The following is a 106,640-nucleotide window of genomic DNA, read 5'->3' as shown; positions in this document are numbered from 1 at the left end:
CGCGCGCATCCGACGGCGCGAGCCCATCAGCACGCACCCGGCCGCTGCCGCGGCGGCTACCAGCGTGATCGCGATCTTGTTGCCGGAGGCCGCACGCGCCATGTTCATCGCGATCTCGCCGCTGCGCGGCGCGACCAGTTCCATGCGGCGCTTGGTCATGCGCAGGCCGAGCTCGCCGAGCTGGTCCGGGATCAAGCGCTCGGCTTGCGGAAGAACCTGCGTCTCCTCGTCGGCGACGTGATGCAGCACATTGCGCATCAGGGACATCAGCGTGGCGTCATAGTCGATCGCTTCCGGCTCCATGCGGCGGAGCAGGTCGATCAGGCGCCGCATCTCGGCGTGCTCCGACACGCTATCGCCCAGGATGGCATCGCCGCCTTCGATGTCGGCCATCGCGGGATAGAAGATCTCCTCCTCGAGCTGGGCATGGATTTCCAGCGCGGTGAAGATGGTGCTGGCCAGGCCTTTTCTGACCCGCGCGGGCGCGGCGGCCTTGTATTGATGAAAGGTGGACAACACGTGCGTGTGGTCCAGCCGGATCATGTTGGTGACCGAGGGCAGAAGGCGGGAGCTGAGGGTCGACATGGGATACGTCCTGTTCGAATTGGAAGCCTCAGCGGTTGTCGCGCCGCATGCGCTCGGCTTCTTCCAGCTGGGCGGCATCGGTCCCGATATCGGGCGTTCCCGGAAAGCCGGTCTTGTCGTGCGCCTTGCGCCCCATGCGGCTGCCCTGCATCGGATCGTCCTGTCCGATCGCGCGGTTCTGGTCGATGTTGCGGCCGGAGGCATCGCCGCGGTCGCCGAGCCGGGCTTCGTTCTCGCCCAAGGGGCCGGGCGGGCCCGGGCGTGCTGTCTTGTCAGCCATTGCGTTTCCTTTCCTGAGAGGGGAATCCGGCAAGGCTGCGCTTCGCGCATCGCCGGGCGCGCAGGCCGGCTTACCGCCTCTGCGTAGGCGGTGCCTCACCGGCCTCGACGCGCCCGAACAAGGGCTGCACATGCCACCAGCCCGGCAGCAGCGCGCGGATCTCCTGCCGCGCGAAGCGGTCGTCCAGCAGGTACAGCACGCCCGCATCCTCCTCGCTTCGAATCACGCGTCCGGCGGCCTGCACCACCTTCTGCAGCCCCGGATAGACGTAGGTGTACTCGTAGCCGTCGCCGAACAGCGCCTGCATGCGCTCTCGCATGATCTCGTTGGCCTCGTTGTGCTGCGGCATGCCCAGGCTGGCGACGAAGGCGCCGACCAGCCGGTCGCCCGGCAGGTCGATGCCCTCGCCGAACGCGCCGCCGAGCACCGCGAAGCCGATGCCCTGGCCGCCGGGCGCGAAGCGCGCGAGGAAGGCCTCGCGCTCGGGCTCGCGCATGCCGCGCGACTGCGCCCACACGGGCACCTCGGGATGCCGCGCCGCGAAGGCGTGCAAGGCGCTGTCCAGGTAGTCGAAGCTGCTGAAGAAGGCCAGGTAGTTGCCCGGGCGCTCGGCGAACTGGCCGCCGATGATGCCGATGAGCGACGCGAGCGAGCGGCCGCGGTCGCGAAAGCGCGTCGAGACGTCCATCGCCACGCGCACCGTCAACTGCTCGCTGCGAAAGGGCGAGCCGACGTCCAGCGTGGCGGTGTCTTCCGGCAGGCCCAGCGTGTCGCAGTAAAAGGCAAAAGGCGCGAGCGTGCCGGAGAAGCAGGCGGCCGATGCGCAATCGGCGAAACGCTGTTCGAGAAAGGGCGCCGGCACCAGGTTGCGGATCGCCAGCGCCGCGGGGCCGCCTTCGCCGAGGGTGGATTCGAAGACCGAATGCGTGCCGAAGGCATCGGCCAGGCGCAGGAAGTGCAGCGCATCGAAGAAGAAGCGCTGCAGCGGGCCCTGCGCTTCGTCGGGACGGGCGGCGAAGTGTTCGGCCATGGCCGAGACCGCCTCCTGCAGGGCGCGTTCGAAGCGCTCCGCAATGGCCTCGTGCGCCTGGTAGGCGACGGCCTGGTCGCGCTGCTGCAGCGTCCACTCGCGCTGCAGCTTGCCCAGCACCGGCTTGAGGCCGGCCGGTGCAAGGCGCTGCGCTTCTGCCAGGGCCCCGGTTTCCAGCTCTGCGCTGTACATGCCGCGCGCGCGGCCAAGCAGGTTGTGCGCCTCGTCGACCAGGAGCGCCACCTGCCACTCTTCCTCCTTCGCCAGCGCGTACAGGAACGCGCTGCTGTCGAAGTAGTAGTTGTAGTCGCCCACGATCACCTCGCACCAGCGCGCCATCTCCTGCGCCAGGAAGTAGGGGCAGACCTGGTGCGCCAGCGCGATGCGGCGCGTGGCCTCGCGGTCCAGCCAGCCCGCCTGCGCGGCCTCGGCGCGGGCCGCGGGCAGGCGATCGTAGAAGCCGCGCGCGAGCGGGCAGGCTTCGCCGTGGCAGGCGCGGCCCGGGTACTCGCAGACCTTCTCGCGCGCCGCGAGTTCGAGCACGCGCAGCGGTGCCTGCCCGTGCGCGAGCAGGCGCAGGCTGTCGAGCGCCAGCGCCCGGCCCGAAGTCTTGGCCGTGAGGAAGAAGATCTTGTCGATGCGCTCCGAAGGGCGCGCCTTGAGCAGCGGGAACAGGGTGGCGACTGTCTTGCCGATGCCAGTGGGCGCCTGCGCCAGCAGGCAGCGCCGCGAGACGGCCGAGCGGTAGACGGCCTGCGCGAGTTCGCGCTGGCCGTGGCGGAACCCGGCGTGCGGAAAGGCCAGCCCGGCAAGCGCTTGGTCGAGTTCTTCGCGATGACTCGCCTCCTGTTCGGCCCACGCGAGATAGCGCGCGCACAGCGCCTCGAAGTCCTCCCTAAGCGCCTCGCGCGTCCAGCGCTCGGCGAGCGCGAACTCCTCGCCTGTCGCGAGTTCGAGGTACACCAGCGCGACCTCGATGGCGGACAGCGAACGTTCTTCGCACAGCATCCAGCCGTAGACCCTGGCCTGCGCCCAGTGCAGCGCGCGATGGTTCGGGCGAATGGCTGCGAACTCGCCGCGAAAGGTCTTGATCTCTTCCAGCCTGCAGCGACCGGCGTCGTAGCCGTCGGCGCGCCCGCGCACCTGCAGCCGGCCGAAGCGCGCGGCGAGCGCCACTTCGCGCTCGTAGTCCTCGTCGCGCCGGCCCTGCACCAGGCGGTGCCCGGCAATGCCTTCCTGCGCGCTCGGCGCGGGCAGGAAGCGCAGGTCGAGGTCGCCCGCCTTGGCGGCGAAGGCGCACAGCGACTTCACCGAGACCCCGAAGGTCGGCGCAGTGGCAGGTGAAGAAGCGGGTTCGGTGCGCATGCCGTGGTCTGTATGAATATACAGTGGCTTGAAAAGAAAAGATAAAACCATCCACTTGGATGGTGCTAGGATGGCGACATGCCCCGAAAAAGCGCCACCCTGGCCTCCGCTGCCAAGCCGGTCGACGAAAAGATCACGATCAACGTGGGCTGTGTCGACCTCGGGCAAATCGACCTGCTGGTGCAGGAAGGCTTCTATGCCAACCGCACCGACCTGATCCGTACCGCGATTCGAAACCAGCTCGCCACGCAGATCGACGTGGTGCGCCAGGTCGTCTCGCGCAAGGCCCTGGTGCTTGGCATCCAGCACTACTCCGCTGCCGACCTGCAGGCGGTTCAGGCGGCCGGCGAGACCTTGCAGATCCGCGTGCTCGGGCTCGCTTCGATCGCGCTCGACGTCACTCCAGCGCTGGCGCTGGCCACCATCGAGTCCATCACCGTGCTGGGGGCCCTGCATGCGAGCCCGGCCGTAAAGGCCGCGCTCGCCGGGCGCATCGGCTGAACCCCAACCCCTTTTGAAAGACCAAGATGAACCCTGACTTCAAGCACCTGATGGCCGAAGCGAGCCGGCTGACCCGGGCGGGCGACCTTCATGCGGCGACCGCCGCGATCCAGGCCGCGCTGGGCGGCGTCGAACTTGCGCAACCGACGCCGAGCGAAATGCCGGACGTGATCGACATCGAGGCCCGGCGAGTGCCTGAACCCCGGCCGGCGGGCGTCGATCCGGAGGCGCCGGCCGCGTACGTCGATGTACCCGCTTCGGGCAGTTTCATCGCCGGCAGCTTTGCCGACGCAGCCGGCCGCCGCGACTACAAGCTCTTCGTCCCGCCGCAGGCCGGCGAGCGCGCGCTGCCGTTGGTCGTGATGCTTCATGGCTGCACCCAGGATCCCGATGATTTCGCCGCCGGCACGGCGATGAACGAGGCTGCGCTGGCGCAGGGCTTCTTCGTGCTCTATCCGGCGCAGTCGCGCCAGGCGAATCCGCAGGGTTGCTGGAACTGGTTCAAGCACAGCCATCAGCAACGCGGCCGCGGCGAGCCGGCGCTCCTGGCGGGCATGACACGCGATGTGATGGCGCGCCACGCGATCGACCCCCAGCGCGTCTACGTTGCCGGACTGTCGGCCGGCGGCGCGATGGCCGCCATCCTGGGTGAAGCCTATCCCGACCTGTTCGCGGCGGTCGGGGTCCACTCCGGCCTGGCAGCGGGTGTCGCCTCCGACCTTCCGGCCGCGTTGATGGCGATGAAGGCCGGCGGCGCGATTCGAGGCGACGTGGCCAGCGGCGTGCCGACCATCGTCTTCCACGGCGATGCAGACGCCACCGTCCATGCGAACAACGGCGCCCAGGTCATGGCTGCCAGCGTGGGGAAGACGACCTCCGTCGAAGTCGAGCATGTACAGAGCGGCGGCGGGCGCGGTGCAACCCGGCATTCGCACCGCTCGGCCGACGGGCGGGTGGTGGCGGAACACTGGGTGGTCCACGGCGGAGCTCACGCGTGGTCGGGCGGCAGCGCCAAGGGTTCCTATACGGATGGCCGAGGCCCCGACGCCAGCGCCGAGATGCTGCGCTTCTTCTTCGAGCATCCGCGGCGGCCGGCGCACTGATCGCCGGTGACTCAGTCGATCAGCCGGTTCTTCAGCGCGTAGTACGTCAGGTCGCTGTTGGAGGTGAGATTCATCTTCTCCATCAGGCGCGTGCGGTAGGTGCTCACGGTCTTCACCGACAGCGACAGATGATCCGCGATGCGGCCCGCGGTTTCGCCCTTCGCCAGCTTGAGGAAGACCTGGAACTCGCGTTCCGACAGCTGCTCGTGCGGCGCGGAGTCGTCCTTGCGGTCGAGCTGGCGCGCCAGCAGTTCGGCCACGCCGGGCGTGATGTAGCGGCGGCCCAGCGAGACGATGCGGATCGCGTTCACGATCTCCATCGGCTCGCATTCCTTGTTGAGATAGCCGCTCGCGCCCTGGCGGATCAGGTTCATCGCGTAGTGCTCCTCGGGGTAGCCGCTCAGGATGAGGATGCCGAGCTCGGGCGCCTTGGCACGGATCATCGCGATGGCATCGATGCCGCTCTGTCCGGGCATCGACAGATCCATCACGAGCACATCCAGCTCCGTCGTGCGCACCAGCTCGATCGCTTCGCGTCCGCTGGCGGCTTCGCCGACCACGCGCAGGTCCACATGCTGGGAAAAGAATTCGCGCAGCCCCGTGCGCACGATGCCGTGGTCATCCACGATGCCGATCTTGATCACTCTTACCCTTTGCGGTTGTTGCAGCGGCGCAGAAGTCAGACCGCCGGCTCGCTTCGAAGGATGCTCCTGCGCGCTGCGCGCGCGCGTGGGTGCACGCGCAGCGCACGCGTAGGCCGCAGACGCGACGAGCTCGGCAATCAGTCCGGCGCTGCCTGCAGACAGTAGTCGAAGAAGGCCTCGAGCTCGATGGACTTGTCGAAGACTGCGTCGGCGCCGGCATCAAGGCAGGCTGCCCGCGTCGATGGGGCGGCATAGTTCGTCAGGACCACGACGCGCTGGCCGGGATCGCGACCCGCGCACCACGTCACGACGCCGAGGCCGGAGCCCTGCTTCAGGAAGAAGTCGACGACGGCCAGATCCCACTGGCCCTTGTGCCTTCCAAGCCACGCGATCGCTTCGTCCTCCGATTCGGCCGTGGCCATCACGCTGGCCGATCCGAGGTCGGCCAGCGCCGGAATCAGGCTTTCCCTGATTCTGGGGTTGTCTTCCACGAGGAACACCGCGAGCGCCATGAAATGAGTCCGTTTCTTGTCCGTCCAATTCAGGCTAGCCCGCGATGGGCGCCGGTCAGTGGGCGCTCAGGACCCTTGGCGGTAGGATGATGTCGATACCACAAGGATGCACATGGACAAGAAGACCGCGCAGGTCAGCGCGAAGTTGAAGTGGGAGGCCGCATGCGAGCGGCTGGCCTTCGCCTTGAATCCTCCGGCGGACATACCGGCCGAGGACGCGCCGGATCTGGAGACGGCGGTGCGCCTGGCACAGGCTGCACTCGAAGAAATCCGCGAAGCCTTCAAGGTCGAATGAACGCCGGTCAGCGCGGCAACTTCCAGCGCCGCGGCGGATCCTGAGTCGCGCTGCGGACGCCTGTGCGTCGACATCGCCGCGATGAAGTCTGCGGCCACCGGCGACGCATCGCGACCGATGTCAGCCACCGCCGCGTCCGAACCCGATGCCGTCCGACACGGGCCGCGCGCAGCGCTACGTAGCTTCCATGGCATCGCCACTTCATGCGAGGGAAGCACCATGGAACCGTCCGACCTCCGCCCTCTCGCGCTCGTGACGGGTGCGTCCTCCGGCATCGGCCTCCACCTGGCCAAGCTGGCTGCACAGAAGGGCTTCGACCTCGTGATCGGCGCCGACGAGCCGCTCGAGCAGGCCGAGGGCGAGCTGCGCATGCTGGGCGCCGAGGTCGCGAGCGTGCAGGCGGACTTCGCGATGCGCGAGGGAGTCGACAAGCTGCTGCTTGCCGCCGGCGAGCGCAACATCGATGCGCTCTTCGCCAATGCGGGGCACGGCCTCGGCGGCGCCTTTCTCGACCAGGACTTCACCGCGGTCCAGCACGTGATCCACACCAACATCACCGGCACCATCTACCTGCTGTACCGCGTGGCGCGCCACATGAAGGAGCGCGGCCAGGGCCGCATCCTCATCACCGGCTCGATCGCCGGCTTCCAGCCCGGCAGCTTCCAGGCCGTCTACAACGCCACCAAGGCCTTCATCGACTCCTTCTCCTTCGCGCTGCGCAACGAGCTCAAGGACACCGGCGTCACGGTCAGCTGCCTGATGCCGGGCGTGACCGACACGCACTTCTTCGCACGCGCCCACATGCTCGACACCAGGCTGGCCCAGCAGGACGACAAGGCCGACCCGGCCGAGGTGGCCAAGGCGGGCTTCGAGGCCATGATGAAGGGCGAGGCCGACGTGATCGCGGGCTGGAAGAACAAGATGCAGGCCGCGCTCGCCCATGTGACGCCGTCCGACACACTGGCCGAGCAGCACCGCAAGCTGGCCCAACCCGGAAGCGCACGCGAGCCGGAGCGCGCCGGCCATGCCGAACGGTGACGGCACGGCGCCGGCCAAGGCCGCCGCCGAATACCTCGGCAACCACGGCCTGGTGCTGGTGACGGCCGAGTCCTGCACCGCGGGCCTGATCGCCTCGCGCCTGGCCGAGGTGCCCGGTGCGGGCCAGGTACTGGAGTCGGCCTTCGTGGTGTACGACCCCAAGTCCAAGCAGCGCTGCCTGGGCGTGAGCGCCGAGACCCTCGATCGCCACAACCTCACGAGCGAGCCCGTCGCACTCGAGATGGCCCGCGGCGCGCTCAGGCACAGCGACGCGAACCTGGCCATCGCCAACACCGGCGTGGCCGACGATGCCGACCCGGCGGTCAAGCCCGGCACCCAGTGCTTCGCGTGGGGCTTTCGCGAAGGCAAGCGCACGCAGGTGTTCACCGAGACCAAGCTGTTCGACGGCAACCGCAACGAGATCCGCGAAGCCGCCGCCGACTACGCGCTGCGACGCATCGCGCACTACCACCGGCGCTTCAAGCCATGAGGCGGCCAGGCGCCGCTCAGCCCACGGACACCACCAGCAGCGCGAGCGAGGCCGCCGCCATCGCGGCCGTGGCCAGCCAGCCCAGCAGCTTCCACTTGAAGGGCAGCACGATGCTGCCCATCACCTTGGGGCTGGACGCCGCGATCATCACGGCCACCATCACCGGCACCGAGATCACCGCGTTGATCACCGCCGACCAGTACAGCGCCGAGATCGGATTCACGCCCGACAGGCTGATCCCCACGCCGACGGCCATGGCGGCGGCAAGGATGCCGTAGAAGGCGCGGCCCTTGGCCGGCGGCAGGTTCATGCCCTTGCGCAGATGGAAGTAGCTCGCCACCGCATCCGCAGCCGATCCGGCGAGCACCGGCAGGGCCAGCATGCCGGTGCCGATGATGCCCATCGCGAACAGCAGGAAGGCCGCGTCGCCCGCGATGGGGCGCAGCGCCGCGGCGGCCTGCGCCGTGGTCTCGATGTCGGTCTTGCCGTTGACATGCAGCGTGGCCGCGGTGGCGAAGATCATGAAGAGGGCGATCAGGTTCGAGAAGCCCATGCCGACCGCGGTGTCGATGCGCAGCCGCCGCAGCTGGCGGCGCGCCTGATCGGGCGCGCTGCGCAACGGCTGGTCCTCGGGCACGCGCTTGATCTCCTCGCATTCCTGCGCCGCCTGCCAGAAGAACAGATAGGGACTGATGGTGGTGCCGAGGATGGCGACGACGGTCGTGACGTGTTCCTTGCTCCACTGGAAGGAAGGCAAGGCGAGCTCCTTGAGCGCGGCGGCCCAGTCCACGCCGACCACGCAAACGACGCCCACATAGGCAAAGAGCGACAGCGTCAGCCACTTGAGCACGCGCACGTAGCGCTCGTAGGGCAGGAACACCTGCAGCAGCAGCGATACGACGCCGAAGCCCACCGCGTACCACGCGGGCCGCCCCGGCAGCACCATGGCGGCCGAGTCGCCCATGGCGTTGAGGTCGGCGCCGAGGTTGATGACGTTGGCGGTGAGCAGCAGCAGCACCAGCGCGGCTACCAGCCATTTGGGGCAGAAGCGCTCGAAGGCCCCCACCAGCCCGTGCCCGGTGACGCGCCCGATACGCGCGCTCGCGAGCTGGATGCCCACCATCAGCGGATAGGTGAACAGCATCAGGGAACCCGCGCCGTAGCCGAGCTGCGCGCCGGCCTGCGAGTAGGTCGCGATGCCGCTCGGGTCGTCGTCCGCGGCGCCGGTGATCAGGCCCGGCCCGAGCTTGGCCCACCAGCGCTCTTTGGCGCGGTCGCTCGCAGGGTCCGCGGTGGAAGCGGGAGTGCCCATGTGTGGCTCCAAGGAACAGCAGCGCCGCACCTTCGCCCGGCCGTGCGCGCCGGCTCATCGGCCGGTGCCGCGCCGCGCTGTGGGACTTCGTCGAGTCTGCGCGGTGGACGCGGTCTTGGACGACAAGGGGCGCAGCGGCTGCTGACTACGGTGAATCGCATCGACCCCTCAACCCGCAGGAGCAACGAGCCATGACTTCTTCTTCCGATTCCGACGACGTCGCCGTGAAGCAGCGCAAGGTACAGCGCGAACAGGACGCCAAGGACCGTGCCGCCCCCGACAAGCCCAAGAGCAAGAAGCCGATGCAGGCCGGCCACCGCCCCGAGCCCGAGAACCCGATGCCGGCGCAGCATCTCAAGAAGCCCGGGCTCGAAGCCGAGATGGACCTGCAGCCGCGGTTCAAGGCCTCGGGTTACCTCGGCAGCGGCAAGCTCGACGGCATGGTGGCGCTGGTGACCGGCGGCGACTCGGGCATCGGCCGCGCGGTGGCACTGCTGTACGCGCGCGAGGGCGCGGAGGTCGCGATCGTCTACCTCGACGAAGAGCAGGTCGATGCCGAGGAGACCAAGCGCTGCGTCGAGGCCGAGGGCAAGCATTGCGTGCTGATCCCCGGCGACGTGCGCGACCCGGCCTTCTGCAAGCGCGCCGTCGAAGAGACCGTGCAGGCCTTCGGCAAGCTCGACATCCTGGTCAACAACGCGGCCTTCCAGCTGCACGCGGCCAGCATCGAGGACATCACCGACGAGCGCCTCGACCTCACGTTCAAGACCAACATCTACGGCTACTTCCAGATGGCGCGCGCCGCGGTGCCGCATCTGCGCAAGGGCGGCTCGATCATCAACTCCGGCTCCGTCACCGGGCTGGAGGGCAGCCCGCAGCTGCTCGACTACGCCACCACCAAGGGCGCGATCCATGCCTTCACCAAGTCGCTCGCGAGCAACCTGCTGGACCGCGGCATCCGCGTCAACGCCGTCGCGCCGGGTCCGGTGTGGACGCCGCTGAATCCCTCCGATCGACCGGCCGAGGAGGTGCAGAACTTCGGCAAGCACACCGACATGAAGCGGCCCGCGCAACCCGAAGAGATGTCGCCGGCCTACGTGTTCCTCGCGGCGCCGTGCTGCGCGAGCTACATCACCGGCATCGTGCTGCCGATTACCGGGAGCGTGGGCGCGGTCTAGCGCGGCGCTGGCGCCGGTACCAGTGCGAAGCCAGCACGTTGCCGAGCGTCACGGCGCCGAGCAGCAGCAGCTGACGGATCAGCACGGCGCTGGCGCGCGCCACCCGCCGGTCGATCTCCGCCTGCGCGGCGGCCGTGCGGCCCAGGCCCGAATAGTCAGGCGGCGGCGGCGTTGCGACCGATGCCACCGCCGCGCTGCCGTCCACGCGATCGGTGCCGGCCGCATCCTCGGCAGCGCTCGCCTCGGTGGCCGCCACCGCCTTGGCGCCCGAGACGGAACCGTGCTCGTTGGCATAGACCTTGGTGAACTCGGCGCCCAGCAGGAAGATCTGCGCCGCGTAGTAGACCCACGCCACCAGCACCACCAGCGAGCCCGCCGCGGCGAAGGATTCGTTGACGCCGCTCTTGCCGAGGTAGAGCCCGATCGCGAGCTTGCCGAGCTCGAACAGCACGGCCGTGACGGCGGCGCCGATCCACACGTCGCGCCAAGCGATCCGCGCCGTCGGCATGAGTTTGAAGATCATGGCGAACAGCACGGTGACGATGCCCAGCGAAATCACCACGTTGAGCATGTGCAGCAGTGCCTCCGATCCCGGCATCAGGCCGCCGAACCAGCTGCCGAAGGCCGCCAGCGCGGCGCTCACCAGCAGCGACACCATCAGCAGGAAAGCCAGCCCGAGGATCAGGCCGAAGGACAGGAGGCGCGCGCGCAGCACGGCCCACACGCCCGAGGGCTTTTCCCTTTCGGGCACGTGCCAGATGCGGTCCAGCGCGCTTTGCAGCTCGGCGAAGACGGTGGTGGCGCCGATCAACAGAACCACCACGCTGATCAGGCCGGCTACCAGTCCCTTGCCGGGCTCGTCGACGCTGCGCAGCATCGACTCCACCGCGACCGCCCCCTCGCGCCCGACCAGCCCCGAGATCTGCTCCACGATCTGCCCCTGCGCCGCCTCCCGCCCGAAGATCGCGCCGGCGATCGCGATGACGATCACCAGCAGCGGGGCCAGCGAGAAGATGGTGTAGTAGGAGATGGCCGCGCCCATGCTCGGCGCGTAGTCGTCGACCCAGGCCATGACGGCCTTGCGGCACAGATCGAAGAGCTGCTTGGCTTTCATGGCGTGCGAATGTCGTGGTGGACGCAATGTCTTTCGCGGCGCGCCGATGCGCCATGCGCCAAGCTTGCGACTTGGAGTAGGTGGCGGCCCACGCCCCGCGCCGTCGCCGCTGCGGCTAGCGCTTCGGCGCGCCGCCCAGCACCCGCACCAGTTCGTCGTACACCAGCCGCACCCGCGCCGGCACCGGCGAACGCTGCACGCGGTAGACGTACACCGGCCAGGGTTCCGGCGCCTCGGCGTCGAGCACCGGCACGAGCGCGCCGGACTGCAGCCCCGGATCGGCCAGCGGTGCGACGAGCTGGCTGAAGCCCAGGCCGGCCAGCACGGCCGCGCATTCGGCATCGGTGTCGTCGGTGACGAATGCGGGCGCGGACAGCGTCATCAGCCGCCCCCTGCTGAAGGGCCAGGGCCACGGGCGGCCCGAGTTGCGATCGATCAGCGCCGTGAGCGGCAGGCGCGCGAGTTCGTCGATGCTTTGCGGCACCCCGGTGCGCGCGATGAGCGACGGCGCCGCGACCACGCGCAGCGCCATCGTGCCGACGGGCTTGGCGACGAAGCGGCTGTCGCGCAAGGGGCCGGCGCGCACGCCGACATCGATCTGCTCGGCGACCACGTCGGCCAGTTGCTCCGAGAGCCTGAGGTCCAGCGTGAGGCCCGGATGCGCGGCCAGCATCGGCGCCAGCGCCTGCGGAATCAGCCGCCGGCCGAGCACGCTGGGCGCCGCCACGCGCACGGTGCCCGCGTGCTGGGAGAGCGCGCGGCGGTCGATGCGGTGAAAGAGCTGGTCCACGCCGCCGACCGCCACGCGTGCCCGCTCGGCCAGCTGCCGGCCGAAGTCGGTGAGCTGCACGCCGCGCGTGCTGCGGTGGAACAGCGGCTCGCCCAGCGCTTCCTCGAGCTCGCGCACCGCGCGCGTCACGACCTGCGGCGAGACCGACAGCCGGATCGCCGCATCGCGGAAGTTGGCGGCATCGGCCGCGGTGCAGAACACGCGCAGGGCTTCGAGACGGTTGGACATGGAGTGTTCCGGGTTGGCGAATTCTGAACTCGCCAGAGTTTCATTTACGGGAACGCCCGGATTTTCCACACTGAGGGCGTCTCTTCAACAACCCAGCGAAAGGAATTCACCATGACATCCGTTCAAGACAACATCCAGGGCAAGGTCGCCATCGTCACCGGCGCGAGCAGCGGGCTCGGCGAATCGACGGCGCGCCACCTCGCCGCGCGCGGCGCCAAGGTCGTGCTCGCGGCGCGACGCACCGACCGGCTCGAGCAGGTCGTCGCCGAGATCCGCGAAGCCGGCGGCGAGGCCATCGCGGTCGCGACCGACGTGGCGAAGCAGGCCGACCTCGAGAAGCTGGCCGCCGCCACCATCGAGGCCTTCGGCCGCATCGACGTGCTGGTCAACAACGCCGGCGTGATGCCGCTGTCGCCGCTGGACAAGCTCAAGGTCGACGAATGGGACCGCACCATCGACGTCAACATCAAGGGCGTGCTCTACGGCATCGCCGCCGTGCTGCCGCGCATGAAGGCGCAGGGCAGCGGCCACATCGTCAACGTCGCATCGATCGCGGGACTGAAAGTGTTCACGCCGATCGGCACCGTGTACAGCGCGACCAAGCATGCGGTGCGGGCGATCTCCGAGGGCTTGCGCGTCGAGGTCGGCAACAGCGGCGTGCGCGTGACCATCGTGTCGCCGGGTGCCGTCGAGTCGGAACTCAAGCACGGCAGCAGCGACCCGGAGAGCGCGGCGGGCGTGAAGGCCTTCTACGACGCGAACCAGATTCCGGCGGACTCGGTGGCGCGCGCGGTCGTCTATGCGGTCGAGCAGCCGGCCAACGTGGACATCAATGAAGTGGTGCTGCGGCCGGTGTCGCAGGAGTTCTGAGCGGAAAAAACGCCGGAGGAATCGCGTCCATGCGCTGTGGCCACTGGGTGAAAAGCCGGCGTTACCCGCCTCGAAACCGCCGAACGCCCCCGCGCCAAAAGGTGGACGAAAATCCGCCCACCTTGCACTCAGCCCGCAGCACAAACCTCTCATGAAAATCCAGAAAGACTCCGTCGTCACCCTCCGCTACAAAGTCGCCGACGCCGCCACCCACAAGCTCATTGAAGAGAGCCGCGACCCCATGGTCTATCTGCATGGTGGCTACAACAACACCTTCCCCAAGGTCGAGGCGGCGCTGGAAGGCAAGGAGGCCGGCTTCCAGACCACGCTGGATCTGCAGCCCGAGGACGCCTTCGGCGAGCGCGACGAATCATTGGTGCGCACGATCTCGAAAGCCGACTTCCCGCCGGGCGTCAAGGTGGGCGGCCAGCTCGAGGGCCGCAACGACAACGGGGAGCCGCAGGTCTTCACCGTGATGAAGATCAAGGGCCCGCAGGTGATCCTCGACGGCAACCATCCGCTCGCGGGCAAGGCGCTCAAGTTCAGCGCGACGGTGACCGGCGTGCGCGCTGCGACCGAGGAGGAGATTGCCCATCGCCATGTGCATGGCGAGCATGGGCACCATCACTGAGTGGCGCTATCGCGCCCTCGGATTCCTATCGATCCAAAGCTTCGACAAGCCCGCCGCCATGCTCTCGCGGCTCGGCGACGTCCCGGCGCTCGCAGCTTCATCCGCTGCCGCAATGCCGTTCTCCATCGTTTCTGCCTCCGTCGGCTGCGTGCTCACGCGCGGCATGACTGTGGGGTCGATGTCGGGGGGTGGGATGGCGATGGGCATGGCGTGACTCCTTGCAGCTGCGACTGATTGCAAGGTAGCCCTCGGCCGCGCCCGGCCTGTAGGAAGCCGCCGTGGTCAGCACGGGCGGCCGTCCTGGCTTCGTGTCGGACCGACCAGCGCCCGGCTGCCAGCGCACCTTCTGCGTGTGCTGGACGACAGCCTCGCTCTAGAAGCTCACGCGCAGGCCGATGGTGCCCTGGACCGACGATTTGACCCGGGCGTCGCCGCCGGCGCTGGAGATACGCCCGAGCTCGCCGTACACGGTGGTGGCGGGTGTCAACGCGAGCGAAAGGCCGGCCGCCACTTCGGTCGCGGTGTAGCCGCTCGCACCCGAGATGACAGTGCTGCCGGCAGTGCCGACGAAGGTCGCCACGTCGGTGCCTGAACTGGCACGGTAGACGCTGACGCGCGCATAGGGCTGCAGCCGGCCCGCGCCGGTGGGGATATCGCCCTTGATGCGCACGCCCAGCCGGCCGATCCAGCCTGCGTCGGTGTCCTGGTGGATCAGCGCGCCGGCGATCGACACGTCGTCGAAACGCGTTCTCTGGCGGATGAGCTGTGCCTGCGGCTCGATGCTCCAGCGCTCGGTCAGGGCGAAGGACTTGCCGGCTTCTATCGATGCCGAGAAGCTGCGCGCCTTGCCCGACACCGCGAGACCGCCGTCGGGGCGCACGCTGTAGCGGTGGCGGCCCGCTTGCAGCACGGCCTCGACGTACCAGCCGCTCGCATCGCGCCAGTTGGCATAGCCGCCGAGGTAGCGCGACTGGAGATCGGTGTTGCCGGCTCTGCCGAAGGTGCCGTCCACGTCGACGCCCCCGTCCAGCGAGCCGACGTAGAGGCCGGCGCGCCAGTTGTTGCCGGTCAGAAGGTCGGCGCCTGCCTGCAGGCCGCTCACCTGGCCCCGGCTGTGCGGGGCGACGCTGCCGTGCTGGCGGATGTCGAGGTCGGTGTACACGGCATGCACCCAGAGATCGCGGTTGGGACCCGAATCGCCGGCGCGGCGGTTCAGGCCGCCCAGCATCGCGAGGTCCGCCTGGCGGAACTGCGCCGGGAGGGCGGAGAAGAGCGGCATTTCGTTCCGATAGGCGGATGCGGCGGGGGCGGGCGCGATGGCCTTCGTGTCGGGCTCTGCGGCCGCCGGCTCGCTCGCCGCCGCTGCCGTTTCGGGGCTCTTGGCCCCTTCTCCTTCGGCGGGCGCCGCTGGGGCTGCTGCCGAAGGTGCCGGTGCCGGTGCCGGTGCCGGTGCCGGTGCTGGTGCAGGTGCAGGTGCAGGCGCAGGCGCAGGTGCAGGCGCAGGTGCAGGTGCAGGTGCAGGTGCAGGCGCAGGCGCAGGCGCAGGTGCAGGCGCAGGTGCCGGCGCAGGTGCCGGCGCAGGTGCCGGCGCAGGTGCGGGTGCCGAGCACGTGGCTTTGCCGACATCCTTGTCGTTGCCGCAGTTCCCCGCCGACGCGGTACCTGCGAAGGCGAGGAGCGCCGCCGCCGCACAAGCCTGGAGTTCCTTGACCCCGCTGAACTCCGGCGCTTGGAGTCGCAAATCGGCAACCGGGGTGCCGGTCGCCGCCGCCTTGCCGACGCCTGTTGCCAGCTCCGAGGCCACGGCCCAAAGACCCTTGGCGGCATTCCAGATGATCCTGAAAACGCGGTTCATATCGTCTCCTCCATCCCCCGCCGAAGCGGTAATTGAATACTTTTGACTTTAGTACTGAGGTATTCAATTTCTAAGGAAGAAGTTCACACAATCGGTTACAGAACCGTGACCTGGCGGCGAATTGCTATGGTTTGGATAGCAGTCAAGGCCCATCCCACGAGCATTCGTGAGATTTTTCACATTACGGAGGATGGAACGCGCCCCTTCAACGAAGGCACGGAGGGTAGGATGAAACCAGGCACTCGGCGACGCGAGCGCCGCCCAAGGCGCCGGCCTGGGCGCCAGGAGATCAGGCGAAAGCCGGCGTCAGACGCGCTTCGCCGGCGCCGGCGCCGGCGCCGGCAAGGGTTTCAGGATGCCGTCGCGCGGCTGTTTCGAGCGGGGCGCGAAGCGGCCGTTGTCAGACCCACCAGCGACCGGCTGCCAGCGCGGCGGCCAGGGCGAAGGGGCCGGTGCTCTCGGCGGCACACCAGATGAACTGCGACACCTCGCCGCCTCCGGGCACGCTGGACGCAGCCATCAGCGCGAAGGTGCAGATGCCGAGGGCGTAGTGGCCCATCACGGCGAGGAAGGGAACAGCGAAGCCCATCACGGGGCCGCGCGCCTTGCGCTGGGCGGCAGCCGAGCTCGGCAGCGTCACTTCGGCACGCTGCACGGCAGCGGCCCCTCCTGCGGGCCGCTCGCGCTTCTCGAAATAGCTGTGCTGCAGTTGCTGTTCGGTGTTCATGCAGTTGTTGATGGGGATCGATGGCGGCGCGCGAATTGTGAACGGATCGGCGTGGCGCCCATCCAACAAACAGCCCGGCCTTTCCCCTTCTGTTGTTCCGCGGGCGGTGCGACTGCGTTCCACCGGCCGCACTTCAGGAACAGGATGGGGCCCCCATGTGCGAGGTTTCGCTCTTCTCGCACCCGAACAGAATGAGCGCCTCGCAAGAAAGCACGCACGCCATGACCTCCACCGTCGCCGCCAGCCCCATCGTCCAGATCAAGGCCCTGGGCTTCCCCTGGGAAACCATCGACCCGTTTCTCTTCTGCGTCTACCACGACGACGCCTACCCCAAGGCCAACGCGCAGATGGGGCCCGACGCCCCACTGGCCGGGCGCGACCTGGGCCAGGACTTCAGCCGCAAGGACGGCTGGAGCATGTACCACGGCAATCCGGTGCCGGGCTTTCCGGGACATCCGCACCGCGGCTTCGAGACGGTGACCATCGTGCGCAAGGGGCTGATCGATCACTCCGATTCGCTGGGCGCGACCGCGCGCTTCGGCGGCGGCGACGTGCAGTGGCTCACGGCCGGCAAGGGCATCGTGCATTCGGAGATGTTCCCGCTGCTCGATGCTTCTGCGCCCAATCCGCTCGAGCTGTTCCAGATCTGGCTCAACCTGCCGGCGCGCAGCAAGATGGCCGAGCCGCATTTCACGATGTTCTGGGCCGAGGACATTCCGCGCTTCACCGCGATGGATGCCGACGGCCATGCGACCGAGGTTTCGGTCGTCGCGGGTCGCATCGGGCCGGTGGACGGCGAGCCCGACGACGGCGGCCCGCTGGCGCCGCCGCCCGACTCGTGGGCCGCGCACCCCGATGCGGACCTTGCGATCTGGACCATTCGCATGGAACCCCATGCCTGCTGGATGCTGCCGGCCGCGGCCGGCGAGGGCACGCGGCGCAGCCTGTATTTCTTCAAGGGCGCGTCGGTTAGCGTGGCGGGCCAGAAGATCGGGAACCACGCCGCCATCGAGCTGCGCGCCGACGCCAAGGCGGAGCTGGTCAACGGCGACGAGCCGAGCGAGTTCCTGCTGCTGCAGGGCCGCCCGATCGGCGAGCCGGTGGCGCAGTACGGCCCCTTCGTGATGAACACGCAGACCGAGATCGCGCAGGCCATGGCCGATTACCGCCGCACGCAGTTCGGCGGCTGGCCCTGGCCCGACATGGCGCCGGTGCACGGGCGCGACGCGGCGCGCTTTGCGCGGCATCCGGACGGGCGCGAAGAGAAGCCGAGTTAGGGCCTGTTGACAGGCCTTAGCACCCGGCCGGCGGCTGCACGAACCAGCGCCCGCCTGCGCCCTGGTGCAGGTCGACGCGGGTGAAGAAGAAGTCCCAGGCGAAGCCGATGTCGCCCATGTCGCCGCTCGAGATCGCGCGCAGGCCGAAGAGCCCGCCCGCGACCGCGCGGCCCGCCGCGACGTGGGCGCCCGGCGCGGCGTTCACCGTGTTGCAGCCCGCGGGCGGCGGCGGCGGTGGCGGCGGCCCGCTGGTGTCGGCCGCATGGCGCGAGAAGAAGTCCCAGACGATGTCGGGATAGCTCGGCCCGCGCTGCAAGGCCCATCGGCCGTCGCGGCCGTCCTGGCCGCCGATCCAGTAGTGGCCGTGGTCGGTGTCGCCGGGGTCGGGCGTGGCCGTGGGGCCGTTGTAGAACACGGTCTCGACCAGCGAGCGGCTGCCCGGCTGGGCGTCGACGGTGTAGAAGACCTGCTGGCAGTTGTAGCCGGGGCCGTTGGCCGGGGTGCAGGCACGCTGCTGCGCCTGCGCTTCCGCGGGGCTGTTGTGCGACGCGTCGCCATTGAGCAGCAGCTGCGCATCGCGCAGGTTGCGGCCGGCCGGCTGGATCACGGTGCAGTCCTGGTTGTTCTGCAACACCATCAGCGGGATCGGGTAGCTCGCATTGCGCTCGCGCTGCATGTCGGCGACCACCTGGCTCACCGCATGAAAGGTGGCGCTGCCGGGGCAGCCCGAGAAGGACACCGAGGCCGCATCTTCGCCGTAGGGCAGGCCCGACGCGCTGGCCGCGGCCGCGAAGTACTCGTTGTGGGTGACCGAGAGCACCACCGCCATCGCGCCGCCGGCGGAGAGGCCGGTGACGTAGCGCCGCTTCGGGTCGATGCCGAAGCGCGATTCGACCTGCCGCGCGATCTGGTGCAGGTCTTCGGGCTCGCCGCGGCCCTGGTGGCGGTGCTGGTCGAGCCAGAAGCCCCAGCAGTTGGTGTTGCGCAGGCCGTCGTAACTGGTGATGAAGGGCGCGACGAGGATGAAGCGATGGCGGTCGGCCGCCGCCGTGAGGCCCCAGTCGCGCAGCACGTCGTCGTGCGTCTGCTGGCAGCCGTGCAGCGCCATCACCATCGGCGCCGGGGCCGTGAGGCCGTCGGGCACGTAGACCTTGTACTGCCGCTCGCGCGAGCCCGAATGGCCTTGCGGGCTCAGCGTGAAGGCGCTGGTGGTGCCGGCCTGCGCGGGCAGGCTGGCGAGTTCGAGCAGCGCCAACAGGAGGATGGCGAGCCAACGTGTCGGGGGCAGGTAGGCCATGTGCACCGTCCTTTGGCTGAGGGCGGGGCCGATCTTCTCACCAGCGCGCCAGCGATGGAGAGCTCCCATTGTTTCTGCGACATGAACGCCGAGGTGCGAAAAGGCACATCCACAACGGCATCTGCAGACGCAAACTTCATCCCACAAACCCACCGATCAACCCCTCTGAAGGAATCCGACAAATGAACACCGCCTCCAAGCTCCTTTCCGGTTTTGCGCTTGCGATCCTCGCTGCCGCCGGCGTCAATGCAGAGACGTACGACGGCGTTTCCAAGGTCAGCTCGACGAAGAGCCGCGATGCCGCGCGCGTCGAAGGCGCGGCCGCCGCACGCAGCGGCGACCAGTTCGGCGAAGTCGCCGGGCAAGGCGTCGTCAGCGTCGCCAATTCGGTTGACCGTGCATCCGTTCGCTCGCAAGGCGTGGCCGCTGCGCGCAGCGCAAACCCTTACGCGGAAGGCTACGGCCAGGGCGTGACGCGGGTCGATTCGACCGTCGACCGCTCCAGCGTGCGCGTCCAGGCGCGAGCCGCAGCGCACGGCGATCGTCTCGCGCTCTGAGGCGAGAGCGCTACGGGCTCGCCTCAGAGCAGGGCCGTCAGCCGAGATGCAGCCGCTCCGCGGCGTAGCGCGCCAGGGCGGCAGCCTCCAGGCGGCCGCCGCAGAGCCCGATGTAGCCGTCGGGCCGCACCAGATAGAACGCGGGCAGCGGAATCTTGTGGCGCTCCAGCTCCGCATCGTTGGCGGCGCCCGCCGGCATCGCGTGGACGTGCAGCAGATTGCCGAAGGCCGGCAGCGGCTCCGACGGCAGGGCCTGCCCGAACGCGATCAGGTGGAAGTGCGTGTCTTCCAGCCTTTCGAACAGGTCCTCGACGGGCCCCTCCGCATCCAGGCGCATCTGCAGCCACGGAAAGCGGTCGCCGGCCTGCGGCGCCTCGGCCGGCAGCTCTGCCGACGATGTCGCCAGCGGACCCGCGCGGTAGTGGATGCCGGTCTGCGACACGGTGCGGAAGGCGAGCTTCTGTACGCGCTCGCGTCCCATCGCGAAGGCGGCGAGCCGGGCCAGTACCCGCGTGCGCAGCAGGCCGGCGAACGGGGCGTCGGAAACCACCACCCGGAAGCCGCGGTCGGTCGTCTCGAGCAGGCGCCGCGCGACGGGGAGGCGCTCGGCCTCGTAGGAGTCGAGCAGCGTGTCGCCGGCCTCACCCTCGGCCACCAGCGCGAGCTTCCATGCCAGGTTGTAGGCATCCTGCAGGCCGGTGTTCATGCCCTGCGCGCCCACCGGACTGTGGATGTGGGCCGCGTCGCCGAGCACGAAGCAGCGGCCTTTCCGAAAGCGCGACGCGCAGCGATGATGGATGCGGTAGGTGGAAAACCAGCTGCACCCCTTGAAGGACAGGCCGGCGCCCGCCTCGGCGTGCAGCGAAGGAATCACGTCCTCGAAGCGCACGCCCTCCTTGCCGCGCAGCTCGGCCGGCAGGATGCCGACGATGCGCCAATGGTCCTTGCCGCGCATCGGGAAGAGCAGGTGGAAGCCCTTCTTCCACAGATACACGTTGAGCTCGTCGGGGACCATGCCGCCGGTCATCTCCACGTCGGCGACGAAGAACACGTGTTCGTAGGGCGCGCCGGGGAAGTCGATGCGGTTCATCTCGCGCACCGCGCTGCGCGCTCCGTCGCAGCCGGCCACCCACGCAGCGTCGACGCGGCGGATCGTGCCGCCGGCAGTTCGCAGCGTCGCGGTCACATGGCCGGGCTCCTGCGCGAGCTCGATCATCTCGGTGTTCCAGTGCACCGCCAGGCCCCAGTCGCGCAACCGGTCGCCCATGATCCGTTCGTTGTCGTCCTGGCCGAGGATCAGGATGTACGGATAGGGCGTCACGCGCCTGCCGGCCTCGCCCAGGGGAACGCGCGCCATCTTCCGGCCCTCGGCCCACATGTTGGCGCCGGTGCCGCGCTTGCCGAGTTCGAGCGCGCGCTCGATGATGCCGAGCTGGGCGTAGATCTCCAGCGTGCGCGCCTGCACGCCGAGGGCGCGCGTCTCGCGCGACGGGCCGGCATGCCGGTCGATGATCAGGGTGTGAACGCCGCGCCGGCCGAGCTGGTTGGCAAGCATCAGGCCGGTGGGGCCGGCGCCGACGATCAGGACATCGCAATCCATGGCCGTCTCCTCGTTTGTTCGGGGTTCATCGTGCAAGGTAGCCATTGAGCACCCGAAGGTCGTCATCGCGCAACTGGCCGGCGGCGCGCTACGATCCGCACCGCGCGACACGCGTTCGGCAGGAGGTGGTATGGCAACGGCAGCAAGGTCGGATGGCAGCGGCACCGTGGACTTCGGCGCGGAGCGCTCCTCGTGGTGGAACTGGCCCTTGCAGCAGTGGTCATGGCCGGCCGTGGCGCCGCAGCAGCTCAGCCAGCCGATCAACTCCGGCTGGTCGCTGGTGAGCGTGACGAACAACAACTCGTCGGCGCCCGACATCGAGCGCGACGTACTCCAGCAGCACAGCTACGGCCGCCAGATCGGCCGGCTGATGGACGCGGTCTGCGCCCTGGCCGAACGTCTGCCGGCCGCGGCGAGGGCGGATGCGCGCATCGCCGAATTCGAGTCCCTTGCGCGCGATGTCGAGCGCATCAAGCAGAGCGCGCGGCAGCCGCGCGTCGAGCGGCTGCAGAAGGAACTCGACGCGCTCAGGCGCGAAGACCCGAACGCCTACAGGCAGCTGAAGGCGAAGCTGCCGTAGTCAGCCGGCCGCGCGCCGCAGCGCCGCCACCACCGCCTCGCCCATGTCGCGCGTGCCCACGCGCGTGCAGCCCGGCTGGAAGATATCGCCGGTGCGCAGGCCCTCAGCCAGCACCGCGCGCACCGCGCGTTCGACGCGGCCGGCCTGCTCGGCGAGGCCGAAGGAATAGCGCAGCATCATCGCCATCGAGAGAATGGACGCGAGCGGGTTCGCGAGGTCCTTTCCCGCGATGTCGGGCGCCGTGCCGTGCACCGGCTCGTAGAGGCCCTTGGTGCCGGCGGCCATCGAGGCCGAGGGCAGCATGCCGATGGAGCCGGTGAGCATGGCGGCCGCGTCCGAGAGGATGTCGCCGAAGATGTTGCCGGTGACGATCACGTCGAACTGTTTCGGTGCGCGCATCAGCTGCATCGCGGCCGCGTCGACGAAGAGATGCGCGAGCTCGACATCCGGATACTCGGTGCCCACGCGCGTGACCACGTCGCGCCAGAGCTGCATCACCTCCAGCACGTTGGCCTTGTCGACCGAGCACAGCTTGCGCCGCCGCGCCCGCGCGGTGCGGAAGGCGACGTGCGCGATGCGCTCCACTTCGGGCTCCGAATAGCGCATGGTGTTGAAGGCCTCGCGTTCGCCACGGGCATTGGTGCCGCTGCCGCGCGGCTCGCCGAAGTAGACGTCGCCGGTGAGCTCACGCAGGATCATCAGGTCCAGGCCTTCGACGATCTCGGGCTTGAGCGTGGACGCGCCGACCAGCTCGGGGAACAGGAAGGCGGGACGGAAATTGGCGAACAGGCCGAGCTCCTTGCGCAGCCGCAAGAGGCTCGCGCCCGGCCGCATGGCAAAGGGAATGGCCTCGTCGCCGGGCATGCCGGCCGAGCCGAACAGGATGGCGTCGGCCTTGCGCGCGATCTCGCTGGTGGCGGCGGGCAGCGGGTCGCCGGCGCTGTCGATGCCGGCCTGGCCGATGGGCACCTCCACCAGTTCCACGGCCTGCGCCGGGCCGAGCACGGCCCTCAATACCTTGACGGCCTGGGCCGTCACCTCGGGGCCAATGCCGTCGCCGGGCATCACTGCGATCTTCATCTTGGGGACACTTTCATGGAGGGAAGGGAACGCTCGAAGGCCTCGATGCGCGCGGTCTGCGTCAGCGTGTAGTCGAGCTCGTCGAGGCCTTCGAGCAGGCAATGGCGCGCGAAGGGGTCGATCTCGAATGAAGCGCGGCTGCCGTTCGGCGCCGTCACGCATTGCGCGGCGAGGTCGATGGCAAGACGCGCGCCGGGCCTGGCCTGCAGCGCCGCCAGCAGGTTGTCGACCAGCGCTTCGGCCAGGCGCACCGGCAGCAGGCCGTTCTTGAGCGCGTTGGAAAAAAAGATGTCGCCGAAGCTGGGCGCGATCACGGCGCGGAAGCCGCCGTCGACGAGCGCCCACACCGCATGCTCGCGCGAGGAGCCGCAGCCGAAGTTGCGGCCGGCCACGAGGATGCGGGCCCCGGCATAGGCGGGATCGTTGAGAGGGAAGTCGGATCTCGGTGCGCCTTGCGCATCGTGCCGCACGTCGCGGAACAGGAAGTCGCCGAAATTCGCCGAGCGCGGCTTCTGCAGGTAGAGCGCGGGCACGATCTGGTCGGTGTCGATGTTGATGCGCGCGAGCGGCGCGGCCACGGCATCGAGCCGGGTGAAGGCTTCCATGCTCAATGCTCTTCGTGCATCAGGCCGCGCACGTCGGCAAGCCGGCCGGTCACGGCAGCCGCCGCAGCCATGGCCGGGCTCATCAGGTGCGTGCGTGCGCCCGGCCCCTGGCGGCCGACGAAGTTGCGGTTGGACGTGGAGGCGCAGCGCTGGCCCGCTGGCACCTGGTCGCCGTTGGTGCCCAGGCACATCGAGCAGCCCGCGTAGCGCCACTGGAAGCCGGCCGCGCGGAACACCGCGTCCAGCCCCTCGGCCTCGGCCTGGCGTTTGACCAGCCCCGAGCCGGGCACCACCCACGCCTCGACGCCCTCGGCCACATGGCGCCCGCGCGCCACGGCGGCGGCGCTGCGCAGGTCTTCGATGCGGCCGTTGGTGCAGGAGCCGATGAACACGCGCTGCACCGCGATCCCGGTCAAGGGCTGGCCGGCCTGCAGGCCCATGTAGGCGAGGGCACGGCGCATCGCCTCGCGCTTCTCGCCGCTGCCCGCGCTCGCCGGGTCGGGCACGCGGCCCGAGATGGGCAGCACGTCCTCGGGGCTGGTGCCCCAGGTGACCATGGGTGCGATGTCGTCGGCATGCAGCGAGAGCTCGCGGTCGTGCTGGGCATCGGCATCGCCGGGTAGCAGGCGCCAGCGCGCCACGGCCTGGTCCCAGGCGGCGCCCTGCGGCGCATGCGGCCGGCCGGCCAGCCAGGCGAAGGTGGTGTCGTCTGGCGCGATCATCCCGGCACGCGCGCCGGCCTCGATCGACATGTTGCACACCGTCATGCGCGCTTCCATCGAGAGCGCGCGGATCGCCTCGCCCGCGTACTCGATCACGTGGCCGGTGGCGCCGGCGGTGCCGAGGCGGCCGATGACGGCGAGGATGAGGTCCTTGGCCGTCACGCCCGCGCCCAGGCGGCCCTCGACGCTGACGCGCAGCGTGCGCGGCTTGCGCTGCCACAGCGTCTGCGTGGCAAGCACGTGCGCCACTTCCGAGGCGCCGATGCCGAAGGCCAATGCGCCGAGCGCGCCATGCGTGGAGGTGTGGCTGTCGCCGCAGACGATCAGCAGGCCGGGCAGGCTCAGGCCCTGCTCGGGGCCGACCACGTGCACGATGCCCTGGCGCTCGTCGTCGAGGCCGAAGAAGCGGATGCCCGAGGCGGCGCAGTCGTCTTCGAGCGCCTGCGCCATCGCACGCTTCTCGGGGTCGGCGATGCGCTCGAGCGTGCGCGCATCGGTGGGCACATAGTGGTCGGGCGTGGCGAAGGCGCGCTCCGGCGCGCGGACCTTCAGGCCCTTCTGCCGCAGCATCTGGAAGGCCGGCGCCGAGCCGTCCTGCACCAGATGGCGGTCGACGTAGAGCAGGCTCTGGCCGTCGTCGCGCTGCATCACGACGTGCTCGGCCCAGATCTTGTCGAAGAGGGTGCGCGGGAGAGAAATGGATGTCATCAAAAAAATGCGGGAAGGTCAGTCGAGCTTTGCGCCGGAGAGCTTGACGATCGACTCGTAGCGCTTGATCTCGGAGGCGATGAACTGGCCGAACTCCTCGGGCGTGCCGCCGCCGATCTCGGCGCCGAACTCGGCCATGCGCCGCTTGAGGTCGGCCGACTGCAGCACCTCGTTGGCCTGCGCGTTGAGCTTGTCGACGATCGGCCGCGGCGTGCCGGCCGGCGCCATGAGCCCGTACCACGAGGAGGCATAGACGCCGGGCAGCCCCACCTCGTCGAAGGTGGGCACGTCGGGCAGCGCGGGGTTGCGCTTCTTCGAGGCCACCGCGAGCGCGCGCATGCGGCCGCTGGCCACGAAGGGAAGGCAGGTGGTGGTGTCGAGCATCAGCGAGATGTGGCCCGCCGCCAGATCGGCCTCGGCCGGCGCCGTGCCCTTGTAGGGCACGTGCACGATGTCGATCTTGGCCGCGCTCATGAACTGCACCGCCGCCAGATGCTGCGAGGAGCCGACGCCGCCCGAGCCGTAGTTGAGCTTGCCGGGGTTGGCCTTCGCCGCGTCGATCACGTCCTTGACCGTCTTGAAGGGCGAGGAGGCCGGCACCACCAGGATGTTGGGCACGGCCGAGACGTAGACGATGGGCGCGAAATCCTTGATCGGATCGAAACCCAGCTTCGAATAGAGATGGATGTTGACCGCGTTCGGGCTGATCGAGCCCATCAGCAGGTTGTAGCCGTCGGGTTTGGCGCGCGCCGCGAGCTCGGTGCCGATGTTGCCGCCCGCGCCGCCGCGGTTGTCAATCACGATCGGCTGGCCCAGCTTCTGCGCGATCGGCTCCGAGATCATGCGCGCGGTGGTGTCGACGCCGCCGCCCGCGGGCCAGGGCACCATCAACTTGATCGGCTGGTTCGGGTAGCCGGCGGCGCCTGGCTGCTGGGCGGCCGCGAGTCCCGCGGCGGCGAGCAGGGCCGCCAGCATGCAGACATGCGCTTTCTTCATCATCGCGTGGTCTCCTGTCCTTGTAGTGGAGGCCATGCTATTTGCCGCAGCCCGGTGCAGCAATCACAATTAAGGCATGCAGGGCATGATCAAAGCTCATGCCTCAATCCCAACGCCCATGTCACGCCGCCTGCCTCCCCTGAACGCCTTGCGCGCCTTCGAAGCCGCGGCCCGCTGCGGCAATTTCACGCGCGCGGCCGAGGAGCTGTGCGTCACGCAGGGCGCGGTGAGCCGGCATGTCGCGACGCTGGAAGGCTGGCTCAAGGTGCAGCTCTTCGAGCGCGGCCGCCACGGCATCGCGCTCACGCCGCCGGGGCAGGCGTACTTCGGCACGGTGCGCGCCGCGCTGGACCAGATCGACTACGGCACGCGCCAGTTGCAGGCCAGCCCCGACGAGCGCTGCCTGCGCATCAAGCTGCCGCCCACCTTCGCGATCCGCTGGCTGGTGCCGCGGCTCGCGCGCTTCCATGCGCTCCATCCGCGCATCGACGTGCAGATCACCACCTCGCACCAGCGCGCCGACTTCGCGCGCGAGGAGGTGGACGTGAGCATCCATTCCGAGCCGAGCCCGCCCGCGGGGGCGGGCGTGCGGCGCCTGTTCGGCGAGACGCTGCTGCCGGTCTGCGCGCCGGGCCTGCTCACGCGCGGGCCGCCGCTGGCGCGGCCGGCCGACCTCGCGCGCCACGTGCTCTTGTGCTCGATGAACCGGCCCAAGGACTGGCCGGCCTGGCTGGCGGCTGCGGGCGCGCCGCACATCGACGGCAACAGCGGCCTCAAGTTCGAGAATGCCGCGCTGGCCTACCAGGCGGCGGCGGACCAGCTGGGCGTGATGGTCGCGCTGCACGCCTTCGTGCGCGACGACCTGGCCTCGGGCCGGCTGGTGGCGCCGTTTGCGCTGCAGGTGGAGACGCCGGGCGCCTACTACCTCGCCTACAACAGCGAGCGGCCCTTGCCCGAGCGCGTGCAGGCCTTCGAAGCCTGGATCGTGCAGGAGGCCGGGGCGATGTCCAGGGCCTGCTAACAGGCTCAGCACGTCAGAATGCAGCCTCCCATTCCTCATCGCCAGTGCCCCAAGGAGCCTCTGTGTTTTCCCATGTCTTCGTGAGCGTGACCGATTTCGAGCGCGCGTTGGCGTTCTACAGCGCCGTCATGAACAGCCTGGGCATCGAACTCCGGTTCTGCGAGCGCGAGAAGCCATGGGCGGGCTGGCACAGCGCGGGGCGGGCCCGGCCGTTCTTCGTGATCTGCAAGCCCTATGACGGTCAGCCGCATGAGGCCGGAAACGGTCAAATGCTTGCCTTCGCTGCCGCCGACCGGGCCATGGTTCATGCTGCACATCGGGCAGCGCTGGAACACGGGGGAAGCTGCGAAGGACCGCCCGGGCTCAGAGAACAGTACCACCCGAACTACTACGGCGCCTACTTTCGCGACCCGGACGGAAACAAGCTCTGCGTCGCATGCCATGAACCCATGGCGAATGCGGCGCGGCCGCCGGATCAGAGATAGCGCACCTCGGCCACGACCGGCGCATCGGACTGGTTGGTGTCCGCGTTGGCATAGGCGCTGCCCTGGCGGAACCAGTAGCGGCATCCTGTGCGTCCGAGCATCTTCACGCAGGTCTGCCCGTCGTCGCGGATGCTCCAGGTGCCCGCGGCCCGGCCGAGCCCGCCCACGGCTTCCACCGTTCCGTCTGCGCGGAATTCCCACTGGGAAAGCTTTCCGCTCGCGACGTTCTTCGACACCACCGTCTTGCCGAGCAGGCTGGCCTCGATCTCGGTCTTCGTCAGGTAGGTGCGCTCTTCGGCGACGGCTGCGCCCGGCAGCAGGATGGCGAAGGTCGCGAGAGCGGCGAAGGCGAGTTGGATGGAGGAGGAGCTGCGCATGATGTCGGCCTCTTGTTGATCGGAACCCGTGTCGCAATCGGGTTCGCCATGGCCGTTAATCTAGGGATTCGCCCCCTCTGGCACGAGTAAGCAGTGCACGCGCGGCATGTGACGCAGTTCACAGGGGTCGGATCGCATGTGCATGCCCCCGGGACAACCCTGCTCGCTCAACAGACAGCTGTCGATATTTCAGGCAATTGATTTGTCCGCATTTCCAACACGGTGCGGCCGTGCCTTCACGCCCCCCCCGGGAATGAGGGCGCACGGGCGCAGGCACGGCATGTGCACTGGCAAGTAACTCAGTGACCCACCTGACCGCCATGCCACAAGCAGAACCGTCCAGCGAAACCCTTCTCGACGCCGACATCGCGATCCTCGGCCTCTCCTTGCGAGCCTCCAACGTGCTGCGGCGCCACGACCTGCACACGGTCCGCGACGTGACGCGCGTATCGCCCCGGAGGCTGTTTGTCATGACGCGGCTGGGACGCCGCTCCGTGGCGCAGATCGCCTCGAGCGTCGAGCGTCGCGGGCTGCGGCTTGCGGAGGATGGGATGAGGGAGACGGGCGCCATCGACGGCGCTGCGCATCGGTGAGCCGCACTGCTCGATCGACGATGCGAGCTCGCGCGCTACTTCCAGGTCCAGGCGGCGATTGCCAGAAGCACAAGCCCGGTGGCCGCGATGGCGGCATGCAGCAGAACAAGCCAGATCGGCAGGGCGAGACTCTTCAAGTGATAGCGCAGGTTGAGGACAACTCCACCGAGCGCCGCCACCACGAGCAGCCCCACTCCCGCCCATGCGCCTTGGGGCGCACCCGAAGCAATGCCGGCGTAGAGAGCGAGGGTCAGGCCGCTGCCTGCGATCAAACCATGCAGCATCGCCAACCAGCTGGGCGGTTGTGGGCGCCCCATGAAGCGAATACCGGCCATCAACAGCCCGCCTGCGCCCGTCAGCGCGAGGAGGATCACCGCCGTCTTGAGCATCGTCTGCACATCCATTGCGTGTCTCCTTCGGCAGAGCGCCGCGCATCCATTTGACGTCACGATGCAAGCGCACGTTCCCACGATGCCGGCGCTCCTATAGCATCTCGGGCTGCCGGGCGACGTGGGGCCTCAGCGCGCCGACCCAAGACAGCTCAGTCGGTGCGGCTGGCCGGCAGCACGATGGTCATCAGCAGCCGGGTGTCTTCCAGCGCGTGCAAGCCGTGCGGCACGCCGCCGGCGAGGTACATCACCTGATCGGCCTCGAGCAGCTTCACGTTGCCGGCGAGCTGCACCTCGACCCTTCCGCGCACGCACTGCAAGGTCATCGACGTCGAGACGGCGTGCGACGGGACCTGCTTGCCGGCCGGCAGCACCAGCCACATGATCTCGATGTCGCCGGCCTTCAGGAGCGCACAGGTCTCCGCCGCCTGCACGTCGAGCGCGCCGAGGTTCACGACCTGACCGGATGATGCGTGGGTGATTGCCATGCGAAGCAGTTTGGCAAGGTGGGCGTGCGCTGTCCAGATGGGTCCATGCACGGCTGGGCTACTGCTTCCTGTGCAACAGCTCCAGGAACTGTCTTGCAGGAACGCTGAGCGGCCGGTCGCTGGTCGTGAGTATCGAGCCGGTTTCGATCAGGCCGGGCGGCATCACCGCGTGGTGCACCTGGAACTCGCGCTCGATCACATCCCGCATGGGACTGTGCGCGGGCTGCAGGATCCACGTGTACTCCAGCAGATCGGCGAAGGCCACGCGTGACTGCATGGCCAGCAAAGGATGGGCCGCCATGATGCTGCCGAGCGACCTCGGGTAGATGCCCTCGGTCACGATCAGCCGGCTCGACGCGGTGCAGCGCTGGCCGGAGGGGGAAGCAGATCCCCGGACGTGGGTAGAGACGAGTCGCCGCCTATGCCTTTGCGTGAGCCACTGGGATGGCGTCATACTGCCGCCCATCGATACTTCCGGAGCTTTCAGATGCAGGCCGTTTCCATCCACGTCGTCGATGTAGCCCACGGCGTTGTCGCCCAAGGCATGCGGGTCGACGTCGCCCGGTTCGAGGGCGAAGGATGGACGGATGTGGCCTCGGGCAAGGTCCGCAGCAATGGTGTAGTGGACGGCATCGAAGGCCGCGAGTCCTTGTTCGAGATCGGCTTGTACGAGCTGCGCCTGCACGTGGCCGAGTACTACCGCAGCAAAGGCGTCAAGCTGCCCGAGCCCGCGTTCATGGGCGTGCAGGTGTTCCGCTTCGGCTTGGCCGATGCGTCGCAGCATTACCACCTGCCCGTGAAGCTGACTCCGTGGGGCCTGTCCTGCTTCCGCGGCGGCGCATAGGCCCGAAGCCGTTCAGCAGCAGGTGACGACGGCCTGCCCCGCTGCGGCCCTTCCTACCAAAAGCGCCACCAGCGGCGGAGGCGCTTGCCCGCCGGCTTGTCATCGAAGGCGGCAGACTCGTTCTCGGGCACGCCTGCTCGGCGGCAGAGTTCTCTTTCGAGATGCAACGCCATGGAGCGCGCGTGCTTCTCCCCATGAAATGCTCTTCGGCGCCAAACGTGCGCTGATGCGGCCAGTTGTTCGTCTGTCAGGTCTTCCGTTTCCATCGGTCGATTTTGCCGAGCACCGCACGCCTTCGCTTCCGCCGTTTGGTGGAGGCATCGCATCGGCCGGCGTTTCGCGGGACACTGGTACGAGCAACAAGCCTCGGCTGCGCCGTGGATCTGTATCGCATCGGCTTCGTAGGGTCTGTATCTGTTCTTCCCGGTACCGCGCGGCGAAGATGGCGCCTTGTTCATGAGAGAGGCCCCATGCAAGCACCGACCCGCAACCAGATCGCCGATCAGATCGCCTCCGAACTTGGCCACGACTTCTCGGGCGAGATCCGCGTCGGCGGCCACTACGCGTCCGCCGTGCGTGATGGCCGCACCGTCTACATCAGCGGCCAGGTGCCGCGCGTCGGCAGCACGGTGGTGGTGACCGGCCGCGTCGGAGACCAGGTCTCGCTCGACGAGGCACGCCAAGCCGCGCAGATCTGCGCTCTGCGCGCTCTTGCCATCCTGCGCCAGACTCTCGGCTCGCTCGATGCGATCGAGAAGATCCTGCGCATCGGCGTGTACGTGCAATGCACCGGCGACTTCACGCAGCAAAGCGAAACCGCCGATGCGGCGTCGGACCTCATGCATCGTGTCTTCGGCGAAGCCGGTGTGCATACCCGCACCTCCGTCGGCGTCTACGCCCTGCCGAAGAATGCGGCCGTAGAGCTGGACATGATCGTCGCCGCGCGGGACGAGTTCTAGTCGGCATGAGCGTTCGGCGGCTCGCCGAAGGATCGCAGCGCCACTCTTCGCGAGCGGCCCCACGTCACTTCCGCTCCCGCTCCTTGCGCTCATGCTTGCGCCAGTACTGGAACTCCTCCTCATGGACTTCGATGTCCAGCTCCATGACCCTGGCCTGGAGCCGCTCCTGCACGTCGGCCACGGCTCGGTTGTAGATCACCGGCCCGACTTCTTCCAGGAAGAAACCAAGAAGAGCGCCCGCAGCGATGTTGCCGATGGGCTCCTCCATGTTTTCGCGGAAGTACCTTTCGATGGAGGCTATCGCCTCCTTCCGGGCTTCCTTGCTCAGCTCGATGGTCATAGGCGCAGGTCCTCGGTTGAAACGACGCGCACCCTCGGTCCGAAGCTCTCGATGTTGGCGAGCGTCTCGTTGTGATGCCGAATCACCTGGACTGCGGACAGATGCCGATTGCCTTCGGTGGTGTGCGCGTCGCCCACCAGGGTGACAGGGAAGCCCAGCGCAAGCGCCCTGCGGGTGGTGGTATCGACACAGAACTCCGTATGCATTCCGCAGATCACGAGCTCGGTGATGGCATGTTCGCCGAGCACGCGCTCGAGCTCCGTGCGATGGAATGCGTCGGGTGAGGTCTTGCGGATGCGCAAGTCCGCTGCCTCGACATGGAGGCCACGCGCCAGCTGCCATGCATCCGTTTCGAACTCGAGGTAGCCGGACGTCGACTCGTGCTGGACAAAAACGACCAGGCCGCCGGCTTCACGGACCTTCGCCGACACCTGGTTGATCCGGCCAATGACCTGCTGCGACTCGAAGGCATCGTGCTCGCCTTCGCAAAGGCCCTGCTGGACATCGATCACGAGGAGCGCAGTGTTCATGGTCGGCATTCTGTCGCATCGGACAGCAAGGTCAGTACACGTCGCGCCGATAGCGCCCTTGCGCGATCAGCTCGTCGAGCCCGGCCGTTCCCAGCACGTCGCCCAGCGCCGCATCCACGCCGGGCGCCATGCCTTCGAGGCTGCCGCACACGTAGACGAGTGCGCCTTCGGCGATCCACTGCCGCAGTTCGTCCGCCGCTTCGCGCAAACGGTCCTGCACGTACCTGCGCTCCGGCTGGTCGCGCGAGTAAACGAGGTCGGCGCGCGCCAGCATGCCGAGCGCCTGCCAGCGCGCGACCTCCGCTGCGCAGAAGGCGTCGTGCGCGGATTGGCGCTCGCCGTACACCAGCCAGTTGCGCCCGTGGCCGCGCCGCACCCGTTCGCGCAGGTGCGCGCGCAGGCCGGCGAAGCCGGAGCCGTTGCCGATGAAGATGCAGGGCAGATCTTCGTCCGCGAGCGCGAAGCCCGGGTTGGCGACCAGCCGCATCTCGATGGCGCCGTCGAGCGGCGCACCGGCGGTCAGCCAGCCGGATGCGACGCCCAGCCCGTTGTCGTGCCGCGCCTGCCGCACCAGCAGCTGCACGCAGCCGTCGGAAGGGATCGAGGCCACCGAATAGCTGCGCGGCGCCAGCGGCGCAAGAGGAGGCCGGGCATCGGCAGCGCCGTGCGGATGAGGCGGCAGCACCTCGACCAGCGCGCCCGCCGCCCACGCCGGCGCGCCGGCGCGACGCAGTTCGATTTCGAAAAGCGGATCGCCCTGGCTGCCGTCGTTCTGCAGGCTGCGGCGCACCAGCCGCCAGGCTTCGAAGGGACGCCCGACAGAAGAGGCCGCGTGCGACGGCCACGCAGCGCCCCGCACATCGAAGGCCTCGGCGATCGAGCGTTGCCAGCGCCTGATGGCCTCGGGACTGCCGTTGTGGACTTCGACCATCGGAAAGAGCGCCTGCGCCCCCTGGCTGCGCAGGTCGTGATCGAGCTTGCGGCCGAAGCCGCAGAAGGTGGCGTAGTGCCAGTCGCCGAGCGCGAGCACGCCGTAGTGCACGTGACGCAGCTGCGAGCCCGCCTGCTGCGCGAACTTGCGCGCGAAGGCGCGTGCGCTGTCGGGCGGATCGCCGTCGCCGAAGGTGCTGACGATCCACAGCACCTTTCGGAAGTGCAGCAGCGCATCGACGCTCAGCTCGGCCAGGGTCTTGACCACGGTGCCGACGCCGGCCGACTGCAGCGCGGCAGCGGTCTGCAGGGCGACGCGCTCTGCGTGGCCGGTCTGCGTGGCAAAAGCGATCAGCACCTGCTCGGCGCCCGGCGCGGCGGCGCTGCGGGCGAGGCCGAGCCGCGCACGCTCGGCGCGCACCGCACGCTGGGTGCGGCGGCGGCCCAGGTACAGCATCCAGCCGGTGATCGCGAACAGCACCAAGCCCAGGCTGGCGAGCATCATCAGGATGCGGCCCGGCAGGCCCCAGTAGGTGCCCATGTGCAGCGGATAGATGCTGCTCACGAGGCGCCCGGCCAGCGGCTTGTCGGCATAGCGTTCGTGCGGGCCCGGCTCGCCGGTGGCGGCGTGCAGGTAGAGCCGGTTGCGCGCGCGTTCGTGCTCCGGCGCGGCGCGCAGGTAGGTCGCTTCGACCTGCGAGGCATTGCGCGCGGGCAGGCGCAGCGTGACCTGGCTCCAGTCGCCGCCGGTCGTTCGCTGGAAGGACAGCCACACGCGCTGCAGATCCAGTTTGGCCGCAGCGCCGGCATCCGTGCCCTGCATGCGCTGCGTCCGCGCCGCGCGCCCAACGCCTGCCGCATCGTCGACCAGTGCGCGCACCCCATCGAAGGCCCAGTAGAGGCCCGTGAGGCCGGACACCAGATAGGCCGCGAGCGCGATCGTCCCGGCCACGGCGTGCAGGTTCCACAGGAAGGCGCGGCCGCTCTGCGCGAAGTCGATCCGCAGCCAGTTGCGCCACGCGAGCGGCCGCCGCGGCCAGCGCAGGTACAGGCCCGACAGCGCGAGCACCAGCAGCGCTGCGGCCACAGTGCCGGTGACCGGCTTGCCGGTGTCGCGCGGCATCAAGAGCCAGCGGTGCAGGCTTTCGACGAACTCAAAGAAGGCCTCGCCGCGCGGCTCGGGCAGCAAGGCCGCGCTGAAGGGATCGACCAGGCGCGTTTCGCCGCGGCGTTCGCCCGGAGGAGGCGCGAAGTTCACGCGCACCGGCCGGCCCGGCTCGGCGTAGAGCGTCAGCGTCGCGACGCGGCGGCCGGGCTCTGCGGCCTGGAGCTCCTCGAGCAGGGCGACCGGCGCCAGCGCCCTGGCATCGGTCGGCACGTGGTGCAGTGCCGGATTGAGCACATCGACGATCTCGGCGCGAAACGAGAGCATGGCGCCGCTCAAGCCGATGACGGCCAGCACCGTCCCGGCCGTGATGCCGATGAACCAGTGGATCTGGACCCAGATGCGGCGAAGAAGAGCCATCGCGGACGCCGCCTTCAGAGATCGATCTTGAGCGTCGCCTTGACGCTGCGCGGCGCGCCCACCGCCAGCCGCGTGCCGGCGGCCGCCCAGTAGCGCTTGTCGCCGACGTTGTCGACGTTGAGCTGCCACAGCGTGCGCTGGCCGAAGAGCTGCGTGACGTAGCGCGTGCCGAGGGCGAAGATCGTGTAGCCGCCGATGAAGCCCTGGTTCAGGTCGTCGATCGGGCGCCTGCCCGTGTAGTAGGCGCCGCCGTTGACCGACAGGCCCGGCACCGCCGCGATGTCGTAGGAGAGGAAGGCGCTGGCCGTGTGCTTGGCCGTGTTCTCGGGCATCTTGCCGTTGTACTGGGCGTTGATGTCGCGGAACTCGGCGTCGAGGGCTTGCGCCGACAGCTGCCAGGCCAGCTGGCGCGTCAGCTGTCCCTGTGCCGAGAGCTCGATGCCGCGGTAAATCTGGCGGCCGTCGGCGACGAAGGTGTTGGCGCTGTTGGTGTAGGCGCCGGGGCGCTCGATGTCGAACAGCGCCGCCGACAGCAGCGTGCCGGTGCCGGTCAGCCAGCGCAGGCCGAGCTCCTTCTGCTTGCTCACGCCCGGCGGCATGCGGTTGTTCTGGTTGGCGGTTCCGGCGGGTGCGACCTCGCCCTCCTCGACGCCTTCCGCATACGAGACATAGCTCACGAGGTCGGGCGTGAACTTGTAGCTCAGCGCTCCCAGCGGCGTGGTCTTCTTCACGTCGTAGTCGATCTGCGGCAGCGTCGAGCTGGCGAACTGCGTGCTCTCGAAGCGCGTGTGCCGCACGCCCGCCACCAGCTGCCATTGCGGCGAGAACGTGATGCGGTCGAGCGCGTACAGGCCGAGCTCGCTGCTGTCCTGCGCGCCGGTGGTGGGCTGCGAGGGCAGCGCGGTCAGCGGCAGGAAGCCGATGGCGCGCGGGAAGTACAGGTTCTGCGCAGTGGTGGCGCCGCCGTAGTTGCGCTGGAAGATCGGGTCCTGCGTCTTGTCGCTGCGCGCGGCGCCCAGCGTGAGCTCGTGCTGAATGCCGCCGGTCGCGAAGGTGCCGAACAGCTCGCTGCGCAGCAGGTCGGAGCTTTGCTCCAGGTGCTGCACGTTGCCGGTGATGCGGCCGGCGCCGGTGCGCACGTTGTAATTGCCGAACATCGCGAGCCGCCGGTCGCGCTCGGCCTCGGAATGGCCGGCTTCCACCATCAGGGCCCAGTTGTCGCTGAGCGAGTAGTCGGCGCGCAGCTGGGTGTTCGTGACTTCGGCTTCGAAAGTGGCCCAGGGCGGGCCGATCAGCTTGCGCGGGTCGGGCAGGGCCGGCAGCGCGATCACGCCGTTGACGGCCGCGAGCCGGTTGATGCCGGCCTGCTCGGCGATGCTCTTGCGGTAGTGCTCGACGTCGGCCTTCAGCGTCAGGCGTTTGTTGACGCGCCAGTCGAAGGCGGCCGACAGGAACTTGCGGTTGCCGTCGACGCCCTGGATCGGCGAGCCCAGCTGTCCGCCGGCCGCGTTGATGCGCAGGCCGTACTGGTTCTGGTCGCCGAACTGCCGGCCCACGTCGGCGAAGCCCTGCGCAGTGCCCTGGTTGTCGAAGGTCATGCCGAGCGTCGCGACCGGCGTGGGGCCGGCGCGCTTGGTCACGAAGTTGACGACGCCGGCCGGCGAGGTGAAGCCGTAGTAGAGCGCCGATGCGCCCTTCAGCACCTCGACGCGCTCCTTGTTCTCCATCGGGATCTCGGACACGTTGGGAATCGCAAGCGAACCGTTGAGTCGGTAGTTGGTGCGGTTCTCGACCGCGATCCCGCGGATCACGAGCTGGTCGAAGGTGTCGCCGCCGTTCTGCTGGCGCGCGACGCCGGCCGTGTTGCGCAGCACGTCGTAGATGCCGGCCGCGCCCTGCAGCTCGATGACTTCGCGCGTCACCACGTTGACGGTGGCCGGCACGTCCATGATGCTGGCGCCGCGGAAGGTACCGGCCTCGACGGCGTTGGCGACGAAGCCGCTGGTCCGGTCGGACTGCACGGTCACGGTACGGAGTTCCTCGCCGGTGTTCGAGGGAGAGGGGGCGGCCTGCGCGCAGGCCAGCTGAGCCGCCAGGGCGAGCGGCATCGAGACGAAAAACTTGTGCATGGGAACGCAATGCCGACGGGGCAGCGATCCCGGCGACGATCCAGACAGAGGGGGTTGAGACGGGCCGATTGTAGGCGAACGAATGAGAATTATTCTCATGTCCGCCTGACGGCGGGCCGCCTAGAAGGGCGTGAGCTTCTCGCGCGCAGGCTGCGCCTGGCACGCCAGCGCCCGGGCCATGCGCATGTAGTGCGCGAGCGGCGGCGTGGTCTGGCCCGGCACCTTGGCCAAGTCGTCGTAGCGCCGCAGGCGCACGGCCTCGGCCGCGAAGGGCTGGGCCATGAAGCGCTGCGCTTCCGGCTGCGTGTAGACGCCGCCCTGCAGCTCGAGGCTGCGCCTCGATGCCGGCGACAGCGTGTCCCAGTAGCCGGCGTCGACGGCGCACAGGCAGCGCTTGGCATCCACGTGCAGGCGGATCGGCTCCAGCACCGCGGGGGCGAACAGTCCGCGCAAGAAGGGCAGCGCGATGTACTGGTGCAGGTCGTCGCGCTGCTGCTGCGCACGCGCCGCCTCGTCCGCGCGTTCCGCCGCGAGCAGATGGCCGAGGTCGTGCAGCAGCGCTGCGACCACGGTCTCGGGTGCTTCCTCTGCTTCTTCGGCGAGCTGCGCGCACTGCAGCGCGTGCTCGAGCTGGCTCACGGCCTCACGGCCGTACTGGCGCTGTCCTTTGGTGCCCAGCAGGCGAGCGATTTCTTCGACGGTGAGGGCCATGGCAGCGCTAGACGAGGAGTTTGCGGATGCGCGCCGACACCAGGTCGATCGCGCTGACGGCGACGACGATGATCAGCATCACCGCGCAGGTCTCGGCGTACTTGAAGCCGCGGATGATTTCCCACAGCACGACGCCGATGCCGCCGGCGCCCACCATGCCGACCACCGAGGCGGAGCGCACGTTCGATTCGAAGCGATAAAGCGCATACGAGATCCACAGCGGGATCACCTGCGGGATGACGCCGTAGACGATCTCGTGAAGCGCGCTCGCGCCGGTCGAGCGGATGCCTTCCACCGGCTGCGGATCGATGGCCTCCACCGCTTCGGCGAAGAGCTTGGCCAGCACGCCGGTGGTGTGCACCCAGAGCGCGAGCACGCCGGCGAAAGGCCCTAGGCCCACCGCCACCACGAAGAGCATGGCGAACACCATCTCGTTGATGGCGCGGCAGCCGTCCATCAGGCGGCGCATCGGCTGGTAGATCCACCACGGCACGATGTTGGCCGAGGCCAGCAGCGCCATCGGCACCGCGGTGAGCACCGCCAGCGCGGTGCCCCACAGCGCGATCTGCAGCGTGACGACGATTTCTTCCACGTACATGCGCCAATGCGTGAAGTCGGGCGGGAAGAACTCGGCCGCGTAGGTGGCCATGTTGCCCGAGTCGCGTACGAGCTCGAAGGGCCGCATGTCGGCGCCCTTCCACGAGGCCGCGAGCAGGATCAGCAGCAGCGCCCACGCGATATGCCAGGCGAAGCCGCGCTTCGGCGCGGCCGCGGCCGGAAGCGGCGCGCGGGGCGTGAGAACCGTCGGTTGCATGAAGGCTCAGTTCAGCGCGCTGAGTTTCCTGTCGATCTCGGCCAGGCGGGTCTTCTTGTCCGCATCGCTCAACGCGGCGTCGGCCTCGATCTTGGTGCGCTGGCCGTAGAGGTCGAGCTGGCGGATCGGGAGCAGCTGCTTGTCGCTCGACTCCTTGAAGCCCGAGAGCTTGGAGATCTTCATGACGATCTCCTTCTCGCGCGCATCGGTCTTGGCGTAGTTGTAGAAGAAGTTCTTGATCTTGGCCTTGGTGGCCTCGGGCAGGTCGCGGCGCATCACCAGCGGGTCGAGCGCGATCAGCGGCGAGGTCCAGACGATCTTGATCTCCTTGAACTTCTCGGGCGAGCGCTCCTTGACCTTGTCCAGGTTCTCGCTGTTGTTGGTCGCGACGTCGACCTGCTTGTTGGCCACAGCCAGCGCGTTGGTCTCGTGATTGGCGCTGCGCGTGAGCTTGAACAGTGACTTGGCGTCCACCTTGTGCTGCGCGAAGGCGTAGTAGCTCGGCACCAGGAAGCCCGAGGTTGAGTTCGGGTCGCCGTTGCCGAAGCTCAGGGACTTGCCGTTCTTCAGCACGTCGTCGAGCGTATTGAGCGGGCTGTCCTTGTGCACGATCAGGTGCGAGTAGTAGCCCTGGGTGCCGTCGGCGTTGACCATCTGCGCGAACACCTCTCCACTGGCGCGGTCGACCGCTTCCATCGCCGACTTGTTGCCGAACCAGCCGAGCTGCACCTTGTTGAAGCGCATGCCTTCGATGATGCCGGCGTAGTCCGGTGCGAAGAAGGCGGTGACCTTGAGGCCGGTCTGGCGGCTCATGTCGTCGATCAACGGCTGCCAGTCCTGCTTGAGGTTCTGCGTCGCCTCGGTGGAGATGATGCCGAAGTTGATGTCCTGCGCGAAGGCGCCAGTCGTCATGCCGAGGCCGAGGGCCATGGCTGCGCACAGTTTCTTGATCATGGGGGGTTCCGGGTTGGTAGGAAGGAATTCAGGCCGCCGCAGCCCAAGGCACCAGCGCGGGTTGCGGGAGCACGTGAACCTTGGGGTTGTCGGAATGGGCGGCGGACAGCAGCTCTTCGGCCTCCACGCCGTAGAGCTCGCGCAGCAGCGGCGCGCTGAGCGCGGACGAGGGCCCGTCGTAGACCACCTCGCCCTGCTTCAGCGCGATCACGCGCGGGCAGTACTTCATCGCGATCTCGACCTGGTGCAGCGAGACGATCACGGTCGAGCGGTCCTCGCGGTTGATGCGCGCGAGGATCTCCATCACCTTGCGCGACGATTCGGGGTCCAACGAGGCGATGGGCTCGTCGGCCAGCACCACCTTCGCGCCCTGCACCAGCGTGCGTGCGATCGCGGCGCGCTGCTGCTGGCCGCCCGACAGCGTGGAGGCGCGCTGCGCATGGCAATCGGCAATGCCCACGCGAGCCAGCGCATCGAGCGCCAGCGCGCGCTCGGCGGCGGTGAAGGCGCGCGTCCAGCTGCGCCACCACGGCGTGCGATGCAGCGAGCCCACGAGCACGTTCACCAGCACCGGCAGCCGCGCCACCAGGTTGAACTGCTGGAACACGAAGCCGACCTGCGCGCGCACCTTGCGGATGTCGCGGTGGATGCGCCCCCGCTGCTGCACGCAGCAGCCGTCGATCTCGATCAGCGAGTCGCTGCCGCCGTCAGCGGCCACCAGGCCGGCCACATGCCGCAGCAGCGTGGATTTGCCGGAACCCGAGGCGCCGATCAGCGCCACCATCTCGCCGCGCTGCACGCTGATGTTGATGTCGCGCAGGGCATGCCGGCCGTTGGCGAAATGCTTGTTGAGCTGGTGGATGCGCAGGGCGGTTTCCATCGTCGAGTTCCGAAGTCGTCTAGACAACCGGAGTCTGATCACCGGCTGTGACGGCCTCTTGACGCTTTGACGACGCCCGTGTGTCAGGCGCGGCCCCGCGCGCCCCTCAATCTCCCGGCATATGGGGCGGATGCAGCGCCACCGGCTTGGCGGCCTTCTTGCGCATCCGGATGTTGAGCATCTCCACGGCGACGGAGAAGGCCATCGCGAAGTACACGTAGCCCTTGGGCACGTGATGGCCGAAGCCCTCCGCGACCAGCACCACGCCCACCACCACCAGGAAGGACAGGGCCAGCATCTTGATGGTCGGATGGTTGGAGACGAAGCGGCCGATCGGGCCGGCAAACAGCATCATGAGCCCCACCGAGGCAACCACCGCGGCGATCATGACCCGCACGTCGTCCACCATGCCGACCGCGGTGATGATCGAGTCCAGCGAGAACACCAGGTCGATGATCATGATCTGGAGGATCACGGAGGCGAAGGTGGCCTTGACGGCGCTGGACTTCTGCTCGTCGTGGCCGCCTTCCAGCGATTGGTGAACCTCGCTCGTGCTCTTCCAGATCAGGAACAGTCCGCCCAGGATCAGGATCAGGTCCCGGCCCGAGATGTCCTTTCCGATCACCGAGAAAAGCGGGGTCACCAGGCCGACGATCCAGGCCAGCACCAACAGCAGCCCGATGCGCATGAACATGGCCATGAACAGCCCGACCCGGCGTGCGAATTCGCGCCTTTCGGGCGGCAGCTTGTCGACCAGGATGGAGATGAAGATGATGTTGTCGATACCCAGAACGAGCTCGAGCGCAGTCAAGGTCGCGAAGGCGATCCAGACTTGCGGATCGGTCAGGAGTTCAAGCATTGAGATCCTTTCGGGATGGCAGGGGTGGCCGGGTTGGGCGGAAGTATCTGCGGAGAAAATGCCACGGCAAGGTATGCCCGGATCGCACCGCAGGGCATGTATCGTGAGGTGAGCGCGATCTCCGGCGCTGCGAGGCTGAGGCATGAACCTGTCGATCGAACCCGTTTCCGAAGCGCATTTCGCGGGGCTGCATGCCGCGCTCGACACCGTGGCGCGCGAGAAGCGATTTCTTGCATTCACGCAGGCGCCCCCCATAGAGCAGGCCTTCGACTTCTACCGCTCCATCATCGCCAGCGACGGCTGCCAGATGGTCGCCTTGCTCGACGGACGGGTGGCCGGCTGGTGCGACGTGCTGCCGAGCCATGGCCAGGCCCGGTCGCATGTGGGCATTCTCGGCATAAGCCTGGTTCCATCCGCGCGGCACCTGGGCATCGGCGCGAAGCTGATGAAGGCAACCATCGCGGCGGCATGGGCGAAGGGAATGACGCGTATCGAACTCACGGTGCGCGCCGACAACACGAACGCCAGGGCCCTGTACGAACGGCTCGGCTTCGAAGTCGAAGGGCTCCTGCGCCGCGCTTTCCGGGTCGACGGCGAGTACTTCGACAGCTATGCGATGGCGTTGCTGCGGGGCGCTGCCGGAACGCCGGTTCCGGCACCGGAGATCCTGGTTCGCGCCGCCGGCCTCGATGATGCTGCCGCGGCAGCGGCGTGCGTCAATGCCGCTTTCGAGCTGTACATCGAGCGCATGGGCAAGGCGCCGGCGCCCATGCTGGCCGACTATCCTGCGCTCATCGGTGAAGACAAGGTGTGGATCGCGGTGCGCAGCGGCCAGGTGGCAGGGGTGCTCGTCCAGTACGAGACGGAAGAGGGCTTCTATGTCGACACCGTGGCCGTGGCCCCGATGCGCCAAGGCACGGGCGTCGGACGGGCGCTCCTGCGCTTTGCCGAGCGCGAGGCGCTTCGCCGCGGTTTCGAGGCCGTCTACCTGCGCACGAACGCCAGGATGACCGAGAACCAGATCCTCTACCCGAAGATCGGCTACGTCGAGTACGACCGCAGAACCGAGGGTGGATACGAGCGGATCTTCTATCGCAAGTCTCTTGCTCCGGCGGCGTCCTCATGAGAGCTCGCGCCTGGGCGGGCCAGCAGCGGAGCTCGATATTCAGTTCAAGAAGGAGTTCGGCATCTTCGTGTTCAGCTCCCTGGCTCAAATGCGAGCTCACAGTGTCAGCCGCGGATCGCATTTTCAAGGCCCGGCTTGTTTGATAGCCTGTCGGCTGGTGGCCTCATAGGGTAGAAGGTCAAGATCGGACACTCGCCGGGGCTGGCGAAGTTCGACTTCTCGAAGGTCATCCGCGCAGATTCTGTAGGGGGAAAAGATGAAATCGATCGTGCATGCCGCGCTCGGCGTTCTGCTGCTTTCTGCTGTGGCGTTCCAAGCCGGCGCAACGGGGACGAACAAGCTATGCAACGGACGACAGACGGACATCGTCTTTGCTGTAATCCATGAGAATTCGGACGATCCGGGTTCGAGATGCGAGCTTCAGGGATCGAGGTGCTACGTGACGCTCCAAGGCTGGTACACCATGAAGCCGGGAGTCTGCATGGACGTCGACGTGGGAAATCAATGGGAATCCTATCTGTCGATCTTCGTCAAGGACACGGCGGCCGGCGAGTACAGGCCAGAAACCTTCCCAGTCAACGACAGGTTCTACAAGGACAGAGACGAGAAGAACTCCGGAGTCGTTGACGTCACCGCGTGCATGCCTGTGGGGCCGTTCAAGAAAAAACTGCCTGGAGCGCTCGCGCCCATGCTGAATTCAGCAGTCGCATGCGATCCCGGCGAGGCGCTGCATCCGGTCAATTACGTCATGCGCGGCGGACCGCAAACCCACGTCGTGGTCACGTTGAACTAGCGGGCTGTAAAGATTGGATCGTTCGCGGTGTCGCCACGGTCGGTCCTTCGCCCCAAACGGTCTACGTCTCAGATCGGGCCAGAAGCAGGCATGGCGACAGTCCCTTCTCCGGCAGCAGAAATTCGCTGGCCAGGGGCGAAGCCATACAAATCGATTGGCAGGACGCGGCGGGCTGGCCTACATTGGTCTTCCACCCACCACGAGGAGCGCAACATGCCCATTCGCATCGCATCGCTGACCCGCCGCATCGCGAAGAACGGCGCGATGCTCCATAAGGCGACGATGGACCGCGTCCACTCGCTGGGGGCGGACCATGAGCCGTCCGAAGCCGAAAAGACGCTGGCCGAGGAGCGCCGCCTGCTCAAGGAAGAGCGTGCGAAGCGCCAAGCGCAAGCGCAGCAGCCGAGGGCGAAGGCCGTCGACAAGCTGGTGAGGACGCACCACCCGCAGGCCAAGGAGAAGCCCACGGAAAAAAAGGAGCCCAAGGAGGCCAAGAAAGCCAAGGCTGGCAAGGCCCACAGGCCCTCGCGTGCCGAGAAGCACGCTGCGCAGGCGGCGGCCCTGCAGGCCGCGAGTAGAGCGCCGAAGAAGTCGGCGAAGACCTGAGAAGGCTCTCAGGCACCGTGCGGAGCGCGTTACGCGCGCGGCGGCTGCTTCGGAGAAGTCGCTAGGACCGCTTCGGTCCCCATGCGGTCCTACGCCCCATCCGGGAAACTGACGGTCAAGACCTGTAGAGCGGGCTGGCGGACTGGGCCTGCGACAGGCGCACGCCGACCGCCTTGACATCGCTGTTGCATCGATGAAGCGGCTGGCGCGTGGCGCCTTGTTCTCTAGCCCGGCGCCGACCCCTGCGTGGCCGTATAGACGGCGTACAGCGACTGGCTGGCCGCCATGAACAGGCGGTTGCGCTTGGGGCCGCCGAAGCAGACGTTGCCGCAGACCTCGGGCAGCCGGATGCGCCCGATGAGCCGGCCTTGCGGCGTCCACACGGTGACGCCGCTGTAGCCCACGCTGCGGCCCGCATTGCTCGAGCACCACAGGTTGCCGTCCACATCGGTGCGCACGCCGTCGGGCCCGCACTTCACGCCGTCGACCATGAAGCTGCTGAACAGCCGGCCGTTGGAGAGCCTGTTGTCCGACCCGACGTCGAACACATACATGTCGCCCTTGCCGCCGGCGATGGTGTCGCCCGGCCCCTGCCCGGTGCTGACGACATAGAGCTTCTTGAAATCGGGCGAGAAGCAGAGACCGTTCGGGTCCGGCACGAGATCTTCACCGGCCACCTGAGTGAGCGTTCCGCTCTTGTCCAGACGGTAGACCGCGGTCGGCAGTTCGCGCTTGTACGCGCCGATCTCGGGCGGCTGCCCGAGCCTCGGGTTCAGCCGCCCGGATTTGTTCGCCGGTCCGCCCGCGGCGTCGACCGTGCCCTCGTAGAGCTGAGCGCCGTACGGCGGGTCGGTGAACCAGTAGCTGCCATCGGGATGAGGGACGATGTCGTTGGGCGAGTTGAGCCGCTTGCCGTTGAAGCTCGAGGCGAGGATGGTCACCGAACCGTCGAGCTCGTAGCGCACCACGCGCCGCGTGAGGTGCTCGCAGGACAGCTGCCTCCCCTGGTAATCGAAGGAGTTGCCGTTGCTGTTGTTGGAAGGTGTGCGGAACACGCTGACGTGGCCGTCGTCCTCGCTCCAGCGCAGCTGGCGGTTGTTCGGAATGTCGCTCCAGACCAGGAAGCGGCCGACCGAATTCCATGCCGGTCCTTCGGCCCACAACGCGCCGGTCCACAAGCGCTGGATCGGCGCGTTGGGCTGGCGCAGGCCGTCGAAGGCCGGGTCGACCGTGAGCACGTCCGGGTCGGTGAAGTAGGTGGTCGGCGCCCCTCGCCGGCTGAAGTCGCGCGGCGGCTGGGTGATGGTGCTCGGCGGCGCGGCCGGCCCGCCCGGGGCAGCTTGCGCCTGCGCCCATCGCGGCACGACGATGGCGGCGCCTACCGCGGCTCCGACGCCGCGAAGAAGCTTGCGACGTAGTACCGAACTATTCAATCTCGAATCGAATTTTTCTTGCGCCATGACTCACCCCACGAAAACGATGGAAGAAGCTGGAGAACGCGAGACCGCAAAGCCGGTCGCATGCTACGCGCTTCTCTCCGGCTGCACCAGATTGGAGAGATCTCGATCGATGTCGTATGCACCACGACGACCGACGCGATCGCGCGAGACTTTCATCACGCCGAGGCCAGGTTTCGGCGCTCGGGGGTGCATCCGACGGCAGTTTTCAGCGACGCTTAAGGATCGACGAAGAGACTGGTTTCACTGCAAAGGAACAGTCCCGAGCCCCACCGAAAAGGATCGCCACGCCATGAAGCGTTCTGTCGCCCCCGAGCCCCTCACCCCATCGCAGATCGAGCTGGTGCTCGAGTTGCTCGAGCTGCGCCAGCTGGCGCCGCAGGAGACGGCTGCGAAGTTCAACCGCCTGACCCAGGTCGGCGCCTTCTCCGAAGCCCAGCAGGAGGCCATCGAGATCCTCTTCGCGCTCGATGAGGACGAGATCCCGGATGCACTCTTCGAATTCGCCGACGACGATGCTCGAAACCTCGTGCGCGACGGGCTGCCGCACGAGGCGCGGCTCAGCTTCGTGACCCGCTAGCTGCCTATCGCGGCGAGCAGACGCCGACGACGACCTTGCAAGGCTCGGTCGGCAGATGACTCTCGCACTGCCCGGCCGCCGACTTGCCCGCGGCGCCCGCCGTCGAAGCGGTGGCCGTGCCCCATTCCCCGTGGTTGCCGATCGCGAGCGCGCCGCAGGAGCGATCGAAGTAGGTGCGCACCGCACAAGTGCCGGAGCGGCCCGCCGCGCGATCGCATTGGGCGCGTGCCGCAAGCTCCGCCGCGTCGCGGGACGGGTGGTTGAACGAGTAGCCGTACCACCTGTGCATCGACGCGATCGCGCCCCAGCTCGGGCCGTCGCCAGGGGCGGCATGTGCCGGACGCACGGCGATGCCCGCCAGGGCGCAGCACAACAGCAGCGCCGGCCAGCCGACCGCCCGGGCCTTTCTTCTCTCCATCGATTTCTCCTGTACGGCTGAATATTGTGAGAGAGTCATGCGCTTGAGACCCTCTCTTGCATCATTGGTTGCTGTCGTCGCGCTCATCGGCGCCGGCTTTCTTTATGTATGGACGTCCGAGCCGGCCCCAGCCGTCGCGGCGCCGGGCGGATCGCTCGGCCCGAGCACGAATGCGATCGAACGAACCGCCGCTCTCCCGCCCCTGAACCTGCCGGCCGACGACGCGCCTCATGGCAGCGGCATGGAATGGTGGTACTACAACGGCATCCTCGACGCGAAGACCGGCGACCGCTATGCCTTCCACGTCGTGGTCTTCGTCGCCAACGGGCTGGTCAAGCACACGGTCATGCACGCGGCGCTGACCGACCTCCGGACCGGGCGGCGCTATTCCAGTCAAACGCGCACCGGCGGTGTTCCGGCGAAGAGCGCCGCCAACGGCCTGGACTTGAGGCAGGACCGTTGGCAGCTCGCTGCATCCGGTCCGTCCCATCTCGTGCGCGCCTCCCTGGACGGCGCTTCCATTGCGCTCGACCTGAGCGATTCGCACCCGCCGGTCGCCCATCGGGCTGCCGGTTCGCAAACGCCGGGCCTGCTCGATTTCGGCCAGAGCGGGATCAGCTACTACTATTCGCGCCCCCGCATTGCCGCGCAGGGCGAAGTCTCCATCGCAGGCAAGGCCGTCCAGGTCAGCGGCGACGTGTGGTTCGATCACCAATGGGGCGACTTCGATGTGCTGAGCCTCGGCTGGAACTGGTTCGCCTTGCATCTGGCGGACGGCTCCGACCTGATGCTCTACGAGCTTTTCGACATGGCCGGCCGCAAGGTCATGACGGCCGGAACGGTCTCGAACGCGAGCGGGTCCGTGCCGCTGAAGCCGGACGATATCGAGCTGGTGCCCGTCCAGAGGTGGACCAGCCCGGGCACGAAGATCAGCTACCCCGTCGAATGGAACATCAGGCTTCCATCCGGCGTGCTGAACATCAAGCCCTTCTTTGCCGACAGCGAATTCGACTCGCAAAAGACGACCGCGAACATCTACTGGGAGGGTCCCGTCAAGGTGACAGGGAGCACCACGGGCCAGGGATTCCTCGAGCTAAGCGGATATGACCGCCTGCAAGCGACGCAGGCCGCTCGCAAGTGATCGCGTTTCGCCTCTACAGCACGCGCCGCCCTTCGCGCCAGACGCCGCGCACCACGGCATGGCGCGACCCGTCGGGCAGCTCGGCCATGCGCACCTGCACCAGGTCGGCCCGCAGCCCGGCCTCGATCGCGCCGCGGTCGTGCAGGCCGGTGGCCCGCGCCGGTGCGCGCGTGACGGTGTTCACCGCCTGCGGCAGCGTGAGGATCTCGTCCTCCACCAGCCGCATCACGGCGCCGAGCAGGCTGCTCGGCACGTAGTCGGAGGAGAGGATGTCGAGCAGGCCGCGGCGCGCCAGCTCGGCCGCCGCGACGTTGCCCGAATGCGAGCCGCCGCGCACGACGTTGGGCCCGCCCATCACGGTGGAGAGCCCGCGCTCGCGCGCCGCGCCCGCGGCGGCCAGCGTGGTCGGGAACTCGGACATGCTCGCGCCTTCGGCATGGGCCTGCTCGACGTGCGCCACGGTGGTGTCGTCGTGGCTCGCGAGCGCGATGCCGTGCGTTGCGCAGTAGTCGACGAAGTGGCGCCGGTGCGGCTCGGCGTACTTCGCCTGCAGCGTGGCGGCATGCGCGACCTGGCGCTCGAACTTCTCCTGGCTCCAGCCCTTCTTGCCGGTGTAGTAGATGCGCGCGACCTCCAGGTTTTCCCACTGGCGCTGGCCCGGCGTGTGGTCCATCAGCGAGATCAGCGACACGCGCGGATGGCCGTGGAAAGGCTCGAAGAGCTCGATGGTGTTGGGTGCCGGCAGCTCGCAGCGCACGTGCAGGTGGTGGTCGGCACGCAGCAAGTCGCGGGCGGTGCAGTTGTCGAGGGTGGCCAGCGTCCGGGACCAGGTGCTGCCGCGCAGGCTGTCGGTGTCGGACTCGCCGACCCCCAGCGCATCGAACACGGTGGTGATGCCGGCGGCCGCCACTTCGGCGTCGTGCGCCAGGAGCGCCGGCAGCTCGGCCCACTGCACCTTGGGGCGCGGCATCAGGTGGCGCTCGAAGTTGTCGGTGTGGACCTCGACCAGGCCGGGCAGCAGGTAGTCGCCCTCGAGGTCGATGGTGGCCGCGCCGGTGTGGCCGTTGTGCAGCGCCGCGATGCGGCCGTCGGCGACCGAGAGGCTGCCGCGCACCACCTCGCCGGGCAGCACCATGCGGGCGTTCTGGAAGACGGTGGTCATGAGGTACTCCTGAAATCGGCGACGTTGATGCGGCGTGTCGCCACGGCGGCGCCCACTTCGGCATCGTGGAAGATGCCGACGATCGCCGCGCCGCGCGCCGCGGCTTCGCGGATCAGTGCGATCACGGTGCTGGTGTTGGCTGCATCCAGTGAGGCAGTGGGCTCGTCCAGCAGCAGCAGCGGCTTGGGCTTAATCATGTTGCGTGCGATGTTGATGCGCTGCTGCTCGCCGCCCGAGAAGGTGGCCGGCGGCAGATGCCAGAGGCGTTCGGGGATGGCAAGGCGCGTGAGCCACCTGCGCGCCTCCGCGCGCGCCGCCTCAAGGGCGGTGGGGTCGTCGCCCGCGTCCTCGGCCAGCGGCTCGGCCACGACGTCGAGCGCCGGCACGCGCGGGATCACGCGCAGGAACTGGCTCACGTAGCCGATGGTGTCGCGGCGCAGCCGCACCAGCGCGCGTGGATCGGCCTCGGTCACCTCGACCGGCGCACCGCCCGGCGGCTGCACCGTGATGCGACCCGCGCTGGCGCGGTAGTTGGCATGGACGAGCTTGAGCAGCGTGCTCTTGCCCAGGCCCGAGGCGCCGTCGAGCACCACGCACTCGCCGGCCGAGACGCTGAGCTCGAGGCCCTCGAACACCGAGAGCTCGAGCTGGTTCTGTTGATGGAGGGTGAAGCGCTTGGCCACGCCCCGCAATTGAAGAAGGGGCGCGTTCATGGTTGCAGTACCGAGGAAACGAGAAGCTGGGTGTAGGGATGCTGCGGGTCGTCGAGCACCTGGTCCGTGAGGCCGGCTTCGACCACGCGGCCCTTCTGCATCACCATCATGCGGTGCGCGAGCAGGCGCGCCACCGCGAGGTCGTGCGTGACCACGATGGCAGCGAGCTGCATCTGGCGCGTCAGCTGGCGCAGCAGGTCGAGCAGGCGGGCCTGCACCGAGACGTCGAGGCCGGAGGTCGGCTCGTCCATGAAGACCAGGCGCGGGCGCGTCACCAGGTTGCGCGCGATCTGCAGGCGCTGGCGCATGCCGCCGGAGAAGGTGCGCGGCGCGTCGTCGATGCGCTGCGGATCGATCTCCACGCGCTGCAGCCACTCGGAGGCAGTGGCGCGCAGGCGTCCGTAGTGCCGTTCGCCGAGGCCCATGAGGCGTTCGCCGACGTTGGCGCCGGCCGAGACATCCATGCGCAGGCCGTCGGCGGCGTTCTGGTGCACGAAGCCCCAGTCGGTGCGCGCCAGCAGGCGCTGCTCGGCCTCGCTCATCGCGAACACTTCCTGCAGGCCGCCGCCGCGGGTGTGGAACTGCACGCTGCCTTCATCGGGCCGGCTGCGGGCCGCGACCGCATCGAGCAGCGTGGTCTTGCCGGAGCCCGACTCGCCGACCACGGCCAGCACCTCGCCGGGCCAGAGGTCGAAGGAGGCATCGTGCAGCGCGACGCGATCGCCGTAGCGCTTGCCGATGCCGCGCACGCGCAGCAGGGGAAGGGTGGTGCTCGTCATTCGACCTCCGCGAGCTGGGGCGCCGGCGTCGCCGTGCCCTGCTGCCGCGACCGGCAGTAGTCCGAGTCGGAGCACACATGCATGCGCGTGCCGCTGTCGTCGGTGATCACCTCGTCGAGGAAGCTGTCGGTGGCGCCGCACAGCGCGCAGGTCGCGTCCCAGCGCTGCACTTCGAAGGGATGGTCCTCGAAGCCCAGGCTTTCGACGGCGGTGTAGGGCGGCACGGCATAGATGCGCTTCTCGCGGCCGGCGCCGAAGAGCTGCAGCGCGGGGTTCATGTGCATCTTGGGATTGTCGAACTTGGGGATGGGCGAGGGCGACATCACGTAGCGCCCGTTGACCAGCACCGGGTAGTCGTAGGTGGTCGCGATGTGGCCGTAGCGCGCGATGTCCTCGTAGAGCTTGACGTGCATCAGGCCGTACTCGGCCAGCCCGTGCAGCGCGCGCGTGGCGGCCTCGCGCGGCTCCAGGCGCTGCATGGGCTCGGGCACCGGCACCTGGTAGACCAGCACCTGGCCTTCCGCCAGCGGTGCCTCGGGGATGCGGTGGCGGGTCTGGATCAGCGTGGCCTCCCGCGTGCGCGTGGTGGTCGCCACGCCGGTGGTGCGCTCGAAGAAGCGCCGGATGTTGACCGCGTTGACGGTGTCGTCCGAGCCCTGGTCGATGACCTTGAGCACGTCCTGCGGCCCGATCACCGCGGCCGTGACCTGGATGCCGCCGGTGCCCCAGCCGTAGGGCAGCGGCATCTCGCGCGAGCCGAACGGCACCTGGTAGCCGGGGATGGCCACCGCCTTGAGGATGGCGCGGCGGATCATGCGCTTGGTGCGCTCGTCGAGGTAGGCGAAGTTGATGTTCGTATCGGTCATTCATCGTCTCCCTGGGAAGGGGGCGCGCTGCGCATGCGGCGCACCAGCTCCAGCTCGGCCTGGAAGTCCACGTAGTGCGGCAGCTTCAGGTGCTGCACGAAGCCCGAGGCTTCGAGGCTGTCGCTGTGCGAGAGCACGAACTCCTGCATCTGCGCGGGCGATTCGACGGCTTCGCCGAGCTCGTCGGCGCGCAGCGCGCGGTCGACCAGGCTCATCGCCATCGCCTTGCGCTCGCTGTGGCCGAAGGCCAGGCCGTAGCCGCGCGTGAACTGCGGCGGCTCGGTCTTGCTGCCGGCGAACTGGTTGACCATCTCGCACTCGGTGATCTCCATGTCGCCGATCGAGATCGGGAAGCCCAGCTCCTCGGGCTCGATCTCGAGCGCGACGCTGCCGAAGCGGATCTCGCCGACGAAGGGATGGCTGTGCGAATAGCCGCGCTGGGTGGAGTAGGCCATCGCGAGCAGAAAGCCTTCGTCGCCGCGCGCGAGGTTCTGCAGCCGCGTCGCGCGCTCGGCCGGAAAGCGCAGCGGTTCGCGCGTCAGGTCCACCGGGGCCGGGTCGCCGGGCGGCACGGGGCGGGGTTCGATCAGGCCTTCATGGTTCAGCAGATCGACCACGCGCGGCGCGGCGGCAGGCGTGTCGACGGGCGCCGCGGGCGCGCCCGCGTGGCGTGTGGCGCCATCACCGCTTGCGAGCAGCGTGAAGTCGAGCAGCCGCTGCGTGTAGTCGTAGGTCGGCCCCAGCACCTGCCCGCCGGGCAGGTCCTTGAAGGTGGCGGAGATGCGGCGGTCGAGCTGCATGCGCGCGGTGTCCAGCGGCACGCTGGTGCCCAGGCGCGGCAGCGTGGCGCGGTAGGCACGCAAGAGGAAGATGGCTTCGACCAGGTCGCCCGAGGCCTGCTTGATCGCGAGCGCGGCGAGCTCGGGGTCGTAGACCGAGCCTTCGGTCATCACGCGGTCGACCGCGAGCTTGAGCTGCTCGCGGATCTGCGCCACCGAGAGCTCGGACGTGCCCGGATCGCCGCGGCGCTGCTCGGCGAGCAGCCGGTAGCTGTGGAGGATGGCAGCCTCGCCACCCTTGACGGCAACGTACATGCTCAGTGTTCCAGTTCAATCTGCGTGGTGCGCGGCAGGCCGACGATCTGGTGCTCGGTGGCGAGAAACAGGTCGACGCCGCGCGGGAAGGCCGCCTGCTGCGCGGCGCGCTGGGCGATCAGCTTTTCGGCGCGCTCGGGCGGCAGGCCGTCGACGCACAGGCGCGTCTCGGTTCGGATGCCCGGGCCGCGCAAGGTCCAGCCTTCCGTGTCGTCACCATCGGCCAGCGAGGGCACGTCCACCACGCAGGTGGCCGACTGGTCGGGATAGGTGTCGCTGCCCTGGGCGAAGCGCTCCAGCTCGGGCGCCTCGTCGCCGCCGGCGATCCAGGCGAACTGGGCCTGCGACGGGTCCTCGACGATCACGCAGCCGCAATGGAAGCGCAGCCAGGCCGCGGCATCGCTCTTCGCCAGCGTTGGCGAGAGCCAGAGCTTGCAGTCCGGATCGAGCAGCGCGAGCAGCAGGGCAGCCGAAGCCGCGTGCCCATGCCTCGGCACCTCGGCATCGTGCGGCAGGTCGACGATGCGGCCCGGATGCGAAAGCGCTTCCAATGCGGCGCGGAACACGGCCTGGCTGCCGAGCGCGAGATCCGAGAAGCCGGCGCCGACCTTGGAGAGATCTGTGGCGGTGCTGTTCATGCGTTGTCCTCCTCGTCTCCATCGGCACCGCCGGCTTCGCGCGCAACGGTGAAGAACTCGACCTTGCTGCCTTGCGCGCGCGCATGGCGCAGCGCACGTTCGCGGGCCAGGTGCCGGCGCACCGGCGCGAGCAGCTGCGCATCGAGCGCCTCCTGTTGCGCCGGGTCCTGCAGCAGCGCATCGGCCACCGCCGCGAGCTGCGCCTGCCGATGCGAACGGCCCAGCACATAGGCCACGCCGACGGCCGCGCCTTCGTGCGCGACGCCATGGAGGCGCAGCGCACAGCGCGTGACGGTGACCTCGCCGAGGTTGAAGCGCTCGCCCGTGCCGCCGGCACGGCCCTGGACCATCATGAGGCCAGTCTCGGGCGCGCGCAGCCATTGGGGCGTGCGCCGGGCGTGCTCGCCCAGCACCGGCTCCAGCATCGAGAGCGGCGCCCGCGCGAGCACGGCCATCCACTGCGCGCGGCTCGGCGGCCGGCTCGCAGGGTGGTTGTCAAAGTCATGAAACATGGGGGTGTTAATCTGGGAAAGTTGTATAGACAAATCGAACAACTGGCGCCAGCTTAGGGCGCACGCATGTAGCTTTCATGACAGCCATCACGACTTCTCCCGACCCGCTTCCGGCGCGCGCAGCGCGCGACAGTTTCTGGACCCGCATCGCGGCCGAGCTGGCCGAATCGATCGCCCGCGGCATCTATCCGCCCGGCGAGCGCCTGCCCTCGGAGCACGCGCTGGCCGAGCAGTTCGGCGTCAACCGCCACACGATCCGCCGCTCGCTCGCCAGCCTCAGCAGCCAGGGGCTGCTGCGCGTGACGCAGGGCAGCGGCACCTACGTGGAGGAGTTCGCGGTCGACCTGGTGCTGGCCAGGCGCACGCGGCACCATCAGAGCATGGCGCTGGCAGGGATGCGCGGCGCCCTGCGGGTGCTGGCGTCGAGCACGGTGCGCGCCACGGCCGCGCAGGCGCGCGCGCTGCAGGTGCCCGCGCGCAGCACGCTGCTGCGCCTGCAGGTGCTGGGCGAGGCCGAGCAGCAGCCGCTGCACATCAGCGAGCGCTTCTTTCCTCTGCCGCGTTTCGAGCAGCTCGAAGCGGTGGTGCGCGAGACCGGCTCCATCACCGCGGCCTTTGCCGCGCACGGCGTGAACGACTACACGCGGCACGAGAGCCGCATCACGGCGCAGATGCCCGAGCCTGAAGTGGCATCCCAACTGAAGCAGCCGGCCGCGCGGCCGGTGCTCTTCGTCGAGAGCGTCAACGTGGACACCGAAGATATGCCGATCGAGTTCGCGCGCACCTGGTTTGCCGGCGATCGAGTCACATTGACGGTGACACATGACGAGTGACCCCGTGCATCGCTACGCGATCTACTTCGCGCCGCGCGCCGACAGCGCCTGGTGGCGCGCCGGCAGCCGCTGGCTCGGCCGCTGCGCCTCGCGGCTCGAGCCGCTGCCGCAGGCGCCGCTGCCCGGCGTGCCCACGCCCGAGCTGCACCGGCTGACGCAGGCGCCGCGACGCTACGGCTGGCATGCGACGCTGAAGGCGCCTTTCGCGCTGGCGCCGGGCGTCGACGCCGAGCAGCTGCGCGCCGGACTGCGCGGCCTCTGCGAAGACTTCGAGCCCTTCACGATGCCGACGTTGAAGGTGGCGATGCTCGACGATTTCCTGGCGCTGGTGCCCGAGCCCGGCAGCCGCGCGATCGAGGACATCGCCGCCGCCTGCGTGACGCGCGTGCACGCACTGGCCGCGCCGCTCGCGCCGGCCGAGATCGAACGCCGCCGCGCGGCCGGCCTCACGCAGGAGGAAGACGCGCTGCTGCTGCGCTGGGGCTATCCCTTCGTGCTGGAGCGCTTCCGCTTCCACCTCTCGCTCACGGGAACGCTGCGCGATGCGGCGCCGTCGATCGTGCAGGCCATCGAGGATGCGGCGCGCGAGCGCTTCGCCGGCTTGCCCGCCTGTCGCTTCGATACGCTCTCCCTGTTCGCCGAACCCCGGCCCGGCGCGGACTTCGTGCTGCTCGAACAGATGGAGCTCGGCGCATGAAGGGGCAGCTGGTCTATGTGATGGGGCCATCCGGCGCCGGCAAGGACAGCCTCCTGGCCTGGCTCAGGGACCATCTGCCGCCGCACATGCCGGTGCACCTGGCGCGCCGCACGATCACGCGGCCGCCCCGGCCCGGCGACGAGCAGCACCACAGCGTGAGCGCGCAGGCCTTCGAGCAGCTCAGCCAGGCGCAGGCCTTCGCCTTCGACTGGCAGGCCAACGGCCTGCGCTACGGCGTGCGCCACGACGAGCTTTCGCCGCTGCACCTGGGCAAGTGGGTGATCGTGAACGGGTCGCGCGCCTACCTGCCCCAGGCACTGACGAGGTTTCCGCAGCTGACGGTGGTGCACGTCACGGCCGGCATCGACGTGCTGCGCCGGCGCCTGCTGGCGCGCGGGCGCGAGACGCCGGAGATGGTCGATGCGCGCGTGCGGCGTGCGTTGGCGTTCAGGCCACCGGCGCATGCCATCGAGGTGCACAACGACGGCGCGCTGGCCGAGGCCGGCGCGCAGCTGCTGCAGGCCTTCGAGCGGCTGGGATCCGAGGCTCAGCTGCTCAGAAGCGCGCCTTGACGAAGGCCGAGGGGCCCTTCAGCCTGACCTTCAGGCGCGCGGTGCTGCTGATGCTGTCGATGTCGCGCCTGAGATCGATCTCGCTCACGCCGTAGGACAGGACCAGGCCGACGTTCTTGACCGGGAACCACTCGACGCCGAGGGCCGCGTTGTAGATGTGGCCGTGCAGTCCGCTGCCGCCCTTGCGCACGCCCGAGGCATCGGCGAACAGGCGCAGGTCCGGCGTGATGGCATGGCGCACGCCGATTTCGAGCAGCGGCGCGAAGGCGTCGTCGCTGTCGTGCTGGCTGAAGGTGGTGGTCGCCCCGTTCACGCCGGCGAAGGCACTGGTGTCCAGGGTCGCCTTGTAGTACGCAGCGCCGGCGCCGAGGCCCAGCACCGTGTTGCCCGAGCCGATCCACCACTTGTAGGCGATCTTGGCGAACTCCAGCTTGGTCGAGAAGTTGACGTTGGCCAAGGCGGTGATCGAGGTCGGCCCGATCGCGAAGCTGTCGGCGAAGCCGGTGCCGTAGTCGCGCTTGAAGCGGTAGTAGTCGAGCGACAGGCCCTGGCTGTCGCCCAGCAGGATGTCGGCCGTGATGCGCGGCATGGTCACGTCGCTGCCCTTGATGTCGCCCGGGTCCAGCCGGCCGAAGGGCGTGTTCAGCGAGGCGTTGAAGGTGGGGTCGGCATTGAAGGCGCCGACCGAGAGGCTGAAGCGGTCTAGGGCCGGCGAGGGTTCGGCGAGGGCGGGCGTGGCAACGAAGAGGCCGGCAGAGGCCAAACCTGTGGCGAGGGCGCACAAACGCGTCGAAGACATGAGGCAGGATCCTGAAGTGCGGCAGTCTCGGCGTGCTTCCGCTCTGCATCTGTCGGCCGCGATGCTCCCCTGGGCGCGAACGCGACTATCTGTCCAGCGCCGGGGCGATGCCAATGCGCCGATGCCGGCTCCGCATGTAGGACTTGACGCAAGGCATCGGCGGCGAGCTGGCGCGCAACCGCCTGGTGCTGGCGCAGGCGCGCAAGGCCTCCTGCTGCGGGATTTCACCAAGGATTTGCGCCGGCCAGGGCGGCGCATACTGAGGGCAGACCCGAGCCGGCTCCTTCCCCGGGAGCCCACGGGCGGCAAACAGGAGACACGCTTTGCAGCGAACCAACATTGCCAACCCGACCTATTTCCACAAGGTCGTCGATTGCCAGTACGCCTGTCCGGCGCACACCCCGGTCCCCGAATACATCCGCATGATCGCGCAGCGCCGCTACGGCGATGCCTACATGATCAACTGGGTCTCCAACGTCTTCCCCGGCATCCTCGGGCGCACCTGCGACCGGCCTTGCGAGCCGGCCTGCCGGCGCGGGCGCGTGGAGGAAAGCAACGCCAGCAAGCCGGAGCCGGTGGCGATCTGCAGGCTCAAGCGCGTGGCGGCCGACATGAAGGACGACGTGCGTTCGCGCATGCCGGCGGTCGCGCCCAGCAACGGCAAGCGCGTCGCCTGCGTGGGCGCCGGGCCGGCCTCGCTCACCGTCGCGCGCGACCTGGCGCCGCTGGGCTATGAAGTCACGGTGTTCGACAGCGGCGCCCAGGCCGGCGGCTTCATGCGCACGCAGATCCCGCACTTTCGCCTGCCCGAGTCGGTGATCGACGAAGAGACGGGCTACATCCTCGACCTGGGCGTGCAGTTCCGCGGCGGCGAGCCCATCGGTTCGATGAAAGCCCTATTGACGCAGGGGTGGGACGCCATCTTCGTCGGCTGCGGCGCGCCGCGCGGGCGCGACCTCGATCTTCCCGGACGCCGGGAAGCGGCGGCCGGCATCCATATCGGCATCGACTGGTTGAACTCCGTCTCCTTCGGCCACGTGACGCGCATCGGCCAGCGCGTGATCGTGCTGGGCGGCGGCAACACGGCGATGGACTGCTGCCGCTCGGCCCGCCGCCTCGGCGGCACCGACGTGAAGGTCATCGTGCGCAGCGGCTTCGAGGAAATGAAGGCCTCGCCCTGGGAAAAGGAGGATGCCCAGCACGAAGGCATTCCGATCATCAACTTCCATGTGCCCAAGGCCTTCGTCCACGACAACGGCAGGCTGCTGGGCATGCGCTTCGAGATCGTTCGCGCGCAGTACGACGACCAGGGCCGCCGCACGCTGGTGCCCAGCGGCGAGCCCGAAGCCTTCTTCGAATGCGACGAGGTGCTGGTGGCGGTGGGGCAGGAGAACGCCTTCCCCTGGATCGAGCGCGACTGCGGCATCGATTTCGACAAGCAGGGCCTGCCCACGCTGGACAAGAACACCTTCCAGTCCACGCTGCCCCAGGTGTTCTTCGGCGGCGATGCGGCCTTCGGCCCCAAGAACATCATCTGGGCCGTGGCCCATGGGCACGAGGCCGCGGTGTCGATCGACCGGCTGCTGCATGGCCAGCCGGTCGGCGTCCGCCCGCCCCCCATGACCAACCTGGTGTCGCAGAAGATGGGCATCCACGAGTGGAGCTACGACAACGACACCTCGAACGACCTGCGCTACAAGGTCCCCTGGGCCAAGGCCGAGAAGGCGCTGGCCAGCATCCGGGTCGAGGTGGAGCTGGGCTTCGATGCCGCCACCGCCTTCAAGGAGGCCGAGCGCTGCCTCAACTGCGACGTGCAGACCGTGTTCACCGAGGCCGCCTGCATCGAATGCGATGCCTGCGTGGACATCTGCCCGATGGACTGTATCAGCTTCACCGCCAACGGCGAGGAGAGCGACCTGCGGGCGCGGCTGAAGGCGCCGGCGCTTAACCTGGCGCAGGACCTGTATGTCTCCGGCGGGCTCAAGACAGGCAGGGTGATGGTCAAGGACGAAGACGTCTGCCTGCACTGCGGCCTGTGCGCCGAGCGCTGCCCGACGGGGGCCTGGGACATGCAGAAGTTCCTGCTGAAAATGACACCGGCGGGGCAGCAAGGAGGAGTACCGGCATGAGCGCGATTCCCGCAGCACGGCCGCCCGAAGGCGGTAAAGCTCCCTCGAGGGCCATCCCGCAAATCGAAGCGGTCAACGATTTCGTCATCAAGTTCGCCAACGTCAACGGCTCGGGCTCGGCCTCGGCCAACGAGCTGTTCGCCAAGGCCATCCTGCGCATGGGCGTGCCGGTGAGCCCGCGCAACATCTTCCCGAGCAACATCCAGGGCCTGCCGACCTGGTACGAGGTGCGCGTGAGCGAGCGGGGCCACATGGGGCGGCGCGGCGGCACCGACATGATGGTGGCGATGAACCCGCAGACCTGGGATGCCGACGTGGCCGAACTGGAACCCGGCGGCTACCTGTTCTACGACAGCACGCGGGCGCTGCCGCCGTCGAAGTTCCGCGACGACATCCGCGTGATCGGCATGCCGCTGACCGAGATCTGCAACGCCGTCTACCACGACCCGCGCCAGCGCCAGCTGTTCAAGAACATCGTCTATGTGGGGGCCCTGGCCATCCTGCTCGGCATCGAGCCGGAGGTGGTCGAGAAGCTGTTCGGCGAGCAGTACAAGGGCAAGGAAAAGTTGCTGGCCTCCAATGTCCAGGCGCTGCACCTGGGATGCGACTTCGCCAGGGAGCATCTGCGCGAGCCGCTGGGGCTCAAGGTGCGGCGCGCCGACCGCGTGGGCAACCGGATCTTCGTGGACGGCAACAGCGCCGCGGCCCTGGGCTGCGTGTATGGCGGCGCCACGGTCGCGGCCTGGTATCCGATCACGCCTTCGTCTTCGGTGGCCGAGGCCTTCCAGAAGTACTGCATGAAATTCCGCGTCGATCCGGCCAACGGCCAGAACCGCTTTGCCATCGTGCAGGCGGAAGACGAGCTGGCCTCGATCGGCATGGTGGTCGGTGCCGGCTGGAACGGCGCGCGCGCCTTCACGGCGACCTCGGGGCCGGGCATTTCACTGATGGCCGAGTTCATCGGCTTGGCCTATTTCGCCGAGATTCCGGTCACCCTCATCAACGTGCAGCGCGGCGGGCCCTCCACCGGGATGCCCACGCGCACCCAGCAGGCCGACATCCTGTCCTGCGCCTACGCCTCGCACGGCGACACCAAGCACGTGCTGCTGTTCCCCGAGGATCCGCACGAGTGCTTCGAGCACGCGGCGGCCGCGCTGGACCTGGCCGACCGGCTGCAGACGCCGGTGTTCCTGATGACGGACCTGGACATCGGCATGAATCAGCGCCTGTGCGCGCCCTTCGCATGGGACGACAACCGGGCCTACGACCGCGGCAAGGTCATGAGCGCCGAAGAGCTGGAGGCGGGCCGCGACTTCGGCCGCTACAAGGACGTGGACGGCGACGGCATCCCCTGGCGCACGCTGCCGGGCACGCACCCGACCAAGGGCAGCTTCTTCACCCGCGGCACGACGCGCGACGCCTACGCGCGCTATTCCGAGCGCGGCCCCGACTACATCTACAACATGGAGCGGCTCCTGAAGAAGTTCGCGACCGCGGCCACCCTGGTGCCGCAGCCGATGCTGCGGCTGGCCGCCGAGAAGACTCAGCTCGGCGTGATCTATTTCGGCTCGACCAGCCCGGCCATGCAGGAGGCGCTGGAGGAGCTGGCCGAACGCGGCATCCAGCTCGACGCGCTGCGGCTGCGCGCCTTTCCCTTCCCGGACAGCGTGGCGCAGTTCCTCGCCCGGCACCCCCGCGTGTTCGTGGTCGAGCAGAACCGCGACGGCCAGATGCGCAGCCTGCTGGTCAACGAGCTCGGCATCGATCCGGCCCGGCTGGTCCCGGTGCTGCATTTCGACGGCACACCCATCACGGCGCGTTTCGTGGTCCAGGCGATCAGCGCGCATCTCGCCAAGGAGCCCGCATGACCTATCTCGCCAAGCCCAAGCTGCGCCACCCGACGCTGGCCACCAACAAGGTCGGCTACACGCGGCGCGACTACGAAGGCAAGATCTCCACGCTGTGCGCCGGCTGCGGCCACGACTCGATCTCGGCCGCCATCATCGAGGCCTGCTGGGAGCTGGACATCGAGCCGCACCGCGTGGCCAAGCTCTCGGGCATCGGCTGCAGCTCCAAGACGCCCGACTACTTCCTGGGGGCCTCGCACGGCTTCAACACGGTGCACGGCCGCATGCCCAGCGTGCTGACCGGGGCCAACCTGGCCAACCGCGACCTGCTCTACCTGGGCGTTTCGGGGGACGGCGATTCGGCCTCCATCGGTCTGGGCCAGTTCGCCCACGCCATGCGGCGCGGCGTGCGCATGGCCTACATCGTGGAGAACAACGGGGTCTACGGCCTGACCAAGGGCCAGTTCTCGGCCACGGCCGACCAGGGCTCCAAGAGCAAGAAGGGCGTCATCAACAGCGACAGCCCGGTGGACCTGGTGGCCATGGCGCTGCAGCTCGGCGCCAGCTACGTGGGGCGCGGCTTCTCTGGCAACAAGGCGCAGCTGGTGCCGCTGATCAAGGGCGCGATCAGCCACGGCGGCGCCGCGTTCATCGACGTGGTCAGCCCCTGCGTCGCCTTCAACAACCACCCCGGCAGCACCAAGAGCTACGACTACGTGCGCGAACACAACGAGGCGGTGAGCCGCATCGACTTCATCAGCGAGCGGGAAGAGATCACCGTGGACATGGCGCCGGGTGAAGTGATGGACGTGCGCCAGCACGACGGCACGCTGCTGCGGCTGCGCAGCCTGCATCCCGACTACAACCCCGGCGACCGCTACGCCGCCATGGCCTACATGCAGCGGCACCAGGAAATGGGCGAAGTGGTGACGGGCCTGCTCTACGTCGACCCGCTGGCCACCGATCTGCACACGGCGCTCAACACCAGCGAGCGGCCGCTCAATACGCTGGGGCCCGCCGAGCTGTGCCCCGGCGCCGCTGCGCTGGAGCGGCTCAACGCCGCCTTGCGTTAAACGAAGCTCCGTCGCAACATAGCGCGTTCCGAGGAGGGTGCCCCCATGGACGAACGTACCGTTTTCCAGTCCATCTCGCGCAAGCATGTGACCAGCCTGGGCCCGCAGGCCAGCGTGCGCGAAGCCGCCGGCGTGATGACGCATGCCAACTGCGGCAGCGTGCTCATCATCGAGCCGCCGGAGACCCTGCTGGGCATCCTGACCGAGCGCGACCTGATGACGCGGGTGCTGGCCCGCGGGCTCGATCCGGAGCGCACCACGGCGCGCGAGGTGATGACGCCCAACCCCATCTGCATACCGCCGGAAACGCTGGTGTCCGACGCCGTCGTGATGATGCTCGAGCGCGGTTTCCGCCACCTGCCGCTGGTGGCGGGGACGAAGATCCTGGGCGTGTTCTCGGTGCGCGATGCGCTGCCGCGGGAGATCGGCGCGGCGCTGAGCCAGGCCGAATTCAACGAGCAGGTGAACGACGTCCTCGGCTAGGCGACTTCGATCACCAGCCCGCCGCGCCGCCCAGCAGCGCGCGCCGCGCCAGCAGGAAGGTTGCCGCATTCCAGCTCTGGCCGGCCATCCCCATCGGCGCCAGCGTGCGGCCGTGGAACCACTCGGTGAAGCGCCAGTCGCCGAGCTGGTTCACGCGCGCCAGCCGCGCGAGCTCGGGCCAGGCCAGTGCGTGCAGGCCCAGCCGGGCGAGCGCCATCACCCAGAAGCCGCCGACGAAGGGCCAGATGCCGCCGTTGTGGTACTGGTGCACGACGTTCTGCTGATGGCGCGCCATGTACGGCCGCCACAGCGCGTGCTGGCGCGACAGTGGATGCAGCACGACGCGCACGGGATAGGGCTCGCAGGCATGGGCCGCGCCAATGGTCTTGACGATGCGGCGCGCCATGGCGGGATCGGCCAGCCCGCTCTGGATCGCCAGCACGTTGCCGAACACATCCCCCTCGTCGCCGACGAAGGACAGATTGACGAAGCTGAGGTACAGGCCGGGATCGCGCCGGCCGCGGCGCGCATAGTGCCGCAGCAGCCGCGCCCGGTGGTATTCGGGCAGGTGGCGCTGGAACGGATTGAACAGGTGGTTGAAGTGGTACTGCGTCGCCTCGGCTTCATCCAGCGCAAAGCGGCGCTTGACGTCGTACCAAAGCGCGTTGCTGTACAGCACGTAGCCCGAGCGCGGCATGATGTCGGCCCAGTCGCTGGCCTCGTTCTGCTGCAGCAGCCGAAAGTGCTGGTGCTCCTGCGCCAGCAGCCAGGCGAGCGCGCGCTCCACCTCGCGGCGCCAGTGCGAGCGGCCGACGCGGCCATGGCGGCGCACATGGTCCACCGCGATCAGCCACCACAAGGTGGCGTCGATGCAGCCCAGGTACCAGAAGTCGGCATCGCGGCCCTCCGGGTCGACGTACTTGGGGATCTGTCCGTTGGCCGCCTGCTGCGCCGCGAGCGCGTCGAGGCTGGCCACCGCGCCCTGCTCCAGCGCGGGCACGCCGCTGCCGCACATCGCCATCACGCAGATCGCGGCGTCGCGCCCGAAGATGCGCGTGTAGCGCCGCGCCTCGGCCGCTTCGGTGCGGCTCGCCGCCAGGATGCCGTGCGGCGTCAGGTTTTGTTGCAGAAGTTCAAGCGAGGCCTGGGAGCAAGCGTCGATCAGCGCGAGCGTGGGGGCGTCAAGGTTCTTCATGGGTGGGTTTGGTGCATCGTCGCCGGGGAGTGGCGCCAACGAGAATTCTCGCGGCACATCGGATACCCGACGGGCCTGCCGGGTTCGCGCCCGGCCAAGCCTCGAATACACGGGTTCGCATGAATGAAATGCCTATCCGCCGCCCGGGAGGCGGGGCTAGACTTTGCCTGCTCGCGCATGGCGAGCGGCACGGGACGCTGGAAGGAGGTTGCGGTTATGGCTTTCTACTTGACGCGCTTCAGCTACACGCCGGAAACCTGGGCTCGATTGACGAAGAAACCCGAAGACCGCCGCGAAGCGGCACGCAAGTACATCGAGTCGGTCGGCGGGAAGCTGCACGGCTTCTGGTACGCGTTCGGCAGCTACGACGGCTACAACCTCTGGGAGGCGCCTGACAACGTCTCGATGGCCGCGGTCGCGATTGCGCTGGGTGCGGGTGGTGCGCTGTCGAAAGTCGAGACCACGCCGCTGCTCACTGTCGAGGAGACCCTGGACGCCCTCGGCCGTGCACAGGCGGTCGGCTACCGGCCGCCCGGCGCGTAGCCGCGCGTCAACGCTCGAGCATCGTCTGCCCTTTCTGCAGCGCGTCGAGCAGCGCCTTCGTTTCGCGCAGGTCGCTGAACTGGAAGCCTTCGGTGAACCAGCCGTAGAGGGGCTGCAGCATCCGGCGCGCTTCGGTGTTGTTTCCCCGACGCTGCCAGAGCCCCGCCAGGTCGCGCGCCGCGCGCAATGAAAAGAGCTTGAGGCCGCGTTCCTCGGCCATCGCGATGGCGTCCTGGTAGCGGGCCTCGGCGCCGCTGTCGTCGCCGTCGAGCTCCAGCAAGCGGCCGCCAAGCCGCAGCAGTTCGGTCTCGTAGAAGCGCTCGTCGGAGTCGCCCTGGACGGCCTGCGCGTCGGCGATGAACCGCCGTGCTTCGCCGCTTCGCCCGGCCCGCAACAGCACCTCCGCCGCTTGCGCCCCGTACTGCGAAGCCTGCTGCTTTCCGCCGGCCGACACCCAGAGGTCGTAGCCCTTTCTGAGAAGAGCGATCCCGGCGTCGACATCGCCGAGCGCGACGCTGGTTCGTCCAAGGAAGATCAAGCCGTTGGCGACCCGGGTCTGGATGCCGAATCGTTCGGACAGCTCCAGCATCTGCTTGGCTTCCGAAGCCGCCTGCGCATGCTCGCCCTTGGCCAGCAGGACCCTGATCCATGCCTGTCTGGCCATGGCGATGGACGGCGGATGGCCCCTGGCCTCGGCGATCTGCACGGCTTGCGCTGCGAGCGCTTCGGCCTGCTCCAGATAGCCCTGCATCCCGCGCACCCTCATGCTGATGGCGCGGATCATGATCGCCGGGTCCGCGCCCGCGACCGGGTGCTCGTGCGTGAGCTGCACGCTGTCGTCGAGCACCCTGGCCTCTTCCAGCTGCGCCCATGCCGCGCCGATCTCGCCCCGCAGGTAGTGGGCGGCGCCGAGGACGATCGATACGTTGATGCGCAATCGGGGCTCCAGCGACGCCAGCTGCGCTGCCTCGATCTCGTGGAGGCTTTCGATCAGCTCGCCGTTGTGTCCGGCCGAGTTCAGCGTCGGCGCCGAGCCCACCCACGCGCTCACGTAGTCCTCGACCCGTCCGAGCTCTCGCGCCAGCGCGCGTGCCTTCGCATAGCTCTGGTAGGTGGCGGTGGAGCCGTAGCCCTCCGAGACCGTCAGCGCATTGCCGAGTTTCAACTGCAGACTCAGCTCGAGTTCGCTGCGCGCCGGCCCGGCGGCCAGGCGCGAGACGAGCGCGATCGCGGCGTTGTAGTGGATCGCTGCTTCGCGGCTGGCGAATCGGCGCTGCGCCAGGTCGCCGGCCGTCGTCCAGTAGCGGATGGCTTCGCTGCCGTGGCCGGCTTCCTGATGGTGCTGGGCCAGCAGCTCGGGATGGGCGGCGACGGTCTGCGGCTCGCTGCGCTCCAGCGCGTGCGCGATCTGCGCATGCCGCAGCGCGCGCTGGCTCCTGACCATGCTGTTGTAGGCCGTGTCCCGGATCAGCGCATGCTTGAACGCATAGCCCGCCTCCGCAGGCGTGCCGCGGCGAAACACCAGCTCGGCGCGAAGCAGCTCGTCGAGCGCCTGTTCGAGCTGCGCGGCCGGCATCTGCAGCACCTGGGCGAGCAGCGCGTGGCTGAACTCGCGCCCGATGACGGCTGCGACCTGCGCGATCTCCTTGGCGGGCGCCAGCCGGTCGAGCCGCGCCATCAGCGAGTCCTGCAGCGTCGATGGAATCGCCAGCGTCTGCAGGGGGCCGTGCAGCAGGTAGCCTGCCGGTGTGTCCTCGACCAGCGCGGAGGCCAGCACGGTCTTGGTCAGCTCCTCGACGAACAGCGGTACGCCGTCGGTCTTGCGGATGATCTCGTCGATCAGCTCGGGAGGCAGCGGCTTGCCGGCGGTGACGGTTTCGATCAGCGCCGCCGACTGCCGGTGACTGAGCCGGTTCATCGTCAACCGGGTCGAGTTCACCGGGTTGCCCCAGGACGGCAGGTATTGCGGCCGGCAGGTCACGAGCATCAGGACGCGCGCGTCGCGCAGGCCGTCGACGGCCAGGCCGATCCATTCCTCGGTGGTCGGATCGATCCAGTGCGCGTCCTCGATCAGCATGAGCAGCGGCGCCCGCAGGGACACACCGCCGATGACCTCGATCACCGCCTGCAAGGTCGAGGTCTTCTGCTGCTGCGGCGTCTGGCCGGCCGGCGCCTGCCGGCCTCCATCGGGCAGCGTCATCAGCCTGAGCAGGCAGCCCAGGGCATCGGGCGCGAGCGACACCCCATGCTCGCCCAGATAGCGTTCGAAGCGCGCGGCGCGCTGGGCCGGCGAATCGGCCGGCGTCAGGTTCGCCGCGATCTCCAGGCAGCGCACCAGCGGATAGAGGGCGCTGTTGCTGTGGGAGGGCGAGCATTGCAGCACCATCGTCTCGAATGCGCCGGCGGTCGCGCGATCCCGCAGGGCCTGGGTGATGCGCGACTTGCCGATCCCCGCTTCGCCGGAGAGCAGCACGATCTGGCCCTCGCCTTCGCAGGCGGTGTTCCAGCGCTCGAGCAGCAGCGCCAGTTCGCTGTCGCGTCCGATCAGCTGGGAGAGCTGCTGCGTGTGAACGGCTTCGAAGCGGCTGGCAGTGCGGCGCTCGCGCAGCACCTGCCACGCATGCACCGGCGCTTCGAAGCCCTTGAGCTCCAGCATGCCGAGCGAGTCGAGCTCGAACTCTTCGCCGATGAGCCGTCGCGTCCGGTCCGCGATCACGATGCAGTCGGGCGCTGCGTGGGTCTGCAGCCTGGCCGCCAGGCTCGGCGTTTCGCCGCTGGCGCTCCACTCGGCCGCTGTCGTGCCGGATCCGATCTGGCCGACGACGACCAGGCCCGTCGCGATGCCGATCCGGGTGTGCAGGGCGTGCTGGCCAGCCGCTGAAAGCCGGCCGACTGCGGCGATCGCGTCCAGCGCTGCATGGATCGCACGCGCCGCATCGTCCTCGTTGGCGTGCGGGTAGCCGAAATACACGAGCACGCCGTCGCCGAGCAGCTGCGCAACGTAGCCCTCGTGCGCAGCCACCGCCGCCGTCACCGCGGCATGGTAGTCGCCGATGACGGCGCGCAGGTCTTCGGGATCGAGCAGGCCGGCCAACTGGGTCGAGCCGACCAGGTCGCAGAACATCACCGTCAGTTGCCGCCGCTCGGCGGCTTGCACCGCCGCGGGCAGACTTGCCGCCGCAGCTTGCGTGACCGGGCTCGCAGGAAGCTCCTGGATGCCCTGCGCGATCACCGACAGGATCCGCTTGCGGTCGCCCAGCGCGGCGATGCCGATTTCCTTCAGGTCTGCGTCGGTGAGGCCGGCGAGGACGTCCAGTTCAATGCGCTGCGCCTCGAACATCGGCGCATAGCGCTCCATGCCGATCGCGGCAAGCCACTGGACCATCGTTTCCATGATTCGCCACCTGTCGATGGGTGTTCGATCGGCGCTCGCAGCGACGGGGCCCGGCACGCTTCGTCCATCACCTCGGCCGCCAGTCACGCCTGGCGTGAAGTTGCGAGGATACGCCCGCGCCTGCGCGATGGTTCATGTGTAACTAGTGGTTGTCCCGCGGGATGCCGAAGGTCGCGTGGATCTTCTGGTACTTGACCGCGGGCTTGAGCACCATGCCTTCGGACAGCTCGTCGACGACGGCGCGCTGGATCTCCTGCCACGGCGTCTGGCTCGGCGGGTACGGATAGCCGCCGGCCGCCTCGAGCTTGGCCCGGCGCCTGGCAAGCTCCTCGTCCGGGACCAGCATGTTCGCCGTGCGCTTCTTCAGGTCGATGCGGATGCGGTCGCCGGTCTTGAGCAGCGCCAGCCCGCCGCCGGTGGCCGCCTCCGGCGAGGCGTTGAGGATCGACGGCGAGCCCGAGGTGCCGGACTGCCGGCCGTCGCCGATGCAGGGCAGGGCGAGGATGCCTTTCTTGAGCAGGTAGTCGGGCGCCCGCATGTTGACCACCTCGGCCGCGCCGGGATAGCCGACCGGGCCCACGCCGCGCATGCAGAGGATGCTGTTCGCATCGAGCTTCATCTTCGGGTCGTCGATGCGGCGGTGGTAGTCCTCCGGCCCGTCGAAGACGATGGCCGTGCCTTCGAAGGCCATCGGGTCCTTCGGGTTCTCGAGGTAGCGCGCGTGGAACTCGGGCGTGATCACGCTGGTCTTCATGATCGCGGAATCGAACAGGTTGCCTTTGAGATTGAGGAAGCCGGCGTTCTTCTTCATCGGCTTGGCGTAGGCGAAGATCACCTTGCGGTCGCTGGTGAACCGGCCTTCGCAGTTCTCGATCAGCGTCTTGCCGTTGGCGGTCAGCGCCGGCTGGATCTTGCCCTGCGCGATCAGTTCGGCCACCACCGCCGGCACGCCGCCGGCGCGGTAGTACTCCTCGCCCAGGTACTCGCCGGCCGGCTGCAGGTTCACGATCAGCGGAATCTTGTAGCCGTGCTTTTCCCAGTCGTCCGTCGTCAGCTCGACGCCGATGTGGCGCGCGATGGCGTTCAGGTGGACCGGCGCATTGGTCGAGCCGCCCAGCGCCGAGTTCACGACGATCGCGTTCTCGAAGGCGGCGCGCGTGAGGATGTCGGAAGGCTTCAGGTCCTCGCGCACCATCTCGACGATGCGCTTGCCGGTCATGTAGGCCATCTCCTGGCGGTCGCGGTAGGGCGCCGGAATGGCCGCGCTGCCCGGCAGCGTCATGCCAAGCGCCTCGGCCAGCGAGTTCATCGTCGATGCCGTGCCCATGGTGTTGCAGTGACCGGTCGACGGGGCCGAGGAGGCCACCAGCTTCAGGAACTCCTGGTAGCCGATCTTGCCCGCGGCCATCAGCTCGCGCGCCTTCCAGACGATGGTGCCCGAGCCGGTGCGCTCGCCCTCGTACCAGCCGTTGAGCATCGGCCCGGTGTTGAGCGCGATGGCGGGGATGTCCACCGTGGCGGCGGCCATGATTTGCGCCGGCGTGGTCTTGTCGCAGCCGGTGGTCAGCACCACGCCGTCGATCGGATAGCCGTAGAGCACCTCGACCAGCGACAGGTACTGCAGGTTGCGGTCGAGCGCCGCCGTCGGGCGCTTGCAGGTTTCCTGGATCGGATGGATCGGGAACTCGAAGGCAATGCCGCCGGCATCGCGGACGCCTTCGCGCACGCGCTCGGCCAGCACCAGGTGGTGGCGGTTGCAAGGCGCGATGTCGGAGCCGGTCTGCGCGATGCCGATGATCGGCCGCCCCGACTGCAGCTCGTCGAAGCCGAGGCCGAAGTTCATCGTGCGCTCGAGGTAGAGCGCCGTCATGTCGGCATTGGCCGGGTTGTCGAACCAGGCCTGGGAGCGCAGCTTGAGGGCCTGCCTCGGCTTCTTGTTGTTGTTCTTCTTCGGTTTCATCAGGACATTCCCTTCAGGGTTTCGTTGGCGTTCGGAAGTGCGCGGCAATCGTCGATGTACTGCCGGATGATGTCCGCGAAGTTCTCGTGCGGCAGCAGGCCGAGCCGCGCGGCGCGCGCGGCCGTGGCGCCGCCGGGCCAGTTGGCCACGATGCCGGCGATGCGCTCGTCGCGCTCGAAGCGCACGCGCGCGCGCACCGCCGGGCCGGCCACCTGTTCGAGGGCGTCGAGCATGTCGGCGACGCGCACGTTGAGGGCCGGCAGGTTGAGCGCGGTGCGGCCGCAGAAGGCCTCGCGGCTGGCCTCGTAGACAGCGATCAGGCCGTCCACCGTGCGCGTCGGCGAAGACATCGGATGCGAGACCTCGGGCGAGACCGGGCAGATCGCTTCCACGCCGGCCAGCGGCTCGCGGATGATGCCGCTGAAGAAGGAGGACGCCGCTGCGTTGGGCCGGCCGGGGCGCACGGTCACGGTCATCAGCCGTGCGGCGCGGCCGTCGATGTAGCCCTTGCGCGTGTAGTCGGCGACCAGGTGCTCGCAGATCAGCTTCTGCGTGCCGTAGGAGGTTTGTGGCGCCGGCAGCGTGTCGTCGGCGACCAGCTTCGGCAGCGGCACGGCCGGATCCGGCCCGAAGACCGCGACCGAGCTCGAGAACACCACGCGCGCGACCTTGCCGCCTGCGTTGACGTTGGCACGCAGTGCGTCGAGCAGCGCGCGCGTGCTGTCCAGGTTGGAACGCAGGCCGAGATCGAAGTCGAGCTCGCATTCGCCCGAGACGGCCGAGGCCAGGTGGAACACGCCGTCGAAGGCCTCGGTGCGCAGCGCGTCGGTTTGCGCCAGCAGCGCACCGGTGCGCGCCTCGACGCGCGCATCCGCCACCAGGTCGGCCGGCGGCGGCGCGATGTCGGTCAGGACCATGCGGTCGATGCGCTCGCCGGCGAGCGTGCCGCGCGCGAGCAGGGTGCGGGCGAGGCGCGCGCCGACGAAGCCGCCGCCTCCGGTGATCATCAGTTTCATCTCTTCTCCTTCAATCTTCGTTTGCGCCCGGCAATGATGCCGCCCTCGACGAGCCGTTCTTCGCCGAGGATCAGATGTTGCGTCGCGTGGTGGCGTGCCGCTTCCGCGTCGCGCGCGGCGATCGCCTCGACGATGGCGCGGTGCTCATGCTGCACCGCCTCCATGAAATCCTTGCGGCGCGCCTCGTTGCCGCGCGTGATGCGCATGCCTTCGCGCAGGTACTGCTCCAGAAAGCCGAGCAGCAGGCGGAACTGCGGGTTGCCCGTGGACTCGCCGATGATGCGGTGGAAGGCCAGGTCCTCGGCGACGCCGTCGCGCCCCTCGGCGACCGCGGTGTCGATGGCCTTCAACGCGCGGCGCAGCGCCGCGATGTGGGCGCGGGTGGCGCGCTCGGCGGCCAGCGCGGCGATGGCGCCTTCGAGCACCCGCCGCACCTCAACCACGTGGACCACCGCCTGCACCGAGCCCAGCACGGCCGGGTCGAAGGCCAGCGGCTGATTCTGCGGCGTCGGCGCGACGAAGACGCCGGAGCCCTGGCGCGAGACCACGAGCGCCCTGGACTTGAGCTGGTGCACCGCCTCGCGCACCACGGTGCGCGACACGCCGTGCGTGGCGGCCAGCTGCTGCTCGGTGGGCAGGCGGTCGCCGGGCGCGAGCTCGCCCGATTCGATGAGGGCCCCGAGGCGCAGCGCCAGCCGGTCGGACAGCCGATCGGCTGCCGACCGCAGGGGTTGAGAAGGGAGGCAAGCCTGCGCGGGCGTGGCGGAATGGAGCACGGTGATCAGGTCATCATACAAATTCTTCGGGGGTTAACGCCTACCGGTTTGCCCTGATAGCGACGCGCCGACCCAGTGCCGATACTGCGCGGCTGCGATGCAGGGATCCCGCGTCGCCCGCAAGCTTCGCGCAACTTCAGGATTCCAGTGCATGGCCAGTGTCACGATCCAGGCAGTCAAGAAGAACTTCGGCGAGGTCCCCATCCTGCATGGCGTGGACATCGAAATCCGCGACGGCTCGTTCACCGTGCTGGTGGGCCCGTCGGGCTGCGGCAAGTCGACGCTGCTGCGCATGATCGCGGGGCTGGAGCAGATCAACGGCGGCGAGATCCGCATCGGCGACCGACGCGTCAACGACCTGCCGCCGAAGGAGCGCGACATCGCGATGGTGTTCCAGAATTACGCGCTCTATCCGCACATGACGGTGCGCGACAACATGGCCTTCGCGCTGGCGCTCGCCAAGCTGGACAAGGCCGCGATCGAGTCGAAGGTCAAGCGCGCGGCCGAGATCCTCGGGCTCATTCCCCTGCTCGACCGCTTCCCGCGCCAGCTCTCGGGCGGCCAGCGCCAGCGCGTGGCGATGGGCCGCGCGATCGTGCGCGACCCGCAGGTGTTCCTGTTCGACGAGCCGCTGTCCAACCTCGACGCCAAGCTGCGCGTGGCGATGCGCGGCGAGATTAAGGAGCTGCACCAGCGCCTGAAGACCACATCGATCTACGTCACGCACGACCAGATCGAGGCCATGACCATGGGCGACAAGATCGTGGTCATGCGCGACGGCCGCATCGAGCAGACCGGCAGCCCGCTCGAGCTCTACGACAACCCGGCCAACCAGTTCGTCGCCGGCTTCATCGGCTCGCCGGCCATGAACTTCCTGCCGGGCACGCTCAGGCGCAACGGCGGCACGGCGCGCGTGGAACTGCAGGACGGCACGCAGCTCGATGCGCCCGTGCATGCCGGTGGCATCGACGGCCAGCCGGTGGTCTACGGCACCCGGCCCGAGCACCTCACGCTTGCCGATTCGAACGGCATTCCCGCGCGCGTGGCGGTGATGGAACCGACCGGCATGGACACCTTCGTCTCCTGCCGCCACGAGGGGGCCGAGCTCTCCGCGGTGTTCCGCGAGCGCCACGACTTCGCGCCCGGCACCACCATCCACCTGCAGCCCGATCTGCAGCGCGCGCATCTTTTCGACGCAGGCACGGGCGAACGGCTGGTGTCCTGAGGTTTCCACGGCAGTCCGTTCACAACGCACAGGAGACAACAGCAATGAATGAGTTCAATCGCCGCAAGTTTCTGGAAGGTTCTGCCGGCGTCGCCGCCGCGGCCACGCTCGGCACCGGCACCGCGCTCTTCTCCACTGCCGCGCATGCGCAGGCGACGACTTTCAAGCCCGAGAAGGGCGCCCAGCTGCGCGTGCTGCGCTGGAGCCGCTTCGTGCAGGGCGACATCGACGCCTACATGGCCAACGTGAAGAAGTTCACCGAGGTCACCGGCGTGCAGGTGCGCGTGGACAACGAGACCTGGGAGGACGTGCGCCCGAAGGCCGCGGTCGCCGCCAACACCGGCGCGGGGCCGGACATCATCCTGTCGACCAACGACGACGCCAACCTCTACCCCGACAAGCTGCTCGACGTCACCGACCTGTGCACCTACCTCGGCCGCAAGTACGGCGGCTGGTACCCGGGGTGCGAGGCCTACCTGCGGCCCGACGGCAAGAAGTGGCTCGGCGTGCCGCTCGGCACCGCAGGCGCGATGCTGGTGTACCGCCAGAGCCACGTGAAGGCGGCCGGCTTCGACACCTTCCCGAAGGACACGAACGCCTTCCTCGAGTTGCTCAAGTCGCTGAAGTCGAAGGGCACGCCCGCCGGCTTCGCGCTCGGCAACGCCACCGGCGACGGGCTGTGGACCAACTGGCTAATCTGGTCGCATGGCGGCAAGCTCGTCGACAAGAGCAACAAGGTCGTCATCGACAGCCCGGAGACCATCAAGGCGCTCGAGTACGCCAAGGAGATGTACGCCAACTTCGCGCCCGGCACGCTGTCGTGGCTGGACCCGAACAACAACAAGGCCTTCCTCGACGGCCAGATCAGCCTGACCAACAACGGCATCTCGATCTACTACGCGACGAAGAACTCGAAGGACGACAAGCTCAAGGAGATGGCGCAGGACATCAACCACGCGCCCTACCCGATCGGGCCGGCGGGCGTGCCGACCGAATCGCACCTGTTCTTCAACCAGATGGTCATGAAGTACACGAAGTACCCGCAGGCGGCCAAGGAGTACCTGCGCTTCATGATGGAACAGGAGCAGTTCGACCCGTGGCTGCAGGCCGCAGGCGGCTACATCTCGCAGCCGCTCGCCGCCTACGAGAAGAGCGCCGTATGGACCGCCGACCCGAAGCACACGCCGTACCGCGACTGCACGAAGAACATGCGGCCGACCGGGTACGACGGCAAGCTGGGCTATGCGTCGGCCGGCGCGGGAGCGGACTTCATCGTGACCAACATGGTGGCCGAGGCGGCCAGCGGCTCCAAGTCGCCCAAGGAAGCCGCCGAGCGGGCTCAAAAGCGTGCCGAACGGTATTACAAGGTCTGAGCCCGCCGCGGACGCGCCGGTGCCGGCGCGTCCGTGGACGGCGCGGCTGGCCGACAGCCGCAACTTCCTCGGCCTGCTGTTCATGCTGCCGGCGGCGGGGCTGCTGCTGCTGTTTCTCACCTATCCGCTCGGCCTGGGCGTCTGGCTCGGCTTCACCGACACCAAGGTCGGCCGCGGCGGGCAGTGGATCGGCTTCGAGAACTACGAGTTTCTCTGGGACGACGCGGTCACGCGCCTCGCGCTCTTCAACACGCTGCTCTACACGGTGGTGGCGAGCGTGTTCAAGTTCGTGCTGGGCCTGTGGCTGGCGCTGCTGCTCAACAAGAACATTCGGCTCAAGACCTTCTTCCGCGCGGTCATCCTGCTGCCCTACATCGTGCCGACGGCGTTGTCGGCCATCGCCTTCTGGTGGATCTACGACTCGCAGTTCTCGATCATCAGCTGGGCGCTGGTGAAGATGGGCCTGATCGACACCTACATCGATTTCCTCGGCGATCCGTGGAACGCGCGCTGGTCCGTGATCGCGGCCAATGTCTGGCGCGGCATCCCCTTCGTCGCCATCACGCTGCTGGCGGGGCTGCAGACCATCTCGCCCTCGTACTACGAGGCCTCGGCCATCGACGGCGCATCGCCCTGGCAGCAGTTCCGCCATGTCACGCTGCCGCTCTTGACGCCGATCATCGCGGTGGTGATGACCTTCTCGGTGCTCTTCACCTTCACCGACTTCCAGCTCATCTACGTGATCACGCGCGGCGGGCCGCTGAACGCGACGCACCTGATGGCCACGCTGTCCTTCCAGCGCGCGATCTCGGGCGGGGCGCTGGGCGAGGGCGCGGCCATCGCCATCGCGATGGTGCCCTTCCTGCTGGCCTGCGTGCTTTTCAGCTACTTCGGCCTGCAGCGCAGGAAGTGGCAGCAAGGGGGATCCGACAAATGAGCGACAAGGCCGCAACGACCGACATGGTCGGCATGAGCTATCTGGATACGCTGCCGCGCAAGGTGGTGACGGTGTACCTGCCGCTCGTCGTCTTCCTGATCGTGCTGCTGTTCCCGTTCTACTGGATGGCGGTCACCTCGGTGAAGCCCGATGCCGAGCTGCTGTCGCGCGAGGGCAACCCCTTCTGGGTGGTGGCGCCGACGCTGGCGCATTTCCACAAGCTGCTGTTCCAGACCTCCTACCCGCAGTGGATCTGGAACACGCTGCTGGTGTCGGTGGTGTCGACCTTCTTCTCGCTCGCCTGCTCGGTGTTCGCGGCCTATGCGATCGAGCGGCTGCGCTTCAACGGCTCGCGGCAGGTCGGGCTCGCGATCTTCCTGGCCTACCTGGTGCCGCCCTCGATCCTGTTCATCCCGCTCGCCAACGTGGTGTTCGGCCTCGGCCTCTTCGACACGCGCCTGGCGCTGATCCTGACCTACCCGACCTTCCTCATCCCCTTCTGCACCTGGCTGCTGATGGGCTACTTCCGCTCCATCCCCTTCGAGCTGGAGGAGTGCGCGCTGATCGACGGCGCGAACCGCTGGCAGATCCTGGTGAAGATCGTGCTGCCGCTCGCCGTGCCGGGCCTGATCTCGGCCGGCATCTTCGCCTTCACGCTGTCGTGGAACGAGTTCATCTACGCGCTGACCTTCGTCTCCTCGTCGGAGATCAAGACCGTGCCGGTGGGCGTGGTGACCGAGCTGGTGCAGGGTGACGTCTACCAGTGGGGGCCGCTGATGGCGGGGGCGCTGCTGGGCTCGCTGCCGGTGGCCTTCATCTACTCCTTCTTCGTCGAGTACTACGTGTCGGGGCTGACGGGGTCGGTGAAGGAGTGAGGGGCCTGCTCCGGGCCAGCGGGTGGACCTGACACCGGACGGACGTCGGACCGACTGCGATCCGAAGCTCAAGTACTGCGGGCGGAAACCACGCGCGCGATCCCGGCCCGGAAGGCGTCCGCTGCTGCCGCGGCATCCGGCGCGCCATCGAGCTGCGCGCGGAAAGGACGATCGGAAAACAGGCGGCCGACCAGCGCGAGCAACTGCAGATGATCATCCCTGGCGCCGCCCTCCGGCACCATGATGGCGAGCAGCTGGGAAACCGGCTTGCCGTCCGGCGCGTCGAAGGCTATCGCATGCCTGGTGCGGATGAAGAGGGTGGTCGGCTGAGCAATGCCGCCGATGCATGCGTGCGGAATCGCGAATCCTTCACCGAGAGCGGTCGACCCCGTCTGCTCGCGTCGCCACAGTGCGCGAAAGACCGGCGCCGGGTCGAGTCCACGAGCACGGCAGATCGTCGCTGCCGCGACCTCGAGTGCGTGCGACCGGTCCCGCACGTCGGCGTCGAACAGGATGTCCTGCGGTTGCAACCAGCTCGCAATCTGCGCGATGTCGTTCGTCATCGGGTCCTCCTCTCGCTGTGCACGTTCAGCAATGTTGAAAGCTGCCGCGGAAAAACGGTGTAAAAAAATTGCCTGAAATCATGAAGTTCATGAACCCCTGCGCTCGCCGGTCCTAACGTCGGTCATCGAGGCGATGGTCTCCCGGATCCAGCGCTGGCCGCCGTGGCCGTGGCTGCGCTCGTGCCACACCATCCCCACTGCGAAGCCTTCCACCGGGAACGGGCAGTCGATCAACTTCAGCTGGTCGGCGCGGTCGCGCACCAGCCGCTCCGGCACCAGCGCCACGAAGTCCGACTGCGACACGATATCCGGGACGACCAGAAAAGAAGCCGCCGACAGCACCACCTTGCGCTTGAGTCCGAAGGCAGCCAGGGTGTCGTCCACCGGCGTGACGAAGCCGCCCCCGCGAAGGGACACGACGACATGCTCCAGCCCGGCAAATTCCTCGACCGTGATCCCGGCCCGCAGCCGCGGATGCTTGCGCCGGCCGATGAGCACATAGCGCTCGTCGAACAGATGCCGGGTGCGAAGACTGGGCGGCGCAGCTTGCGGCGTCATGAGCGCCAGGTCGACATCGCCGCGCGCCATCTGCGCTTCCAGCTCGGGGATGTCCAGGTTGCGCTGCGCCACACGCACGCCGGGCGCCTTGGCCCTGAGTTCCACGACGAGCGGCTTGACCAACGCCGCGTGCAGGTAGTCCGTGCAGGCGATCGCGACGGTCAACCTGGCCTTGGCAGGGTTGAAGTTGCTGTGGGTGGCGACGGCGGCACGCACCTGATCGAGCGCCTGGCGCAACGGGTCGAGCAGGTCGGCGGCCTTGGCGGTCGGCGTCATCCCGCGCCGTGCGGGAATGAGCAGCGGGTCGTCGAACACATCCCGCAGACGACTCAACTGCGCACTGACCGCCGGTTGGCTCAGGTGCAGTCGGGCGGCCGCCTTGGTCACGTTCTGCTCCACCAGCAAGGCCTCGAGCGTGACCAGCAGATTGAGGTCGAGGCGTTTGCTATCCATGCGGTGGATGGTAGCCAAACATTCTTGCGATTTCACGGATGGCTGCGAGCGGCCGAGACTTGGCCGCATGAAGAAAGTCTTGATCGTCCACGCCCTCCCCGAGCCCACATCGCTGACCCGGCAGCTGGTCGAGGTCTCCCGGCAGACGCTTCGGCAGCAAGGGCATGAAGTGCTGCAATCGGACCTGTACGGCATGCGCTGGAAGGCGGTGTTCGACGAACACGACTTCCCCGTCCGTGCCGACAAGGAGCGGTTGTCCTTCGTGGACGAGTCCGGCCATTCCTATGCCAGCGGGCGCCAGGCCGCCGATATCGCCGCCGAGCAGCAGAAGGTGCTTGCCGCGGACGCGCTCATCTTTCAGTTTCCGCTTTGGTGGTACGGCATGCCGGCCATCATGAAGGGCTGGCTGGACCGGGTGTGGGCCTACGGCCTCGCATATGGCTACAAGAACGCCGGCAACACCTATCGCTACGGCGACGGCGCCTTCAAGGGCAAGCGGGCCCTGCTGTGCGTCGCGGCCGGCGGGCCGGCGCAGGACTACTCGCCGCGAGGCATCAACGGGCCGCTCGAGCAGCTGCTCTTCCCCATCACGCACGGCTCGCTCTACTTCCCCGGCTTCGACGTGCTGCCGACCTTTGCGGCCTATGGCGCCGGGCGCATGAGCGGGATAGCGCTGAGCGCGACGAAGGAAGCGTGGCGCTCGCGCCTAGCGGGCCTCTTCGAGGACGCACCCATTCCCTTCCGGCGGCAGAACGGCGGGGACTATCCGGACGGCCATGTGCTGGCCAGCCATGTCGCCGTCGGCCAGAGCGGGTTGCCGGCGCATGTCGCGGACATGGTGACCTAGCGAAGCGCGATCAACAGCGCGCCGGTGAGGGCGAGCGCCGCGGTCCAGGCCTGGCGCGGCGCCGTGCCGCTCAGCAGGCGAGGGTGCAGGGCGACGCCGCGGCATATGCCGGTGGCGATGATGCCGGTCACGACCAGCATCGCAGCCGTGTGCACGCCGACGGCCGCCACGGCCAGGAGCAGCGAGCCCGACGCGGTGATCTCGCGCGCCGGATTGTCGCCAAGGCACAGCGGCACGAGCGCCGGTACCAGCATCAGCCCGGCCCCGTGCGTGGTGGCCATCAGAAAGGACCAGAGCGCGATGCCGGCGTGGCCGGCCTGCGCGCTGAGTGGCGCGCGCTGACCGGCGCCGCGCAGCCAGCGGCAGGCCGCCGCGCCGACGAGCAGTGCGCCGGCCAGGCCCTGGACCAGCGTGCGGTCCATCGAGATGTCCTGTGCAAAAGCGCAGGCCACGATCGCCACCGACACGGCATGCCCAACGGCGATGGGCATCAGGGCCCGCAGCGCCTGCGCCCGGTCGCGCGAACGCAGGCCCCAGGCGGCGGCCCACATCCAGCCGGTGGCAGGGTTCAGCCCGTGAAGGGCGCCCACCCCTGCGACCGCCAGCCACGGCCAAAGGCTTGCCATGACGCAGGCTCGATGTCAGTGGCAGCACGAACCGGCCGCAGCGGCCGGCTTCGCAGCCGGCGCCGGCTCGTAGCGGTCGTGGTGGCGCACCCATGCCATGCCCTGGCCCAGCTTCTCGTCGCGGCCCTTGGGCGTGAGGTCGAGCATGTTGTAGGTGCCCATCATCACTTCCACGCCGCGCCCGTAGGTCGAGTAGGTGTGGAAGACTTCGCCCGCATCGTCCTTGTAGAACACGCTGATGCCGGGCCACTCCTCCCCGACGAGGGGCCACTTGCCGTAGTTGTAGTCGATCTTTCCAGTGGCCACTTCCTGCGGCGTGAAGCTGACCTTGAAGTCGTAGTTGAAGTCGCTGCCGTGCGAGGACACCCACTCGAACTGCCAGCCCATGCGCCGGCGAAAGCGCTCGATCTCCGCCAGCGGCGCGCGCGAGATGGCCACGAACGTGACGTCGCGCTGCGACAGGTGCACGTTCATGCCGTCGGTGTGGTCGGCCATGTACGAGCAGCTCGGGCAACCCTGCTCCCAGCCCGGGCCGAACATGAAGTGCTGCACCAGCAGCTGGCGACGGCCCTCGAACAGGTCGGCGAGCGTGCGCCGGCCTTCGGGCGCATCGAAGACGTAGTCCTTCCGGACGTGCTCCCACGGCAGCGCGCGGCGCTCGCGGGCGATCTGGTCGCGCAGATGCGTCAGCTCCTTTTCGCGCTCCAGCAGCTTCACGCGCTCGGCAAGCCATTGCTCCTTCGACACGACGGGATGGTTCACGGTGCTCGATTCAGTGGTGTTCATGAGTGCTCCTTGGCTCGAAGAGCCGTTCAAGACGCGTGTTTCGGACGCCGCACCGCGCGGACCTTGCCGCTCGGGCCGCCGCCGCAAAAGAAGAGGTCTGCGCCGTCGGACTCGAGCCCGCTCACGCCGATGCCGTGCGGCATCTCCAGCCGTTCGAGCACGGCGCCGCTCTTCGGGTCGATGCGGCGGAGTTCGCTCTCGTCGCCTTCCCAGGTCCCGTGCCACAGCTCGCCGTCGACCCAGGTCACGCCGGTGACGAAGCGGTTGGACTCGATGGTGCGGATGACGGCGCCGGTGGCCGGATCGATCTGGTGGATCTTGCGGTCGCGGTACTGGCCCACCCACAGGCTGCCCTCGGCCCAGGTGAGCCCCGAGTCGCTCCCCTTGCCGGGCGCCGGGATCGAGGCCACCACCTCGCCGCTGGCCGGATCGATCTTGTCGATGCGCGTCTCGGCGATCTGATAGAGGTATCTGCCGTCGAAGGCGGTGCCGGCGTCGCCGGCGTGGGCCAGCGTGCGCGTGGGCTCGCCGCTCTCCGGATCGAAGGCGATCAGGCTGGCCCCGGTGGCGGCCCAGACGCGCCGGCCGTCGTGGGTCACGCCGTGCACGGTGTCGGTGCCGGGGAAGGGGCCGTACTCGCGCACGATCTCGGCCGCACGCGGCGTGGGCTGCGATCTGCTCGTGCTTGTCTTGTTGCTCATCGTTGCTCCTTGTGGCGCGCCTCGGATCGGCGCCTGGAGACAACTCTATTCAATCGGCAGCGCAGCGGGGAGTAACAAGATCGTCGTGAATCCGGCGAGCGGCGGCGCCAGCCAGCGCTGCGCCCGGGCCCGCCCGATGGCACGCACACGCGCGTCTGCCTCGAGCTCGACCAGCGCGCGCTGGACGGTGCGCTGGCTGGCGCCCAGGGCCAGCGCCAGGGCCGAGGTCGACCAGGCCGCGCCGTCGGAGAGCAGGGCCACCAGCGAGGCCTGGTCGCCGTCGATCGGCGGCGCCAGCACGACCACATCGCGGGCGTCGCGCGGCCTGAGGACGAAGCCGCGCGCGGTGGCCTCGATCTGCGCCTGTGCGGCGACCAGCGCGCGCAGGCGGCCGATCTCGACCCGCAGGCGCGCTCGATGCGTCTCGTCGGGGCGGCGGATGCGGAATGCGCTCGCGATCAAGGCTTCGCGATCGACATCGCCGGGCCAGGCCTCGGCGAGCGCACGCGCCAATGCGAACAGCACCGGCCGGCGCGCCAGCGGCCGCCACGCCTCGCCGCTGCCCACCCCGCGCCGGCAGGCATCGACCACCAGCGCGTCCGACGCCAGGAGCGCTGCGACCTCGTCGAGCCGCAGCGCCTGCTCGGCACCGTTGGAAAGGCGCCGGGCGGCGGGACGATCGAGCGCGGCCCGCGCCTCCGCCACCTCGGCCAGCAGCGCCGGCACGCGGGCGCGCTCGGCCGCTTCGTGCGCGCGGGCGAGCGCAGCGCGCGCCGGGCCGGGGCGCAGCGAGCGCAGGGCGAGCTCGGCCGCGGCCAGCTCGGCCACCGCCGCCAGCGACGGCGGCAGGCCGAGCGCGTCTAGCCGTGCCAGCGTGGCGGCGGCCTCGTCGAGACGGCCGAGCAGAAGGAGCCTCCGCGCCGCGATCAGCCGCGCCTGCAGCGCGTTGGCGTGGTCGGCATGCGCCTCGAGCGTGGCCGAGGCCGTCGCCAGCGCGCGCGGCGAGCCGCCGAGGTGGCGCATGGCCAGCGCCACCTCGGCCTCGGCCACGACGCAGCGCGCGCGCGCCAGCTCCTCGTGGGCGCCGAAGCCGCGGGCGGCGAGCCGCAGCAGCTCACGGGCGCGCGGGTGCTCGCCGAGCTGGGCCATGGCGATGCCGCGCAGGGCCAGCGCTGGCGGGTCGTCGCGCAGGGCGACCCGCTTGAGGGCGCCGAGCGCGTCGCCGGCGGCGAGAGCGCGCGCGGAGGCGGCGATCAGGGAGTCCATGGCGACAGGCTAACCCACCGTCCATCCCGCGCCGCGGCCTGCTTGCAGGAATAGGACTTCGAAGCGCGAGCGGCATTGCCTACCCGTCCTCGAACGCACCCGCGCACGATGGAACGTTCGTCACGAATACACAGGAGCAAGGCATGAAAGACACGCTGACCCCCGCCGCAGAGCTCGCGAAGAAGGCGAAGACGCCGTTCCCGGGCGCGTCGGCCGAATACGACGCCGCGCGCCAGGCGCTGCTGGCCGAAGAGATCGAATTCCGTCGCCACATGACACGCCTGGTCGAGCAGCGCCGCGCGCTGCCGCCCGGGCCCGTGATCGAGAAGAACTACCGCTTCAAGGACGAGCAGGCCTTCGAGGTCGGGCTCGCCGATCTATTCGGCGACAAGGACACGCTGGTCACCTATTTCTGGATGTACGGGCCGCAGCGCGAGCGGCCGTGCCCGATGTGCACCAACTGGCTCGGCGCGGTGGAGGGCAATGCCGCCGACATCAAGCAGCGGGTCGCGCTCAAGATCCTGGGGCGTTCGCCCGTGGAGCGGCAGTACGCCTTCGCGCAGGAGCGCGGCTGGCGCGAGCTGAACTTCGTGCAGACCATCGGCGACGACTACGCCAGGGACCTCGGCGTCCTGATGCCCGACGGCAGCGAGTACCCGGCGCTGAACGTGTTCAAGCGCGACGGCGGCAAGGTCCGCTTGTTCTGGGCCAGCGAGATGACGCGCGAGATGGCCGACCCGGGCCAGGATCCGCGCGATGCGCCCGACATCGCCTCGCTCTGGTCCATGCTGGACCTGACGCCGGACGGGCGCGGGACCGACTGGTATCCGAAGCTCAGGTACTGAGGTCGAAGGGCAGCTGGCGCAGCGGCTTGCCGGTCAGCCGCGCGACGGCGTTGGCGAAGGCGGGCGCCAGCGGCGGCAGGCCAGGCTCGCCCATGCCGGTAGGCGCGTCGACGCTGGGCACAACGTGGACAGCGAACTCCGGCATGTCGGTGATACGGGCCACGGTGAAGTCGCCGAAGTTGCCCTGCTGCACGACGCCCTCCTTCAGCGTGATGGCGCTGCCGGGCAGGCACATCGAGAGGCCCATGACCGCCGCGCCCTGCACCTGTGCCTCCACGCTGCGCGGATTCACCGCCAGGTTGCAGTGCACGCCGGCCGTGGCCCGGTGCAGCACCGGCTGCCCGTCCTTGACCGAGGCTTCAACCACGTAGGCCACCACGGACTTGAAGGACTCGTGCACCGCCACGCCCCAGGCCCGGCCGGCCGGCAGCTCCTTCTTGCCGTAGCCGCTCTTGTCTACCGCCAGCTGCAGCGCGGCGCGGTGGAGCGGGTGCTTGTCGCCGAACAGCTGCATCCGGTAGGCCACCGGGTCCTGCTTGGTGCTGCGGGCGATCTCGTCGATCAGGGTCTCCATCACGAAGGCGGTGTGGGTGGAGCCCACGCTGCGCCACCACAGCACCGGCACGTTGAGCTTGGGGTGATGCACGGTCAGCCGCATCGGCACCGCGTAGGGATTGCGCATGCCCTCGGTGGCCGTGGCGTCGATGCCGTCCTTCACCTGGAAGGGCTCGAACACCGAGCCCGTGGTGATGGACTGGCCGACGATGACGTGGTCCCAGGCCAGCACCTTGCCGCGCTCGTCGAAGCCGATGCGTGCGCGATGCAGGTGCATGGGGCGGTAGTAGCCGCCTTTCATGTCGTCCTCGCGGCTCCACAGCAGTCGCACCGGCACGTTCAGGCCGGCGGCACGCGCGGCCTTGGCGATCTCGCAGGCCTCGACCACGAAGTCGCTCGTGCTCGAGAAACGCCGGCCGAAGCCGCCGCCCGTCATCTGCACATGCACGGCCACCTGCTCGGGCTTGAGGCCCAGCACGCGCGCGACCGCAGCAGCGTCCAGGCCGGGGCACTGGGAGCCGGTCCATACCTCGGCGCGCCCCTCGGACAGCTTGACGGTGCAGTTCAGTGGCTCCATTGCCGCATGGGCCAGGTAGGCACGACCAGCCGACCAAATTGAAGGCGCTGATCGAGTACGTCAAACGTCGCACGCCCTTGCAGGAATAGGCCAGCAGGTCGGCGGCCCTCAGGGCCTCGCCGGATCCGGATAGAACGCGCGCAAGCTCGTCGGCGCGACGAACCGGGTCCACTCCTTCTCGGGCATCGACAGCCGGTTGGCCACCGCGTAGAACACGGCCGGATGAACGCCCAGGCCGAGGTGGCTCGCTTCGACCTCGATGTTCTCGGAAGATGGCGTCTCTTCCTCGAAGCTGCTGCGCCAGGACACGATGCCATCGGAGCGGCTGAAGATCGATGTGGTGGGCACCGCGGACATCGTCCGCACCCATCTGTTGCGCCGGGGATCGTTGGCCGGACTGCCGCTCAGCAGCTCGTAGACCTTGGCCGCACGCGTGGCCTTCGGACTGCCGTGCAACGGGCTGCCGAGCGTGACGACGCCGCGCACCGCGTCCGGCGCCTTGGCGGCGAGCATGCGGGCGAACACGCCGCCCAGGCTCCAGCCGACCAGGCTCACCTTGCCCGACGTCTGGTGCAGCCGACGCAGGAGCGCCAGGAGCCCGTCCTCGACGCCAGGCCGGGGTCCGCAGTTGGTGCCGTGGCCCCAGCCTTGGACCGCGTAGCCGCGGGTCTCGAGAAAGCCGCGCAGCAGTTCCGTCGAACCGTCGCTCGCGCCCAGGCCGGGCAGCACGATGACGGTATGCCCGTCACCCCGCGGCGCGAGCTGGAGCAGGGGCCAGAGCGCGATCGTCGCGCCGGCCTCCCAGAGCGCCCGGCCTTCGGCCAGCAGCAGGAGTTTGGATGGAGGGCGGGCAATAGCTGCAGTCGACATGGAGGATCTCCCTGGATTTCAAAAGACCCCAAGTTAGGCGACCTTGCCGGCGTTCCGCTGAGACATCACGCCTGCACCGCGTAGGCGGACCCGCCATTTCCTCGATTGCCATGTCTTAAGACATTCCGGGATGCCCGCGAGCGAACAGTTGCGGCAATGCAGGCTAGCAGTTGGCGCGGATGCTCCGAATGAGCGTTTGCTGGCGGACGGATTGGGTTTCGACGATCGCGCGCCCTTCGCACGGCGTCTTCGTTGCCCGGTATCGGTACCTGGCCTCGACCCGGTTCTCGTCGATGGCTCGAATGGAGCGGATGACAAGCGGCTCCCTGAGGGAGCGATAGAAGCTCGACATGCTCGCTTCGTGGAACGGCCCCACCCCTCGCTTCGCTGGAACGACGATCGCGGCGGCGGCCGCGCCGTCGGCGACGGACAGCGCGCGATAGAACTTCGCCACCGCCTCCACGGACGCGTCGGCCGGCGCCTGGGCGGCCGGCAGCTCGGGCGCCGCGGGCTCCGCGGGCTCCTGCATCGGCGCGGCGCGCGGAGCGGGCGACAGCGGCACAGGCGCGGGCGAGGGCGCGGGCATCGCCGCCGTGAGCGCCGGCACCGGAGCGGCGGCATCTCGGGTGACGTACAGGTACCACCCCATGAACCCGATCGCCATTGCCAACACCAGCAGGCCGAGTCGAAGCCAGAACGCCGCTGTCTCCGCGGGCAGCGCGCCGCGTGGCGCCGCGCGCTCTTCCAGCGCATGCGCTCGAGGCCGCAGCGCCCTGGCGGTCTCAAGCGCGGAAGGCCCGGAAGCCACAAAAGCAGGCAAGCGGCTCGCGCATCCGATGCAGAACATGGCGGTTGCGCGGTTCGAGCGTCCACATGCGGCGCAAGCGATCGTCCGGGGGCCACCCGCGCGCGCGCTCGTTTGCGCTTCCCTGTCATCGGCCATGCTGCGGCTCCCCGAAGTTCGCCTGGCCGGATGGTGGACGGCACATGCCGGGACCGTCGTCATCAAGCCGTGACGACCCTTGTAGGAAGGCCGTCCTACACCGTCGCGCGCAACACGCTTGCACCAGCGGGGACCAGGGCTCGCACCTTCGACGCTGGAAGTGGAGACCCATGAATGCCATGAATCCTCGAGCGTCGCCTGCTCAGGCCGCCGCGAGCGCGCTGACGGTCGAGCGGGCGTTCGAGCTGCTCTGGCAGCAGGCGCCGGACTTCGCCTTCGTCGTGCTGGACCGCATGGGCGCCGTCACGGGATGGCGCGCCGCTTCCGAGTCGATGTTCGGGTACTCCGAGTCGGAGATGGTGGGCGGAGCAATCGACATTCTTTTCACCGAGGAAGACCGCGCCCTGGGACTCCCGCAACTGGAGCGAGAGGTGGCGCTTTCGGCGCAACGCTCGGAAGACGACCGCTGGCACGTTCGCAAGGACGGCACGCGCATATGGGTCTTCGGCAGCCTGATCGCACTGCGCGAAGGCGACCGGCACGTGGGCTTCGCGAAGATCATGAGCGATCGAACCAACCTGCGTGCGCAGCTGGAAACCCTGGAGAACCGGCTCGACAGCGCGCACGACGCGTTGCGCGGCAGGGATGCCTTCTTCGGCCGGTTGACGCACGAGATCCGGAACGCGCTCGGACCGATCGGCAACGTCACCGATCTCGTCGAACGCAAGGGGCTGCTGACGAGCGAGCTGCAAATGCCGATCAACATCGTGAAGCGCCAGGTCGCGCAGATGACAAGAATGCTGGAGGACCTGGCGGAGGTCGTTCGCTTCGGCGCGGGCAAGCTCCGGCTCGTGAAGCAGAGCTTCGACCTGGGCGCGGATCTGGTCGAGATCGCAGCGGCGGTGAAGCAGGATGCTGAACGCAAGAGCCAGACGATCGATGTGCTGGTGCCGCCGGCGCCGGTGCCCATCGTCGCCGACAAGGCGCGTGTTCATCAGATCGTCTTCAACCTGCTGCACAACGCCATCAAGTACACGCCGCCCGGCGGGCGCATCTGGCTGCAATGCACGGTCGAAACCGACGAGGCGGTCGTCAAGGTGGAAGACACCGGCGCCGGCATCGCCCCTGCCCTGCTGCCGAGGATCTTCGAGCTGTTCACGCAGGAGGATCCGCACCAGTCAGGCGGCGGGTTCGGTGTCGGCCTCTCGCTCGTGAAGGACCTGGTCGACGCGCATCGGGGCTTTGTCGAGGTCAGGTCCGACGGCAAGCATCTGGGCAGCGAGTTCACGGTCAGGCTGCCGCTTCGCCCGGTCGATTGAAGGTGCCTTTGCCGGCCGGGGCGGCTTCGACATGGACGCATGATGATCCGCCCACTTGATTGCCGCGCGGTGTAGAGATCGGGCCGTGAGGCTGGGGTCCGCTAATCGGAGTCCGGGTCTTCCGGCGACGCCTCGACGGGGCCGGCCAGCTCATCATCGACGTAGGCCAGCAGCGCCTCGTTGCCGGCGTCGTAGGCCTCGCGCCAGTTGTCGTAGGTGTCGTCACCCGTTTCCAGGTCGAGCCAGACCGCCGGGTCCTCTGTGCTTTCCATGAGGATCCAGATGAAGTTGCCCGGGCTCGGACGGTCCACGAAGACGGCAAGGCGGCGGTATTGGTCGGCCATGCTGAACAGGGTAGTCCTGTCCGCTGGCGAAAGCTAGAGGCGATCGACGCGCGGCGATTTCAATCTCCGCTTGACCTCAAGCTAGGTTGAGGACGCACATTGCGTGGCATGACCACCAGTGAACAGCAAAGCTCGTCAGGCCGCGTCGCGCAGGCGCTCGAGATCCATCGCAGCATTGCCGCGTGCAGTGAGCACCTGGCGCGAAACAACGATGTCCACGCGCTGACCGCCGCGCTGATGCTGCCCTGCTACCAGGCCCAGCTCGGCCGGCTGGCGCGCGCGATGAGCGCCGTGGAGAAGAGCGAGCTGATGTCGCTGCTGATCCCCATCGACGCGGGGTGACGGCAGGCCCTCAGCCGTCCGCGCGCTGGATGACCACCAGGCGGCGTGCGCCGGGCCCCTTCGATGCCAGCTTGTCGCCCGGGTTGCGCAGCCGGCAGCGGTCGATGGACAGGCAGCCGCAGCCGATGCAGTCGTCCAGCGTGTCGCGCAGCTTCTTGAGCTGCGCCATTCGTTCGTCCAGCTCCGCGCGCCAGCCGGCGGAAAGCCGCGCCAGTCCGCACGGCTGGGCGCCGCCGACGTGGGCAGCGTTGCCAGGGCATCGGAGATGTCGGCCAACGCGATGCCCACCCGCTGCGCGACACGGATGAACGCCACACGCCGGAGCACGTCGCGCGCATAGCGGCGGTGGTTGCTCGGGGCGCGATGGCTGGTGATGAGGCCCTTGGATTCGTAGAAGTGCAGGGTCGAGACCGGGACGCCGCTGCGTTGGGCGACCTCGCCGACGGAGAGGGTGGCGGAACGGTCTATGGGTATTGGCTTGGGTTTCATCGTGACCTCTTGAGCTCAACTCTAGTGGAGGTTTTGCTGGTCTACGTTATTCGTAGAGCGAAGGCATTGGCGTTCGTCGAGAGATGGAAGGCCTTTACACCTACAGAGTGCTTCGCTATGTGCGCGACATCGGCACGGGCGTTTTAATGAGGCGGGATTGTTGGCAGCTCCAGCCAATTGGCGCGAGGCACAAAGTCTCGCCTGCGCGTAAATCAACCGCGCTCAGACGCAATTCGCGCCCTTGCCCACCGGCATGTAGGACTAAATGCCGCTGCGTCTTGTCTGATCCCGCCGGTCGTCATCCGCCGCTCGCCCTCTCCCTCCAAGGGCCTAAGGTCTTTTCTCCAACCACCGTGAAGGGGACCACCATGAGCGATCCAAAAGACCCCAAGGGCGCCGACATCCAGGGCGAAGGCAACTACGAGGCGACCCGCCGCTACGACAAGGCCGCGACCGAGTTCGTCCAATCGGGCAAGGTGGACGAAGCCGCCCGCCGAGCACAACCTAAGAACGAGGCCGAAGCCGAGGAGATGAAGAAGGCCGAGCAGGAAGGCAAGTCGCACGCGAAGGGCGAAGACCCGCTGCTCCACCAGAAGCAACAGCCGCAGAAGCAGCAGCAGACGAAGAAGCCCTGACCCTCGGCAGCCGCGCTGCGATGGCTTCCGCCGCGAGCTGCCCGTCGACGCTGATGCGCACCGTCGGACGGCGCGCGACCGGCTACGCAACCGGCTGCTGAACCAAACGCCTCTTGCGCGCTTGGAACACGAACGCCACCACCTGCCACGCGACGAAGACGCTGATCAGCGCCAGCAAGGTGCCGCTGATGGGCCGGGTGAAGAACATGGTGAAGCTCCCGCGGCTCAGCAGCAGCGAGCGGCGAAAGTTCTCTTCCAGCATGGGGCCGAGGATGAAGCCGAGCATCAGCGGGGCGGCATCCAGCTCCAGCCGCATGAACATGTAGCCGACGAAGCCGAAGGCAGCCGTGATGAAGATGTCTTCCATGCTGTTGTTCACGCTGTAGGTGCCGACGCAGCAGAAGAATAGGATGGCCGGGAACAGCACGCTGTACGGGATCTTGAAGACCGACAGCCAGTAGCGCACCAGCGGCACGTTCAGCACGAGCAGGAAGACGTTGCCCACCCACATGCTGGCCACCAGGCCCCAGAACAGGTCGGGGTGGCTGGCGATCATGTTCGGCCCGGGCTGGATGCCCTTGATGACGAAGGCGGCCAGCATCAGCGCCATCACCGCGTTCTCGGGGATGCCGATGCTCATTAGCGGGATGAAGCTGGTGCGCGCAGCCGCTTCGTCGGCTGCGGCCTGGCCGGCCACGCCCTCGATGCAGCCCGTGCCGATCTCGTGCTTGTACTTGCTGACCTTCTTGTCGATGGCGTACGCGGCAAACTGGGCGATGGTGGGGCCGCCGCCGGGCAGGATGCCCAAAAAGGAGCCGATGGCGCCACCGCGCAAGGCACTGGGGATGATGCGCTTGAACTCGGCCCAGGTCGGGATCAAGTTGATCTTGCCATTGAAGGGCGAGCGCTCCTCGCGGGCATCGAGGTTCTTGGTGATCTCGGCGATACCGAAGCAGCCGAGCGCGATGCTCACGATACCGACGCCGTCCATCAGGAAGGGCAGGTCCATGGTGAAGCGCGCGGTGCCGCTGTTGACGTCGGTGCCGATCTGGCCGAGCAGCACGCCGATCAGGCACATGGCCAGGCCGTTGAGCAGGCTGCCAGTGGTGACGAAGCTCACGCACACGAAGCCCACCATCATCATGGCGCAGTAGTCCGCCGGGCCGAAGAGGAAGGCCACTTCGCCGAGCACGGGCGCCAGCCATGCGAGCACCACGATGGCGATGGTGCCGCCGATGAAGCTGGAGACTCCGGCGGTGAACAGGGCCAGGCCGGTCTTGCCCTTGAGCGTCATCGCGTAGCCGTCGATGCAGGCCACGATGCTGCTGGCGTGCGGGATCTTCATCGTGATGGCGCTCACGCTGTCGCCGTATTGCGCGCCGTAGTAGATGCCGGCCAGCATGATGAGCGCGCCGCCCGTGGGAATGGAATAGGTCAGCGGCAGCAGCAGGCTGATGGTGGCCAGTGGGCCCAGGCCGGGCAGCAGGCCGACGAGCGTGCCCACGGTGCAGCCGAGGGCGCAGAACATCAGGTTCTGCAGGGTGAGGGCGTGCGAGAAGCCGAACGCCAGGTTGTGCAGGACGTCCATCAGTAGAGCGGCAGGTTCAGGCCGAGCAGTTTCTGGAGCACCAGGGCCATCGTGACCAGGCCGGCGGCGATCTTGACGTTGCGCCACCACGAATAGGAGGTGCCGGCCAGGGTGGAGCAGAACACCATGAAGACGATGCCCGCGATCATGTTCACGTACATCGAGATCACCGCCAGCCCGCAGAGGCTGGCGAGGATGATGGCGATGTTCTTGAGCTTCAGGTCCAGCTGCACGCGTTCGACGAAGCGCGAACGGATCACGGTTGCGAGGCCGACGAGGAAGAGCAGCGAGCTCACCAGGGCAGGGAAGAGGCCCGCCCCCGCGCGGCTGAAGTCGCCGATGGGGTAGCGCAGGGACTGGAGCCCGAAGGCCAGCGAGATCGCAATGAGGAAGAGCCCTCGCGCGAGGTTTCGGTCGATCATGGGTGTTTGTCTCCGGTGTGTGGCAATTGCCGACCGGAGCGAATGTCCTGCCCTGCGACTGATCGGAATCTGACCAGCTCGTGAGGGGAAATACGTAGCGAGCGGACGTTCGGGCAGCCTCGTCGCCTTCTGCTGAAGACCCATCAGCAGCAGGCTTGGAGCAACAAGATCTGAGAACGGCACCAGGAGGGATACCCCTCACCCGTGCGCCAGCAACATCTTCAGGAACGTGAGCCCGTTGCGCTGCCCTTTGTCCTCGTCGCAGTTGTTGAAGATGATGTGCGTGTTGCGCACCTTGTAGGCGATGCGCAGCGCCTCGACGACCAGCTCGGCGATCTCGTTGTCGGGGTAGTCGTAGTCGAAGCGCTCGGCCGCCGAACTCGCCCCCTTCCGGTTGTAGGTGTCGACGTTGCGGCCGTGCAGCCGGATGAGTGCGAAGTCGGAGTTCGTCGTCTCGGCCAGCAAGGGCACGCTGTTGGCAAAGCCCTGCGGGCCGTCGACGATGGTGTGCACCACATTCAGCTCGCGCAGGAAAGCGATGGTGCCCGCGCGATGCGCCTCGCTGAACCACGAGGCGTGCCGGAACTCGATGCTCACCGTGTGCCCGGCCATCATCTCCACGCAATGCGCGACGTGCTCGTGCCCCTCGCGGTTGCACATCAGCCAGGGCGAAAACTGGAAGTGCAACAGGCCCAGCTTGCCCGCCTCCTTGAGCGGCAGCAGCGCATCGATGAAGCGGCGCCACAGCTCGGCCCGGATCTCGGGCGGCGTGCTGCGGTAGTAGAGCGTCTTGCTGCTGCCGAGCGCTTCCTTGATGTCCTTGTGCAGCACCTTCGGGTCGGTCTGGTGCCCCGTGAAGAGCCGGAACGCCTTGACGTTGAAGACGAAGGCTTCTGGTGTGCGCTCGGCCCAGTTGTGCGCGTTGGTCGGCGCCGGGATGCCGTAGTAGCTGGAATCGACCTCGACCAGCGGGAAGAGCGAGGCGTAGTAGCGCAGCCGCGCCTCGGGCGTTTTCACTTCCTTGGGATAGAAGCGCCCGCAGTCGATCAGCGTCTTGTCAGTCCACGAGGCGGTGCCGACGAGGATGTTGCTGGCCATCGGCGGATGCTAGATTGTCCAGCGAGATGTTGCACGCTTGCCGTTCGACGTGGGCAACGAAGGTCCTGTGATGGGCGGCTGCTGGACAACCGCACTTAGACTTCTGCTCCTGGCAACTTCTACCAAGAACGCGCAGAGCGAGTTCTGCACCTTCGCATGGCACCGTACTCGCGGCACTCACACAGGAGATCAGCGTGACCACTCAACGTGATGGAGGGTGCCTATGCGGGTCAGTGCGCTTTCTCGCCCTGGGCGAGCCCATGCGCACGTTGCAATGCCACTGCAGGGCCTGCCAGCGAATGACGGGTTCAACGTCATACGCAGAGTCAATGTATCCGGTGGATGCGGTTCAGTTCTCGGGCGAGCCGATGGCACGGTATTCGCACAGATCGGAAAGTAGTTCGAAGCAGGTGCATGTTCATTTCTGCCCCAAGTGCGGCACCACGATCTCTCTGACGTTTGAGCGCTGGCCCGAGTACCGTGCGATCTCTCGTGGGGCTTTCGACGACCCGAACTCCGTATCGATCAGCTCGCATATCTGGACCAGCTCAGCGCAAACGGGCGTAGTGCTTCCTGCCGGAATAGACTGCTTCCAGTTTGCCCGCGCGGACCTGACTGGCTCGCCTCAGACCCCTGCGCGCTTCGATACACCACAGATGGCGCGCACGGGCGATGCCTGACCCTTCGCTCAAACATTGATTCGAGACCACCGATTGCGGGTCTTCCTAGTGACCGCTTCGGGCTGCGCATTCCATGGCGCAATTTTCCTGGAAGCACCTCCTCCGAGCAGTTCACTCACAAGGAGCGCCCTTGTTCAAGGCTTGAGCCTTGTCTCTGCCGCGGGCTCAGTCCTCCTTGGTGCTGATTGGTGCGTATCAGGCACCGCTGTGCGCCCGCTTGCGGGCCTACCGCTGCCGCCCCTTCCTATCTACGCTGGACATACGGCCTTCTGCCGTGATCCGTGCCCGACAACCCTGAGGTGTTGAACGGCGACTTGCTGCCAGTCGTCCGACTGGTTTGGCCCGGGCAATCGGGCCGTCTATTGGAGATTCCATTATGTTTTCTGTAGATGAGACCCTGCGCCCTGGTAGCCAGAGGCCCGCCGAGCTGGTTCCGTCCCGTTACGCGCTGCGGGTCGGCGAGATTGACGTGCTGGTGGTCAGCGATGGGGTGCTGCCGCTGCCAGCCGCGACGTTGGCCACCAATGCCGAACCGGCCGACCTGGCGGCCTGGCTGAACGACAGTCTCCTGCCGCCGGACGTGTACACGTGGCCGCTGAACGCGGTCGTGGTGCGTAGCGGCGACCAGACCGTACTCATCGACGCGGGGATCGGAGACGCGTACCCGGACTTCCGGGCCGGGCAGTTGGCCCTGCGACTGGAAGCCGCCGGCATCGATCCCGCGTCCGTGACCGACGTGGTGCTCACCCACATGCACATGGACCACGTCGGCGGGCTGCTCGCCGACGGGCTCAAGGGCCGGCTGCGTCCGGACGTGCCGATCCATATGGCGGCCGCCGAGCTCGAGTTCTGGGCGTCGCCGGATTTCTCCCGCAACACTTTTGGCGGGGTGTCGGACGTGCTTCGGGCGACCGCCAGGCGGTTCATGGATGAGTACCGCAGCCAGCTGCGGTTGTTCGAGGCGGAGTACGAGGTGGCGCCGGGGGTGGTCGTGTGTCGCACCGGCGGCCACACACCCGGGCACAGCGTGGTCCGCCTCGCGTCCGGCGGCGACCGGCTGACCTTCCTCGGCGATGCCGTGTTTCCGGACCATTTCGATCGCCCCGACTGGTACAACGCTTTCGACCACGACCCCGAGGAGGCAGTCCGCGTCCGGGTCCGTCTCTTGCGGGAGCTGGCGGCGACCCGCGAGCCGCTGGTGGCCGCTCACCTGTCGTTCCCGTCCGTCGGCCGGGTGGCGGTCGACGGCGACGTCTTTCGTTGGGTACCGGTGAACTGGGACTACTGACCGCTGTCAGGGGAATAGGGCCGAAAGAGGCCTGCTTCAGGGAGCTTCGGTCCTTTGACTATGTGGCACGATTCGGGCCACGGACGCCGCTGCGCGCTGGCTCTGACCGCCGCAGTCGACCCGGCAGCGGACGCTGGACATTGAAATCGCCGTTTCAATCTTTGGAATTTTCGTGTACGTATCGAAGCACCACGCGCAGTCCGACCTTGTCGAAGCCCAGGCATTGATAGAGGCCTACCCGCTGGGCGCCTGGGTCGCGCCCAGCGGCGAAGGGCTGGTCGCAAACCATGTTCCCTTTCTGCTGGACAGGTCGCGCGGCAAATTCGGAACACTTCTTGGCCACGTCTCGCGCGCCAATCCCGTGTGGAGGCAGCTCGCCGGATCGGAGCAGTCGGTGGTCATGTTCCAAGGCCCTCAGTCGTACATCACGCCTGGCTGGTATCCGAGCAAGCAGGAGCACGGGAAGGTTGTTCCGACCTGGAACTACGCGGTCGCACACGCACACGGCGTGGCCCGGTCCATCGACGACGAAGGCTGGCTGCGCGACATGCTGGTTCGCTTGACGGCTGCTCATGAGTCCTCGCAGCCACTGCCTTGGAAGCTGACGGACGCACCCGCGGATTTCATCGACAAGCTCTTGCGCGCGGTGGTGGGCATAGAGATTCCGATCGAGCGACTGGTCGGAAAGCTCAAGGCGAGTCAGGATGAAGCATTGCAAGACAGGCTCGGCACCGTCGCCGGGCTTGTCGCCGAAGGGACCGAAAACGCTGCGGAAATGGCTTGCGTTGTCGAGCGCGCCATGTCCGGGCGTGAAGACGCCTGACCGAGCTGCGGGGACTCGAACAGGGCATGGAGAAGATCGACTTCAAGAAGACCCTGAAGCCACTCTATGGCCCGCCCGCCGGGGAGTTCGCTTCGGTCGAAGTGCCGCCGATGCAGTTCGTCAAGGTGGACGGCGAGGGCGATCCCAACACCGCGCCAGCCTACCGGTCGGCGGTCGAATGGCTCTACGGGGTCAGCTATGCCACGAAGTTCGCTGCGAAGGCGGCACTTGGCAAAGACTATGTGGTGCCGCCGCTGGAAGGCTTGTGGTGGGCCGACGATCCCAGGAGCTTCATCACGCGCGAAAAGGACCGGTGGCGCTGGACGATGATGATCATGGTCCCTGATTTCGTCACCCGCGACATGTTCGAGAACGCGCTGGCCAAGACGAGCGGGAAGCTCGGCCAGCCCCCGCAAAGCCTGCGCCTCGAAGCCTATGGCGAAGGGCTGTCGCTCCAGACCCTGCATGTGGGCAGCTACGATGAGGAAGCTCCGGTTCTGGCCCGGCTCCATGGCGAGGTGATGCCGAGCAAGGGCATGGCCTTCAACGGCCCGCACCATGAGATCTATCTGAGCGATCCGCGCAAGACTGAATCGGCCAGGCTCAAGACGATCCTGCGCCAGCCGGTGAAGTTCAAGCCGTAGGTGGCGAAGACGGCAACTCGAACCATCGCGCCCCCATTTCCTACCCCGGTCCTTCGCGCCTGAGGCTGTTGCTCAACGCCGTCTTCCTCAGGATCACGGCAAAGGACTGCACCGCGGCAGGCTTTGCCTCCTTCAGCCGCCACAAGATCCCCGGGGTCCGTATCGGCGTCGGGCTTTCGAGCGGAATGATCTTCAGCCCCGCCATCGCCTCCGGCACCGCGTTGATCGCCACGATCGAGCCGATCATCGTGCGCGCCACCAGCGCCAGCATCGGGGCCACGGTCGACATCTCGGCCACCACCGTGGGCTCGGCGCCGCAGGCGTGGAAGCACTCGTCGAGCATGGTGCGGGTCGAGAAGGCGGAGGAGACGAGCACTAGGTCTTGCCGGTGCAGCTCCACCATGCGGATGCGCTTGCGGTGCGCCAGCGGATGGTTCGTGGAAACCACCAGCACCATCTCTTCGTTGTAGAGCGGCTCGAACCACAGGCCGTCCGAGTCCTGCGGGCGGTAGGAGATGCCGAGGTCCATCTCGCCGTCCCTGAGGCGCGCGGCAATGACCTCGGCGGCAAGCTCCTCGACGCTGATGCGCACGGTCGGATGCCGCGCGAGGAACTGCGCCACGCATTCGGGGATGAGGCCGATGTTGAAGGTGTGGGTGGCGCCGATGCGCACCTTGCCGGTGAGGTTGCCGGCGCCGGGCTTGAGCAGCGCCACGCCCTGGTCCACCTCCTTCAATGCGCGCGCGGCGTAGCCGCGCAGCAGCTCGCCGGCCTCGGTGGTCACCACCTTCTTGCCGATGCGCTCGAAGAGCGGCTGGCCCAGCTCGTCCTCGAGCTGCTTGATCTGGTGCGAGAGGGTCGACTGAGTCACGTGCACGCGCTCGGCCGCGCGCGTGAAGCTCAGGCAATCGGCCAGGGCGACGAAGTAGCGCAGATGCCTCATCTCCATACAAACCCCCGCGAATGATCGATGCCATCGATCATATCCATGGAAATTCATCATTTGTCGCGGCCCACTGCGCGGCCTATCGTCCGGCCAGAACCAGGAGACAAAGCCATGGCGGACTACAACCAGGACAGCATCACGCGGGACGTGCTCGAGGCCTTCGCGAAGACGCCCGACCCGCGCCTGCGCGAGCTGATGACGACGCTGGTCAAGCACATCCACGCCTTCGCGCGCGAGGTCGACCTGAAGCCCGACGAGTGGCTGGCGGCGATGAAGTTTCTCGAAGCCACGGGGCAGATCTCGACCGACAAGCGGCCCGAGTTCATCCTGCTGTCGGACACGCTGGGCCTGTCGATGATGGTGGTGGCGCTGGACCAGGCGCGCGCCAGCGGCGGCGCGCAGGGCGCGACCGAGGCGACGGAGGCCACGGTGGAGGGCCCGTTCTACTGGGCCGGCGCGCCCGACATGCCGCTGGGCGCCGACATCAGCGGCAGCGCGCGCGGCGAGCCGACCTTCTACATGGGCCGCGTGACCGACGTGCACGGCCAGCCGCTCGAAGGCGCCTTGCTCGACGTGTGGTCGGGCGACGGCGAGGGCAAGTACGACGTGCAGCTCAGCAGCGAGCCGACGATGGCCGCGCGCGGGCGCTTTCGCACCGATGCGCAGGGGCGCTACTGGTTCTGGTCGATCCGGCCCGCCTACTACCCGATTCCCGACGACGGGCCGGTGGGGCAAATGATGCATGCCACCGAGCGCAGCATCTATCGCCCCGGCCACATCCACCTGCAGGTCTCGGCGCCGGGCCACGTGACGCTGACCACGCAGGTGTTCGTGGGCGGCAGCCCCTACATCGACCAGGACGCGGTCTTCGGCAAGCGCGACAGCCTGGTGGTCGACTTCGAGACGCACCCGCCAGGCAAGGCGGTGGACGGGCGCGAGATGCGCGTGCCCTACCACTCGGCGAGCTTCGACGTGCGCCTCGCGCCGGTGGCGGCCTGAAGCCCCCTCACATTTTTTGCAAGGACTCCCATGAAGATCGGCAAGGCCACCGTGCCGCGCACATCCATCTGCACCTCGGACGCCCACACCATCGTCGTTCGCGGGTATGACCTGTCGAAGGATTTGATCGGCAAGCTCTCTTTCGTCGACCATTTCTTCCTGCTGCTCACCGGGCAGAAGCCGACGCCGGGGCAGGCCGCGGTGCTCAACGCCACGCTGGTCGCCATCGCCGAGCACGGCCTGGTGCCCAGCGTGCAGGCCGCGCGCATGACCTTCGCCGCGGCGCCCGATGCGATGCAGGGCGCGGTGGCGGCGGGCATCCTTGGCTGCGGCTCAGTGGTGCTGGGCTCGTCGGAGACGGCGGGGCGCATGTATGTCGAGATCGACGAACAGGTTAAGGCCGGCGCCGCACTCGACGAGGCGGCGCTTTCGGTCATGCAGGCCTGGCGCGCCGCCCGGCGCTCGATTCCCGGCTACGGCCATCCGCTGCACAAGGAGCGCGACGAGCGCGTGGGCGCGCTGTTCGACGTGGCCACGGCCGCCGGCACCGACCTGCGCTTCGTCCACATCGCGGAAGCCTGCGAAAGGCTCTTGCCCGAGCTGCTGGGCAAGCCGCTCAAGCTCAACGTCTCGGGCGCGATCCCCTCGGTGCTGCTGGGCGCGGGCTTTCCGGTCGAAGGGCTCAAGGGCGTGCCGATGCTCGCGCGCACCGCGGGGCTGATCGCGCACATGGTCGAGGAGATGCGCCAGCCGATCGGCTTTGCGCTTTCCTACCAGGGGACGCGCGAGATGGAATACGACGGCGAGCTGCCTCCGGGTTTCGGGAAGCACAAATGATCCCGGTGTTGAAAGGCCTCAAGGTCATCGAGCAGGGCACCTTCATCACGGGGCCTGCGGCCGGCATGCTGCTCGGCGACCTGGGTGCCGACGTGATCAAGGTCGAGCAGCCGTTGACCGGCGACCCCTTCCGCGCCTTCAAGAACGGCCTGTACAGCCCGCACTACCAGACCTACAACCGCAACAAGCGCAGCATCACGCTCGACACCAAGAACGCCGCGGACCGCGATGTGCTCGATGCGCTGATCGCCGATGCCGACGTCTATATCCAGAACTTCCGGCCCGGCGTGGCGGAGAAGCTGGGCGTCGGTGCCGAGCGGCTGCAGGCGCTGAACCCGAAGCTCATCTACGTGGCGATCAGCGGCTTCGGCGCCACCGGGCCAGCGGCCAACCGGCCGGCCTACGACACGGTGGCGCAGGCGGCGAGCGGCTTTCTCAACCTGCTGGTGAACCCCGAGAACCCGCGCGTGGTCGGCCCTGCCATCGCTGATTCGCTCACGGGCTTCTATGCGGCCTACGGCGTGCTGGGCGCCTTGTACGAGCGCAGCCGCACCGGCGTCGGCCGCAAGGTCGAGGTGTCGATGCTGGAGGCGATGGCGCATTTCAACCTCGATGCCTTCACGCACTTCTTCCAGGTCGACGAGGTGATGGGGCCGTACAGCCGGCCGAGCGTGTCGCAGTCCTACGTGCTGCGCTGCGCGGACGACAAGTGGATCGCGCTGCACATGTCCTCGCCAGAGAAGTTCTGGCAGGGCCTGGCGGTCGCGATCGAGCAGCCCGACATCTTCCAGGACGCGCGCTTCGCCACCCGCGACGCGCGCATCGACAACCAGGAGGCGCTGATCCAACTGCTGGGCGCGCGCTTCCGCACGCAGACGCGCGACGAGTGGTGCCGCCGCCTGCAGCGCGAGGACGTGCCGAACGCGCCGATGTACGACACCAGCGAGGCGCTCGAAGACCCGCAGGCCAAGCATTTGCAGCTGATGACCTCGGCCGAGCATCCGGTGATGGGCCTGTTTCGCACGGTGCGCTCGCCGGTCAGCTTCGACGGCGAGCGCGCGCTCGAGGTGCGGCCGCCGCCGACGCTGGGCGAGCACAGCGACGAGATACGCGCCGCGCTGAAACGCAAGTAGATCAATAGAGACAACGGAGACAAGCGATGAGATTCAAGACAGCGATCGGCACCTTGCTCGCTGCAGGCGTGCTGCTTCTGGGCACGGCGCAGGCCCAGGACAAGGGCCCGATCAAGATGGTCGTGCCCTTCGGCGCCGGCACCACCACCGACACGGTGGCGCGCGTGGTCGGCGAGGGCCTCGGCAAGGCACTGCAGCAGACGGTGATCGTCGACAACCGCGCCGGCGCGGGCGGCTCGACCGGCAGCGACATGGTCGCCAAGTCGGCGCCCGACGGCCGCACGCTGGTGATGGGCACGGTGGGCACGCATGCCATCAACGCGGCGCTCTTCAGCAAGCTGCCCTACGACCCGATGCGCGACTTCGCGCCGGTGGCCTTCATCGGCTACACGCCGACGCTGCTGGTGGTGGCGGCCGAGTCGCCGCTCAAGTCGCTGAAGGACCTGGCCCAGGCCGCCGCGCGGCCGCAGGGCGTGACCTTCGCCTCGGCCGGCAACGGCACCTCGGGCCACCTCGCGGGCGAGCTGCTGGCGCAGCGCCTGGGCGGAAAGATGCTGCACGTGCCTTTCAAGGAAGGCGCGATGGCGCTGACGGGCGTGATCTCGTCGCAGGTCGACTTCATGTTCTATCACCCTGCCGCTGTGATGCCGCAGATCAAGGCCGGCAAGCTGCGCGCGCTGGGCGCGAGCGGCGCGGTGCGCAGCGCGGCGGCGAGCGATGTGCCGACGCTGATGGAGCAGGGCATCGCCGACTTCGACCTGGTCGCCTGGTTCATGTTGTATGCGCCGGCCGCCACGCCCGCCGCCACGCTCACGCAACTGCGCACCGCCAGCGCCGCCGCGCTCGCGCAGCCCGAGGTGATGGCGCGCCTGCGCGACCAGGGCATCGAGTCGCGGCCGATGCGCGCCGAGGAGATGCAGCCCTTCAATAAGACCGAGCTCGGCAAGTGGGCCGGGCTGGTCAAGCGATCAGGGGCTCAAGTCGACTGACAGTTTTTCGTTCGTTTCGCTCACAAGAATTTTTAAGGAGACAGGAACCATGAAGACGCAGAACCTCAAAGGCATCGGGCGGCGCACCGCCATGGGCGCCATCGCACTGGCCGCGGCCAGCTTCGCGCTGGCACAGCAGCCGTCGGGCCAGCCGATCCGCATCGGCAGCACGCTGGCACTGACCGGGCCGCTCTCGGCCACGGCCCAGATCCACAAGGTGGTCGGCGACATCTACATCGAGCAGCTCAACAAGCGCGGCGGCCTGCTCGGCCGGCCGGTGGAGTGGGTGGTGAAGGACGACCAGTCCAAGCCCGACCTGGCGCGCACGCTGTACGAGCAGCTGGTCACCGCCGACAAGGTCGACCTGCTGATGGGGCCCTACGCCACCGGCGCCATCCTCTCGGCGATGGGCGTGGCGCAGCGCTACAACAAGGTGCTGGTGCACCACACGCTGGGCATTCCCTCGCTCGCCAAGTACGACATGCAGTTCCCAGCCTGGTCGATCGGCTCCGACCCGGCGACTACGGTACCCAACACCTTGTTCGATGCGCTCGCCGCTTCGCCCAAGCCGCCGAAGACGGTGGCGGTGGTAACCAGCAAGTTCCCCTCGATCCAGTTCATGAGCGCGGGCGCGCGCGAGGTGATCAAGAAGCGCGGCCTGACCGAGGTGCTGTTCCTCGAATGGGACTTCGGCAACCGCGACTTCGGACCGATCGCGAATCGCGTGAAGGACGCCAAGCCCGACTTCGTGTGGGTCGGCGCCATCGGCCTCGAGGGCAACCTGCTGCTCGACGCCATGAAGAAGATCGACTATTCGCCGCCGCAGCATTTCTACCTGTACCCGGCGCCCGGCCCGCTGCTGGCGTCGCCGGACGCGAAGAACGCGCTCTCGGCCACGATCTTCGAGGCGCAGCCGCCTTTCACCTCCAACTTCGGTGCGGCCGAGTTCGTCAAGCTCTACACCGAGCGCGCCGCCAAGGCCGGCTTCACCGACACCGCGGTCGAGACCCAGGCCGCGGCCTCGTACACCGCCTGGCAGATCCTAGAGGCCGGCGTGGTCAACACCAAGAGCCTGGACGACAAGGCCATCGGCACCTGGCTGAAGGCGAACAAGGTCGACACGCTGCAGGGCAAGCTGCGCTTCGATGGCACCGGCAACTTCGGCGACGACCTGATGCGCATCAAGCAGATCCAGGGCGGCAAGTGGGTGGTGGTGTGGCCGAAGGAAGTGACCTCCGGCGGCGCCAAGCTGATCACGCCGTGAACTTCGCGCTGCCCAGCTTCTCGCTGCTGTCCCAGTCCATCCTCTCGGGCATCTTCGTCGGCGCGCTGTACGGGCTGATGGGCCTGGGCCTCAGCCTGAGCTGGGGCCTGCTCAGGCTCATCAACCTCGCGCACTTCGCCTTCGCCTTCCTCGCCGCCTACCTGTGCTACCAGATGGCGACGATGGGCATGGACCCGCTGCTGACGCTCGCCGTCATCGTGCCCTTCTTCTTTGCGCTCGGCGCGGGGCTGCACTGGGTGATGGTGCGCTTCAAGGTGACGCCCTTCAATTCGCTCCTGCTGACCTTCGGGCTCACCGGAATCGCCGAGAGCGTGATCCAGTCGATCTGGACCGCCGACTTCCGCAAGCTCGAGTCGGCGTATGGCGAGCACAAGTTCAAGCTCGGCGGGTTGTTCGTGCCGGTGCCGGAGCTGATCACGCTGCTGCTGGCCGTCGCGCTCTGCTTCGCGGTGTGGGCGGTGCTGCGCTTCACCGACCTGGGCCGCGCGATGCGCGCCGCCGCGCAGGACGCGCCGGTGGCCGCCGCCTTCGGCGTCAACCAGAAGGCGCTGGGGCTGGTGCTCGCCGGCACCTGCGCGGCGCTCGCCAGCGTGGCGGGCGTGTGCCTGGCGCTGAGCTTCACGCTCGCGCCTTCGCAGATGTATGCGTGGGTGGGCGTGGTGTTCGCGGCCGTGATGCTCGGCGGGCTAGGCAGCGCGCTCGGGCCGCTGGTCGCCGGCACGCTGATCGGCGTGAGCGAGGCCATCACGATGGCGGTCACCGCGCCTTCGTGGGCGCCGATCGTGTCGTTCACGCTCTTGATCATGGTCCTTCTCTTCAAGCCAGGAAAGAGCGCCTAGATGAAGCAGACCATTGGACTCATTGCCCTCGGGTTCTAGGATGAAACGCACACCACTGATCATCCTCGCCGCCGGCGTGGCGCTGGCCTTCGTGCCGCAGCTCGGCCTGCCGGCCTTCTACGACTCGCTGCTCTACCTGATGCTGCACTGGATCGTGCTCGCGACCTCGTGGAACATCCTGTCGGGCTACTCGGGCTACTTCTCCTTCGGCCACGGCGCCTTCTTCGGCGCGGGCATCTACACCAGCGCGAACCTGATGGCGCGCTACGACTGGCCCTTCTTGTGGACGCTGCCCGCGGCTGCGCTGGTCGCGGCGGTGCTGGGCGTGGCGCTGGGCGCGGTGGTGTTCCGCGTCAAAGGCGTGCGCGGCGAACTCTTCGCGCTGCTCACACTGGCAATCACCTTCGTGATCGGCACCATCGTGGTCAACACGCCGCTGGACGGCGGCAACGGCGTCTCGCTCGCGGCGGTGCCGGTGCCGAAGATCGGGCCGACGGCTTCGTCGACCTTCTATCTGCTGGCACTGATCGCGGCGGTGGCCACGCTCCTGATCGCCTGGGGCATCCAGGTGTCGAAGTTCGGCGCCGGGCTGTTCGCGATCCACGACGACGAGGACGCGGCCGAGGTGATGGGCGTGCCGACCTACCGCTACAAGCTGATGGCGCTGGCCGTCTCGTGCGCGCTGGCCGGCGTGGCGGGCGGCATCCACGCGCTCTTCCTCTCCTACGTGACGGCCGGCGAGGTGTTCACTATCACCGTGCCGCTCACGGTGGTGCTGATGAGCGTGCTCGGCGGCACGCGCCACTGGGCCGGGCCGGCCATCGGCGCAGTCGCGATCACCGGGCTGCTCTACAGCTTCACCGCGGCCGACCATGCGGTGGCGGGCAAGGCGCTGATCGGCATCATCCTGATCGCGGCGATTCTGTTCATGCCCGACGGCATCCTGGAACGCGTGCGGCGTGTGTGGAAGCGCGCGCCGGCCGCGAAGCCGGCCGCCGCCCCATCGACCGAGATGCCGGTCCGGGCAACGGCCGGCGCACAGGGCGATGTGCTGCTGCGCGTGCAGGGCCTGCGCAAGTCCTTCAAGGGTGTGCGCGCGCTCGGCGGCGTGGACGTCGACGTGCGGCGCGGCGAGATCCTCGGCCTGCTGGGGCCCAACGGCTCGGGCAAGTCGACCTTCATCAACGTCGTCAGCGGCCACTACGCGCCCACCGGCGGCGCGATCTGGTTCGAGGGCCGCTGCATGAACGGGCTGCCGGCGCACCGCATCGCGGGCAGCGGCATCGCCCGCACCTACCAGATCCCGCGGCCCTTCGGCCACCTGAACGTGCTGCAGAACGTGGCGATCGCGACCATGTTCGGCGGCGCGGTGCGCGACCCGGCGGCGGCCGCCAAGCAGGCGCGCACCTGGCTCGAGTTCACCGGCCTGGAAGACAAGGCGCATGCGCGGCCCGAGGACCTCAACCTGCACCAGCGCAAGTTCCTCGAGCTCGCCCGCGCGCTCGCCTCGCGGCCGCGGCTGGTGCTGCTCGACGAAGTGCTGTGCGGCCTGACGCCGCACGAGATCGACGGCGCGGTGGCGCTGATCCGGCGCATCCGCGAGCAGGGCTCCACCATCGTCTTCGTCGAGCACGTGATGCGCGCGGTGATGGCGCTGACCGACCGCATCGTGGTCTTCAACCACGGCGAGCTGCTGGCGGAAGGCGCGGCCACCGACGTGATGCAGCGGCCGGAGGTGATGACCGCCTACCTCGGAAAGGCCGCCCATGCTTGAAGTGCGCGATCTGCAGGTGGCCTACGGCGCAGCGCAGGCGCTGTGGGGCGTGTCGCTCGAGGTGCGGCCCGGCGAGCTGCTGTGCGTGGTGGGGCCGAACGGCGCCGGCAAGACCACGCTGATCAACGCCATCGCCGGCATGCTGCGTGCTCGCAGCGGGCACATCGTGCTCAACGGGCAGGACATCACGCAACTGCCCGCGCACCGCTTCTGCGAGGCCGGCATCGCGCTGGTGCCCGAGGGCCGGCGCCTCTTCACCGGCATGAGCGTGCTGGAGAACCTCGAACTCGGCAGCTACCTGCCGCATGCCAAGGCAAAGCGCGCCGAGACGCTGGCACAGGTGATCGAGCTGTTCCCGGTGATCCGAGAGAAGCTCGCGAGCCCGGCGGGCGAGCTCTCGGGCGGCCAGCAGCAGATGGTCGCGATCGCGCGTGCGCTGATGGCGCGGCCGCGGCTGCTGCTGCTCGACGAGCCCTCGCTCGGCCTGTCGCCGCGCATCGTGGGCGACATGTTCGCGGCGATCCGGCGCATCAACGCGGACGGCATGTCGGTGCTGCTGGTGGAGCAGAACGTCGCGATGGCGATGGAGGTCTCGCAGCGCGCCTACGTGCTCGAGGAAGGCCGCATCGTGGCCGAGGGCGTGCCCGACGAGCTGCTGGCGCGGCCCGAGATCCAGCGCGCCTACCTGGGCGTTTGAACCCCTTTCAACCGGAGAAACCCATGCTGTTCCCCACCACCATCGTCGGCAGTTTCCCGCAGCCCGAATGGCTGATCGACCGCGCCAAGCTGGCGGGTCGCTTTCCGCCGCGGGTGCGGGCGCGCGAGCTGTGGCGCATTCCGCCGCAGTACCTGGAAGAGGCGCAGAACGACGCCACGCTGATGGCGATCCGCGCGCAGGAAGAGGCAGGGCTGGACATCGTGAGCGACGGCGAGATCCGGCGCGAGAGCTATTCGAACCGCTTCGCGACCGCGCTCGACGGCATCGACCTCGACAACCCCGGCACGGCGCTGGACCGCTCGGGCCATCCGAACCCGGTGCCGCGCATCGTCGGCAAGATCCGCCGCCGGCATGCGGTGGAGGTCGAGGACCTGAAGTTCCTGCGCGCCCACACCGACCGCCAGGTGAAGATCACCGTGCCCGGCCCGTTCACCATGCTGCAGCAGGCGCAGAACGATTTCTACGGCAGCGAGGAAGAGGCGGCGATGGACTATGCCGAGGCCGTCAACGCCGAGATCCGTGACCTCTTCGCCGCCGGCGCCGACGTGGTGCAGATCGACGAGCCCTACATGCAGGCGCGGCCCGAGAAGGCGCGGCAGTACGGCTTGAACGCGCTGAACCGCGCGCTCGACGGCATCACCGGCACGACCGCGGTGCACATCTGCTTCGGCTACGCGGCCATCATCCACGAGCGGCCGAGCGGCTATTCCTTCCTGCCCGAGCTGGCGCAATGCAGCTGCAAGCAGGTGTCGATCGAGACCGCGCAGTCGCACCTGGATTGCTCGGCGCTGGCCGCGCTGGACGGCAAGCGCGTGATGGTGGGCTGCATCGATCTCTCGACGCCGGAGGTCGAATCGGTCGACACCATCGTCGAGCGCATCCGCCGCGCGCTGCCCTACGTGAAGCCCGAGAACGTGATCCTCGCGCCCGACTGCGGCATGAAATACCTGCCGCGCGATGCGGCGACGGCCAAGCTGCGCGCGATGGTGGAGGCGGCGAAGGTGCTGCGCAGGGAACACGCGGCCTAGCGGCCTCGGTAAGCGTTTTGTCATGCCTGACGCAGTATGAAGACGTGCGTTCTGTCCTCGTCAGGTGAGGGCGCAACGCTCATGCATGCGCTTGCCTGCAGGCCTACATTCAGACCCCAGGTAAGGCCTGCCACTCGAATTGACGCGACGGGTCCATCAGCAAGAGTCAAATTCGGAGACCCCTATGCGATCTGTCGCCCTCCTTGTCAGCCCCCTCGCAACGGTGGCATTGGTTCTTGCCTTCGGCTGGCCCGTGCTGCTCGGATGCTTTGCTCTTGCATTGAGCACGCTTCTTTTCTCCACTGAGGACACCGAAGCCGGGATGTCGTCGGCAACGCTGCATTCACTGAAAGAGCCGGCCTGAGCGAGGCGCCGGCGCTGCGCAGCGAGCACGCGGCCTGGCGACGAGAACCGCCGATCAGTGCTTGTGGGCTTCGGCCACCTTCTGCTCCGGGACAGTGACGGCGATCGTCTCGCTGGCAAGGATCTTGTGATTCGGATCAGCAAGCTCGATCAGCATCTTGTGCGCGCCGGGCTTCAAGCCAACCACGATGATGGGATCCCCGCTCGTATGGGCCCAAGTGCCGGGCCGATCGTCGAGGGTCACGTGCAGGTGTCCGACACGCGGCGACACCTCGCCGGCGCCCTTGCCGAAGACCGGGATGATCCGCATGTTCTCGGTCCGGTATTGAAGGATGACGACGCCCCGAGCCAGAGGCTCGGCCAAGGGCGCATACACATTGAGCTTCGGCGGCGGCTCCGATGCCAGCGGAATGACAGCCGCGGGACGGCCGATATCCGTGGCCGTTTGCGCCCAGGCGGCGGCGCAGAGGATCGCGCCGGCGGCGGCGACGGCAAGGAATCTGAAGGTGGAACGCATGGTGTTTCCTTTCGCGTTGTCCGAGGGACCGAGACTTCGATCGATGGCTGAATTTTCAGTGGAGCACCGGCCCTCTTGCGCGCAGAACGTATGCCTCTGTATCGGCGCGAACCATCCACACAGTACGTTTCACCTTCGCGTTCTCGCGATGCATGCCGATCGAACGGCGTGCGGCGTCGGAGCGCCCGACAGTGAAATTTACTGTTGTGAAAGGCGGCCCGGATACACAGGCATACGGTCCGCGCAGCTCGGGGGATGTCAGCCCCAAGAATCGTCCCATCGGTTCTGAACGGCCCTGCCGGATCCGTCCGAGTCCTACGTCGAACTGGCTGACGACGAACACAAGGACCCTCGATCGCCACATCCCTTGAGAGAAATGAAATGAAAGTTCGAATGATGGCGGCAGCGGTGCTGATCGCCGGCAGCAGCTTGGCGCCGCTTCTCGCGCAGGCACAGCAACCCTCAGGCATCGGGCGGACCCAGGCGCTGCGGCACGACCTCGGCAGCCACGGACGGGAGGTCATCCAGGTGCGCGTCGACTTCGCCCCGGGAGCGGCGTTCGGCATGCACACGCATCCGGGCGAAGAGATCGCCTATGTGCTCGAAGGCTCGCTGGAGTACCAATTCGAGGGCAAGCCACCCATCACGCTCAAGGCCGGCGACTCGCTGTTCATCCCCGCGGGCGCGGCCCACGCGGCGAGGAACGTCGGCAGCGGCAACGCGGCGGAGCTCGCCACCTATCTCGTCGAGAAGGGGAAGCCGCTCGTGGTGACCAAGTGAGGGTCCGCGCGCCGCGCGCCGGACCGCGGTTGTCCCATCAGCCGCGTGCGTGACCTCGGGCCTATGGGTTGAAGCTCACGCGGGTGGCGATCAGCACGCCGTCGACGACCTGCTCGCCCTCGATGGTCGCGCGCACGCCGTTGCCCAGGTTCGACGCGGTGCCGTTGACGAACACGACGCCCGCGCCGCCGGCATTCACGGGTTGTCCCCGCACCCGGAAGCTCGATGCGGAACTGAAGTCGCCGATGGCCCCGATCAGGATGAACGACGCCGGCCCGCCGGTGCCCGGCACATGCCGGATCTTGAGCTTGGTCGCCTTGAGGATGCCGTTGGACATCGTGCCGGCCACGTCCACCTTCACGCCATTGCCGACCGAGCCGGCAGGCCCGCCGGTGATCTGCGCGGAAGAAGCGTCGACCGCGGTGCCCAGGACCCGCAGCGAACCCAGTCCCGCGTAGTCGGTGACCACGCCTGCGAGCTGGACCGGCGTGGCGTTCGCCGTCGGCACCGGGTACCACCACTGCACGAGCGTGGCGGGCAGGCGGCCCGGCAGGGCGGTGTTCGCACGCACGCGCACGAGGGTGCCGTCCGCGAGCGGCCGTCCGTCGAGGCTGCCGCTCAGCACGGCGCCGCTGTAGTCGATGAGGAAGCTGCCGAGCGTGAAGGTGCGCCGCAGCGGGTCCAGATTCTGGACCGTGCCGCTGAGGATCGGGGCGGAGGCGCTGCGCTGCTCCACGCGCGTCGCCCGCAGCACGCCCGG

Annotated in this window: 115 protein-coding genes and 5 pseudogenes (1 of these 120 running past the window's edge); 56 read left to right on the top strand and 64 right to left on the bottom strand. The window is 68.2% G+C overall.

Annotated features, from left to right (window positions below; all coding sequences use genetic code 11):
* The 3 genes from AC3A6B_RS03415 to AC3A6B_RS03405 form a co-directional block, all read right to left on the bottom strand.
* Positions 1 to 585, bottom strand: partial view of a hemerythrin domain-containing protein gene (locus tag AC3A6B_RS03415; RefSeq protein ID WP_487835358.1) — the 5' portion only. 27 nt of this gene lie to the left of the window's left edge; the window shows 585 of its 612 coding nt (coding positions 1-585); the start codon lies at positions 583 to 585; its stop codon lies beyond the left edge, outside the window.
* Between the two features lie 28 nt (positions 586 to 613).
* A complete protein-coding gene (locus tag AC3A6B_RS03410; RefSeq protein WP_487835357.1) occupies positions 614 to 865 on the bottom strand; it encodes a hypothetical protein in 252 nt (83 codons plus the stop codon).
* 70 nt (positions 866 to 935) lie between these two features.
* Entirely contained in the window at positions 936 to 3,260 is a 2,325-nt protein-coding gene (locus AC3A6B_RS03405; RefSeq protein WP_487835356.1) for a helicase C-terminal domain-containing protein, read from the bottom strand.
* Between the two features lie 78 nt (positions 3,261 to 3,338).
* Here AC3A6B_RS03405 and AC3A6B_RS03400 point away from each other — a divergent pair, with 78 nt between their 5' ends.
* Together AC3A6B_RS03400 and AC3A6B_RS03395 are read left to right on the top strand one after the other, a co-directional pair.
* Complete coding sequence (locus AC3A6B_RS03400) at positions 3,339 to 3,761, top strand: CopG family transcriptional regulator (protein WP_487835355.1); 423 nt, start codon at positions 3,339 to 3,341, stop codon at positions 3,759 to 3,761.
* Between the two features lie 26 nt (positions 3,762 to 3,787).
* Positions 3,788 to 4,864, top strand: a complete 1,077-nt coding sequence (locus tag AC3A6B_RS03395) for an extracellular catalytic domain type 1 short-chain-length polyhydroxyalkanoate depolymerase (protein WP_487835354.1) — start codon at positions 3,788 to 3,790, stop codon at positions 4,862 to 4,864.
* Positions 4,865 to 4,875: 11 nt separating this feature from the next.
* On the opposite strand, the gene AC3A6B_RS03390 is transcribed toward AC3A6B_RS03395, so the two are convergent.
* Together AC3A6B_RS03390 and AC3A6B_RS03385 are read right to left on the bottom strand one after the other, a co-directional pair.
* A complete protein-coding gene (locus tag AC3A6B_RS03390) occupies positions 4,876 to 5,508 on the bottom strand; it encodes a response regulator (protein ID WP_487835353.1) in 633 nt (210 codons plus the stop codon).
* Positions 5,509 to 5,645: 137 nt separating this feature from the next.
* Positions 5,646 to 6,020, bottom strand: coding sequence for a response regulator (locus AC3A6B_RS03385; RefSeq protein WP_487835352.1), 375 nt, complete (start codon positions 6,018 to 6,020; stop codon positions 5,646 to 5,648).
* A gap of 112 nt (positions 6,021 to 6,132) precedes the next feature.
* Here AC3A6B_RS03385 and AC3A6B_RS03380 point away from each other — a divergent pair, with 112 nt between their 5' ends.
* The 3 genes from AC3A6B_RS03380 (at position 6,133) to AC3A6B_RS03370 (ending at position 7,843) form a co-directional block, all read left to right on the top strand.
* Positions 6,133 to 6,315 (top strand): hypothetical protein, encoded by a 183-nt coding sequence (locus tag AC3A6B_RS03380; protein ID WP_487835351.1) that lies wholly within the window; start codon positions 6,133 to 6,135, stop codon positions 6,313 to 6,315.
* A gap of 219 nt (positions 6,316 to 6,534) precedes the next feature.
* Positions 6,535 to 7,353: an SDR family NAD(P)-dependent oxidoreductase gene (locus tag AC3A6B_RS03375; protein WP_487835350.1), complete on the top strand. Its 819-nt coding sequence runs from the start codon at positions 6,535 to 6,537 to the stop codon at positions 7,351 to 7,353.
* Positions 7,340 to 7,843 (top strand): CinA family protein, encoded by a 504-nt coding sequence (locus AC3A6B_RS03370; RefSeq protein WP_487835349.1) that lies wholly within the window; start codon positions 7,340 to 7,342, stop codon positions 7,841 to 7,843. The genes AC3A6B_RS03375 and AC3A6B_RS03370 overlap by 14 nt, the downstream gene beginning before the upstream one ends.
* A gap of 16 nt (positions 7,844 to 7,859) precedes the next feature.
* On the opposite strand, the gene AC3A6B_RS03365 is transcribed toward AC3A6B_RS03370, so the two are convergent.
* The gene (locus AC3A6B_RS03365) at positions 7,860 to 9,155 is read right to left on the bottom strand and encodes an NRAMP family divalent metal transporter (protein ID WP_487835348.1); all 1,296 of its coding nucleotides are present in this window, start codon (positions 9,153 to 9,155) and stop codon (positions 7,860 to 7,862) included.
* Positions 9,156 to 9,346: 191 nt separating this feature from the next.
* Here AC3A6B_RS03365 and AC3A6B_RS03360 point away from each other — a divergent pair, with 191 nt between their 5' ends.
* Entirely contained in the window at positions 9,347 to 10,333 is a 987-nt protein-coding gene (locus AC3A6B_RS03360; protein WP_487835347.1) for an SDR family oxidoreductase, read from the top strand.
* Here the strand turns inward: AC3A6B_RS03360 and AC3A6B_RS03355 are convergent.
* The gene (locus tag AC3A6B_RS03355; RefSeq protein WP_487835346.1) at positions 10,308 to 11,447 is read right to left on the bottom strand and encodes a YihY/virulence factor BrkB family protein; all 1,140 of its coding nucleotides are present in this window, start codon (positions 11,445 to 11,447) and stop codon (positions 10,308 to 10,310) included. The genes AC3A6B_RS03360 and AC3A6B_RS03355 overlap by 26 nt on opposite strands.
* A 115-nt stretch (positions 11,448 to 11,562) precedes the next feature.
* Positions 11,563 to 12,465: a LysR family transcriptional regulator gene (locus tag AC3A6B_RS03350; protein WP_487835345.1), complete on the bottom strand. Its 903-nt coding sequence runs from the start codon at positions 12,463 to 12,465 to the stop codon at positions 11,563 to 11,565.
* Between the two features lie 111 nt (positions 12,466 to 12,576).
* On the opposite strand from AC3A6B_RS03350, the gene AC3A6B_RS03345 reads away from it, so the two are divergent.
* The 3 genes from AC3A6B_RS03345 (at position 12,577) to AC3A6B_RS03335 (ending at position 14,180) form a co-directional block, all read left to right on the top strand.
* The gene (locus AC3A6B_RS03345) at positions 12,577 to 13,335 is read left to right on the top strand and encodes an SDR family oxidoreductase (protein WP_487835344.1); all 759 of its coding nucleotides are present in this window, start codon (positions 12,577 to 12,579) and stop codon (positions 13,333 to 13,335) included.
* Positions 13,336 to 13,486: 151 nt separating this feature from the next.
* Positions 13,487 to 13,966 carry an FKBP-type peptidyl-prolyl cis-trans isomerase gene (locus tag AC3A6B_RS03340; RefSeq protein WP_487835343.1) on the top strand — a complete coding sequence of 160 codons (480 nt, stop codon included), beginning with the start codon at positions 13,487 to 13,489 and terminating at the stop codon, positions 13,964 to 13,966.
* Entirely contained in the window at positions 13,950 to 14,180 is a 231-nt protein-coding gene (locus AC3A6B_RS03335; RefSeq protein WP_487835342.1) for a hypothetical protein, read from the top strand. The genes AC3A6B_RS03340 and AC3A6B_RS03335 overlap by 17 nt, the downstream gene beginning before the upstream one ends.
* Positions 14,181 to 14,339: 159 nt before the next feature.
* On the opposite strand, the pseudogene AC3A6B_RS03330 reads toward AC3A6B_RS03335, so the two are convergent.
* Positions 14,340 to 15,314 (bottom strand): annotated as a pseudogene (locus tag AC3A6B_RS03330) (autotransporter domain-containing protein); the annotation flags it as partial.
* 77 nt (positions 15,315 to 15,391) lie between these two features.
* On the opposite strand from AC3A6B_RS03330, the gene AC3A6B_RS03325 reads away from it, so the two are divergent.
* On the top strand, positions 15,392 to 15,676 hold the full coding sequence (locus AC3A6B_RS03325; protein WP_487835725.1) for a hypothetical protein: 285 nt from the start codon (positions 15,392 to 15,394) through the stop codon (positions 15,674 to 15,676).
* Between the two features lie 49 nt (positions 15,677 to 15,725).
* Here the strand turns inward: AC3A6B_RS03325 and AC3A6B_RS03320 are convergent.
* Positions 15,726 to 15,821, bottom strand: a pseudogene (locus tag AC3A6B_RS03320) (ESPR domain-containing protein); the annotation flags it as partial.
* A 400-nt stretch (positions 15,822 to 16,221) separates the two neighbouring features.
* Entirely contained in the window at positions 16,222 to 16,548 is a 327-nt protein-coding gene (locus AC3A6B_RS03315) for a hypothetical protein (protein ID WP_487835341.1), read from the bottom strand.
* 221 nt (positions 16,549 to 16,769) lie between these two features.
* Here AC3A6B_RS03315 and AC3A6B_RS03310 point away from each other — a divergent pair, with 221 nt between their 5' ends.
* Positions 16,770 to 17,825, top strand: coding sequence for a pirin family protein (locus AC3A6B_RS03310; RefSeq protein WP_487835340.1), 1,056 nt, complete (start codon positions 16,770 to 16,772; stop codon positions 17,823 to 17,825).
* A gap of 16 nt (positions 17,826 to 17,841) precedes the next feature.
* Here AC3A6B_RS03310 and AC3A6B_RS03305 read toward each other — a convergent pair whose 3' ends face one another.
* Positions 17,842 to 19,122 carry an extracellular catalytic domain type 1 short-chain-length polyhydroxyalkanoate depolymerase gene (locus tag AC3A6B_RS03305; protein WP_487835339.1) on the bottom strand — a complete coding sequence of 427 codons (1,281 nt, stop codon included), beginning with the start codon at positions 19,120 to 19,122 and terminating at the stop codon, positions 17,842 to 17,844.
* A gap of 182 nt (positions 19,123 to 19,304) precedes the next feature.
* On the opposite strand from AC3A6B_RS03305, the gene AC3A6B_RS03300 reads away from it, so the two are divergent.
* On the top strand, positions 19,305 to 19,679 hold the full coding sequence (locus AC3A6B_RS03300; RefSeq protein WP_487835338.1) for a helicase SNF2: 375 nt from the start codon (positions 19,305 to 19,307) through the stop codon (positions 19,677 to 19,679).
* 37 nt (positions 19,680 to 19,716) lie between these two features.
* Here AC3A6B_RS03300 and AC3A6B_RS03295 read toward each other — a convergent pair whose 3' ends face one another.
* A complete protein-coding gene (locus AC3A6B_RS03295) occupies positions 19,717 to 21,279 on the bottom strand; it encodes an FAD-dependent monooxygenase (RefSeq protein ID WP_487835337.1) in 1,563 nt (520 codons plus the stop codon).
* A gap of 130 nt (positions 21,280 to 21,409) precedes the next feature.
* Here AC3A6B_RS03295 and AC3A6B_RS03290 point away from each other — a divergent pair, with 130 nt between their 5' ends.
* Positions 21,410 to 21,859 carry a hypothetical protein gene (locus tag AC3A6B_RS03290; protein ID WP_487835336.1) on the top strand — a complete coding sequence of 150 codons (450 nt, stop codon included), beginning with the start codon at positions 21,410 to 21,412 and terminating at the stop codon, positions 21,857 to 21,859.
* Here AC3A6B_RS03290 and leuB read toward each other — a convergent pair whose 3' ends face one another.
* Genes leuB through AC3A6B_RS03270 form a run of 4 tightly spaced genes read right to left on the bottom strand, consistent with a single transcriptional unit; the run spans position 21,860 to position 25,973 of the window.
* Positions 21,860 to 22,939 carry a 3-isopropylmalate dehydrogenase gene (leuB, locus tag AC3A6B_RS03285; RefSeq protein WP_487835335.1) on the bottom strand — a complete coding sequence of 360 codons (1,080 nt, stop codon included), beginning with the start codon at positions 22,937 to 22,939 and terminating at the stop codon, positions 21,860 to 21,862.
* The gene (gene leuD / locus AC3A6B_RS03280) at positions 22,936 to 23,544 is read right to left on the bottom strand and encodes a 3-isopropylmalate dehydratase small subunit (protein WP_487835334.1); all 609 of its coding nucleotides are present in this window, start codon (positions 23,542 to 23,544) and stop codon (positions 22,936 to 22,938) included. Before leuD ends, leuB begins: the two co-directional genes overlap by 4 nt.
* 2 nt (positions 23,545 to 23,546) lie before the next feature.
* On the bottom strand, positions 23,547 to 24,974 hold the full coding sequence (gene leuC / locus AC3A6B_RS03275; protein ID WP_487835333.1) for a 3-isopropylmalate dehydratase large subunit: 1,428 nt from the start codon (positions 24,972 to 24,974) through the stop codon (positions 23,547 to 23,549).
* An 18-nt stretch (positions 24,975 to 24,992) separates the two neighbouring features.
* Entirely contained in the window at positions 24,993 to 25,973 is a 981-nt protein-coding gene (locus AC3A6B_RS03270; RefSeq protein WP_487835332.1) for a Bug family tripartite tricarboxylate transporter substrate binding protein, read from the bottom strand.
* Positions 25,974 to 26,088: 115 nt separating this feature from the next.
* Between AC3A6B_RS03270 and gcvA the strand changes: the two genes are divergently transcribed.
* Entirely contained in the window at positions 26,089 to 26,991 is a 903-nt protein-coding gene (gcvA, locus tag AC3A6B_RS03265) for a transcriptional regulator GcvA (RefSeq protein WP_487835331.1), read from the top strand.
* Between the two features lie 62 nt (positions 26,992 to 27,053).
* Positions 27,054 to 27,476: a VOC family protein gene (locus AC3A6B_RS03260; RefSeq protein ID WP_487835330.1), complete on the top strand. Its 423-nt coding sequence runs from the start codon at positions 27,054 to 27,056 to the stop codon at positions 27,474 to 27,476.
* On the opposite strand, the gene AC3A6B_RS03255 is transcribed toward AC3A6B_RS03260, so the two are convergent.
* A complete protein-coding gene (locus AC3A6B_RS03255) occupies positions 27,467 to 27,853 on the bottom strand; it encodes a hypothetical protein (RefSeq protein ID WP_487835329.1) in 387 nt (128 codons plus the stop codon). The genes AC3A6B_RS03260 and AC3A6B_RS03255 overlap by 10 nt on opposite strands.
* Positions 27,854 to 28,155: 302 nt before the next feature.
* Here AC3A6B_RS03255 and AC3A6B_RS03250 point away from each other — a divergent pair, with 302 nt between their 5' ends.
* Positions 28,156 to 28,446, top strand: a complete 291-nt coding sequence (locus AC3A6B_RS03250; RefSeq protein WP_487835328.1) for a DNA-directed RNA polymerase subunit alpha C-terminal domain-containing protein — start codon at positions 28,156 to 28,158, stop codon at positions 28,444 to 28,446.
* A 35-nt stretch (positions 28,447 to 28,481) separates the two neighbouring features.
* Here the strand turns inward: AC3A6B_RS03250 and AC3A6B_RS03245 are convergent, their stop codons facing one another.
* The 3 genes and pseudogenes from AC3A6B_RS03245 to AC3A6B_RS03235 all read right to left on the bottom strand — a co-directional run.
* Complete coding sequence (locus AC3A6B_RS03245; RefSeq protein WP_487835327.1) at positions 28,482 to 28,850, bottom strand: hypothetical protein; 369 nt, start codon at positions 28,848 to 28,850, stop codon at positions 28,482 to 28,484.
* Between the two features lie 137 nt (positions 28,851 to 28,987).
* Positions 28,988 to 29,323, bottom strand: a complete 336-nt coding sequence (locus AC3A6B_RS03240; protein ID WP_487835326.1) for a cupin domain-containing protein — start codon at positions 29,321 to 29,323, stop codon at positions 28,988 to 28,990.
* Positions 29,324 to 29,381: 58 nt separating this feature from the next.
* Positions 29,382 to 29,615, bottom strand: a pseudogene (locus tag AC3A6B_RS03235) (LysR family transcriptional regulator); the annotation flags it as partial.
* Positions 29,616 to 29,810: 195 nt separating this feature from the next.
* Between AC3A6B_RS03235 and AC3A6B_RS03230 the strand changes: the two are divergent.
* A complete protein-coding gene (locus AC3A6B_RS03230) occupies positions 29,811 to 30,167 on the top strand; it encodes a hydroxyisourate hydrolase (RefSeq protein WP_487835325.1) in 357 nt (118 codons plus the stop codon).
* 53 nt (positions 30,168 to 30,220) lie between these two features.
* On the opposite strand, the gene AC3A6B_RS03225 is transcribed toward AC3A6B_RS03230, so the two are convergent.
* Entirely contained in the window at positions 30,221 to 30,433 is a 213-nt protein-coding gene (locus AC3A6B_RS03225; RefSeq protein WP_487835324.1) for a hypothetical protein, read from the bottom strand.
* A gap of 204 nt (positions 30,434 to 30,637) precedes the next feature.
* Here AC3A6B_RS03225 and AC3A6B_RS03220 point away from each other — a divergent pair, with 204 nt between their 5' ends.
* A complete protein-coding gene (locus AC3A6B_RS03220; RefSeq protein ID WP_487835323.1) occupies positions 30,638 to 31,126 on the top strand; it encodes a RidA family protein in 489 nt (162 codons plus the stop codon).
* Between the two features lie 64 nt (positions 31,127 to 31,190).
* Here AC3A6B_RS03220 and AC3A6B_RS03215 read toward each other — a convergent pair whose 3' ends face one another.
* From AC3A6B_RS03215 to AC3A6B_RS03175, 9 genes are all read right to left on the bottom strand, one after another.
* Positions 31,191 to 31,466, bottom strand: a complete 276-nt coding sequence (locus AC3A6B_RS03215; RefSeq protein ID WP_487835322.1) for a DUF2164 domain-containing protein — start codon at positions 31,464 to 31,466, stop codon at positions 31,191 to 31,193.
* Positions 31,463 to 32,005 carry a cysteine hydrolase family protein gene (locus AC3A6B_RS03210; protein ID WP_487835321.1) on the bottom strand — a complete coding sequence of 181 codons (543 nt, stop codon included), beginning with the start codon at positions 32,003 to 32,005 and terminating at the stop codon, positions 31,463 to 31,465. Before AC3A6B_RS03210 ends, AC3A6B_RS03215 begins: the two co-directional genes overlap by 4 nt.
* Before the next feature lie 22 nt (positions 32,006 to 32,027).
* A complete protein-coding gene (locus AC3A6B_RS03205; RefSeq protein WP_487835320.1) occupies positions 32,028 to 34,451 on the bottom strand; it encodes a PepSY domain-containing protein in 2,424 nt (807 codons plus the stop codon).
* A 14-nt stretch (positions 34,452 to 34,465) separates the two neighbouring features.
* The gene (locus AC3A6B_RS03200) at positions 34,466 to 36,580 is read right to left on the bottom strand and encodes a TonB-dependent siderophore receptor (protein WP_487835319.1); all 2,115 of its coding nucleotides are present in this window, start codon (positions 36,578 to 36,580) and stop codon (positions 34,466 to 34,468) included.
* Positions 36,581 to 36,700: 120 nt separating this feature from the next.
* The gene (locus AC3A6B_RS03195) at positions 36,701 to 37,291 is read right to left on the bottom strand and encodes a phosphonate degradation HD-domain oxygenase (protein WP_487835318.1); all 591 of its coding nucleotides are present in this window, start codon (positions 37,289 to 37,291) and stop codon (positions 36,701 to 36,703) included.
* Between the two features lie 7 nt (positions 37,292 to 37,298).
* Complete coding sequence (phnE, locus tag AC3A6B_RS03190; RefSeq protein ID WP_487835317.1) at positions 37,299 to 38,105, bottom strand: phosphonate ABC transporter, permease protein PhnE; 807 nt, start codon at positions 38,103 to 38,105, stop codon at positions 37,299 to 37,301.
* 6 nt (positions 38,106 to 38,111) lie between these two features.
* On the bottom strand, positions 38,112 to 39,059 hold the full coding sequence (gene phnD, locus AC3A6B_RS03185; RefSeq protein WP_487835316.1) for a phosphonate ABC transporter substrate-binding protein: 948 nt from the start codon (positions 39,057 to 39,059) through the stop codon (positions 38,112 to 38,114).
* A 28-nt stretch (positions 39,060 to 39,087) separates the two neighbouring features.
* Positions 39,088 to 39,939, bottom strand: coding sequence for a phosphonate ABC transporter ATP-binding protein (phnC, locus tag AC3A6B_RS03180; RefSeq protein ID WP_487835315.1), 852 nt, complete (start codon positions 39,937 to 39,939; stop codon positions 39,088 to 39,090).
* Positions 39,940 to 40,045: 106 nt separating this feature from the next.
* The gene (locus tag AC3A6B_RS03175; RefSeq protein ID WP_487835314.1) at positions 40,046 to 40,798 is read right to left on the bottom strand and encodes a TerC family protein; all 753 of its coding nucleotides are present in this window, start codon (positions 40,796 to 40,798) and stop codon (positions 40,046 to 40,048) included.
* A gap of 142 nt (positions 40,799 to 40,940) precedes the next feature.
* Here AC3A6B_RS03175 and AC3A6B_RS03170 point away from each other — a divergent pair, with 142 nt between their 5' ends.
* The 3 genes from AC3A6B_RS03170 (at position 40,941) to AC3A6B_RS03160 (ending at position 43,323) form a co-directional block, all read left to right on the top strand.
* Positions 40,941 to 41,924, top strand: a complete 984-nt coding sequence (locus AC3A6B_RS03170) for a GNAT family N-acetyltransferase (protein ID WP_487835313.1) — start codon at positions 40,941 to 40,943, stop codon at positions 41,922 to 41,924.
* Positions 41,925 to 42,180: 256 nt separating this feature from the next.
* Entirely contained in the window at positions 42,181 to 42,717 is a 537-nt protein-coding gene (locus AC3A6B_RS03165) for a hypothetical protein (protein WP_487835312.1), read from the top strand.
* 213 nt (positions 42,718 to 42,930) lie between these two features.
* Positions 42,931 to 43,323, top strand: a complete 393-nt coding sequence (locus tag AC3A6B_RS03160; protein WP_487835311.1) for a hypothetical protein — start codon at positions 42,931 to 42,933, stop codon at positions 43,321 to 43,323.
* A 224-nt stretch (positions 43,324 to 43,547) separates the two neighbouring features.
* Here AC3A6B_RS03160 and AC3A6B_RS03155 read toward each other — a convergent pair whose 3' ends face one another.
* Positions 43,548 to 44,756 (bottom strand): SMP-30/gluconolactonase/LRE family protein, encoded by a 1,209-nt coding sequence (locus tag AC3A6B_RS03155; protein WP_487835310.1) that lies wholly within the window; start codon positions 44,754 to 44,756, stop codon positions 43,548 to 43,550.
* Between the two features lie 316 nt (positions 44,757 to 45,072).
* Here AC3A6B_RS03155 and AC3A6B_RS03150 point away from each other — a divergent pair, with 316 nt between their 5' ends.
* Positions 45,073 to 45,360, top strand: coding sequence for a hypothetical protein (locus AC3A6B_RS03150; protein WP_487835309.1), 288 nt, complete (start codon positions 45,073 to 45,075; stop codon positions 45,358 to 45,360).
* Between the two features lie 4 nt (positions 45,361 to 45,364).
* Here AC3A6B_RS03150 and AC3A6B_RS03145 read toward each other — a convergent pair whose 3' ends face one another.
* A complete protein-coding gene (locus AC3A6B_RS03145; protein WP_487835308.1) occupies positions 45,365 to 45,706 on the bottom strand; it encodes a DUF4189 domain-containing protein in 342 nt (113 codons plus the stop codon).
* Positions 45,707 to 45,710: 4 nt separating this feature from the next.
* Here AC3A6B_RS03145 and AC3A6B_RS03140 point away from each other — a divergent pair, with 4 nt between their 5' ends.
* Complete coding sequence (locus AC3A6B_RS03140) at positions 45,711 to 46,919, top strand: lipocalin-like domain-containing protein (RefSeq protein ID WP_487835307.1); 1,209 nt, start codon at positions 45,711 to 45,713, stop codon at positions 46,917 to 46,919.
* Positions 46,920 to 46,932: 13 nt separating this feature from the next.
* On the opposite strand, the gene AC3A6B_RS03135 is transcribed toward AC3A6B_RS03140, so the two are convergent.
* The 7 genes from AC3A6B_RS03135 to phnG are packed head-to-tail and all read right to left on the bottom strand — an operon-like array spanning position 46,933 to position 52,683.
* Positions 46,933 to 48,081: an alpha-D-ribose 1-methylphosphonate 5-triphosphate diphosphatase gene (locus tag AC3A6B_RS03135; protein ID WP_487835306.1), complete on the bottom strand. Its 1,149-nt coding sequence runs from the start codon at positions 48,079 to 48,081 to the stop codon at positions 46,933 to 46,935.
* Entirely contained in the window at positions 48,078 to 48,794 is a 717-nt protein-coding gene (gene phnL, locus AC3A6B_RS03130) for a phosphonate C-P lyase system protein PhnL (protein WP_487835305.1), read from the bottom strand. Before phnL ends, AC3A6B_RS03135 begins: the two co-directional genes overlap by 4 nt.
* Positions 48,791 to 49,573, bottom strand: coding sequence for a phosphonate C-P lyase system protein PhnK (gene phnK, locus AC3A6B_RS03125; RefSeq protein ID WP_487835304.1), 783 nt, complete (start codon positions 49,571 to 49,573; stop codon positions 48,791 to 48,793). The genes phnL and phnK overlap by 4 nt, the downstream gene beginning before the upstream one ends.
* Positions 49,570 to 50,439, bottom strand: a complete 870-nt coding sequence (locus tag AC3A6B_RS03120; protein ID WP_487835303.1) for an alpha-D-ribose 1-methylphosphonate 5-phosphate C-P-lyase PhnJ — start codon at positions 50,437 to 50,439, stop codon at positions 49,570 to 49,572. The genes phnK and AC3A6B_RS03120 overlap by 4 nt, the downstream gene beginning before the upstream one ends.
* On the bottom strand, positions 50,436 to 51,533 hold the full coding sequence (locus tag AC3A6B_RS03115; RefSeq protein WP_487835302.1) for a carbon-phosphorus lyase complex subunit: 1,098 nt from the start codon (positions 51,531 to 51,533) through the stop codon (positions 50,436 to 50,438). The genes AC3A6B_RS03120 and AC3A6B_RS03115 overlap by 4 nt, the downstream gene beginning before the upstream one ends.
* 2 nt (positions 51,534 to 51,535) lie before the next feature.
* Positions 51,536 to 52,171 carry a phosphonate C-P lyase system protein PhnH gene (phnH, locus tag AC3A6B_RS03110; RefSeq protein WP_487835301.1) on the bottom strand — a complete coding sequence of 212 codons (636 nt, stop codon included), beginning with the start codon at positions 52,169 to 52,171 and terminating at the stop codon, positions 51,536 to 51,538.
* The gene (phnG, locus tag AC3A6B_RS03105; RefSeq protein ID WP_487835300.1) at positions 52,168 to 52,683 is read right to left on the bottom strand and encodes a phosphonate C-P lyase system protein PhnG; all 516 of its coding nucleotides are present in this window, start codon (positions 52,681 to 52,683) and stop codon (positions 52,168 to 52,170) included. Before phnG ends, phnH begins: the two co-directional genes overlap by 4 nt.
* A gap of 77 nt (positions 52,684 to 52,760) precedes the next feature.
* Here phnG and phnF point away from each other — a divergent pair, with 77 nt between their 5' ends.
* Genes phnF through phnN form a run of 3 tightly spaced genes read left to right on the top strand, consistent with a single transcriptional unit; the run spans position 52,761 to position 54,785 of the window.
* Positions 52,761 to 53,516, top strand: a complete 756-nt coding sequence (gene phnF / locus AC3A6B_RS03100) for a phosphonate metabolism transcriptional regulator PhnF (protein ID WP_487835299.1) — start codon at positions 52,761 to 52,763, stop codon at positions 53,514 to 53,516.
* Positions 53,506 to 54,213 (top strand): DUF1045 domain-containing protein, encoded by a 708-nt coding sequence (locus tag AC3A6B_RS03095; protein ID WP_487835298.1) that lies wholly within the window; start codon positions 53,506 to 53,508, stop codon positions 54,211 to 54,213. Before phnF ends, AC3A6B_RS03095 begins: the two co-directional genes overlap by 11 nt.
* On the top strand, positions 54,210 to 54,785 hold the full coding sequence (gene phnN / locus AC3A6B_RS03090) for a phosphonate metabolism protein/1,5-bisphosphokinase (PRPP-forming) PhnN (protein WP_487835297.1): 576 nt from the start codon (positions 54,210 to 54,212) through the stop codon (positions 54,783 to 54,785). The genes AC3A6B_RS03095 and phnN overlap by 4 nt, the downstream gene beginning before the upstream one ends.
* Here the strand turns inward: phnN and AC3A6B_RS03085 are convergent.
* Positions 54,769 to 55,584 carry a hypothetical protein gene (locus AC3A6B_RS03085; protein WP_487835296.1) on the bottom strand — a complete coding sequence of 272 codons (816 nt, stop codon included), beginning with the start codon at positions 55,582 to 55,584 and terminating at the stop codon, positions 54,769 to 54,771. The two genes, phnN and AC3A6B_RS03085, sit on opposite strands and share 17 nt — an antisense overlap.
* 323 nt (positions 55,585 to 55,907) lie before the next feature.
* Here AC3A6B_RS03085 and AC3A6B_RS03080 point away from each other — a divergent pair, with 323 nt between their 5' ends.
* From AC3A6B_RS03080 to AC3A6B_RS03065, 4 genes are read left to right on the top strand one after another with little or no spacing between them, the layout of a single operon-like run.
* The gene (locus AC3A6B_RS03080) at positions 55,908 to 57,713 is read left to right on the top strand and encodes an FAD-dependent oxidoreductase (protein WP_487835295.1); all 1,806 of its coding nucleotides are present in this window, start codon (positions 55,908 to 55,910) and stop codon (positions 57,711 to 57,713) included.
* A complete protein-coding gene (locus AC3A6B_RS03075) occupies positions 57,710 to 59,581 on the top strand; it encodes a 2-oxoacid:acceptor oxidoreductase subunit alpha (RefSeq protein WP_487835294.1) in 1,872 nt (623 codons plus the stop codon). Before AC3A6B_RS03080 ends, AC3A6B_RS03075 begins: the two co-directional genes overlap by 4 nt.
* On the top strand, positions 59,578 to 60,633 hold the full coding sequence (locus AC3A6B_RS03070; protein WP_487835293.1) for a 2-oxoacid:ferredoxin oxidoreductase subunit beta: 1,056 nt from the start codon (positions 59,578 to 59,580) through the stop codon (positions 60,631 to 60,633). Before AC3A6B_RS03075 ends, AC3A6B_RS03070 begins: the two co-directional genes overlap by 4 nt.
* A gap of 45 nt (positions 60,634 to 60,678) precedes the next feature.
* Positions 60,679 to 61,116, top strand: a complete 438-nt coding sequence (locus AC3A6B_RS03065) for a CBS domain-containing protein (protein ID WP_487835292.1) — start codon at positions 60,679 to 60,681, stop codon at positions 61,114 to 61,116.
* A 10-nt stretch (positions 61,117 to 61,126) separates the two neighbouring features.
* Here AC3A6B_RS03065 and AC3A6B_RS03060 read toward each other — a convergent pair whose 3' ends face one another.
* On the bottom strand, positions 61,127 to 62,311 hold the full coding sequence (locus tag AC3A6B_RS03060; protein WP_487835291.1) for an amylo-alpha-1,6-glucosidase: 1,185 nt from the start codon (positions 62,309 to 62,311) through the stop codon (positions 61,127 to 61,129).
* 216 nt (positions 62,312 to 62,527) lie between these two features.
* On the opposite strand from AC3A6B_RS03060, the gene AC3A6B_RS03055 reads away from it, so the two are divergent.
* Positions 62,528 to 62,854, top strand: coding sequence for a GYD domain-containing protein (locus tag AC3A6B_RS03055; protein WP_487835290.1), 327 nt, complete (start codon positions 62,528 to 62,530; stop codon positions 62,852 to 62,854).
* Positions 62,855 to 62,861: 7 nt separating this feature from the next.
* Here AC3A6B_RS03055 and AC3A6B_RS03050 read toward each other — a convergent pair whose 3' ends face one another.
* The 4 genes from AC3A6B_RS03050 to AC3A6B_RS03035 form a co-directional block, all read right to left on the bottom strand.
* On the bottom strand, positions 62,862 to 66,248 hold the full coding sequence (locus tag AC3A6B_RS03050) for an ATP-binding protein (protein WP_487835289.1): 3,387 nt from the start codon (positions 66,246 to 66,248) through the stop codon (positions 62,862 to 62,864).
* Between the two features lie 142 nt (positions 66,249 to 66,390).
* On the bottom strand, positions 66,391 to 68,208 hold the full coding sequence (locus tag AC3A6B_RS03045) for an IlvD/Edd family dehydratase (RefSeq protein WP_487835288.1): 1,818 nt from the start codon (positions 68,206 to 68,208) through the stop codon (positions 66,391 to 66,393).
* Positions 68,208 to 69,224 carry a D-erythronate dehydrogenase gene (gene denD / locus AC3A6B_RS03040; protein WP_487835287.1) on the bottom strand — a complete coding sequence of 339 codons (1,017 nt, stop codon included), beginning with the start codon at positions 69,222 to 69,224 and terminating at the stop codon, positions 68,208 to 68,210. The genes AC3A6B_RS03045 and denD overlap by 1 nt, the downstream gene beginning before the upstream one ends.
* Positions 69,221 to 70,000, bottom strand: coding sequence for a FadR/GntR family transcriptional regulator (locus AC3A6B_RS03035; RefSeq protein ID WP_487835286.1), 780 nt, complete (start codon positions 69,998 to 70,000; stop codon positions 69,221 to 69,223). The genes denD and AC3A6B_RS03035 overlap by 4 nt, the downstream gene beginning before the upstream one ends.
* A gap of 151 nt (positions 70,001 to 70,151) precedes the next feature.
* Here AC3A6B_RS03035 and AC3A6B_RS03030 point away from each other — a divergent pair, with 151 nt between their 5' ends.
* The 4 genes from AC3A6B_RS03030 to AC3A6B_RS03015 all read left to right on the top strand — a co-directional run bounded on the left by AC3A6B_RS03030 (position 70,152) and on the right by AC3A6B_RS03015 (position 74,410).
* On the top strand, positions 70,152 to 71,225 hold the full coding sequence (locus AC3A6B_RS03030; protein WP_487835285.1) for an ABC transporter ATP-binding protein: 1,074 nt from the start codon (positions 70,152 to 70,154) through the stop codon (positions 71,223 to 71,225).
* Positions 71,226 to 71,269: 44 nt separating this feature from the next.
* Positions 71,270 to 72,598 (top strand): ABC transporter substrate-binding protein, encoded by a 1,329-nt coding sequence (locus AC3A6B_RS03025; protein ID WP_487835284.1) that lies wholly within the window; start codon positions 71,270 to 71,272, stop codon positions 72,596 to 72,598.
* Positions 72,599 to 72,680: 82 nt separating this feature from the next.
* Entirely contained in the window at positions 72,681 to 73,535 is an 855-nt protein-coding gene (locus AC3A6B_RS03020; protein WP_487835716.1) for a carbohydrate ABC transporter permease, read from the top strand.
* Positions 73,532 to 74,410: a carbohydrate ABC transporter permease gene (locus AC3A6B_RS03015; protein WP_487835283.1), complete on the top strand. Its 879-nt coding sequence runs from the start codon at positions 73,532 to 73,534 to the stop codon at positions 74,408 to 74,410. Before AC3A6B_RS03020 ends, AC3A6B_RS03015 begins: the two co-directional genes overlap by 4 nt.
* Positions 74,411 to 74,478: 68 nt before the next feature.
* Here AC3A6B_RS03015 and AC3A6B_RS03010 read toward each other — a convergent pair whose 3' ends face one another.
* Positions 74,479 to 74,973 (bottom strand): PTS sugar transporter subunit IIA, encoded by a 495-nt coding sequence (locus AC3A6B_RS03010; protein WP_487835282.1) that lies wholly within the window; start codon positions 74,971 to 74,973, stop codon positions 74,479 to 74,481.
* Positions 74,974 to 75,060: 87 nt separating this feature from the next.
* Positions 75,061 to 75,984 carry a LysR family transcriptional regulator gene (locus AC3A6B_RS03005; RefSeq protein ID WP_487835281.1) on the bottom strand — a complete coding sequence of 308 codons (924 nt, stop codon included), beginning with the start codon at positions 75,982 to 75,984 and terminating at the stop codon, positions 75,061 to 75,063.
* Positions 75,985 to 76,051: 67 nt separating this feature from the next.
* Between AC3A6B_RS03005 and AC3A6B_RS03000 the strand changes: the two genes are divergently transcribed.
* Entirely contained in the window at positions 76,052 to 76,831 is a 780-nt protein-coding gene (locus tag AC3A6B_RS03000; protein ID WP_487835280.1) for an NAD(P)H-dependent oxidoreductase, read from the top strand.
* On the opposite strand, the gene AC3A6B_RS02995 is transcribed toward AC3A6B_RS03000, so the two are convergent.
* From AC3A6B_RS02995 to AC3A6B_RS02980, 4 genes are read right to left on the bottom strand one after another with little or no spacing between them, the layout of a single operon-like run.
* A complete protein-coding gene (locus AC3A6B_RS02995) occupies positions 76,828 to 77,457 on the bottom strand; it encodes a hypothetical protein (RefSeq protein WP_487835279.1) in 630 nt (209 codons plus the stop codon). The two genes, AC3A6B_RS03000 and AC3A6B_RS02995, sit on opposite strands and share 4 nt — an antisense overlap.
* 15 nt (positions 77,458 to 77,472) lie before the next feature.
* Entirely contained in the window at positions 77,473 to 78,243 is a 771-nt protein-coding gene (locus AC3A6B_RS02990) for a DUF899 domain-containing protein (RefSeq protein WP_487835278.1), read from the bottom strand.
* Between the two features lie 26 nt (positions 78,244 to 78,269).
* A complete protein-coding gene (locus AC3A6B_RS02985; protein ID WP_487835277.1) occupies positions 78,270 to 78,944 on the bottom strand; it encodes a Vgb family protein in 675 nt (224 codons plus the stop codon).
* A 45-nt stretch (positions 78,945 to 78,989) separates the two neighbouring features.
* Positions 78,990 to 80,210, bottom strand: coding sequence for a helix-turn-helix domain-containing protein (locus AC3A6B_RS02980; protein ID WP_487835276.1), 1,221 nt, complete (start codon positions 80,208 to 80,210; stop codon positions 78,990 to 78,992).
* 143 nt (positions 80,211 to 80,353) lie between these two features.
* Between AC3A6B_RS02980 and AC3A6B_RS02975 the strand changes: the two genes are divergently transcribed.
* Entirely contained in the window at positions 80,354 to 81,055 is a 702-nt protein-coding gene (locus AC3A6B_RS02975; RefSeq protein WP_487835275.1) for a DUF899 family protein, read from the top strand.
* Here AC3A6B_RS02975 and AC3A6B_RS02970 read toward each other — a convergent pair.
* From AC3A6B_RS02970 to AC3A6B_RS02960, 3 genes and pseudogenes are all read right to left on the bottom strand, one after another.
* Positions 81,045 to 82,205 (bottom strand): annotated as a pseudogene (locus AC3A6B_RS02970) (xanthine dehydrogenase family protein molybdopterin-binding subunit); the annotation flags it as partial. The gene AC3A6B_RS02975 and the pseudogene AC3A6B_RS02970 sit on opposite strands and share 11 nt — an antisense overlap.
* Positions 82,206 to 82,295: 90 nt before the next feature.
* Positions 82,296 to 83,057: an esterase/lipase family protein gene (locus tag AC3A6B_RS02965; protein WP_487835274.1), complete on the bottom strand. Its 762-nt coding sequence runs from the start codon at positions 83,055 to 83,057 to the stop codon at positions 82,296 to 82,298.
* A gap of 163 nt (positions 83,058 to 83,220) precedes the next feature.
* A complete protein-coding gene (locus AC3A6B_RS02960; RefSeq protein ID WP_487835273.1) occupies positions 83,221 to 83,721 on the bottom strand; it encodes a hypothetical protein in 501 nt (166 codons plus the stop codon).
* On the opposite strand from AC3A6B_RS02960, the gene AC3A6B_RS02955 reads away from it, so the two are divergent.
* Positions 83,705 to 84,073 (top strand): hypothetical protein, encoded by a 369-nt coding sequence (locus AC3A6B_RS02955; protein ID WP_487835272.1) that lies wholly within the window; start codon positions 83,705 to 83,707, stop codon positions 84,071 to 84,073. The two genes, AC3A6B_RS02960 and AC3A6B_RS02955, sit on opposite strands and share 17 nt — an antisense overlap.
* A 106-nt stretch (positions 84,074 to 84,179) precedes the next feature.
* Positions 84,180 to 85,319, top strand: coding sequence for a PAS domain-containing sensor histidine kinase (locus AC3A6B_RS02950; protein WP_487835271.1), 1,140 nt, complete (start codon positions 84,180 to 84,182; stop codon positions 85,317 to 85,319).
* Between the two features lie 101 nt (positions 85,320 to 85,420).
* Here the strand turns inward: AC3A6B_RS02950 and AC3A6B_RS02945 are convergent, their stop codons facing one another.
* Positions 85,421 to 85,663: a hypothetical protein gene (locus AC3A6B_RS02945; RefSeq protein WP_487835270.1), complete on the bottom strand. Its 243-nt coding sequence runs from the start codon at positions 85,661 to 85,663 to the stop codon at positions 85,421 to 85,423.
* A 108-nt stretch (positions 85,664 to 85,771) separates the two neighbouring features.
* On the opposite strand from AC3A6B_RS02945, the gene AC3A6B_RS02940 reads away from it, so the two are divergent.
* The gene (locus AC3A6B_RS02940; RefSeq protein WP_487835269.1) at positions 85,772 to 86,005 is read left to right on the top strand and encodes a hypothetical protein; all 234 of its coding nucleotides are present in this window, start codon (positions 85,772 to 85,774) and stop codon (positions 86,003 to 86,005) included.
* Positions 86,006 to 86,015: 10 nt separating this feature from the next.
* On the opposite strand, the gene AC3A6B_RS02935 is transcribed toward AC3A6B_RS02940, so the two are convergent.
* Both AC3A6B_RS02935 and AC3A6B_RS02930 read right to left on the bottom strand, forming a co-directional pair.
* Entirely contained in the window at positions 86,016 to 86,174 is a 159-nt protein-coding gene (locus AC3A6B_RS02935) for a hypothetical protein (RefSeq protein WP_487835724.1), read from the bottom strand.
* Positions 86,175 to 86,192: 18 nt separating this feature from the next.
* Positions 86,193 to 86,494: pseudogene (locus AC3A6B_RS02930) on the bottom strand (MerR family DNA-binding transcriptional regulator); the annotation flags it as partial.
* A gap of 368 nt (positions 86,495 to 86,862) precedes the next feature.
* On the opposite strand from AC3A6B_RS02930, the gene AC3A6B_RS02925 reads away from it, so the two are divergent.
* Positions 86,863 to 87,129, top strand: coding sequence for a hypothetical protein (locus AC3A6B_RS02925; RefSeq protein ID WP_487835268.1), 267 nt, complete (start codon positions 86,863 to 86,865; stop codon positions 87,127 to 87,129).
* 82 nt (positions 87,130 to 87,211) lie between these two features.
* Here AC3A6B_RS02925 and AC3A6B_RS02920 read toward each other — a convergent pair whose 3' ends face one another.
* The 3 genes from AC3A6B_RS02920 to AC3A6B_RS02910 form a co-directional block, all read right to left on the bottom strand.
* Positions 87,212 to 88,717 (bottom strand): tripartite tricarboxylate transporter permease, encoded by a 1,506-nt coding sequence (locus tag AC3A6B_RS02920; protein WP_487835267.1) that lies wholly within the window; start codon positions 88,715 to 88,717, stop codon positions 87,212 to 87,214.
* Positions 88,717 to 89,139 (bottom strand): tripartite tricarboxylate transporter TctB family protein, encoded by a 423-nt coding sequence (locus AC3A6B_RS02915; RefSeq protein WP_487835266.1) that lies wholly within the window; start codon positions 89,137 to 89,139, stop codon positions 88,717 to 88,719. The genes AC3A6B_RS02920 and AC3A6B_RS02915 overlap by 1 nt, the downstream gene beginning before the upstream one ends.
* A 198-nt stretch (positions 89,140 to 89,337) precedes the next feature.
* Positions 89,338 to 90,237, bottom strand: a complete 900-nt coding sequence (locus AC3A6B_RS02910; RefSeq protein WP_487835265.1) for a DUF72 domain-containing protein — start codon at positions 90,235 to 90,237, stop codon at positions 89,338 to 89,340.
* Positions 90,238 to 90,431: 194 nt separating this feature from the next.
* On the opposite strand from AC3A6B_RS02910, the gene AC3A6B_RS02905 reads away from it, so the two are divergent.
* From AC3A6B_RS02905 to AC3A6B_RS02890, 4 genes are all read left to right on the top strand, one after another.
* Positions 90,432 to 90,917 (top strand): GFA family protein, encoded by a 486-nt coding sequence (locus tag AC3A6B_RS02905; protein ID WP_487835264.1) that lies wholly within the window; start codon positions 90,432 to 90,434, stop codon positions 90,915 to 90,917.
* A gap of 376 nt (positions 90,918 to 91,293) precedes the next feature.
* On the top strand, positions 91,294 to 92,205 hold the full coding sequence (locus AC3A6B_RS02900; RefSeq protein ID WP_487835263.1) for an MBL fold metallo-hydrolase: 912 nt from the start codon (positions 91,294 to 91,296) through the stop codon (positions 92,203 to 92,205).
* A gap of 172 nt (positions 92,206 to 92,377) precedes the next feature.
* Positions 92,378 to 93,028 (top strand): FMN-binding negative transcriptional regulator, encoded by a 651-nt coding sequence (locus tag AC3A6B_RS02895; RefSeq protein ID WP_487835262.1) that lies wholly within the window; start codon positions 92,378 to 92,380, stop codon positions 93,026 to 93,028.
* A gap of 26 nt (positions 93,029 to 93,054) precedes the next feature.
* Positions 93,055 to 93,672 carry a GyrI-like domain-containing protein gene (locus AC3A6B_RS02890; RefSeq protein ID WP_487835261.1) on the top strand — a complete coding sequence of 206 codons (618 nt, stop codon included), beginning with the start codon at positions 93,055 to 93,057 and terminating at the stop codon, positions 93,670 to 93,672.
* Between the two features lie 40 nt (positions 93,673 to 93,712).
* Here AC3A6B_RS02890 and AC3A6B_RS02885 read toward each other — a convergent pair whose 3' ends face one another.
* The gene (locus AC3A6B_RS02885; RefSeq protein ID WP_487835260.1) at positions 93,713 to 94,621 is read right to left on the bottom strand and encodes a LysR substrate-binding domain-containing protein; all 909 of its coding nucleotides are present in this window, start codon (positions 94,619 to 94,621) and stop codon (positions 93,713 to 93,715) included.
* A 108-nt stretch (positions 94,622 to 94,729) separates the two neighbouring features.
* Between AC3A6B_RS02885 and AC3A6B_RS02880 the strand changes: the two genes are divergently transcribed.
* The 10 genes from AC3A6B_RS02880 to AC3A6B_RS02835 all read left to right on the top strand — a co-directional run bounded on the left by AC3A6B_RS02880 (position 94,730) and on the right by AC3A6B_RS02835 (position 104,584).
* Positions 94,730 to 95,617, top strand: coding sequence for a dioxygenase family protein (locus AC3A6B_RS02880; protein ID WP_487835259.1), 888 nt, complete (start codon positions 94,730 to 94,732; stop codon positions 95,615 to 95,617).
* Positions 95,618 to 95,647: 30 nt separating this feature from the next.
* Positions 95,648 to 96,454, top strand: coding sequence for a citryl-CoA lyase (locus AC3A6B_RS02875; protein ID WP_487835258.1), 807 nt, complete (start codon positions 95,648 to 95,650; stop codon positions 96,452 to 96,454).
* On the top strand, positions 96,451 to 97,587 hold the full coding sequence (locus AC3A6B_RS02870; protein ID WP_487835257.1) for a CaiB/BaiF CoA transferase family protein: 1,137 nt from the start codon (positions 96,451 to 96,453) through the stop codon (positions 97,585 to 97,587). Before AC3A6B_RS02875 ends, AC3A6B_RS02870 begins: the two co-directional genes overlap by 4 nt.
* Before the next feature lie 26 nt (positions 97,588 to 97,613).
* The gene (locus tag AC3A6B_RS02865; protein ID WP_487835256.1) at positions 97,614 to 98,576 is read left to right on the top strand and encodes a Bug family tripartite tricarboxylate transporter substrate binding protein; all 963 of its coding nucleotides are present in this window, start codon (positions 97,614 to 97,616) and stop codon (positions 98,574 to 98,576) included.
* Between the two features lie 49 nt (positions 98,577 to 98,625).
* Entirely contained in the window at positions 98,626 to 99,840 is a 1,215-nt protein-coding gene (locus AC3A6B_RS02860) for an amino acid ABC transporter substrate-binding protein (protein ID WP_487835255.1), read from the top strand.
* Positions 99,837 to 100,700: a branched-chain amino acid ABC transporter permease gene (locus tag AC3A6B_RS02855; protein WP_487835254.1), complete on the top strand. Its 864-nt coding sequence runs from the start codon at positions 99,837 to 99,839 to the stop codon at positions 100,698 to 100,700. Before AC3A6B_RS02860 ends, AC3A6B_RS02855 begins: the two co-directional genes overlap by 4 nt.
* A gap of 40 nt (positions 100,701 to 100,740) precedes the next feature.
* Positions 100,741 to 102,474, top strand: a complete 1,734-nt coding sequence (locus AC3A6B_RS02850; protein WP_487835253.1) for a branched-chain amino acid ABC transporter ATP-binding protein/permease — start codon at positions 100,741 to 100,743, stop codon at positions 102,472 to 102,474.
* Positions 102,467 to 103,171 carry an ABC transporter ATP-binding protein gene (locus AC3A6B_RS02845; RefSeq protein WP_487835252.1) on the top strand — a complete coding sequence of 235 codons (705 nt, stop codon included), beginning with the start codon at positions 102,467 to 102,469 and terminating at the stop codon, positions 103,169 to 103,171. Before AC3A6B_RS02850 ends, AC3A6B_RS02845 begins: the two co-directional genes overlap by 8 nt.
* A gap of 23 nt (positions 103,172 to 103,194) precedes the next feature.
* Positions 103,195 to 104,220 carry a uroporphyrinogen decarboxylase family protein gene (locus AC3A6B_RS02840; protein ID WP_487835251.1) on the top strand — a complete coding sequence of 342 codons (1,026 nt, stop codon included), beginning with the start codon at positions 103,195 to 103,197 and terminating at the stop codon, positions 104,218 to 104,220.
* A 184-nt stretch (positions 104,221 to 104,404) separates the two neighbouring features.
* Positions 104,405 to 104,584 carry a hypothetical protein gene (locus AC3A6B_RS02835; protein ID WP_487835250.1) on the top strand — a complete coding sequence of 60 codons (180 nt, stop codon included), beginning with the start codon at positions 104,405 to 104,407 and terminating at the stop codon, positions 104,582 to 104,584.
* 54 nt (positions 104,585 to 104,638) lie between these two features.
* Here AC3A6B_RS02835 and AC3A6B_RS02830 read toward each other — a convergent pair whose 3' ends face one another.
* Positions 104,639 to 105,100: a DUF6130 family protein gene (locus AC3A6B_RS02830; RefSeq protein WP_487835249.1), complete on the bottom strand. Its 462-nt coding sequence runs from the start codon at positions 105,098 to 105,100 to the stop codon at positions 104,639 to 104,641.
* Positions 105,101 to 105,481: 381 nt separating this feature from the next.
* On the opposite strand from AC3A6B_RS02830, the gene AC3A6B_RS02825 reads away from it, so the two are divergent.
* Entirely contained in the window at positions 105,482 to 105,880 is a 399-nt protein-coding gene (locus tag AC3A6B_RS02825) for a cupin domain-containing protein (protein ID WP_487835248.1), read from the top strand.
* Positions 105,881 to 105,941: 61 nt separating this feature from the next.
* On the opposite strand, the gene AC3A6B_RS02820 is transcribed toward AC3A6B_RS02825, so the two are convergent.
* A partial coding sequence (locus tag AC3A6B_RS02820; RefSeq protein ID WP_487835247.1) for a DUF5666 domain-containing protein occupies positions 105,942 to 106,640 on the bottom strand: 699 nt, incomplete at its 5' end.

The organism is Variovorax sp. Soil_C_33 (genome assembly GCF_057656935.1).
This window is presented reverse-complemented; position numbering and strand designations above follow the sequence as displayed.

Coding starts and splice junctions, on each gene's coding strand:
- AC3A6B_RS03410 (WP_487835357.1), bottom strand. CDS start 865: ATGGCTGACAAGACAGCACGCCCGGGCCCGCCCGGCCCCTTGGGCGAG.
- AC3A6B_RS03405 (WP_487835356.1), bottom strand. CDS start 3,260: ATGCGCACCGAACCCGCTTCTTCACCTGCCACTGCGCCGACCTTCGGG.
- AC3A6B_RS03400 (WP_487835355.1), top strand. CDS start 3,339: ATGCCCCGAAAAAGCGCCACCCTGGCCTCCGCTGCCAAGCCGGTCGAC.
- AC3A6B_RS03395 (WP_487835354.1), top strand. CDS start 3,788: ATGAACCCTGACTTCAAGCACCTGATGGCCGAAGCGAGCCGGCTGACC.
- AC3A6B_RS03385 (WP_487835352.1), bottom strand. CDS start 6,020: ATGGCGCTCGCGGTGTTCCTCGTGGAAGACAACCCCAGAATCAGGGAA.
- AC3A6B_RS03380 (WP_487835351.1), top strand. CDS start 6,133: ATGGACAAGAAGACCGCGCAGGTCAGCGCGAAGTTGAAGTGGGAGGCC.
- AC3A6B_RS03375 (WP_487835350.1), top strand. CDS start 6,535: ATGGAACCGTCCGACCTCCGCCCTCTCGCGCTCGTGACGGGTGCGTCC.
- AC3A6B_RS03370 (WP_487835349.1), top strand. CDS start 7,340: ATGCCGAACGGTGACGGCACGGCGCCGGCCAAGGCCGCCGCCGAATAC.
- AC3A6B_RS03365 (WP_487835348.1), bottom strand. CDS start 9,155: ATGGGCACTCCCGCTTCCACCGCGGACCCTGCGAGCGACCGCGCCAAA.
- AC3A6B_RS03360 (WP_487835347.1), top strand. CDS start 9,347: ATGACTTCTTCTTCCGATTCCGACGACGTCGCCGTGAAGCAGCGCAAG.
- AC3A6B_RS03355 (WP_487835346.1), bottom strand. CDS start 11,447: ATGAAAGCCAAGCAGCTCTTCGATCTGTGCCGCAAGGCCGTCATGGCC.
- AC3A6B_RS03350 (WP_487835345.1), bottom strand. CDS start 12,465: ATGTCCAACCGTCTCGAAGCCCTGCGCGTGTTCTGCACCGCGGCCGAT.
- AC3A6B_RS03345 (WP_487835344.1), top strand. CDS start 12,577: ATGACATCCGTTCAAGACAACATCCAGGGCAAGGTCGCCATCGTCACC.
- AC3A6B_RS03340 (WP_487835343.1), top strand. CDS start 13,487: ATGAAAATCCAGAAAGACTCCGTCGTCACCCTCCGCTACAAAGTCGCC.
- AC3A6B_RS03335 (WP_487835342.1), top strand. CDS start 13,950: ATGGGCACCATCACTGAGTGGCGCTATCGCGCCCTCGGATTCCTATCG.
- AC3A6B_RS03315 (WP_487835341.1), bottom strand. CDS start 16,548: ATGAACACCGAACAGCAACTGCAGCACAGCTATTTCGAGAAGCGCGAG.
- AC3A6B_RS03310 (WP_487835340.1), top strand. CDS start 16,770: ATGACCTCCACCGTCGCCGCCAGCCCCATCGTCCAGATCAAGGCCCTG.
- AC3A6B_RS03305 (WP_487835339.1), bottom strand. CDS start 19,122: ATGGCCTACCTGCCCCCGACACGTTGGCTCGCCATCCTCCTGTTGGCG.
- AC3A6B_RS03300 (WP_487835338.1), top strand. CDS start 19,305: ATGAACACCGCCTCCAAGCTCCTTTCCGGTTTTGCGCTTGCGATCCTC.
- AC3A6B_RS03295 (WP_487835337.1), bottom strand. CDS start 21,279: ATGGATTGCGATGTCCTGATCGTCGGCGCCGGCCCCACCGGCCTGATG.
- AC3A6B_RS03290 (WP_487835336.1), top strand. CDS start 21,410: ATGGCAACGGCAGCAAGGTCGGATGGCAGCGGCACCGTGGACTTCGGC.
- leuB (WP_487835335.1), bottom strand. CDS start 22,939: ATGAAGATCGCAGTGATGCCCGGCGACGGCATTGGCCCCGAGGTGACG.
- leuD (WP_487835334.1), bottom strand. CDS start 23,544: ATGGAAGCCTTCACCCGGCTCGATGCCGTGGCCGCGCCGCTCGCGCGC.
- leuC (WP_487835333.1), bottom strand. CDS start 24,974: ATGACATCCATTTCTCTCCCGCGCACCCTCTTCGACAAGATCTGGGCC.
- AC3A6B_RS03270 (WP_487835332.1), bottom strand. CDS start 25,973: ATGATGAAGAAAGCGCATGTCTGCATGCTGGCGGCCCTGCTCGCCGCC.
- gcvA (WP_487835331.1), top strand. CDS start 26,089: ATGTCACGCCGCCTGCCTCCCCTGAACGCCTTGCGCGCCTTCGAAGCC.
- AC3A6B_RS03255 (WP_487835329.1), bottom strand. CDS start 27,853: ATGCGCAGCTCCTCCTCCATCCAACTCGCCTTCGCCGCTCTCGCGACC.
- AC3A6B_RS03245 (WP_487835327.1), bottom strand. CDS start 28,850: ATGGATGTGCAGACGATGCTCAAGACGGCGGTGATCCTCCTCGCGCTG.
- AC3A6B_RS03240 (WP_487835326.1), bottom strand. CDS start 29,323: ATGGCAATCACCCACGCATCATCCGGTCAGGTCGTGAACCTCGGCGCG.
- AC3A6B_RS03230 (WP_487835325.1), top strand. CDS start 29,811: ATGCAGGCCGTTTCCATCCACGTCGTCGATGTAGCCCACGGCGTTGTC.
- AC3A6B_RS03225 (WP_487835324.1), bottom strand. CDS start 30,433: ATGGAAACGGAAGACCTGACAGACGAACAACTGGCCGCATCAGCGCAC.
- AC3A6B_RS03220 (WP_487835323.1), top strand. CDS start 30,638: ATGCAAGCACCGACCCGCAACCAGATCGCCGATCAGATCGCCTCCGAA.
- AC3A6B_RS03215 (WP_487835322.1), bottom strand. CDS start 31,466: ATGACCATCGAGCTGAGCAAGGAAGCCCGGAAGGAGGCGATAGCCTCC.
- AC3A6B_RS03210 (WP_487835321.1), bottom strand. CDS start 32,005: ATGCCGACCATGAACACTGCGCTCCTCGTGATCGATGTCCAGCAGGGC.
- AC3A6B_RS03205 (WP_487835320.1), bottom strand. CDS start 34,451: ATGGCTCTTCTTCGCCGCATCTGGGTCCAGATCCACTGGTTCATCGGC.
- AC3A6B_RS03200 (WP_487835319.1), bottom strand. CDS start 36,580: ATGCACAAGTTTTTCGTCTCGATGCCGCTCGCCCTGGCGGCTCAGCTG.
- AC3A6B_RS03195 (WP_487835318.1), bottom strand. CDS start 37,291: ATGGCCCTCACCGTCGAAGAAATCGCTCGCCTGCTGGGCACCAAAGGA.
- phnE (WP_487835317.1), bottom strand. CDS start 38,105: ATGCAACCGACGGTTCTCACGCCCCGCGCGCCGCTTCCGGCCGCGGCC.
- phnD (WP_487835316.1), bottom strand. CDS start 39,059: ATGATCAAGAAACTGTGCGCAGCCATGGCCCTCGGCCTCGGCATGACG.
- phnC (WP_487835315.1), bottom strand. CDS start 39,939: ATGGAAACCGCCCTGCGCATCCACCAGCTCAACAAGCATTTCGCCAAC.
- AC3A6B_RS03175 (WP_487835314.1), bottom strand. CDS start 40,798: ATGCTTGAACTCCTGACCGATCCGCAAGTCTGGATCGCCTTCGCGACC.
- AC3A6B_RS03170 (WP_487835313.1), top strand. CDS start 40,941: ATGAACCTGTCGATCGAACCCGTTTCCGAAGCGCATTTCGCGGGGCTG.
- AC3A6B_RS03165 (WP_487835312.1), top strand. CDS start 42,181: ATGAAATCGATCGTGCATGCCGCGCTCGGCGTTCTGCTGCTTTCTGCT.
- AC3A6B_RS03160 (WP_487835311.1), top strand. CDS start 42,931: ATGCCCATTCGCATCGCATCGCTGACCCGCCGCATCGCGAAGAACGGC.
- AC3A6B_RS03150 (WP_487835309.1), top strand. CDS start 45,073: ATGAAGCGTTCTGTCGCCCCCGAGCCCCTCACCCCATCGCAGATCGAG.
- AC3A6B_RS03140 (WP_487835307.1), top strand. CDS start 45,711: ATGCCCGCCAGGGCGCAGCACAACAGCAGCGCCGGCCAGCCGACCGCC.
- AC3A6B_RS03135 (WP_487835306.1), bottom strand. CDS start 48,081: ATGACCACCGTCTTCCAGAACGCCCGCATGGTGCTGCCCGGCGAGGTG.
- phnL (WP_487835305.1), bottom strand. CDS start 48,794: ATGAACGCGCCCCTTCTTCAATTGCGGGGCGTGGCCAAGCGCTTCACC.
- phnK (WP_487835304.1), bottom strand. CDS start 49,573: ATGACGAGCACCACCCTTCCCCTGCTGCGCGTGCGCGGCATCGGCAAG.
- AC3A6B_RS03120 (WP_487835303.1), bottom strand. CDS start 50,439: ATGACCGATACGAACATCAACTTCGCCTACCTCGACGAGCGCACCAAG.
- AC3A6B_RS03115 (WP_487835302.1), bottom strand. CDS start 51,533: ATGTACGTTGCCGTCAAGGGTGGCGAGGCTGCCATCCTCCACAGCTAC.
- phnH (WP_487835301.1), bottom strand. CDS start 52,171: ATGAACAGCACCGCCACAGATCTCTCCAAGGTCGGCGCCGGCTTCTCG.
- phnG (WP_487835300.1), bottom strand. CDS start 52,683: ATGTTTCATGACTTTGACAACCACCCTGCGAGCCGGCCGCCGAGCCGC.
- phnF (WP_487835299.1), top strand. CDS start 52,761: ATGACAGCCATCACGACTTCTCCCGACCCGCTTCCGGCGCGCGCAGCG.
- AC3A6B_RS03095 (WP_487835298.1), top strand. CDS start 53,506: ATGACGAGTGACCCCGTGCATCGCTACGCGATCTACTTCGCGCCGCGC.
- phnN (WP_487835297.1), top strand. CDS start 54,210: ATGAAGGGGCAGCTGGTCTATGTGATGGGGCCATCCGGCGCCGGCAAG.
- AC3A6B_RS03085 (WP_487835296.1), bottom strand. CDS start 55,584: ATGTCTTCGACGCGTTTGTGCGCCCTCGCCACAGGTTTGGCCTCTGCC.
- AC3A6B_RS03075 (WP_487835294.1), top strand. CDS start 57,710: ATGAGCGCGATTCCCGCAGCACGGCCGCCCGAAGGCGGTAAAGCTCCC.
- AC3A6B_RS03070 (WP_487835293.1), top strand. CDS start 59,578: ATGACCTATCTCGCCAAGCCCAAGCTGCGCCACCCGACGCTGGCCACC.
- AC3A6B_RS03065 (WP_487835292.1), top strand. CDS start 60,679: ATGGACGAACGTACCGTTTTCCAGTCCATCTCGCGCAAGCATGTGACC.
- AC3A6B_RS03060 (WP_487835291.1), bottom strand. CDS start 62,311: ATGAAGAACCTTGACGCCCCCACGCTCGCGCTGATCGACGCTTGCTCC.
- AC3A6B_RS03055 (WP_487835290.1), top strand. CDS start 62,528: ATGGCTTTCTACTTGACGCGCTTCAGCTACACGCCGGAAACCTGGGCT.
- AC3A6B_RS03050 (WP_487835289.1), bottom strand. CDS start 66,248: ATGGAAACGATGGTCCAGTGGCTTGCCGCGATCGGCATGGAGCGCTAT.
- AC3A6B_RS03045 (WP_487835288.1), bottom strand. CDS start 68,208: ATGAAACCGAAGAAGAACAACAACAAGAAGCCGAGGCAGGCCCTCAAG.
- denD (WP_487835287.1), bottom strand. CDS start 69,224: ATGAAACTGATGATCACCGGAGGCGGCGGCTTCGTCGGCGCGCGCCTC.
- AC3A6B_RS03030 (WP_487835285.1), top strand. CDS start 70,152: ATGGCCAGTGTCACGATCCAGGCAGTCAAGAAGAACTTCGGCGAGGTC.
- AC3A6B_RS03025 (WP_487835284.1), top strand. CDS start 71,270: ATGAATGAGTTCAATCGCCGCAAGTTTCTGGAAGGTTCTGCCGGCGTC.
- AC3A6B_RS03020 (WP_487835716.1), top strand. CDS start 72,681: ATGCTGCCGGCGGCGGGGCTGCTGCTGCTGTTTCTCACCTATCCGCTC.
- AC3A6B_RS03015 (WP_487835283.1), top strand. CDS start 73,532: ATGAGCGACAAGGCCGCAACGACCGACATGGTCGGCATGAGCTATCTG.
- AC3A6B_RS03010 (WP_487835282.1), bottom strand. CDS start 74,973: ATGACGAACGACATCGCGCAGATTGCGAGCTGGTTGCAACCGCAGGAC.
- AC3A6B_RS03005 (WP_487835281.1), bottom strand. CDS start 75,984: ATGGATAGCAAACGCCTCGACCTCAATCTGCTGGTCACGCTCGAGGCC.
- AC3A6B_RS03000 (WP_487835280.1), top strand. CDS start 76,052: ATGAAGAAAGTCTTGATCGTCCACGCCCTCCCCGAGCCCACATCGCTG.
- AC3A6B_RS02995 (WP_487835279.1), bottom strand. CDS start 77,457: ATGGCAAGCCTTTGGCCGTGGCTGGCGGTCGCAGGGGTGGGCGCCCTT.
- AC3A6B_RS02990 (WP_487835278.1), bottom strand. CDS start 78,243: ATGAACACCACTGAATCGAGCACCGTGAACCATCCCGTCGTGTCGAAG.
- AC3A6B_RS02985 (WP_487835277.1), bottom strand. CDS start 78,944: ATGAGCAACAAGACAAGCACGAGCAGATCGCAGCCCACGCCGCGTGCG.
- AC3A6B_RS02980 (WP_487835276.1), bottom strand. CDS start 80,210: ATGGACTCCCTGATCGCCGCCTCCGCGCGCGCTCTCGCCGCCGGCGAC.
- AC3A6B_RS02975 (WP_487835275.1), top strand. CDS start 80,354: ATGAAAGACACGCTGACCCCCGCCGCAGAGCTCGCGAAGAAGGCGAAG.
- AC3A6B_RS02965 (WP_487835274.1), bottom strand. CDS start 83,057: ATGTCGACTGCAGCTATTGCCCGCCCTCCATCCAAACTCCTGCTGCTG.
- AC3A6B_RS02955 (WP_487835272.1), top strand. CDS start 83,705: ATGAACCCGATCGCCATTGCCAACACCAGCAGGCCGAGTCGAAGCCAG.
- AC3A6B_RS02960 (WP_487835273.1), bottom strand. CDS start 83,721: ATGGCGATCGGGTTCATGGGGTGGTACCTGTACGTCACCCGAGATGCC.
- AC3A6B_RS02950 (WP_487835271.1), top strand. CDS start 84,180: ATGAATCCTCGAGCGTCGCCTGCTCAGGCCGCCGCGAGCGCGCTGACG.
- AC3A6B_RS02945 (WP_487835270.1), bottom strand. CDS start 85,663: ATGGCCGACCAATACCGCCGCCTTGCCGTCTTCGTGGACCGTCCGAGC.
- AC3A6B_RS02940 (WP_487835269.1), top strand. CDS start 85,772: ATGACCACCAGTGAACAGCAAAGCTCGTCAGGCCGCGTCGCGCAGGCG.
- AC3A6B_RS02935 (WP_487835724.1), bottom strand. CDS start 86,174: ATGGCGCAGCTCAAGAAGCTGCGCGACACGCTGGACGACTGCATCGGC.
- AC3A6B_RS02925 (WP_487835268.1), top strand. CDS start 86,863: ATGAGCGATCCAAAAGACCCCAAGGGCGCCGACATCCAGGGCGAAGGC.
- AC3A6B_RS02920 (WP_487835267.1), bottom strand. CDS start 88,717: ATGGACGTCCTGCACAACCTGGCGTTCGGCTTCTCGCACGCCCTCACC.
- AC3A6B_RS02915 (WP_487835266.1), bottom strand. CDS start 89,139: ATGATCGACCGAAACCTCGCGCGAGGGCTCTTCCTCATTGCGATCTCG.
- AC3A6B_RS02910 (WP_487835265.1), bottom strand. CDS start 90,237: ATGGCCAGCAACATCCTCGTCGGCACCGCCTCGTGGACTGACAAGACG.
- AC3A6B_RS02900 (WP_487835263.1), top strand. CDS start 91,294: ATGTTTTCTGTAGATGAGACCCTGCGCCCTGGTAGCCAGAGGCCCGCC.
- AC3A6B_RS02890 (WP_487835261.1), top strand. CDS start 93,055: ATGGAGAAGATCGACTTCAAGAAGACCCTGAAGCCACTCTATGGCCCG.
- AC3A6B_RS02885 (WP_487835260.1), bottom strand. CDS start 94,621: ATGGAGATGAGGCATCTGCGCTACTTCGTCGCCCTGGCCGATTGCCTG.
- AC3A6B_RS02880 (WP_487835259.1), top strand. CDS start 94,730: ATGGCGGACTACAACCAGGACAGCATCACGCGGGACGTGCTCGAGGCC.
- AC3A6B_RS02875 (WP_487835258.1), top strand. CDS start 95,648: ATGAAGATCGGCAAGGCCACCGTGCCGCGCACATCCATCTGCACCTCG.
- AC3A6B_RS02870 (WP_487835257.1), top strand. CDS start 96,451: ATGATCCCGGTGTTGAAAGGCCTCAAGGTCATCGAGCAGGGCACCTTC.
- AC3A6B_RS02865 (WP_487835256.1), top strand. CDS start 97,614: ATGAGATTCAAGACAGCGATCGGCACCTTGCTCGCTGCAGGCGTGCTG.
- AC3A6B_RS02860 (WP_487835255.1), top strand. CDS start 98,626: ATGAAGACGCAGAACCTCAAAGGCATCGGGCGGCGCACCGCCATGGGC.
- AC3A6B_RS02850 (WP_487835253.1), top strand. CDS start 100,741: ATGAAACGCACACCACTGATCATCCTCGCCGCCGGCGTGGCGCTGGCC.
- AC3A6B_RS02845 (WP_487835252.1), top strand. CDS start 102,467: ATGCTTGAAGTGCGCGATCTGCAGGTGGCCTACGGCGCAGCGCAGGCG.
- AC3A6B_RS02840 (WP_487835251.1), top strand. CDS start 103,195: ATGCTGTTCCCCACCACCATCGTCGGCAGTTTCCCGCAGCCCGAATGG.
- AC3A6B_RS02835 (WP_487835250.1), top strand. CDS start 104,405: ATGCGATCTGTCGCCCTCCTTGTCAGCCCCCTCGCAACGGTGGCATTG.
- AC3A6B_RS02830 (WP_487835249.1), bottom strand. CDS start 105,100: ATGCGTTCCACCTTCAGATTCCTTGCCGTCGCCGCCGCCGGCGCGATC.
- AC3A6B_RS02825 (WP_487835248.1), top strand. CDS start 105,482: ATGAAAGTTCGAATGATGGCGGCAGCGGTGCTGATCGCCGGCAGCAGC.